The 115,343-nt window shown below is 52.3% G+C and carries 117 protein-coding genes (2 of these 117 running past the window's edge); 102 read left to right on the top strand and 15 right to left on the bottom strand.

The features are described 5' to 3' along the window. The 6 genes from P5706_RS35675 to P5706_RS35650 all read left to right on the top strand — a co-directional run. Positions 1-229: the 3' portion of a hypothetical protein gene (locus tag P5706_RS35675; protein ID WP_078465925.1), read on the top strand. 146 nt of this gene lie to the left of the window's left edge; 229 of the gene's 375 nt are visible here — the last part of the coding sequence; the start codon falls outside the window, past its left edge; the stop codon is at positions 227-229. A 60-nt stretch (positions 230-289) separates the two neighbouring features. Further along, on the top strand, positions 290-1,168 hold the full coding sequence (locus tag P5706_RS35670; protein ID WP_078465924.1) for a hypothetical protein: 879 nt from the start codon (positions 290-292) through the stop codon (positions 1,166-1,168). A 110-nt stretch (positions 1,169-1,278) separates the two neighbouring features. Further along, positions 1,279-2,772 carry a UvrD-helicase domain-containing protein gene (locus tag P5706_RS35665; protein WP_198834147.1) on the top strand — a complete coding sequence of 498 codons (1,494 nt, stop codon included), beginning with the start codon at positions 1,279-1,281 and terminating at the stop codon, positions 2,770-2,772. A gap of 481 nt (positions 2,773-3,253) precedes the next feature. Beyond that, complete coding sequence (locus P5706_RS35660) at positions 3,254-3,751, top strand: hypothetical protein (RefSeq protein ID WP_233100526.1); 498 nt, start codon at positions 3,254-3,256, stop codon at positions 3,749-3,751. 59 nt (positions 3,752-3,810) lie between these two features. Next, complete coding sequence (locus P5706_RS35655) at positions 3,811-5,412, top strand: DUF4942 domain-containing protein (protein WP_078465921.1); 1,602 nt, start codon at positions 3,811-3,813, stop codon at positions 5,410-5,412. A gap of 130 nt (positions 5,413-5,542) precedes the next feature. Further along, a complete protein-coding gene (locus P5706_RS35650; RefSeq protein WP_078465920.1) occupies positions 5,543-6,205 on the top strand; it encodes a YiaD family glycine zipper/OmpA-like lipoprotein in 663 nt (220 codons plus the stop codon). 3 nt (positions 6,206-6,208) lie between these two features. Here P5706_RS35650 and P5706_RS35645 read toward each other — a convergent pair whose 3' ends face one another. Further along, complete coding sequence (locus P5706_RS35645) at positions 6,209-6,916, bottom strand: YcbK family protein (protein WP_233100525.1); 708 nt, start codon at positions 6,914-6,916, stop codon at positions 6,209-6,211. 155 nt (positions 6,917-7,071) lie between these two features. Here P5706_RS35645 and P5706_RS35640 point away from each other — a divergent pair, with 155 nt between their 5' ends. Together P5706_RS35640 and P5706_RS35635 are read left to right on the top strand one after the other, a co-directional pair. Continuing rightward, positions 7,072-7,719, top strand: a complete 648-nt coding sequence (locus P5706_RS35640; protein ID WP_078465919.1) for a hypothetical protein — start codon at positions 7,072-7,074, stop codon at positions 7,717-7,719. A gap of 81 nt (positions 7,720-7,800) precedes the next feature. Next, on the top strand, positions 7,801-9,174 hold the full coding sequence (locus tag P5706_RS35635; protein WP_078465918.1) for a hypothetical protein: 1,374 nt from the start codon (positions 7,801-7,803) through the stop codon (positions 9,172-9,174). Positions 9,175-9,236: 62 nt separating this feature from the next. Here the strand turns inward: P5706_RS35635 and P5706_RS35630 are convergent, their stop codons facing one another. After that, a complete protein-coding gene (locus tag P5706_RS35630) occupies positions 9,237-9,710 on the bottom strand; it encodes a hypothetical protein (protein WP_078465917.1) in 474 nt (157 codons plus the stop codon). A 1,008-nt stretch (positions 9,711-10,718) separates the two neighbouring features. On the opposite strand from P5706_RS35630, the gene P5706_RS35625 reads away from it, so the two are divergent. The 12 genes from P5706_RS35625 to P5706_RS35575 all read left to right on the top strand — a co-directional run bounded on the left by P5706_RS35625 (position 10,719) and on the right by P5706_RS35575 (position 20,222). Then, positions 10,719-11,252: a hypothetical protein gene (locus P5706_RS35625; protein WP_078465916.1), complete on the top strand. Its 534-nt coding sequence runs from the start codon at positions 10,719-10,721 to the stop codon at positions 11,250-11,252. Between the two features lie 557 nt (positions 11,253-11,809). After that, complete coding sequence (locus tag P5706_RS35620) at positions 11,810-12,040, top strand: hypothetical protein (protein ID WP_078465915.1); 231 nt, start codon at positions 11,810-11,812, stop codon at positions 12,038-12,040. A 436-nt stretch (positions 12,041-12,476) separates the two neighbouring features. Continuing rightward, a complete protein-coding gene (locus tag P5706_RS35615) occupies positions 12,477-13,052 on the top strand; it encodes a hypothetical protein (RefSeq protein WP_078465913.1) in 576 nt (191 codons plus the stop codon). Continuing rightward, positions 13,045-13,572: an HD domain-containing protein gene (locus P5706_RS35610; protein WP_161952146.1), complete on the top strand. Its 528-nt coding sequence runs from the start codon at positions 13,045-13,047 to the stop codon at positions 13,570-13,572. Before P5706_RS35615 ends, P5706_RS35610 begins: the two co-directional genes overlap by 8 nt. Positions 13,573-13,628: 56 nt before the next feature. Continuing rightward, positions 13,629-14,042: a hypothetical protein gene (locus P5706_RS35605; protein WP_153045970.1), complete on the top strand. Its 414-nt coding sequence runs from the start codon at positions 13,629-13,631 to the stop codon at positions 14,040-14,042. Between the two features lie 102 nt (positions 14,043-14,144). Continuing rightward, the gene (ssb, locus tag P5706_RS37070; RefSeq protein ID WP_078465911.1) at positions 14,145-14,696 is read left to right on the top strand and encodes a single-stranded DNA-binding protein; all 552 of its coding nucleotides are present in this window, start codon (positions 14,145-14,147) and stop codon (positions 14,694-14,696) included. A gap of 1,092 nt (positions 14,697-15,788) precedes the next feature. Further along, entirely contained in the window at positions 15,789-16,103 is a 315-nt protein-coding gene (locus tag P5706_RS35600) for a hypothetical protein (protein WP_078465910.1), read from the top strand. Between the two features lie 69 nt (positions 16,104-16,172). Continuing rightward, entirely contained in the window at positions 16,173-17,210 is a 1,038-nt protein-coding gene (locus P5706_RS35595; RefSeq protein WP_078465909.1) for a COG3904 family protein, read from the top strand. A 286-nt stretch (positions 17,211-17,496) separates the two neighbouring features. After that, complete coding sequence (locus P5706_RS35590) at positions 17,497-17,748, top strand: YheU family protein (RefSeq protein ID WP_078465908.1); 252 nt, start codon at positions 17,497-17,499, stop codon at positions 17,746-17,748. A gap of 112 nt (positions 17,749-17,860) precedes the next feature. Then, entirely contained in the window at positions 17,861-18,523 is a 663-nt protein-coding gene (locus tag P5706_RS35585; protein ID WP_153045969.1) for a hypothetical protein, read from the top strand. A 124-nt stretch (positions 18,524-18,647) separates the two neighbouring features. Then, positions 18,648-18,959 (top strand): hypothetical protein, encoded by a 312-nt coding sequence (locus P5706_RS35580; RefSeq protein WP_011923225.1) that lies wholly within the window; start codon positions 18,648-18,650, stop codon positions 18,957-18,959. Positions 18,960-19,109: 150 nt separating this feature from the next. Continuing rightward, complete coding sequence (locus P5706_RS35575; RefSeq protein ID WP_153045968.1) at positions 19,110-20,222, top strand: tetratricopeptide repeat protein; 1,113 nt, start codon at positions 19,110-19,112, stop codon at positions 20,220-20,222. On the opposite strand, the gene P5706_RS35570 is transcribed toward P5706_RS35575, so the two are convergent. After that, on the bottom strand, positions 20,219-20,404 hold the full coding sequence (locus P5706_RS35570) for a hypothetical protein (RefSeq protein WP_116827419.1): 186 nt from the start codon (positions 20,402-20,404) through the stop codon (positions 20,219-20,221). The two genes, P5706_RS35575 and P5706_RS35570, sit on opposite strands and share 4 nt — an antisense overlap. 323 nt (positions 20,405-20,727) lie before the next feature. Here P5706_RS35570 and P5706_RS35565 point away from each other — a divergent pair, with 323 nt between their 5' ends. From P5706_RS35565 to P5706_RS35515, 11 genes are all read left to right on the top strand, one after another. Then, the gene (locus P5706_RS35565; RefSeq protein ID WP_011923228.1) at positions 20,728-21,126 is read left to right on the top strand and encodes a response regulator; all 399 of its coding nucleotides are present in this window, start codon (positions 20,728-20,730) and stop codon (positions 21,124-21,126) included. A 199-nt stretch (positions 21,127-21,325) separates the two neighbouring features. Then, the gene (locus P5706_RS35560; RefSeq protein WP_011923229.1) at positions 21,326-21,769 is read left to right on the top strand and encodes a hypothetical protein; all 444 of its coding nucleotides are present in this window, start codon (positions 21,326-21,328) and stop codon (positions 21,767-21,769) included. A 916-nt stretch (positions 21,770-22,685) separates the two neighbouring features. Beyond that, positions 22,686-23,189 (top strand): hypothetical protein, encoded by a 504-nt coding sequence (locus P5706_RS35555; RefSeq protein WP_153045967.1) that lies wholly within the window; start codon positions 22,686-22,688, stop codon positions 23,187-23,189. A 121-nt stretch (positions 23,190-23,310) separates the two neighbouring features. Next, the gene (locus P5706_RS35550; RefSeq protein ID WP_078465904.1) at positions 23,311-24,006 is read left to right on the top strand and encodes a hypothetical protein; all 696 of its coding nucleotides are present in this window, start codon (positions 23,311-23,313) and stop codon (positions 24,004-24,006) included. Continuing rightward, positions 24,003-24,455, top strand: a complete 453-nt coding sequence (locus P5706_RS35545; protein ID WP_011923235.1) for a hypothetical protein — start codon at positions 24,003-24,005, stop codon at positions 24,453-24,455. Before P5706_RS35550 ends, P5706_RS35545 begins: the two co-directional genes overlap by 4 nt. 31 nt (positions 24,456-24,486) lie before the next feature. Beyond that, positions 24,487-24,876: a hypothetical protein gene (locus P5706_RS35540; protein ID WP_078465903.1), complete on the top strand. Its 390-nt coding sequence runs from the start codon at positions 24,487-24,489 to the stop codon at positions 24,874-24,876. A 100-nt stretch (positions 24,877-24,976) separates the two neighbouring features. Further along, entirely contained in the window at positions 24,977-25,897 is a 921-nt protein-coding gene (gene rdgC / locus P5706_RS35535) for a recombination-associated protein RdgC (RefSeq protein WP_078465902.1), read from the top strand. 44 nt (positions 25,898-25,941) lie between these two features. Continuing rightward, positions 25,942-26,187 (top strand): hypothetical protein, encoded by a 246-nt coding sequence (locus P5706_RS35530; protein WP_078465901.1) that lies wholly within the window; start codon positions 25,942-25,944, stop codon positions 26,185-26,187. Continuing rightward, a complete protein-coding gene (locus tag P5706_RS35525; protein ID WP_153045966.1) occupies positions 26,180-26,872 on the top strand; it encodes a hypothetical protein in 693 nt (230 codons plus the stop codon). The genes P5706_RS35530 and P5706_RS35525 overlap by 8 nt, the downstream gene beginning before the upstream one ends. Continuing rightward, positions 26,869-27,345 (top strand): hypothetical protein, encoded by a 477-nt coding sequence (locus P5706_RS35520; RefSeq protein WP_078465899.1) that lies wholly within the window; start codon positions 26,869-26,871, stop codon positions 27,343-27,345. Before P5706_RS35525 ends, P5706_RS35520 begins: the two co-directional genes overlap by 4 nt. Continuing rightward, a complete protein-coding gene (locus P5706_RS35515; RefSeq protein ID WP_078465898.1) occupies positions 27,342-27,875 on the top strand; it encodes a hypothetical protein in 534 nt (177 codons plus the stop codon). The genes P5706_RS35520 and P5706_RS35515 overlap by 4 nt, the downstream gene beginning before the upstream one ends. A 432-nt stretch (positions 27,876-28,307) precedes the next feature. Here the strand turns inward: P5706_RS35515 and csrA are convergent, their stop codons facing one another. After that, entirely contained in the window at positions 28,308-28,496 is a 189-nt protein-coding gene (csrA, locus tag P5706_RS35510) for a carbon storage regulator CsrA (RefSeq protein ID WP_011923241.1), read from the bottom strand. A gap of 187 nt (positions 28,497-28,683) precedes the next feature. On the opposite strand from csrA, the gene P5706_RS35505 reads away from it, so the two are divergent. Then, complete coding sequence (locus P5706_RS35505) at positions 28,684-29,094, top strand: hypothetical protein (protein WP_078465896.1); 411 nt, start codon at positions 28,684-28,686, stop codon at positions 29,092-29,094. Positions 29,095-29,260: 166 nt separating this feature from the next. Beyond that, entirely contained in the window at positions 29,261-30,430 is a 1,170-nt protein-coding gene (locus P5706_RS35500) for a replication protein (RefSeq protein WP_230383543.1), read from the top strand. A 96-nt stretch (positions 30,431-30,526) separates the two neighbouring features. Here the strand turns inward: P5706_RS35500 and P5706_RS35495 are convergent, their stop codons facing one another. Next, the gene (locus P5706_RS35495; protein WP_153045965.1) at positions 30,527-30,772 is read right to left on the bottom strand and encodes a hypothetical protein; all 246 of its coding nucleotides are present in this window, start codon (positions 30,770-30,772) and stop codon (positions 30,527-30,529) included. A gap of 1,075 nt (positions 30,773-31,847) precedes the next feature. Here P5706_RS35495 and P5706_RS35490 point away from each other — a divergent pair. From P5706_RS35490 to P5706_RS35480, 3 genes are read left to right on the top strand one after another with little or no spacing between them, the layout of a single operon-like run. After that, positions 31,848-32,291, top strand: coding sequence for a hypothetical protein (locus P5706_RS35490; RefSeq protein WP_078465895.1), 444 nt, complete (start codon positions 31,848-31,850; stop codon positions 32,289-32,291). Next, entirely contained in the window at positions 32,291-32,701 is a 411-nt protein-coding gene (locus tag P5706_RS35485; protein WP_078465894.1) for a hypothetical protein, read from the top strand. Before P5706_RS35490 ends, P5706_RS35485 begins: the two co-directional genes overlap by 1 nt. Then, a complete protein-coding gene (locus P5706_RS35480; protein WP_078465893.1) occupies positions 32,698-33,027 on the top strand; it encodes a hypothetical protein in 330 nt (109 codons plus the stop codon). Before P5706_RS35485 ends, P5706_RS35480 begins: the two co-directional genes overlap by 4 nt. Here the strand turns inward: P5706_RS35480 and P5706_RS35475 are convergent. Then, positions 33,024-33,302: a hypothetical protein gene (locus P5706_RS35475; protein ID WP_078465892.1), complete on the bottom strand. Its 279-nt coding sequence runs from the start codon at positions 33,300-33,302 to the stop codon at positions 33,024-33,026. The two genes, P5706_RS35480 and P5706_RS35475, sit on opposite strands and share 4 nt — an antisense overlap. 158 nt (positions 33,303-33,460) lie before the next feature. Here P5706_RS35475 and P5706_RS35470 point away from each other — a divergent pair, with 158 nt between their 5' ends. The 11 genes from P5706_RS35470 (at position 33,461) to P5706_RS35420 (ending at position 42,053) form a co-directional block, all read left to right on the top strand. Then, on the top strand, positions 33,461-33,856 hold the full coding sequence (locus P5706_RS35470; protein ID WP_078465891.1) for a response regulator: 396 nt from the start codon (positions 33,461-33,463) through the stop codon (positions 33,854-33,856). 8 nt (positions 33,857-33,864) lie between these two features. Then, on the top strand, positions 33,865-34,497 hold the full coding sequence (locus P5706_RS35465; protein ID WP_177345121.1) for a hypothetical protein: 633 nt from the start codon (positions 33,865-33,867) through the stop codon (positions 34,495-34,497). Further along, complete coding sequence (locus P5706_RS35460; protein ID WP_011923250.1) at positions 34,494-34,841, top strand: hypothetical protein; 348 nt, start codon at positions 34,494-34,496, stop codon at positions 34,839-34,841. The genes P5706_RS35465 and P5706_RS35460 overlap by 4 nt, the downstream gene beginning before the upstream one ends. Positions 34,842-34,851: 10 nt before the next feature. Further along, entirely contained in the window at positions 34,852-35,319 is a 468-nt protein-coding gene (locus P5706_RS35455; RefSeq protein ID WP_078465888.1) for a hypothetical protein, read from the top strand. A gap of 613 nt (positions 35,320-35,932) precedes the next feature. Beyond that, complete coding sequence (locus tag P5706_RS35450) at positions 35,933-36,352, top strand: hypothetical protein (protein ID WP_153045964.1); 420 nt, start codon at positions 35,933-35,935, stop codon at positions 36,350-36,352. A gap of 116 nt (positions 36,353-36,468) precedes the next feature. Further along, positions 36,469-38,289 carry a PRTRC system ParB family protein gene (locus tag P5706_RS35445; protein ID WP_238597269.1) on the top strand — a complete coding sequence of 607 codons (1,821 nt, stop codon included), beginning with the start codon at positions 36,469-36,471 and terminating at the stop codon, positions 38,287-38,289. Positions 38,290-38,330: 41 nt separating this feature from the next. After that, entirely contained in the window at positions 38,331-38,804 is a 474-nt protein-coding gene (locus P5706_RS35440) for a PRTRC system protein E (protein WP_078465886.1), read from the top strand. Between the two features lie 9 nt (positions 38,805-38,813). After that, positions 38,814-39,026: a PRTRC system protein C gene (locus tag P5706_RS35435; RefSeq protein ID WP_078465885.1), complete on the top strand. Its 213-nt coding sequence runs from the start codon at positions 38,814-38,816 to the stop codon at positions 39,024-39,026. Positions 39,027-39,128: 102 nt separating this feature from the next. After that, positions 39,129-40,595 (top strand): hypothetical protein, encoded by a 1,467-nt coding sequence (locus tag P5706_RS35430; RefSeq protein ID WP_078465884.1) that lies wholly within the window; start codon positions 39,129-39,131, stop codon positions 40,593-40,595. Continuing rightward, positions 40,582-41,280 carry a PRTRC system protein B gene (locus tag P5706_RS35425; protein ID WP_078465883.1) on the top strand — a complete coding sequence of 233 codons (699 nt, stop codon included), beginning with the start codon at positions 40,582-40,584 and terminating at the stop codon, positions 41,278-41,280. Before P5706_RS35430 ends, P5706_RS35425 begins: the two co-directional genes overlap by 14 nt. Beyond that, positions 41,277-42,053 (top strand): PRTRC system ThiF family protein, encoded by a 777-nt coding sequence (locus P5706_RS35420; RefSeq protein ID WP_078465882.1) that lies wholly within the window; start codon positions 41,277-41,279, stop codon positions 42,051-42,053. The genes P5706_RS35425 and P5706_RS35420 overlap by 4 nt, the downstream gene beginning before the upstream one ends. Here the strand turns inward: P5706_RS35420 and P5706_RS35415 are convergent. Further along, entirely contained in the window at positions 42,035-42,367 is a 333-nt protein-coding gene (locus P5706_RS35415) for a hypothetical protein (RefSeq protein WP_153045963.1), read from the bottom strand. The two genes, P5706_RS35420 and P5706_RS35415, sit on opposite strands and share 19 nt — an antisense overlap. 167 nt (positions 42,368-42,534) lie before the next feature. Between P5706_RS35415 and P5706_RS35410 the strand changes: the two genes are divergently transcribed. The 5 genes from P5706_RS35410 to P5706_RS35390 all read left to right on the top strand — a co-directional run bounded on the left by P5706_RS35410 (position 42,535) and on the right by P5706_RS35390 (position 48,557). Further along, a complete protein-coding gene (locus P5706_RS35410) occupies positions 42,535-43,932 on the top strand; it encodes a hypothetical protein (RefSeq protein WP_078465881.1) in 1,398 nt (465 codons plus the stop codon). A 3-nt stretch (positions 43,933-43,935) separates the two neighbouring features. Then, the gene (locus P5706_RS35405; protein ID WP_153045962.1) at positions 43,936-44,688 is read left to right on the top strand and encodes a hypothetical protein; all 753 of its coding nucleotides are present in this window, start codon (positions 43,936-43,938) and stop codon (positions 44,686-44,688) included. 3 nt (positions 44,689-44,691) lie between these two features. Next, positions 44,692-45,669 carry a hypothetical protein gene (locus tag P5706_RS35400; RefSeq protein ID WP_153045961.1) on the top strand — a complete coding sequence of 326 codons (978 nt, stop codon included), beginning with the start codon at positions 44,692-44,694 and terminating at the stop codon, positions 45,667-45,669. Positions 45,670-45,826: 157 nt separating this feature from the next. Next, the gene (gene dnaN / locus P5706_RS35395; protein WP_078465878.1) at positions 45,827-46,936 is read left to right on the top strand and encodes a DNA polymerase III subunit beta; all 1,110 of its coding nucleotides are present in this window, start codon (positions 45,827-45,829) and stop codon (positions 46,934-46,936) included. 22 nt (positions 46,937-46,958) lie between these two features. Then, a complete protein-coding gene (locus P5706_RS35390; RefSeq protein ID WP_078465877.1) occupies positions 46,959-48,557 on the top strand; it encodes a sigma factor-like helix-turn-helix DNA-binding protein in 1,599 nt (532 codons plus the stop codon). 316 nt (positions 48,558-48,873) lie between these two features. On the opposite strand, the gene P5706_RS35385 is transcribed toward P5706_RS35390, so the two are convergent. Then, a complete protein-coding gene (locus tag P5706_RS35385; protein ID WP_153045960.1) occupies positions 48,874-49,329 on the bottom strand; it encodes a hypothetical protein in 456 nt (151 codons plus the stop codon). A gap of 121 nt (positions 49,330-49,450) precedes the next feature. Between P5706_RS35385 and P5706_RS35380 the strand changes: the two genes are divergently transcribed. Together P5706_RS35380 and P5706_RS35375 are read left to right on the top strand one after the other, a co-directional pair. Beyond that, on the top strand, positions 49,451-49,999 hold the full coding sequence (locus P5706_RS35380; RefSeq protein WP_078466149.1) for a hypothetical protein: 549 nt from the start codon (positions 49,451-49,453) through the stop codon (positions 49,997-49,999). A gap of 463 nt (positions 50,000-50,462) precedes the next feature. Then, positions 50,463-51,464 carry a hypothetical protein gene (locus P5706_RS35375; protein WP_078465875.1) on the top strand — a complete coding sequence of 334 codons (1,002 nt, stop codon included), beginning with the start codon at positions 50,463-50,465 and terminating at the stop codon, positions 51,462-51,464. Between the two features lie 395 nt (positions 51,465-51,859). Here P5706_RS35375 and P5706_RS35370 read toward each other — a convergent pair whose 3' ends face one another. The 6 genes from P5706_RS35370 to P5706_RS35345 are packed head-to-tail and all read right to left on the bottom strand — an operon-like array spanning position 51,860 to position 62,291. Then, the gene (locus P5706_RS35370; protein WP_011923268.1) at positions 51,860-52,795 is read right to left on the bottom strand and encodes a chemotaxis protein CheB; all 936 of its coding nucleotides are present in this window, start codon (positions 52,793-52,795) and stop codon (positions 51,860-51,862) included. Continuing rightward, positions 52,792-58,632 carry a hybrid sensor histidine kinase/response regulator gene (locus P5706_RS35365; protein ID WP_078465874.1) on the bottom strand — a complete coding sequence of 1,947 codons (5,841 nt, stop codon included), beginning with the start codon at positions 58,630-58,632 and terminating at the stop codon, positions 52,792-52,794. The genes P5706_RS35370 and P5706_RS35365 overlap by 4 nt, the downstream gene beginning before the upstream one ends. Then, positions 58,625-59,416, bottom strand: a complete 792-nt coding sequence (locus tag P5706_RS35360; RefSeq protein WP_011923270.1) for a CheR family methyltransferase — start codon at positions 59,414-59,416, stop codon at positions 58,625-58,627. The genes P5706_RS35365 and P5706_RS35360 overlap by 8 nt, the downstream gene beginning before the upstream one ends. A 2-nt stretch (positions 59,417-59,418) precedes the next feature. Then, a complete protein-coding gene (locus P5706_RS35355; RefSeq protein ID WP_153045959.1) occupies positions 59,419-61,410 on the bottom strand; it encodes a methyl-accepting chemotaxis protein in 1,992 nt (663 codons plus the stop codon). A gap of 22 nt (positions 61,411-61,432) precedes the next feature. Continuing rightward, positions 61,433-61,918: a chemotaxis protein CheW gene (locus P5706_RS35350; RefSeq protein WP_161952145.1), complete on the bottom strand. Its 486-nt coding sequence runs from the start codon at positions 61,916-61,918 to the stop codon at positions 61,433-61,435. Next, positions 61,911-62,291 (bottom strand): response regulator, encoded by a 381-nt coding sequence (locus tag P5706_RS35345; protein WP_011923273.1) that lies wholly within the window; start codon positions 62,289-62,291, stop codon positions 61,911-61,913. Before P5706_RS35345 ends, P5706_RS35350 begins: the two co-directional genes overlap by 8 nt. Before the next feature lie 119 nt (positions 62,292-62,410). Here P5706_RS35345 and P5706_RS35340 point away from each other — a divergent pair, with 119 nt between their 5' ends. The 29 genes from P5706_RS35340 (at position 62,411) to P5706_RS35200 (ending at position 89,952) form a co-directional block, all read left to right on the top strand. After that, complete coding sequence (locus tag P5706_RS35340) at positions 62,411-63,088, top strand: hypothetical protein (RefSeq protein WP_011923274.1); 678 nt, start codon at positions 62,411-62,413, stop codon at positions 63,086-63,088. A 168-nt stretch (positions 63,089-63,256) separates the two neighbouring features. After that, positions 63,257-64,117, top strand: coding sequence for a ParB/RepB/Spo0J family partition protein (locus tag P5706_RS35335; protein ID WP_011923275.1), 861 nt, complete (start codon positions 63,257-63,259; stop codon positions 64,115-64,117). A gap of 68 nt (positions 64,118-64,185) precedes the next feature. Beyond that, positions 64,186-65,901, top strand: a complete 1,716-nt coding sequence (locus tag P5706_RS35330; RefSeq protein ID WP_078465869.1) for a hypothetical protein — start codon at positions 64,186-64,188, stop codon at positions 65,899-65,901. Between the two features lie 146 nt (positions 65,902-66,047). Beyond that, the gene (locus tag P5706_RS35325; protein WP_011922811.1) at positions 66,048-66,899 is read left to right on the top strand and encodes a ParA family protein; all 852 of its coding nucleotides are present in this window, start codon (positions 66,048-66,050) and stop codon (positions 66,897-66,899) included. Then, positions 66,899-68,110, top strand: coding sequence for a ParB/RepB/Spo0J family partition protein (locus P5706_RS35320; protein WP_078465868.1), 1,212 nt, complete (start codon positions 66,899-66,901; stop codon positions 68,108-68,110). The genes P5706_RS35325 and P5706_RS35320 overlap by 1 nt, the downstream gene beginning before the upstream one ends. Before the next feature lie 1,097 nt (positions 68,111-69,207). Next, positions 69,208-70,464 (top strand): DUF7146 domain-containing protein, encoded by a 1,257-nt coding sequence (locus P5706_RS35315; RefSeq protein WP_078465867.1) that lies wholly within the window; start codon positions 69,208-69,210, stop codon positions 70,462-70,464. 435 nt (positions 70,465-70,899) lie between these two features. After that, on the top strand, positions 70,900-71,058 hold the full coding sequence (locus P5706_RS35310) for a hypothetical protein (RefSeq protein WP_155007399.1): 159 nt from the start codon (positions 70,900-70,902) through the stop codon (positions 71,056-71,058). Positions 71,059-71,131: 73 nt separating this feature from the next. After that, positions 71,132-72,076: a PD-(D/E)XK nuclease family protein gene (locus P5706_RS35305; RefSeq protein WP_011922816.1), complete on the top strand. Its 945-nt coding sequence runs from the start codon at positions 71,132-71,134 to the stop codon at positions 72,074-72,076. A 60-nt stretch (positions 72,077-72,136) separates the two neighbouring features. Next, a complete protein-coding gene (locus tag P5706_RS35300; RefSeq protein WP_078465866.1) occupies positions 72,137-72,595 on the top strand; it encodes a hypothetical protein in 459 nt (152 codons plus the stop codon). 117 nt (positions 72,596-72,712) lie between these two features. Then, the gene (locus P5706_RS35295) at positions 72,713-72,967 is read left to right on the top strand and encodes a hypothetical protein (RefSeq protein ID WP_078465865.1); all 255 of its coding nucleotides are present in this window, start codon (positions 72,713-72,715) and stop codon (positions 72,965-72,967) included. Between the two features lie 281 nt (positions 72,968-73,248). Continuing rightward, on the top strand, positions 73,249-73,620 hold the full coding sequence (locus P5706_RS35290) for a hypothetical protein (RefSeq protein ID WP_153045958.1): 372 nt from the start codon (positions 73,249-73,251) through the stop codon (positions 73,618-73,620). A 125-nt stretch (positions 73,621-73,745) separates the two neighbouring features. Further along, entirely contained in the window at positions 73,746-74,177 is a 432-nt protein-coding gene (locus tag P5706_RS35285) for a hypothetical protein (protein WP_078465863.1), read from the top strand. A 305-nt stretch (positions 74,178-74,482) separates the two neighbouring features. Continuing rightward, a complete protein-coding gene (locus tag P5706_RS35280) occupies positions 74,483-74,773 on the top strand; it encodes a hypothetical protein (protein WP_078465862.1) in 291 nt (96 codons plus the stop codon). Positions 74,774-74,934: 161 nt separating this feature from the next. Continuing rightward, on the top strand, positions 74,935-76,104 hold the full coding sequence (locus tag P5706_RS35275) for an AAA family ATPase (protein ID WP_230383540.1): 1,170 nt from the start codon (positions 74,935-74,937) through the stop codon (positions 76,102-76,104). Between the two features lie 15 nt (positions 76,105-76,119). Beyond that, positions 76,120-76,938, top strand: coding sequence for a hypothetical protein (locus tag P5706_RS35270; protein WP_011922822.1), 819 nt, complete (start codon positions 76,120-76,122; stop codon positions 76,936-76,938). 160 nt (positions 76,939-77,098) lie between these two features. Beyond that, a complete protein-coding gene (locus P5706_RS35265) occupies positions 77,099-77,320 on the top strand; it encodes a hypothetical protein (RefSeq protein WP_007250479.1) in 222 nt (73 codons plus the stop codon). A 160-nt stretch (positions 77,321-77,480) separates the two neighbouring features. Then, entirely contained in the window at positions 77,481-77,696 is a 216-nt protein-coding gene (locus P5706_RS35260; protein WP_078465861.1) for a hypothetical protein, read from the top strand. Positions 77,697-77,698: 2 nt separating this feature from the next. After that, positions 77,699-79,753: a hypothetical protein gene (locus tag P5706_RS35255; protein WP_161952144.1), complete on the top strand. Its 2,055-nt coding sequence runs from the start codon at positions 77,699-77,701 to the stop codon at positions 79,751-79,753. A gap of 101 nt (positions 79,754-79,854) precedes the next feature. Next, positions 79,855-80,121, top strand: coding sequence for a hypothetical protein (locus P5706_RS35250; RefSeq protein ID WP_078465859.1), 267 nt, complete (start codon positions 79,855-79,857; stop codon positions 80,119-80,121). A gap of 310 nt (positions 80,122-80,431) precedes the next feature. Continuing rightward, positions 80,432-81,582 (top strand): IS3 family transposase gene (locus P5706_RS35245; protein ID WP_285685348.1). Its coding sequence is split into 2 segments (ribosomal slippage): positions 80,432-80,666 and positions 80,666-81,582, totalling 1,152 coding nucleotides; the frame shifts between segments, so codons are not numbered across the junction. A gap of 334 nt (positions 81,583-81,916) precedes the next feature. Then, a complete protein-coding gene (locus P5706_RS35240; RefSeq protein WP_078465858.1) occupies positions 81,917-83,161 on the top strand; it encodes a DUF3150 domain-containing protein in 1,245 nt (414 codons plus the stop codon). 73 nt (positions 83,162-83,234) lie between these two features. Continuing rightward, positions 83,235-84,155, top strand: coding sequence for a hypothetical protein (locus tag P5706_RS35235; RefSeq protein ID WP_102047736.1), 921 nt, complete (start codon positions 83,235-83,237; stop codon positions 84,153-84,155). 95 nt (positions 84,156-84,250) lie between these two features. Beyond that, a complete protein-coding gene (locus P5706_RS35230) occupies positions 84,251-84,865 on the top strand; it encodes a hypothetical protein (RefSeq protein WP_011922828.1) in 615 nt (204 codons plus the stop codon). Positions 84,866-84,985: 120 nt separating this feature from the next. After that, complete coding sequence (locus P5706_RS35225; protein WP_078465857.1) at positions 84,986-85,357, top strand: hypothetical protein; 372 nt, start codon at positions 84,986-84,988, stop codon at positions 85,355-85,357. A gap of 183 nt (positions 85,358-85,540) precedes the next feature. Next, a complete protein-coding gene (locus P5706_RS35220; RefSeq protein ID WP_078465856.1) occupies positions 85,541-86,458 on the top strand; it encodes a hypothetical protein in 918 nt (305 codons plus the stop codon). Further along, positions 86,448-87,359, top strand: coding sequence for a hypothetical protein (locus P5706_RS35215; RefSeq protein WP_078465855.1), 912 nt, complete (start codon positions 86,448-86,450; stop codon positions 87,357-87,359). The genes P5706_RS35220 and P5706_RS35215 overlap by 11 nt, the downstream gene beginning before the upstream one ends. 39 nt (positions 87,360-87,398) lie before the next feature. Beyond that, positions 87,399-88,094, top strand: coding sequence for a SprT family zinc-dependent metalloprotease (locus P5706_RS35210; RefSeq protein ID WP_078465854.1), 696 nt, complete (start codon positions 87,399-87,401; stop codon positions 88,092-88,094). Between the two features lie 26 nt (positions 88,095-88,120). Continuing rightward, positions 88,121-89,461, top strand: coding sequence for an ATP-binding protein (locus P5706_RS35205; protein ID WP_011922833.1), 1,341 nt, complete (start codon positions 88,121-88,123; stop codon positions 89,459-89,461). A 5-nt stretch (positions 89,462-89,466) separates the two neighbouring features. Further along, a complete protein-coding gene (locus P5706_RS35200) occupies positions 89,467-89,952 on the top strand; it encodes a hypothetical protein (RefSeq protein WP_078466145.1) in 486 nt (161 codons plus the stop codon). 52 nt (positions 89,953-90,004) lie between these two features. On the opposite strand, the gene P5706_RS35195 is transcribed toward P5706_RS35200, so the two are convergent. After that, entirely contained in the window at positions 90,005-91,486 is a 1,482-nt protein-coding gene (locus P5706_RS35195; RefSeq protein ID WP_078465853.1) for an HD domain-containing protein, read from the bottom strand. Between P5706_RS35195 and P5706_RS35190 the strand changes: the two genes are divergently transcribed. The 19 genes from P5706_RS35190 to P5706_RS35100 all read left to right on the top strand — a co-directional run. Continuing rightward, positions 91,467-92,534 carry a hypothetical protein gene (locus tag P5706_RS35190; protein WP_233100547.1) on the top strand — a complete coding sequence of 356 codons (1,068 nt, stop codon included), beginning with the start codon at positions 91,467-91,469 and terminating at the stop codon, positions 92,532-92,534. The genes P5706_RS35195 and P5706_RS35190 overlap by 20 nt on opposite strands. 14 nt (positions 92,535-92,548) lie before the next feature. Then, complete coding sequence (locus tag P5706_RS35185; RefSeq protein WP_078465852.1) at positions 92,549-94,201, top strand: type II secretion system protein GspD; 1,653 nt, start codon at positions 92,549-92,551, stop codon at positions 94,199-94,201. Continuing rightward, entirely contained in the window at positions 94,201-95,130 is a 930-nt protein-coding gene (locus tag P5706_RS35180; RefSeq protein ID WP_011922838.1) for a hypothetical protein, read from the top strand. Before P5706_RS35185 ends, P5706_RS35180 begins: the two co-directional genes overlap by 1 nt. Before the next feature lie 79 nt (positions 95,131-95,209). Then, the gene (locus P5706_RS35175; RefSeq protein WP_285685332.1) at positions 95,210-95,626 is read left to right on the top strand and encodes a hypothetical protein; all 417 of its coding nucleotides are present in this window, start codon (positions 95,210-95,212) and stop codon (positions 95,624-95,626) included. A gap of 1 nt (position 95,627) precedes the next feature. After that, positions 95,628-96,308, top strand: coding sequence for a hypothetical protein (locus P5706_RS35170; protein WP_078465850.1), 681 nt, complete (start codon positions 95,628-95,630; stop codon positions 96,306-96,308). 2 nt (positions 96,309-96,310) lie between these two features. Next, positions 96,311-98,104 carry a GspE/PulE family protein gene (locus P5706_RS35165; RefSeq protein WP_078465849.1) on the top strand — a complete coding sequence of 598 codons (1,794 nt, stop codon included), beginning with the start codon at positions 96,311-96,313 and terminating at the stop codon, positions 98,102-98,104. Between the two features lie 278 nt (positions 98,105-98,382). Then, positions 98,383-98,850 carry a type II secretion system protein gene (locus P5706_RS35160; RefSeq protein WP_078465848.1) on the top strand — a complete coding sequence of 156 codons (468 nt, stop codon included), beginning with the start codon at positions 98,383-98,385 and terminating at the stop codon, positions 98,848-98,850. Between the two features lie 15 nt (positions 98,851-98,865). Then, positions 98,866-100,035: a type II secretion system F family protein gene (locus tag P5706_RS35155; RefSeq protein ID WP_011922843.1), complete on the top strand. Its 1,170-nt coding sequence runs from the start codon at positions 98,866-98,868 to the stop codon at positions 100,033-100,035. After that, a complete protein-coding gene (locus tag P5706_RS35150) occupies positions 100,032-100,556 on the top strand; it encodes a type II secretion system protein (RefSeq protein ID WP_078465847.1) in 525 nt (174 codons plus the stop codon). Before P5706_RS35155 ends, P5706_RS35150 begins: the two co-directional genes overlap by 4 nt. Continuing rightward, complete coding sequence (locus tag P5706_RS35145; protein ID WP_078465846.1) at positions 100,540-101,550, top strand: type II secretion system protein; 1,011 nt, start codon at positions 100,540-100,542, stop codon at positions 101,548-101,550. Before P5706_RS35150 ends, P5706_RS35145 begins: the two co-directional genes overlap by 17 nt. A gap of 41 nt (positions 101,551-101,591) precedes the next feature. Then, complete coding sequence (locus P5706_RS35140) at positions 101,592-102,788, top strand: radical SAM protein (protein ID WP_238597267.1); 1,197 nt, start codon at positions 101,592-101,594, stop codon at positions 102,786-102,788. Beyond that, positions 102,788-103,930: a radical SAM/SPASM domain-containing protein gene (locus tag P5706_RS35135; RefSeq protein ID WP_285685319.1), complete on the top strand. Its 1,143-nt coding sequence runs from the start codon at positions 102,788-102,790 to the stop codon at positions 103,928-103,930. Before P5706_RS35140 ends, P5706_RS35135 begins: the two co-directional genes overlap by 1 nt. Next, positions 103,927-105,045, top strand: coding sequence for a radical SAM protein (locus P5706_RS35130; protein ID WP_078465844.1), 1,119 nt, complete (start codon positions 103,927-103,929; stop codon positions 105,043-105,045). Before P5706_RS35135 ends, P5706_RS35130 begins: the two co-directional genes overlap by 4 nt. Positions 105,046-105,281: 236 nt before the next feature. Beyond that, the gene (locus P5706_RS35125) at positions 105,282-105,656 is read left to right on the top strand and encodes a hypothetical protein (protein ID WP_078465843.1); all 375 of its coding nucleotides are present in this window, start codon (positions 105,282-105,284) and stop codon (positions 105,654-105,656) included. Between the two features lie 12 nt (positions 105,657-105,668). After that, positions 105,669-107,240 (top strand): hypothetical protein, encoded by a 1,572-nt coding sequence (locus tag P5706_RS35120; protein ID WP_078465842.1) that lies wholly within the window; start codon positions 105,669-105,671, stop codon positions 107,238-107,240. A 42-nt stretch (positions 107,241-107,282) separates the two neighbouring features. Then, on the top strand, positions 107,283-108,341 hold the full coding sequence (locus tag P5706_RS35115) for a radical SAM protein (protein WP_078465841.1): 1,059 nt from the start codon (positions 107,283-107,285) through the stop codon (positions 108,339-108,341). A gap of 109 nt (positions 108,342-108,450) precedes the next feature. Beyond that, complete coding sequence (locus P5706_RS35110; RefSeq protein ID WP_078465840.1) at positions 108,451-110,070, top strand: radical SAM protein; 1,620 nt, start codon at positions 108,451-108,453, stop codon at positions 110,068-110,070. Between the two features lie 75 nt (positions 110,071-110,145). Next, entirely contained in the window at positions 110,146-111,975 is a 1,830-nt protein-coding gene (locus tag P5706_RS35105) for a radical SAM protein (protein WP_233100549.1), read from the top strand. After that, a protein-coding gene (locus P5706_RS35100; RefSeq protein ID WP_078465839.1) for a PEP-utilizing enzyme crosses the window boundary here: on the top strand, positions 111,972-115,343 show its 5' portion. 60 nt of this gene lie beyond the right edge of the window; the window shows 3,372 of its 3,432 coding nt (coding positions 1-3,372); its start codon is at positions 111,972-111,974; its stop codon lies off the right edge, out of view. Before P5706_RS35105 ends, P5706_RS35100 begins: the two co-directional genes overlap by 4 nt.

The raw sequence follows: 115,343 nt of genomic DNA, 5'->3' as shown, positions 1-115,343 counted from the left end.
CCGAATCACTTGCGTGAATATTGGTCCCGACCTTGGATACCAAGGCATTCATCGTTTTCAATCCCTTGCACAGGCTCTGAACTGGCTGAAGCCGAGCTACACCTCGGCTTCATACCCGAGCGAGAGTTGGCGCATGAAGCGTTTCACTAAACAACTCTCAATTGACGATCTGGCTGCCTTCTGCAAAATCCCTGAGAGTCTTCTACCGGCCTTGAAAAACCTGAGGTAGAGGCTTCTGCCACGCGATTCTCCGGCCGAGTATGGTCTCCACAACTTCGGAGACCATCGAATGCATACTCACCAACTTCCCAGTGCTAAAGCGCCCGCTTATACCGCCCCGCGTTGGTTGCAACCCTACCGGGACGGTACCCGCATCGGACGGTCACAAGCCCTGCAGGCCTATGGTGAGATGTACTGCACTGATGGTTCTGCTGACACTGATGGCGCAATCGAAGAGCTGATTGGTAGCCTCAGGACCCCAATGATCCCATACGCCAGCCGAACTGGAACAAAGCGCAATCTTGACGCTATGCGTGCCAATGGATGGGGTCTTTTGGTGTCTGCCAAAGGTGTCCTGCGCACTGAAGGCTTTCCGTACATGCTGGATAACGGAGCTTGGACTGCCTTCACACAGGGAGAGGCATTCGACGAGCGAGCTTTTGGGAAGGCTTTTGATCTCCTCGGTGAGAATGCCAAAATGGTTGTCGTGCCAGACATCGTCGCTGGCGGCCTAAAGTCCCTTGAGTTCTCACTCAAGTGGCTCAACCGAATTCAAGGCATTCCAGGCGTGGCGCTGCTGGCAGTTCAAGACGGGATGGTTCCCGATGACGTACGTGACCTTCTAAATCCTGGAGTTGGTATCTTTGTTGGGGGCTCGACAGGGTGGAAGCTGAAAACTGCACATAGCTGGGGCCTCTTGGCGCGTCGTCGGCGATGCCACCTCCATATTGGCAGGGTGAATAGCGCTAAGCGCATTCTGCTTTGCTCAGCGGCCGCTGGTGCTCACTCTGTGGATGGGACTTCGGTGAGCGTCTATGAGAAGACCTGCGCTCCACTCACCGCCGCGGTGAACTACGGCGAAGCACAAGCTGACTTCCTATCACCGAACGGACTCGCTTTCGATGTAGCCCCCTTCGATTGTGCATGGCCAACAGATCTAGCTCGGTAGGTGGTGGCACACTTTTTGTGCCTCCATTATGGCGGGCATAGAGAGCAGTCGTCGGATAGGCTTGTCCACTTCGGCATGGCTGACACAATTTTTCAGAAGGACGACAGGCCATGCGCCAGTGGACTGAAGAGCAATACCCCATCATCACAACACTTGCTAGGTTGGTCAAAGTAAACGCGTTCGCTGGTACCGGCAAAACCACGACTCTGGTCGGCTACGCCGAGAACCATCCCGATGAAAAGATCCTCTACATTGCCTACAACACAGAGGTTGCCGCTGAGGGTAAACGCCGCTTCCCACGAAATGCATTTTCTTCTACGTCCCACGGTCTTGCATATGGTCCCTTGGGCAGCAAGTACAGCCACAAGCTATGTAACAACATTCGCCTCACCGACGTGGCCAAGGCGATGAATACATCTGACTGGTCGATGGCCAAGGACGTTGTCGGGATGCTCAATTCTTTCTTGAGCAGCCCTGACACTGAAATTGCTCAGCACCACTTGGTGCGCTTCCGAGGCATCTCAATCAACAGCCGCCAGATCCAGTATGCCCAGCTGGTCATGAGACACGCCCATTCGTATTGGAACCGCATGTGCGATCTTCAGGATCTTGACGCTAAAATGAGCCAGGACGGGTATCTGAAGGCATGGTTACTCACCAACCCGGACATGAGTCGTCGATTCAAGACCATTTTGCTTGATGAAGCGCAGGACACCACGAAGCTGTTGACCCAATTCGTGAAGCAGCAATATCTGAATGGCTGCAAAGTCATTTTTGTCGGCGATCGCCACCAGCAACTTTATCGGTTCCGTGGGGCGGAGAATGCCCTTGACGAGCCATGGCTCAAGGATGCCGAGGTTCACACCCTTTCAAAAAGCTTCCGCTTTGGCTGGGCTGCGAGTCATGTCGCCAATACAATCTTGGCACTCAAGGGTGAAAAGACGCTACTGCAGGGTTTCGGTCAGCAGACGCAGATCAAGTCGAAGCTGCCTGATGGACTTGAGCACCGTACCTACCTCTATCGGACAGTGGCTGGTGTTATCGACCGGGCGCTAATGTGCTTGCCCGCCTCCCAGGAGCCTGACAACGGGGAGCGTGTGTATTGGGTCGGGGGCATCAAAAAATACAATATTCAAACCATTTTGGACATGTACTGGTTTTCGTTGAACCAGCCATCGAAGATCAAGAATTTCCAGCTCACACGGGACTATAAGAGCTTTCAGGAATACGCAGAGATTGCGGACCAAACCGAAGATCCAGAAATGGTTCGGATCATCAAAATCCTCAAGAACTATGGTGATTCGCTTCCTGATCTGATCAAGCGCTTGGAACAGATCACTGTTGAGCAGGAAATGGCAGCGACAGTCACCCTTTCAACAGGGCATAGCTCCAAAGGTCTCGAATGGCCTTACGTTCAGCTCGGTGATGACTTTACTTACGATCCCCTGGATGAGCAGGCCGCGAAGGATGATCCTGATCGCCGCAACGACGAGATCAACCTCTACTATGTGGTCTCAACCAGAGGGATGAAGATGCTTGCCTTAAACACAATGGTCATTTCGATGATGCAGCACGCCAAGGATCGCCGTGCAGGATTGAATTGAAGTCAGCGCTAATTCAGCATCTACCCGAAGGTTTGACTTGCCCATTTTGGATAGCAGCTTATCGGTCGCTGGGTCATCATCGGTGCCAAATCCACGAATTGGCAACGTTCTGCCCATGCCTTCTTCCCGCGTTCCCCAGCCAGCCTCCCTGAAGCAGGTCATTTCATCTGCGGTTGCACTGTGTGGCTGGCAGGTCCTGTTCAGTAAATCGGGGCCAGGGTGGGCTTCAGTTCGCGCCAGGAGAGGCAGGGTGACAATCTCAGTTGAGGTTCCGAGTGCGGGATCGAGCCCCGAAGCGGTATTAGCCAAACAGAGAGAGTTACGGGGTGCCGGCATTAGGGGTATGTGGCTTTTACCTTTCCCTGCTTTCACCCCGGCGGCTGATCTACCAGCCGCCCATGTGACCTGGTCAGAAGCGAGCGGATACACTGCCTTGCTTGCCGGGTCGGGTACTCCTTCCGGCACTCGGAGTTTTAACCGATTGAGTGACTGGGCCCAGATATTACCTCTTCAAGATTTCATCACCTCGGCGCTGAATGGCGCATTGTGGTTTGGAACGCTACGTGAGGGAAAATCGGCAATTGTCCGGGTTGATGGCGGGTTCACCAAATGCACCACGTGCCGCGCATGGACCAATCTCTGCTCTGCTATCGAGATCATCTCTCCCTACCGTGAGTCGACATTTGCTCTCTACGGCCTTGAGCAGATACCTGCTCATCTACTGGGCGAGCTGCTGCCCAAGGATCTTCGGTCCTTCAAAGTGGGTGACATCCGCAAACGTTACCACCAACCATCCAAGGCTTCAGTGGTGCTGAATAGCTGCAGCGTTTGCAGTGCAGTACAGGACAGGGTGGCTATCAACGATCTAGAGTGTCGCCAACAACCAATCACTCAGTTCCACATCCAGGTGAGCAAGCGATTGGCAGTGGCCACTGCCTTATTGCCCACTGCGAGATGGCGTGTATCTAGAGAGCCGTAAGGGTTCTGCCACTCCAATACTGCCTACATCCTGTGCCCATCAAATACAGGATTTATCACATGGCAACGCCTCTAGCGAACCTGGCCACCCCAGAGGGTCACTTGGTTGACTCTGCCGAAGGCCTTAAAGACCTTAATGAATACGATCTGATCGAGAGCTTGGTTTCCCAACACCGGTACCAAAAGGCTCTCATTGAGCGTGTGAGCGAATTGATGGCCGGGAGTGGGTACCACGAAATCCTGGGGTATTTCCTCGCCGGCGCTGATGGCGAACTGGCTTTGCGCATGCGGGCAACACCCGAGCTATTCGATGCTGTGGCCGCGGTAAAAGCACTAGATGCTGAATACTGGAATCGTGCTTTGAGCCTTACGGATGTCCGCGTTTTCATGCCATCCGCACGTCAGAAGGAGTGGGATCAACAGATCGAAAACCGAACGTGCTTGCCATTCGAGAAGCTGGCAGTTCGAGACACACTGCAATCCTTACTGGCTAGCAGATCTCGATTCCTAGCCGAGCAAGTCGATGGCGTGTTCCATGCTTTGTCACCTAACCATGTTTCGAATTCACCTGCAGGATTCGGAAAGCGCATGATCCTCGAGTACGCCCGCTGCAAGGCCACAGGCAATCCCGAGTCTGAGAAGACTCGCCTGATTGCCGACCTTCGCTATGTGATCGCCATGTTGATGGGCCGGGACCGTACAGTTGGCTCGAACCCAAGAGCGATGAGCTATGGGTGCAATAACCCTGGCAAGTGGATCCTTCTTGACGGCGGGGCTCTGCGGGTTCGCTTTCACCTTAGCGGGACAGTGCATGTCGAAATTCACCCTGAAATGGTTTGGCAGCTCAACCAAATCCTGGCCTCGATTTACCCCAACGCCATCCCTGACAGGTTTCGTCGCCCGACCAAAAAGCGGGCTGTTCACAAAGACTGGCCCCTGATGGAAGTCCCATTGAGCTTCGGTGCTCTTGCAATCGTTTCCAAACTGAAGCGCCAAAGCATCAAGCCTACTGGCGTCTGGACCCTTGACGTTTCACGTTTTGAAATGAAGTTCATGCCTGAAGCAGAAATGATCATCCAGGCCATCGGCGGCGCGAAAGTTGACTACCAGGAGTATGCCTTTCCCTACCCGGAGGTGAATGAGGTAGTCGACCTTGTTGTTTCCCTTGGGCGTCTGCCGGAGCAAAAGACACACCAGTTCTATGGTACAGGTGAAACCTTGGCAAAGGAGGTAGTAGCAATTGCAGATATCCGGCCTGGCGAGACGGTATGCGAGCCTAGCGCTGGCCAGGCTGGAATCGCTCAATATCTGCCCGCAAACCGGACCACTTGCGTCGAGGTCTCCGAGGTTAACTGTGGAATCCTCCGTAAATTTGATTTCAACCTGGTCGTCCAAGCTGACTTCCTTACCTGGGCTTTGAACGCTTCATCTTTTGATGTCGTCGCTATGAACCCACCCTATTCAAGTGGGCGGGCCATTGCTCACCTTGAGTCAGCCTCATTGATCGCACGTCGGCGCATCGTTGCGATTCTCCCAGCCAGCCTGCGGGGTAAGGACATCTTGCCAGGCTGGGAGCACCAATGGTCGAAGGTCTATGAGGGAGAGTTCAAGGGTACAGGCGCTTCGGTGGCTATCCTTCGAGCGGATAGGGTCTCAACTTGAGCATTCAGAATCGTGCGCCAATCCTGACTGTTCTGGTAGTTAGGCACACTCTGCCTTTTTGTTTTTATCTAGGGGTTCTGGCACACCCTATCTGCAATGAACATGGGTCCACTTACTAAGGAGTTAACCCATGCAAAACGTTATCAAAGCTGCCGCCCTTGCCCTGTGCTTCGCCATCGTTACCGGCTGCTCAGTGAACCCTCAGACAGGCGAACGGGAATTCAACCGCACCGCGATTGGTACAACCATAGGCGGGGTGGCCGGTGGCATCCTGGGTGCAGCAGTAGGGGGCGAACGTGGTGCTTTGGTGGGCATTGCAGCTGGCGCAGCGCTCGGTGGCGGTACGGGCTACTGGATGGATAAGCGATCGGCGAAGCTGAAAGAAGAGCTTCGCCAGAAGGGTATGGATGCAACGACCAGTCTCGACCCAGTCACTGGCCGTCAAATGATGACCATTGAAGCCCCAGCAGACATTGCCTTCGCCACCGCATCCGCCGACCTACAGCCAGCAGCGTTCCAAGGCCTTAGTGCAATTGCCACTGCGTTGAAAGACCAGAAAGATCTGCGGTTGGAGATCACTGGCCACACAGATGGTACGGGCAGCCGTCAGTTCAATAATGTCCTGAGCTATGCCCGCGCTCAAGCAGTAGCCCAGTATCTCTATGCCGCTGGTGTACCCGCTCAAGTTATTGCAGTGCGAGGCGTCGGCCCTTCCATGCCGGTGGCTACCGATGCTACTGCTCAAGGCCGCGCACAAAACCGCCGGGTAGAGATCCAGATCAAGCAAGGCTGAAAATCAGGCGTAAACGATCCGGCCTTGTTCAGGTGTATCTGACGAGGCCAGCACGCTTTCAAGATCCAACGCTGAATAACCCGCAAGCCAGCTTTCTTCGTAGGGCGAATAGTATGCCTGCCTCCACGTTCTGACAGATCCAACATCTAGGTGAACAAAGTTTTTCGAGATGTAGGTCCCCACTCCGCCAACACCAATCACCTTGATCAGGTTGGCCAGAGCTTCAGTTCCCACACCCGGGATTCTGATATCAGCTGCTTTGGCTTTCACATGCATCGAATTGAGGGCGGCGCCCTCTAGGGACGAGTTGAATTCAGGCGTGCGGTATCCGCTGGTCACTATGATCTTCGCAGGCAGCTGCTTGACCCTGAGGTAAGCAGTTGCGATCCATAACAGATCAAGGAGCTTGGCATCGATCTGCACCGTTTTCTTCGAGACAACGTCTCTCAGGATGGTGCAAGCGATGGCATAGCCGCGGGGGTCCCATCCCTGCCCTTTTCGGTAGTAGTAAAACCTGGCTTTTTCTCCTGATTGTGGCCGCTCTAGGTCCAAGAATCGGTCGTGGTCTAGGAGCACGGCACGCCAGTCGCGTTGACCTGGATTGTTTGCGAAGGCTGGTAGTGCAGCCATGGCTAGAGGCGCTGCAATCGCCGCAGTGACGATGCTACGGCGGCTCATGAGGATGTTCTGGCTCATACCAACAGGCAACATGTGGCTTATTCTGGGGCGAGTGTATGGTTTGATCCTTCACATCGCGACTCAAAACCCCCTGCCCTTTTTCAAAGCTCCCCTTGCTCTGCTTGAGCTGGGCTTCTGGCACGCGGCGGCATCCATAAGATGGCTCCACCACCTATATGGAGTTTTTCATGTCCCGCCCATATCCAGTTCTGCGCACCCTCGGCCAGCTACTTACACCTGCTGGCCCGAATCATTTCGCCTACCTGTCAGCCCACCCCGAGCAAGATCAAGCCTTGCTGGATGCCCATGCCATGGATGTAGGGACAGCTCCCGGCTTCAGATTGGTTGCCGATACTGATAGCTTCTTACTGATCGCAGACCATGATTACCAAGGTTGCTTGGACCATATTGCCAATGGGCCTTATAGCTGTTCGGCAATGGACTGGGTTGCTGAGCATGCAAGTGGTGAGCAGGTTGAGTGGTATGGCTGTGTAACCGAAGTGGCTCTTCAGGACGCAGCAGGCAGGCAGTCTCGAGTGACGCTCGGGTATTACCCCAAGGATGAAGCCGAAGCGATCGCGGCTTTGCTCGCTCCCAATGCTGAATTATTCAGCTTGAACCAAAAGTGCATTCTTATAGCTGATGCTACGGGTGATATTTACCACTATCAGCTTCGCTACCCAGGTGATTGCGACGACACCGTCCTTTTTGTTCGAGCGATTGACTGTGATACGGGATTGGAGTTCGCGAAGGCCCATCTGCGTTCAATCCACCAGGTAGGAACTGAAGTTCAAGTAACTGGGATCAACACAGGCCTGCTGGCACGAGCTGCCTAGTGAATTTTGACGCCCTGTTCCCGCTGGTGGCACAGCTAGCCACCCGTAAAATCTATCCCATCATCTAAAGAGACTGCCTAAATGAACTCCTGCGAAATCCTGCGTGCCCTTGATACCGTTGCTGCTGTAAGCGGCAAGCTCGAGAAGTCGGCGCTTCTGACAACTTATATGGTTGACCCAACATTCCAACGCGTGATGAAGCTCATGCTCAATCCACTGATCAGCTTCTACAAGCGTCCAGCTCGCTCCGAGGTGTTCGGTACCGGGGTATTCACCGATGACACTTGGCTGATGCTTGACCGCTTGGCTACCCGCCAACTCTCAGGGGACGCCGCAAATCGTGAAGTGCAATCGGCTTTGAATACCCTCACTCCAGAATCCTCGGAGCTGCTGTGGCGAGTGCTCCACCGAGATCCGAGGGCAGGTTTCTCTGAGGGCTCAATCAATAAGATTCTGCCGCTTACCATTCCCGAAGTACCGTACATGCGTTGCAGCCTGCCTTCAGATGTAGATCTGGAAAGCTGGCCATGGGCGCGAGGAATCTATCTACAAGAAAAGGCGGACGGTACCTTTTTTGCCCTCACCGTTAAAAACGGTGGCGCAACCGTCATCAGCCGTTCTGGTTTCGAGTGGCCCCTTGAGCTGTACGGTGATCTGGGTGAGGTCTTTGCCAGCTGGCCTGACGGCCAGTACCACGGCGAAATGCTCGTGGAAAAAGATGGGGCAATCCTGCCGCGTGAGATTGGCAATGGCATGCTTACGTCAGTCAACAAGGGCACCCCGTTCCAAGCTGGTTGCGTGCCTGTGCCGTACCTCTGGGACGTTGTGCCGTTGGAGTCCCTGACCCGACGAGGTAGCTGCCTGACGCCATACTCAGAGCGCTTCTCGCAAGTCGGTAAAGTGGTCGAGGATCTGGGCGGCGGTAAGGTGAGGCTGATTCACACACAGGTCGTTTACTCGCTGGACGAGGCCTATGCCGCCTCTGGTGTGCATATCCGTAATGGCAAAGAAGGTGCGGTCATCAAGCACCCTGACGGCCCTTGGCGCGACACCGGTTCCAGTGGTTCGCCGTTCAGCGTCAAGATCAAAATGGAAGCACCAGCTGAGCTGCGGGTGAAGGGGTTGAGTAAAGGGAAGGGTAAAAATGCGAAGACGTTCGGCGCACTTGAGTGCGTGAGTGAGTGCGGAATGCTGGAGGTCAACATTTCAGGCTTTTCGGACGAATTGCGACTTGAGATTTTCAACAATCCTGAGCGCTACATTGACTCGATCATCAAGGTGACATTCAACGACGTCACCAAGCCCAACAAGAAAACAAACCTCTACAGCCTGTTTCTGCCACGATTCGGCGAGCTTCGACCTGATCGGACCACAGCCGACACCGTGGAGCGCATCATCCAGCAGCTGGAAGACGCCAAGGCAACTATTGGAATGATTGAGTCAGTGGCGGCGTGAAGAAGGCTCCCGCTGTATACCAGCGGGGCTTAGCTGAATGTGTTCGCGAAGGGATACCGCACTTAGAGGGGATGTTTGGTATTCCGCCATTCCATATAGGCTTTGTTGTGTTTTTTCTGGATTTTCGAGGCATAACCAAACCCTCCCAAGGCAGTGATGCTAAGCAGCAGAAGCCACCAATCTGCGCTGGTGAAACCGCCATCCTTCAGTGGGAGCCCCAGATAACAGAGGGCTCCTATTGAGCCTATCCCAATCAAAAAAGCGATGAGTTGGGGGACGTGAGGAAGCTTCGGAGATCCACGCATTGGATCTACTGAGGCTGGTTGAGTTGATAGCCACTTCGCGTGGGCCCTATCGTGCTTAATGCCGATCACAGCCCCAAAGCCAAAGACTCCGAGTCCCAGTAGAGTCAGAAGATTCTGAGCCCCAACAGGCATGGGCACCAATCCCGCCAAAGCGAAAGCTACGATGGCAACCAGCCAAGCGATCGATTGCTTTGTCTTTGGCGGCTTTGGTTCGGCACTGAATGTATCCATGATAGCTCCTTGAGAAATTGTGCTGCAGCTGAGCTAGCGTAACCCCATTGGCGCCTTATCCCAACCCAAGCAATGGTCGCCAAAATGCCGTGTATCCCTGTCAAACTTCATATCAATATCTTCATGCCCCAGGTGCGACAACGAATGCCATTCCACCGCTACACTGAATTTTGGGGTGGTTTTTTGACTTGTGGCCCTGAGCGAGCGGTGCTAAAAAGATCACGTTCTATGCCCAATCCTTGATTGCGCACCCTACCTATCTCGACGTTAATCCGTCAGGTTTGCAGGGACTCATTGGACTGTCAGTTATTTCTGCCATTCCTTTGCGTAGATACTGCTAGATCAATCTAAATTCGTAGCAAGGTTTCGACCTTCCTACGCATCCAGATCGCATCGACTTTTGTTGGTGATGATCGCATTGCCCTTCTTTGAAGGTGCTTCCCCCAGACGGTAGAGATCACATCCTGCCGTCAGGCTTGGTGTTTTCATTTCCTTCAGGTATGAGCGCCTAGCTTGGAGCTTTGCTCATTGCATTGCTTTTGGGTAAATCCTCGGTAACGAGAAATCCATTGCGCAGAACACAGCTCACCAGCTGTGCGGACCCCAACGGCTTGCCGTTGAGTTCCTCCTTGACCCGTCGCAATGTCTGATCTGATCGGCTTCCGCCTAATGCTCTTTTTGTGGCTGGCTACGCGATACAGATCACCCTTTCCGCAAAAGCGGATCCTTCCGGTAAGGCCTGACATCCCCAGGTTTTGGCCAGGTAATGTTGGTTCCCACCTTCCGAACCTGGCCTTAGAGCACCGGGTATATGTAATGTGCCCACCGTTCTACTGGCGAGAGAAACCCTATGAAAACTCATGAGTTGGGGTGCTCCACAGCTATTGCTTAATCAGGCCGCTGCGCGCCGTAACAAGCTGCGCGCCCTAGGCAAGCAGAGTCGTACCTACCACCCCACCAGGGCATTCTCATGCTCTGGCATGGATGCCCCTCCTCGGAGATGTACCCATGACCACATTCAGCTTTCGTAACTACTACTTCGACCAAATCGAGGCTACGCGCGAACTGTTACGTCCAATCCAATCGAACAAAGACACCCCTTGTGCGCTCGAGAAATCCTTAATCCGGGAAATTGAGGTTCGACACGAGAATTTACAGGCGGTGTATGTCGAGCTCGATGAGCTTGGCCTCGGCATGATCTTGCAAAACGAATCGGGGGATTCGTGGGCTTTGATCTTGCCGGATGCTTCAGAAGCGGGACGCTTTCGTTACTCTGCGTTCCGTGACATAGGATGGATGTCCCATTATTCAACTGACACCCTCGACGAAGCAGTCCTTGAGGCGTTTAAATCTGGGTTCACCCGGGTCGCGCCACGAGACACTCTCGACAAACTGTCAGCCACCCTGGAGTGGAAAAAAGGTTGCGAGCGCCTAGCGCACATCGAAGCCCATCAACGTGGGTCGTTGACGTATAGCGAGATGCTTGCAGAGTTTCAAAAGATTGAAACCAAGCATAGCCAGCCGACAAAGCTGGCCGCTTGATATTGGTGCAATGTTCTGGCCCTTCAACGGTTTAGTTCCGAGCACTGAGATTGATTGATCTAGCAGGGAGGACCCTCACAGCCTTATTCAGGTTGTGGGGGTTTTTTGCTTCTGGCACACCTTGATGCCTATCAGACTAGCTCTGAACCTGAGCTGCTTCAGGTTAGATCACACTTTCTAAGGCATGCCTTTGTGCGGCCGATACCCTGGCATCGGGAAGGTGGTGACTCAGCTTTGGTGTTTCAAATGCTCTCATTAGCGTCTAAAGCCCGGATGGAGGATTTAGCTTGTACCCAACCAATCAAATTGGTTCTCATACCCAGCCTCACAAGGGGTTGCTCGAGTACCTCGCCGATCAGGTAATGGCCCAGCTGGCTGCACAGGCTCAAGAGCGTACAGCTACTGAGGACGGCCTTGGTTCTGGCGCAGAGTCCAGTGAGCCATCATCGAAAGCAACATCCTTTTATTTCTCCAGTGGCGGTTCTGTCTGTAATTGCGTTCCCTGTGCAGTCATGCGCCGGCTGGTATGATTCAGCGCATGATTGTGGAGCCCAAAGATGAGTCGACTCAATGAACCAACCAAGCTGAAGGCCGGTGTCTACCTGGCCCGCTGCAAAGAGGCTACATTTCTCAAGGCAGGCATCAATGGTCACAGCTCTGTGTGGCCTGAAGCTGACCTGACGATTCGTGATGGGTGGGCCTACTTCAGCAAATCCGGAGTGGAGGTTTGGAATTGTAATTCTGCCTATGCCAGCCTTCATTTCATTGTTTCCCCAGTAGCCTCCTGATTTTTGGCACCCTCTTTTGGAGTGCAATATGGGACTTGATAGTTAAGCTCTAGATAACGTGGTTATCTGCAGGTGCTCAATCGATGTCCCTAGACCTCTCTCAGCGACAGACCAAATCCACCAATCAGCTTCGTCCCGGTGAATACATTATGCAGCCCGGTGAAAACGCCCTCCTTCGCGTCGAGGACGTGGCTCACCGTCGCTACACAACAATCACTCGGTTGGAGGGGCACTACGCGGGCACCTCGTTCACCGCGGGCCAAAAGCTTGGCCGGCGTTGGGAAGTTATTCCCCCTGAGGAGGCATTGATCCGTTTAATCGCCTCATCGTGCCACTGACCCACTAGGGTGGTGCCACATCAAAGGTCATGCCACGCTATAGTCAAACACGGCGGTTGCTATTTACCCGCCTCATTAGCTAGCGCATTGGATTTCAGATGGACAAGTACCTCACGCGAACCATGGACTTCCTCAACGAAGTTGGCATCACTGTCAGGCTAGTACCTGGAGCTACTGGGTTTGCCCAGCACTGCGAGATTTCTGCGGGATCAATCAACGTTGATCCTCGCTGCCGAGCTTCTGCACTCCTGCATGAGGCGGGACATTTGGCTACCGTTCCTGAACAGTTCCGACACTTATTCTCTGGAAATGTCGGGGCAGGTCAGAGAGCTGTTTTCAACGCGGTCTCCGGCATTGATGTCTTCCCTGGCTCTCCACTGGACCGCGCAGTTGTCCAGATCGGTGACGGCGAGGCAACTGCCTGGGGGTGGGCCGCCGGCATACAGATTGGCATTCCTGAGTTCCGGATCATCCGCAACGACGAATATAGTGGGGAAGGTTCACTAATTCGACTTGGCCTTAAAACCAATAACTACTTGGGCATCAACGGCCTGGCGAACGCAGGCTTCTGCAAGGTAAAAGCTCCCCACCCTTCAGATCTACCGGTCTACCCTTGCCTGGCGTACTGGGTCCATCCAGTGCTGGATGCTTCAGGCACTCACCTCCATGGATGAGCGGTTGAAGGTTGCGATGGGACTGGCCACAGAATGGCATTTGGGTGAGTTGCGCAACTACACTACCGATGTGCCATACATCACACACCCTACTGCGGTAGCAAACTTGTTGGCGGAGATCTCAGACAGTTGGGAACTGATCGCGGCAGGCTATCTCCATGACACCCTTGAGTGCCCTGAAGAAATTCGCATTCAGCGTGAGCGAGTGATTCTCGACCTTCTTGGGCCTGTCGTCCTTCAGCTCGTGAAAGAAGTCACAAACCCGAGTCGAATGAATGATGGTAGCAGGGCGGTTCGAAAAGCGATCGACCGCCAGCACCTGTCCAAGGCGTCGCCTGATGGGCAGTCATTAAGGCTTGCCGATGCCATACACAATTTCTCTGACCTGCAGCAGCGCTCCCCTGCCTTTGCTCTCACCTACGCGGGCGAGAAAAAGCTGATCCTGCCTTTGACAACCCAGGGCTCCCCAGTCCTACACGAGCGCCTGAGTCAGATGATACAAAATATTCTGGATGGGTGATTCTGGCACGAGTCGATAGGCAGCATGATGATCTCATCTTATTTGAGGTTCATCCCATGCCCTGGCACAAAGTAACCCGCGCCTTGCCGGTTCTGCCCGACAGAGAGTTTCTGTACGCGAGATCTGTACCAGTCATGGTTTTCCTCGAATGGGGTTCACAACGGGTAGCCCGTTTCGTCCGTTATGACGATGACGGTGACATGTGGTCCGGCCGCTGGATTAGTGAATGTCCGGACAGCCTTGATCTGACCGATAGTGTTACGCACTGGAGGGACTGCTATGAACCACCAACCGACGAATCTTCAGATGAAGGGTTCTTTGTTGAAGCTGAACAGCTTGTTCGCCTTCGACATATCTCCAAAGGGCTTTATGGCGATGGTTCAGTTTTGACTGCCGACCGCCGTCGAGATCTCGCCAACCTTCTACACCGGTTATTGGGCGAGCTGGCTGATCAGCCAATTCTGGTTTGAGAGGTGTGTTTTGAGTACGTCTGCGATCTGTTCGATGGTTGAATAGCGGGTATTGCTGGGTTCGCTCGGCGTTAAATCAGTCTTTTAAGGTCTTCCCGAACAATGGCAAAGCGCGGCGTTAACACTGTCACTATCATCGGAACAATGGGCTCTGACCCGAAGGTTCAGCAGTTCAATAACGGCTCCACCACCGTAGTTTCCCTGGCTACAAGCGAGTCGTGGACTGACAAACAAAGTGGTTCGAAGGCTGAAGAAACTGAGTGGCATCGCATCGTATTGAAGGGCAGGCACGCTGACGTAGTGGCGCAGGGTGGCCGCAAGGGCCGAGATCTCTACGTCGTGGGCAAGCTTAAATCTCGTAAATACACTGTTGGCTCCGTTGAGAAGTCGATTACGGAGATCATCGTTGATGACTTCGACGGACAGTGCCATTTTGTGGAAAGTGCGAGTGCTTCTATTCGAACCTCATCCGCGCCGGCTCAGAGAGAGTCCAGACCTCAGCAGGGTTCCCAACCCCAAGGCCAACGACACCCCGCCCCAAATCGTCAGTCTTACCAATCCCCACCTGAGCATGCGGACTTTACCCCGCCGCCCCCACAGATGGACGACATGCCTGAGTATGATGAAAGTTTCTTTAGAAACGTTCCCGTTTAAAGTCCTGATGTGGATACTGCACCTGCTTAAAGCCGATAAAGCCGGATGTGGATGTGGCCGTTATGGAATTTTCCATCTTAAAATAGCTGCAGGTTTGCTGTATCGTCTCAGTAACATTCGGCGTGCAAGGCCTTGCAAACCACATACGCCACTTGCTTCACCATAGAATTTTCATGTGCCCCTACACGAAGGGTACGACCGGGCACCAGGATCGCGCCATGCAAAAATGAGCCGTCGACCTGGCACCCCAGATCGTTATGAGCCGCTAAGTACCAATGGATTCTGGAAAATTGCGTCAACCCACTTCTGCTGTGCCTGAAATCCAATCAGCCACGAGTTTCGACCTCATTTTCATGCGTCGTCGAGCCTGCCTACCGTTGGCGGATACAGTCGACGTGGACGATCCGCCGGCAGTAGAAGCCGAATGCGGCCCCCCTATTCACGAGCGATCCAAGCGCTGGCAGCATCAGGATGCCTTTGAGATGCGCAGAATCTCAAAGCTTCACAACAAGTCAAAAGAACTGATTGGGTACCGGCCCATGATCCAGCAGGGGCATGGCTCGGATGGCGAGCACCCAAATAAATGCTTCAGGGCATCGGATTTTGGAGGCAGCATTGAAGAAGCCCTTCTCCAAGCAAAAGCCTGGCGCGATGCAACAGAGTCGAAGCTTGGTATAAAGCCAGGCAGTCTGAGATCCAGATCAGCTGGGAAGCCTTGGTCTGGGGTTTCACTGATCGTTTCTAAATCGCCTATGGGGCGCTCTTACTGGGGGAGCAACCATGTGCTTGGACTGAAACCCCTTCGGGCATACATAGGCAAGCGATCTTACACTGCAGCCTACCATGACCTGATCCGGCGCATTGCTGAACGGGATGGCATACCTCTACCGGACGAATTACCGTCTCCGCCCCCACCTCGTGCTGATCAGTACCGCCGTATGTCAAAGGCGGGGCTCACAGACATTCCACAGCCAGCGCGTAGAAGGGCAAGCCGCTCAAAGAGCTAAGCTTCGAATTCGGACGCCACCTTTTGACTGGTGATTCTGAATCTTTGCGGTACGTTGTCCTCAAGTATTCCAGGACACATCGATAATGAAACCCTTCGCCTTTCTGCTGCTCCCACTTCTACTGGCTGGGTGCGGCGACAGTATCAATGGCGCCTACCAGGCCTCTATCCAGTACGCCGAAGAAAAGCCGCGCCCTGTGGGGTTGGCGATTATTCAAAAAGACCAGATCATCGCAGATGGCCGCGCTGTTTCGATTTCCGAATGGAAGCGTGAGGGTGCCACCTTTACCGCCTTCGACACCCAGGGTAAGCGTCTCGCTCAACTCAAGCGTAATGATGATGGTGACCTTGTCCAAGCGCTACCAATGAGCCGCGTCATCTACCATAAATTCGAGTTCTGAGATCGAGCTCCTACTACAGGATGCCCGGCCTCAATTCTTTGGTCAGTGGGCGAGCCTCAGGAATTTAGAATGCGCTTCTTCCTCTGCGGGCTGCTCGCAGCCTCCGTTTTCAGCGCTATTTCTAGCGTTGCTACAGCAAACGATATTGAGATTTTACCTTCGGCTACTGCAGGAGCCTCTTCCCCTCCAGAGGTATACCTGGCTGGCGAAATTACTGACGACACCGTCGCACAGCTCGCAAGTCTAATACCGAGCAGAGGCTTGGCTGGTTCAATCGTGTATTTGGACTCTGCCGGCGGAGATCCTCAAGCTGGTATGCGGCTTGGTGAGCTTATCCGCGGGTCTAGCATGAACACCGCTATCGGCAAGCCGGGGAAAACATCTGGACGCCCCTCCCCCGGGAAATGCATGAGTGCCTGCGTCCTAACTTATGCTGGCGGTAAGTTCAGGTTCATTGATCCAGCTTCCCAGCTAGGGATTCACCGGTTTTACCGGCGCACCGCACAGTCGACGGATCTTGATGTTGCTCAGGTGCTCTCCGCGGCCATCACTGCCTACTTAATCAAGATGGGCGTAGTGCCTGCCCTTTTCGAAAGAATGGTCCAAGTCGGCCGAGGTCAGATGGAGCTTCTTTCGCACTCTGACGCCGCTAGGCTCAACCTAGTGAACAACGGTGTGCTTCCGGCTGAATGGGGTATCGAAGGAAAGCAGGGGCAGGTCTATTTGATGGGGCGTCAGCAGACCTGGAACGGCACAGGCAAGCTGATAATGTCGTGCGCTCCAAATCAGCGGGTGAGGTTTTCAGCCCTTTATGACGCCGGCGATAACAACGGCTTTATCACTCGCAACGCCACGAACTACACCCTACGCATTAACAAGCAGTTCTTACCGATTGCTTCCCTGCAGGGAAAACCATCAGTCAGTGGTGACTATGTACTCGCCAGTTTCACCCCTAACGATTCAATGCTGTGGGCCATTTCCGGTGGCGAACAACTCGGTTTTGGTTTCCACACTAAGGATTCCAACACGTTCTACGGCTTCTTGGTCGATGCAACAGGCGAGCAGGACCTGGTCAGAAGTTGGATCAAGCACTGCACAGACCGCTAGGGGTTCTGCCACGGCCTGGATGAACCGAGGATTCTCTATCATTCATAGAGGAGCAAACCATGCGATCAGCTGCAGATTTCGAAGCCTCATCCCCGCAGAAGCGGGTATACAGTACCGACGGTACCACTTTCGGAATTTTGACTGGCGGTAGTCGTCGCTGTCAGATGGAAGGCTGCTTGGGGAGAAGCTTTGCTGTCCGCTGGCAAGATGGTCAACTCACCTACCCTTGCAGCAAAGGTCTAATTGATCACTCTTCAGGATCTCTGCAGGTAGGGAGGCAGTTTTAATGATCATCCCTCCCGGGCGTCTCTCACCCGAAACTCTTCAACGGTTGATCGAAGATTTCGTCAGCCGAGAAGGCACTGATAACGGTGATGACTCTACCGAAGCTCAGAAGGTGGCCAGGGTACGCGCCGAGCTCGATGCTGAGTCTGCAGTGATTTACTACGATGCTGAGTTCAGCCAGTGCATCCTCGCGGCCCGTAACCAGGTTCCACCTGAAATGATCAGGGCATGGAAGGAAGAACAGCAGGGATAGCCTCTCGCTAGGGCAGTTTTTAACTGCCCTGGTATGGATTTGCGTCTTGCATTAGGGGGAGTATTTTGTAGCCAGCAACCAATACTGGACTGATGTCCAAGGCCTCACGTCAATGCCAACTCAAGCGCATCAAGCTCTCTACCCTCATCCATCATTGCTTTGCGGATTATCCAGTCTGATTCGTTCACGAGGGCTGGGGAATGCAGCAGTTATCGACGGTCACGTCTTTTTTCATCTGGAGCACACCCCGGTACTGCACTGCGCCCAGATCACAGACGGCTGCGCATCCTGTTCGCCGATTCGCGCACTGATTGGCGCTGATGACCTTGATATGATGCAGATCACTGAAAGTGTGAGCAGGTTCCTTGAGTCTCCTGGCCGCTTTCGCCCCAAGTCAAAGGGGCTAGTTAAAACCTATCTAGCGGAGTGGTCGAATCAGGTAGCTAGGGCGTCCTGTGCAGTTGAGACTGTGCTCAAGATTTTTGACGCCCTGCTCGAGGTAGAGAATTGGTTATCTAGTGACGGACCGGGTGCCTGCGTTATCACTGGTGGCATCGTTATCTGGACTGCCGGCCGACACGGCATGAGCGATCTTCATTTAGCTGTCAATGTAGGAGAACGTCCTAATCCCGATATGACGACTGCTCATCGGTGGGATGCTATATCTGGTGCGTCAAACGCCGAGCTTGAACACTTGTTAGCGAGCCTTGAGCTTTGGAGCACGTCCCCATCGATCTGGAGCTTCCATGGTCGCAAAGTCCCTTCGGTGGTCTGACCAGCGTTGCTGCTTTAGGCTACCCTTAATAGCGACCAACCCCATTGATTCTGCTCTTAACCACAGCGCCAAAGATTGTGCCGGGAAATAACACCTCGGTAGTAGCTACATAGGAGAAATCGTTTTGAACACACCCCCATCTAAGGATGCACTCCGGGAATTCCTAGCATCAAAGTTTGCAGAAGCCGTTGAGCAGAATCCTGATGCCGTCGTGCTCTATGCCGCAGAGCGAGCCCCGGACCCTAAACCTTATGTGAAACGCCCAACCGTCCAGGAAGTGGCGTTCAAGCGCGAGCTCGAAAAAATGCGAGACCACCAGGCGGACAAAACACCAGCTGATTCGGCTACCTCCGTCTCCCCGGCGATCAGAACCAATGCTTTGTCTCTTGATGACTACCCTGGCCTTGTCCAGCCGGCTGAGAACAATGAATTCTGAACCCCTGTTTTGACTGTGAACACACCCTGCTTGGTGTAATGATCTGATTCCCGCAAATGCCGGAATTCCACTTACATGAGTTTCACCAGACTACCTCTTTGTATCCTCACGGTTGCTGTCATAGCTGGGTGTTCATCAAGTACGAGGCCTATGAGTTCCGGCAATCCGTTTGATGAGCCTCTCGCTGCACCTGAGGTTGTCGATTCGGTCTCACGTCAGCCACCACTACCTGTTCCCGCAACTCCGCAAGAGCTCCCCAATCAGGTTGAACTAAGTGATGGGGCTTCAGACCAGCCGGTGGAGTCTGATGTACAGGTTTATGCTGTAGATGAAGCTCCCTACTCTAGCGTCTCTGTCCCTTCTCCAGCTGTGGATACCTCTGATCCTTCGTCACCAGGTCAGACCCAGCCAACCACAACCCCAAGCCAAGCCGATGAGGTGCTTCAAGAGGCGCGCCGGGTTGGACGTACTGGAGATTTTATGGGACAGCTTGCCTTGCTTGAGCAGTCCGGATACATGGGCAATCCAAACGCGTTCTATGAATTGGCAAAGATCTATCTCACAGGCATTGGTGTTGAGAAAGCCCCAGACGCCGCTGTCGGGTACCTCAACTCTGCAATGAACCTGGGTCATTCAGAAGCTACGCGCGTCTTGGGCTGGCTATATGTGATGGGTAACGGGGTAGGCAAAGACGTTGCTTATGGTGAAATGCTGCTAGCTAAATCCGCGGAGACCAGCGTTAGAGCCAAACGTGAATTTGGTATGGCGCTGACTAACCAGCGCATTCCTCATCTGAATGATATGGAGCGAGGGCTCGAATATCTTAAGTCGGCCTCCGAAGCAGGTGATACAGAGGCCGCTAAGGCATTTGCGGCAGCTTTCACAGCCAACCCAGCTTCTGCGCCTGAACCTGAGCCCAGTACCGCACTTAGCGCGGGAGCGGATACAGCAAAGCGGCCTTATGAAGCCAGACCACGCCAGGCTATTCGGGATGGTGGTGATGAGTTGGAGCAGTTGGGGCGAACAGGCGACACCTCAGCGATCTACCAATATGCGCTCAACCTGTCACTAGGGCGCATACGCGCCCAGGGAGATCCACAATTCAAGGCCTACTGCTGGTATTCCGTGGCTGCCGCCCGCGGGTATGGGCCAGCACGGGAAGAGGTTCGGTCTTTGGCGGGAGTCAGAACCCTCGCCGACAAAAAGTACCCAGGAAGAATGGATGCTTGCATTGCAGAACTGAACGCTGCAATCGATGGCTAGCTAGCGACGCTGGCCGCCGCGCGGCCAGTAACCGTAATCTCGTAACCACCACCAGGCAGTTCAATAGCTTTTACAAAACCGACGCTTTGAAGGCGACGAAGGTGACGCCCGCCCAGCATCGACTTGCGCGAGTTGTCCAGCTTGCTGTTGAGTGCACCGCCCAAGTCTGCAGCAGTGAGCACAGAACCTCCTAGCCCATTCAGTACCTTCAGGGCTTGAAGGTCGAGCTCGGAAATAACAATGTTGGCGGGGCCCCGCGAAAAATTCTGATGTTCGAGTAGCGGTGTTTTGGGGTGTCTCATTAGCTCATGTCTACGCTTACGGGTCGCAGCAACTCTATATGGTCAAGGATCGTAGGCAAGTCATTATGGCCCTTCGAAATTTGAGAGCACTCGTTGCGCTCTGTTGATTGATTAAAAAAAGCACCATCGTTTTGGGTAGCTACTCTACCGTTTATCGGTAACCATGGCCCCGCATGGAGCTCCAATTTCCCCGAGGTTGAGAAATGGCTGATTCACCACTACGCGTTATGATCGTTGATGATTCCCGCACAATTCGCAAAGCTGGCGAAGACATCCTGACCAGTGCCGGATGCGTAGTCATGCTTGCAGAGGATGGGTTTGACTGCCTCACCAAAATCAAAGACTTCGCTCCTGACTTCATCTTCGTTGATGTAATGATGCCCCGAGTTGATGGCTACATGGTCACCCAGGTCATCCGGTCTCACGAACACCTCAATTCAAAACCAGTAGTAATGCTTTCCTCGAAAGACGGGGTTTTCGACAAAGCCAAGGGTATGGCCGCCGGCGCAACTGATTACCTGTCAAAACCGTTCAAGCAAGAAGACCTGATCGCTGCCGTTACTAAGCACGTTCCTACCTTTGTGCCGATTACTACAAAGTGACCAGCAGCACCAATCAGCAATGACCCTATCGATGCCACGGGGCCTTCCATCTTGGCCCCGTTAACCCCACCTTTACATCATTTTCCATCTCAACCCTTGTAAACTCAGATTCACACGTTATCCCAGTATCACAGGCCAACGGCCTACCAAACAGGGTGTCAATGTCGACCCCTTCTGTGATCGCTTCGGGAGAACACGTATGACTGAATCACTTCTTCGTATTGCCTACTTCGCCATTGGCATCTACACATTTGCGAGCGCGCTGCTCACAAGCACCATTCTAAGCCGTGCGGATACCCTATCGGCTGTCGAAAAGCTCAGTCTGAGCAGTATCTGGGTGTCATTCGTTGCCTTCGTTCTGATTGTAACTTGGGCCTCGAGGGCTGCCGCTGCAAAACCCGGTCACAAACTTTCCGAGTCATTCCTACGCGTCTCGTTTCTAACGATGGGGCTCTTCTTCGGTACCTGCGCCGTTGCAAGCACCATGGCTTTGACCGCATCCAACAGCGCACTTCAGGATTGGTTCTGCGTTGGTGGCCTGTGGTTCGCATTCGTAAGTTTCTGCGGGATCCTTTTGTTGCCCGGCCGTATTGGCGGCAAGGTAGTGGCTGCTGAACTTTCCACAGACGCGCATTCCGCATAACCGTTTTGACGTGATTCGGTCGCTGTAAAGTGTCAAAGTTGGATCAATATCCAGTGAGTCCAACGAGGGAACATGACGGATCTACAGCAAACTCATAATGCGTTTGGCGGTTTGGACGGCTATAGGGCCGTCCATGAGGCTCTTTCCCGAGCTCTTGCCGAGCCCGCTGCCCAAGGCGACCACGCACACGGTGCTCGCGCAGGATTTCTCCTTAGTCAGATTGCTCCTCAGGTGCAGGCCTTGCGCTCAGGCTCAATCACTCAAGCTCTGGAAGACGCTGGTGTGCCTCAGGAGTACCTTAATCTCCTCGCCCCATACCTCGTTCCTCAGGCAGAGCCGCCTCAGACCCTTGTTCATCAAGTGGTTGCGCTCTAATGCGAGGCACATTCAAATCTCAATTCCATTTTCAGGACTTGCCGACGACAGAACATATGGTTGTCTCTGGCGCGGAGCCAGGTGATTCCTTCATTGTGAATCAAGCTTCGATTCTTGTTCGCCACCCAATTGGTGATCAGTTCGCTTACACAAGCAACGACGCTTCGGGCGTATTCCTGGTGTGCTGTGAGATCGATGGGGCCGTTGTTGAAACCTTCGTCAAATTTCATAATGGACTGGTCACTTCCTGCGATAACAACCACTCACAACCCTGTGGTTACCGGTTCGCTCCAACCTGGATCAGGTCACATCGACTTGATCGGCCTGATGCAATCCGCACTCCCGAAGCCACTCATCTCGTTTCGCTTATTCGTGCTGTGGACGCCGGCGTGATTGTTGACCTTTCCTCAGATATGGATCGACTCATGGTTGCGCTCGCCCTTTGCCATGTCGACCTTTTAGGCGCGTTCACTCCAGCTCAGGCTTGGGCCTTCCTAGACGAGGCGCACATCTGCGCAGTGAGTCAGTGGGCTCGGTAGCATTGTCTGAATCGATTGTTCATTTAGACTGGCAGTTTCGCTACGCCCTTATTCAGAACGCTGATAGCCTTGAACGTATCTATAATACGAGACAAGTCATGCAGACTGATTGCACTGACGTCAGCGAGCATGTCACCCGCACGCTAGGCGTCCTTCAAGAACTGCCTCACGGCCCTTCTCATCAACGCCCTTTGAGTCTTTCTAACGATGGGGTCAACCCTGCTGAGAATAGCGGCTCACCTGATCATTACCTTAGGATTCTCCTAACCAACATAGCCAATGAGGTAGGCGCAGGGTTCCTCTCAAGCGTGAACCCTGCGCTCCTCGAGCAGTTTTGCATTATGACCGTCCTCAGAGGAGAGCCTGGCGGCAAGATGCTCAACGACTTGCTTTCTTCATTTCTCAGCTCCTATGCCAATCCAAAGAGCAGTGATTCAGCTGTTGACCTTCTCGGTGATCTCATTGGTCTTTCTGGCACCGCCCACACTCCTTCACCCGCTATTTAGAAACGTTCGGACCGCTCAATCGAGCCGTAACCAGAATTGGGGCCTAGCCCCTTTTTTGGTGTGAGGCTTCTGCCACGCGACAAGTACGTCTCCAATGGGGTTAATTTCTAGGAGTGTACTCATGAACACCACCATCTCTTCCCGCTCTACTACACCCCAGCTCGGATTCGATTTCCCCACTGGCATGGCCCTTTCTGGCGGCATCAACAAGTCTGGATCTAAATCCATCCCGGATCTCGACCTTACCAACCCAACTGGGATCGCAGCCGGGGAGGCTTTGTCACGAATGATCGTTGATGATCGCGTTCTCCACATGGGCATGACGACCTGGCGAGCTCTACTCGACCGTGCGATCTCTCTCGGGCACACAGAGTTGTATCCCTCTGAAAGTGGTCAGGTAGGCCTTCGCACCCCTGGTCTTCGTTTCGGACCGATCCAGCGCATGCCGGACCTGGGCCCGCAGTACGTCATTCAGTCAATTTTCAGAAACCGCCTCGATTCCCGCCTTAAAACAGAAGAGCAAGTGAAGTCTGGGCGGGTAATTGTCCAGGGCACGACCAAGGTTGAACTGGTCGTGCTCCAGGAGACGATGACTCTCTGCCTTTTCTTGGGCCGCAAGCAAATTGGGGCTCTCGAACTGGATCTGGACACATTGACAGCGGGTTGCGTGAACGACGGCGCCTCTCAAACCGCGGCATCTCTCACATCAAAGCTGGCCGAGGCCTTTCCCGATGAGGATCACCTCTTGATCACTCGATCGGCCCAGGCCGCTTTTGACCAGGTGCTGAAGGTCTTGGGGATCGGAGGTGTGAAGTGAGCCGACGGATTAACCAAGCTGTAATTCAACATCTGATTGATATTGAACATCGGGATTTAAACGCCGGGTCTGTTACTCCGCGGCTGGTAGAAGCCGCAGGTGAGGCGATTGCTGACGTTCTTCTTGATCATGGGTACCAGCTCGAGAGCAGCTATCGGGACGGTCGCGATGTTGTCCATTGCTACATCAACCCGCGAACAGGCGAGATTCTTGATGATATTGGATTCACTCTCGACCTTATGGATGACGGAGTGGACGGGCCAAACCTGACAGTGCTGTTGCGTACCGACGTGGCTCACACAGCACCCACTTTCGGCTTCTCCGAGGCATTGAGAACAGCCAGATCCTGGTACCTGCCCATGTCGAATATGGCGACTGCTCGCGAACTGTTCTCTGTTGCCGGCGGCCTCAAAACCGAAGCCTGCTTTGTGTGGCTCGCTGCTGCCTAGAACTAGATCATTGCGGGATGGGTGGAGACGTATGAAGAAGAAATCAACCAGCAAGAAGCACAGGCCGTTCAACGCACTACGTGAAGCTAGAAACAAGCTCGGGCTATCCCAGCTTGAGCTGGCTATCGAATTTGACGTTGCCCGTACGACCATCATAACTGCAGAGAAAACATCTCCTCGGCCGTGGATGACTATTGCCTGCCTAGGCCTAGGTAGCCTTATGTTTGTTGATCAAGGGGTGAAAACGCTATCTGGTGAGCGCTTCAGTAGTCTGCGTGAGCGGTTGGGCCTTACCCCTGGTTCCCTCGGATCGAAGCTAGGCTTTGCCGAAAGTACGATCATGACCTGGGAGAGGACATCGCCGCCGGCCTGGGCCCATCCAGCGATGATAGGACTGACAGTTTTATCGCTGGTAGGCTAACCAAGCTCTAATTTCTGAGCGGTTCCTTTGAGTTGGCAAAGGCGGGCAGTGCGTTACCCTGTTCGCCTTCATTAAACTGATTACAGAGGAATAGTGCACGATGTGGTTCAAAAACGTTTTGGTCTATCGGCTGACCCAAGATCTGCCTCTTACCCTCGAGAGCCTTGAGCAAGCGCTGCGTACCAAGGTTGCCAAGCTACCTGAAAGCCAAGTCCTCCAAACTGTTGGCTTCCTTGCTCCTAACAGCAAGAACCCCGACGCTCCCCTTGCTCACGTTGTTGATGGTGTGTTTCTCGTGGCACTCCGGATGTATGAACGTATCCTCCCCCCAGCAGTAGTAGCTGATGCTGTCGCTGAGAAGGTGGAAGAAATCGAGCTCAGTCAGCTGCGAAAGGTCTACAAAAAGGAAAAGGATCAGATCAAGGACGAGATCACCCAGGCCTTCTTGCCGCGCGCCTTCATCAAAAAGGCAACAACCTACGCTGCCATCGATCTCAAACAGAACCTGATCTATGTGAACACCTCGAGCCCTAAATCGGCAGAGGCACTTCTCTCGACATTGCGAGAGGTGCTGGGCAGCCTGCCGGTACGTCCTGTAGCAGTCAAAATTGCACCAACGGCCACCTACACTTCCTGGATCAAGACCGAGAAGGCTGCTGATGATTTCTACGTCCTCAGCAACTGCCGTCTGAACGACATCAGTGAGGACGGCGGGGAAATCCAGGTCAAGAATCAGGACCTTACATCTGACGAGATCAAACAACTGCTCGATAGCGGTAAAATCGTCAGCCAGATCAATCTGGCTTACAAGGACTTGCTGAGCTTCACTGTGAACGACAAGCTTGCAATTCAGGGCCTCCGTTTTGAATCGCTCCTGCATGAGAAGGCAGTTCAGGATGGTGGTGATGATGCAGATTCCCAATTTGACGCATCTTTCCTGCTCATGATGAAAACCTTGAACGAAGCCGTTCCAGCGTTGCTTACCGCCCTGGGCGGCGAGGATATTCCCGCCGGCGTTTAACTGACTGAATAAGGCCCGCCGCATGCGGGCCTTATGGTGAAAGCATGAATGATGTCGACAGCTTTATTCTCACGGTCCTGAAGACCGATGCGCTACCGGACAGCTTCAGTCTGGAGCAAGTCCAAGCTCTTATAGGCTCAGCTTTGGAGCATTCCGCGGACAAACAGTCTGCTCTTGACGAAGAGCGCATTCGCAATCTTCGCTCAGCCCTTCATACAATCGAGGAAACCACCACAGATACTGTGGCTGGGCTTGCTGCGCGGCATGCAAGGCTGTTAGATGATGACTGATGCCTATCAGCCGATAGCCGCGACTCAAATCCAAGCATTGCAACCCTTACTGGCTGGCTTCACCAAAGGCCTCATTGATCTAGCTACCCGCATTGCCAGCGGTCTTGCTGAGGTAGGTCTACCTACGAGCTTTGATCTGCAGGGCGACTGGGTAAAGCTCACTTTACTGACTGATCAGGGGGGCATCACCTTTGCCCTCATGGAGCCTGAGGTGTGCGGGTTATCGAACGAGGCTTTACCGATGCGTGTAGGGGTTAGCTTGTCGTTCGGTATTCCGGACGGAAACGAACTGACCGATAAGCCGGACACGATGTTCTACTTGCCGGCTTCGTTCACCGTGGATCAGCTCTTGGCACTCGGCCGAGGTCAATTTTCACCACTGCAGTTCACAGAGCTGTTGAACATGTCGGTGCGCCATGCCATGTCATCTCCACGTGATAAGTTCCCTCGCTCAATCCTCCTGATGATCGCTGAGCGAACTTCTTTACGTGACACTGGGGTTCGGTATTTTGAGCTTTGGACCCAGTCCCGTGGGGGTGTAGACATTCAACAACTACGCCCTACCAACAACCCGCACATCGCTGCAGCTGAAGCACGCACGCTTGGCTTCCAGCCAACTATCTATCGTTGCCAGTCAGGATCGTTCATCAGCTTTACGGAGACTGATGCAGGGGTGTTTTTATGAGAAGGCCACTCAGCGCTGGGATCGGTCTGCTGATCACTTTGAGCCTTGTTCAGGTGCAAGCACTTGCAGCACCTGTAGAAACACTGCCCAAACCAATACGGACCTCGTTGAAAACCGATTCGATAGTCTGCTCGCATCCCGAATCCCTATTCCTCATATACGAGGCAAGCTCTATTGCAATGGCCGGCGGGGGTAGCGATGCATTCAAAGCCTATTTTGCGGCTGCTGGGAACGTGTTCGAAGCACGATCTGAGTGTCTGGTCCAATCCCAGAGCATCGAGGTGACAGTAGAGGGTTACACCACGATTAATAATCCACTAAAACCCGAGCCAGTGGTATACGGGCGCTTTGGAATTGAGGGTTCGGATAATAAGGTTTGGGCCACGATTGGAAACCTCCCGGCCTTTGAGAAGGATGCTTTACGCTCGGGGTTGGTGAAATCATCCGCCCAAATAGCGGATACCCCACGATGAAAGACGCCTTAGCTGCTGTGCTTGGCGGAATATTGAATGGTTTTGAACAGGAGAGCCATGAAGCATACCTGGGTCTGGCCGAAACAGATTTCTATGCAAAGCTCGCTCAGGATATCGAAGAACGAACGCCCGAACGTTTCTCGATGCACCTGAGTGTCGAGCATATGAGAGCTGTGGACGGCTTGCTCCTGGCGAAACTTGGGGGTAACTCGAGTGCAAAATTCCTGTTTAAGCATGGGGACTTTATTGAGTCACATGTAAGAAAGGCCATCGAGCGTGCTGAAGGTTTTTCTTGTGGGGCAGATAAAACCAGAACCGTTATGCGTACGTTGGCTCGGCATCTTGTTGACGGCATCGCCATTGATCACGATTACTCAGGTGAGCGTACATACCACCTGCCAACAACAGTGCTTACGAACCAGGTTGAGGTCTTAAGTTTTTTCAATGGGCTGCACCGTCTCTACTACGGTGATCCTGTCCCTTACCTTTCCCACCTGATGGCCTATCCACCCGCCAGCGCTATTTCATAATCAGGCGGTGACCGCGGCCGGCGAGCCTGGCCGCGTCAACCTCGTCATCGAATGGCGCAGTATTCCTTAAGGTCAGCGATACGTTCCTGTGAATACATGTCGCCCGACGGGAGCTTTCGAGTCTCAGTACGCTCAGTGGTTTGAGCTATACCCGGAATTCCGTCTCGGGCCTGTGTGATGGTGTAAACAAGGCGTACATCGTGACAAGGCTGAGGCTCACAACCCTTTTCTGAGGAGCAGATTTTTGCTGACTTCTCGACTAATGCATCAATCTGCCGGCACTCGATATTTGAGAACCCAGCCTTGCATTTGAATCCTTCAAGCTTGAGATCGTTGATCAGGCTCGCCATCGCCGGGCTTGGATCGGTTATCCAAGCGGATGTACATCCAGCTAACGATGCAACGGTCAATAGAAGCACGGCTGTTGTCGTTCTAGGCACTGCCCTTCTCCAGCTGGCGCTGATCTTGAATGCGTTGATAGATCTCATCTCGATGAACATCAACATCCTTCGGAGCAGTGATCCCCAAGCGGACCTGGGTACCAACGCAGCTCAGGACAGTAATCGTGATGTCATCACCAATCTTGATTGATTGACCGCTGTTTCGAGTAAGTACGAGCATGTTGCCTCCTGTATTGACTCCAAGACCATATCCCCTGCTCGGGTCCGACGCATCCGAAAAATGGTCCTCCGAATTCAGTGCTGGGATTCTCATGAATTCCGACGACCCCTTTTGGCGTGCAATCGAAATATCAGCCGTTATCCTCGGAGACTGACCTGTTCTCGAGACCAAGACTGTGCAGATTTCAATGAAGAAGATCGTTTTGACCGTTGCCGCCATGGCGATGGCAGCTGCTGCATACGCAGCTTTGCAGCGGCCAGACGATGTGCAAGCACTTGCTACTGCGCAGGTTGAGGATTCTGACACCGTAAGATTGGCGATCGGCAAGGCATTCATTGCTGATCCTAAGTCTTTTGATCTGCCTGCAGCGTCTACACGTTTGGGTAAAGCCCGGCTGGAAGGATATGCGGTCTGCACGCAATCTGCTGAAGCCACTGCGGCCCAATACATTGAGGTTTCTCAGATGCTTGACTCTGTCGCGAACAATGTTCAGGACTTTCAACGCGTCATTGATGGGGTTATGGAATCGAAATCCGGCATGTCTGACTGTGATTTCCGCGTAATCGTAGCTATGGCACAAGCCAACAAGGGTATTTGATCACCCATGCATTCTTCGTCCGCCTTTCCTTATCGTCTTGTCTACCTCCATGTCGGCAGATTGAAAGCGAAGTGCGTAAATTCAAAAGTAAAGTGAGCCAGCTCACTCTTCTTGCTTCAACCGCCGCAATGCATATATGCATCGCGGGGTGCACGGGTAACCCCTAATGGACCACAGCAATCCAAGCACACAGCAACTCCCTGGGATGGAAAATGTATCAGCTTCGGCTGGCCGCCCCGACAACTCTATCGCTGCCAAGCTGCGCAACATGCAGCATCGCAACATGCAACGCTCGGCCGGGCCAGATCTGCAGGGCGAACTATTCAACCCATATGAAATCCGACTTGATGATGCTGATCACAGTAATCTGGTATCGATCTACGATGCTCTGCCTCGGTTCAGTTGGGCTTCGAAGACTGTTCGTGACATGAGCCAGATGAGCACCCAGCTTGAGGGCAGCCTCAATGGTCAGCCCTTCCGTGTGGTCATGAAGGCTGTGAGCATGGAGATCCCAATTAAAATCAAAGGAAAGGCGACTGGCCAGACGGAGTGGGTTGGCTTGTACCCCAGCAGCCGCGAAGAGTGTGTTGAGGAGGCTCTTCGAAAGTTCAGCACACAGCCCGGGCGCTTCAATGAGGTGAAGTGCTCTGTTAGCTTCAGCCTTTACGACCTCCGGCAGGAACTCAAGTCTGTAGGCCATACCTACACCTACGATGAACTGCGCCAGGCGCTGGACATCCTGGCAAAATCAAGCTTGACGATACAAACCCGGTCCTCCGATGGAGACGTGATAGACATTACCTCCAACTATCTCCCATTTCTCTACTTGCGAAGCAAGAACAAGAAGAGCAAAAACTACATCGATGTGAAGGATATTTCCGATCAGGAGAAGGGTGACGCCACTCTGTGTATGGCCGTATTACACCCCCTGATCTCACGTGGCATCGAACGGGGCGATTACCGCCTGTACCACTACTCAACCTCGATGAAACTCACGAACAGTCTTGCTAAGACTTTAAACCGGGAGCTTTCAATGCGCTGGCGGAATGCTTCCCCTACCCACCCCTATCGCTTCCACCTTGTTGAGTTTTTGAGTAATACAGCGAGGGGCTTGTCCAAACGCATGCCTGAGGATTATCGGGCGGTGAACATAGCCTTGGCCGAGCTTGTGCAGGAAGGGGTGCTCTCCGAGTTTAAGTCGACACCGATCAAGAAGCCTAAGGGCAAAGGTGCAATCGACTACGTCTACGAAATCCTACCAACTAAAAAGTTTGTCGGGATGATGATCGATGGCCATCGTCGAGAAAACAACCGCCAGCTTGCCCTCACAGCGTAATCAACCGGCATACAGCATTAAGCCCGCATCATGCGGGCTTTTTTGCACTTGCTGAAAACTTCCCCTACACATCTCGGATTTGGGAAATTATGACTTTCAAGCTTTGGTAGCGGCCGTGAGGGTTGCGTCTATTACGCAGCCCGGGCACTGGTTGGGAGAAGTGCGTGTATTTGGCTGTCCAACCAAAGATGCCTTCATCGTCTCAAATTCAGAAGGTGAGAGGTTTCGATAGCCATTGCGCCAAGGGTCGTTCGGAGAATCCAAAAATCTAATACTGCCCTCGTTGCCTGCTGCTCTGACTGACTGTTCAAGCCTTTCATCGATGCTCTGTTTTTCGATCATGGTTTGATTTCCTGGGTCAGAGTTTGACTAATCATAATTGAACCCCTAAGCATCGCTCAATGGATTCAGGAGAACCTTCGTTACAGACCAATTGTAACCGAAGGCTTAGGTGCCATCCTGTTGCGCTCATTAATCCTAAGCCCGCTGCGACAGGTTTGAATAGGCAGCTATAGTTGTATTTCTCTCAAACCAACCTGTTCTGAAACATGTTCCAGGTGCAGGCAAATCAGAAGTCAGGAATGGTGCACGATTGCCGAGCCTAATCTTCTCTCGATACCAAATTACACTCGGTTTCCTTGCCTCCAATCCGAGGACTCTGCGTCTTCATGGCAAGACCTCGCTGTCGAATCACGTTCAAACCTTATTCAAAATCGACATCTGGCCGATCCGCCATCGATCGATTACTGTCATTTGAACAGTCAGGATTGCTCCACGATTCACCAGCGACGATAGCAAGGATTGATGCACGATTCGAAAATTCCAAATCGGTGTGTTCCAGGCAGACTTGCATTTTGCCCGTTCGCGCCCTTTTCTGAATTGACTTCAATGTTAACTGTGTTCTCGGTACCGCTTAGCAAGGATTGCTTCACGATTCCTTGATGTCGAAAGGAATGAACTGTTCTCTGACATTCGTCTCTAATTTTGACCAAGTGAAAATATTTTGTTCTTTTCACCGCTATACAGTAGTAAGCATTGGTTCACGATAGTAGTCAGGATTGGTGCATTCACCCTTTGTATCTCTAGTTATCCACAGAAATTCGCTCTAAATAGCAGCTTTCCTTAGCGAGGATTGGCTCACGATCAAGCTAAGGCTAGTGAGGTTTAGTTCACGATCAGTTCTTATACAGTAAGGATTGGTCCATGATTCCGGCTTCCTTTTTGTCTCTTAATCAGGATTGATGCACGGTTGGAGTCAGGTTTGGTCCACGTTGATACGCTGCAAGGCCCGCGGTTATTGGGTTCCTGAGTTCCTTCCTTCTTTTGTCCTTTTCCTATTTATTCCTTTGATTTACCCGCTTCTGGCACGCGCCCTTACGTAGCTTAATACCCTCACATTCACTGCGAGGATTTCACTATGGAAGGACTAACCGCCTACGGTCGTTTTGCCGTCATTTGCTTTACGGTCGGGTCACTCGTTGGGAGCTTGGTCATCGGGTATCTGATGCTTACTCCTTCGCCACTACCAGTAGGCCCAACGGTTATCTCTTTCGCTGGCGCTGTATCACCAGCCTGCATCATCGCGTTAGTGATTGCTCGCTCGGTGCGTTCGATGTCATGGCTTCTGGCTCCAACCTTGTTGATTGGAGGGCTTGCAGTCCCTTTGGATTTTGCCTTCGCTTGCTTGCTCGGTTTCTTGAGCGAACGCGGTCTGCAGATGACGATAGCTGGTTTGCTCATGATTTCCATGGTCGCACTAGCAGTCGCTCTAGAGCGGACTTTGATACGAAGCTTGACTAACAAAGCACTCGGGATGCCGGTACAGCCTGGGCATGAAGAGATCTCTGGAGCCGCACGCTAATGAACGCAAAAGCAAGTCCAATTGGCGGCACCCAATCACTGCTCGTACGATCCCAGAAATGGCTCATGTCCAACCCTGAGTTGCTCGATGTGAAGCAAGCCTTATCAGCGATAGTTGCCAAGGTTTCCAAAGGTGCTATCGCCAACGACGATGATTCTCGGGATACCTACGACGCTCTGACTGAGCATTTTGTCGACGGCGGTGGCGACTTATCAGACCTCCCCTCCTACCCTGAAATTCCGATCAGTGACGGCTTGGAAACTAAGCTGGCAACTGTTGGTTCAGCAGGGCTTGATTATGGGAACTTGTACCCCGATCAGGTAACGGTCGCACCGCTGAGCCAGGAGGAAAAGCGAAGCAGGCTGCAAGAGCTCAGATCCACATTGGTTCGCCCAGGAGGTTTCAGATGAGCCCGTTGGAGCAAGCAAAAGAATGGCTCTCGAATGAAAAGCCAAACACTGAAGAAATTCAGCAATCTGTCGACAATCTATGCCACCAAGTGGCGAGGCCACCAAGCGGTTTATCTGTCGAACAGATCATGGCTGCTATTTCTCATCTGATGATGTCGATTGGAAAAGATCCAGCAGAATTGGTTCTCCCAGATCCCCCGCCCAAGGCTTGCCTTGACCTTAGCCCCCTGGGCGGCAACTCCGAGCATTTTGAACCAGAGCTGGACATCGTCGAGCGCCGTAGACGCTTCGAACAGTTGAAAGAGGACCTAAGGTCGCCGTTCTAAGATTCCGCTCGCTTCCGGCCCTTCAGCGACTCCACAGGAAGGCAAGGGGCCGATGACGCCTCGACAAAGAGATCAGCGTCGAAGAATTTTATGGCTTCCCTAAGCTCTGGCTCTTTCAGCAATTGAGCCAAGGCAGGATTGGTGCTCGATATCTGTTCCCATGCCTCACGCTTGTATTTCTCAGCTAGGCCGCTGAGCTTCACATACCTCTCACCCTTTGGCACAACTGGCATTGAATAGGTATTCATCCAGGTTGTAGCGGACTCATCTGCCATGGTTCACCAGTGGTTGTATAGATCAAACCACTGTGCCGGTATTCCCCCTCTCAGCAAGTCATAACGCCCTTCCCGAATTCTGATGAGGTGTTTTGGATTGTCATGTGTGCCGCGGCAGTTAGAATCTGCTCAATCATGGGCCAGAACTGACCATTGTCATGGCAAGAGCACTCATCCTCACTGACGTCGCGTCCGAGGCGTTTCACACTCAGCAGATCCTAAGCGACTTCTTCGATAGGGTTCGTGCGTGCAATACCGTTGCCGGAGCACTTGAGGAAATAGCTGAATCAAAGCCTGACCTGGTGATTGTCTTTGGGCTTGAGGGTTTCAGGTCCCAGCCATTCAAGGCTTTGGCTCAGGTAATAACCGACACCACCCCCGCAATGCTCATGTGTGTTGGTCCTCAGGTTGTCGGCAATGGAGAACCCGAACGGTCAATGATTGTTATCCCTCCGCTCAACCAGACCAATGTCGTAAAAGCAATACACGAACTCGGCCTGGCCGGCATCGTGAACCAATCCTCACTCAACAAATATTGCCTCCCGGCCAATTAGGGATGACCATGCTCAAGTCTTTGTTCAGCCTCACAGCTCTTTGCCTCGCCATCGCGGGCTGTGCTAGCAAGCCCGAGTTCCAGCAGAAAACGTACCAGTACGACTCCAAAGAGCACTCTGGGACCGTAGCTGTTACCGAAACCACCAATGTTCCTGATGAACAGTGCACAGAGCGCTGGCGGGATGAGCGGACTTACCAACCCAATGGTGTTCAACAGATCACCGGTTTTCGGATTGAAATTCAAATCCTTGACCACAGCCCTGACACCTACGGAAACCTGATCAAGGTTGAACTCCCATCAAACCACGGCCGTGATGTCCTGGTGCGCGACTTTCAGAAAGACAAGACTCTCATGGTCGGCGTCGACAAAAATGGCATGGTCAAACAGGGCGATTTGTTCTACTTCCCTGAAGGTTACTTTGTCCGTGCTGCACAGCCTCAGTTCAAAGACGAAAACTTGAGTTTCTGCCTAGGTGTCGATCGGACTTACGTCCCATCTGCAGAGTTGAATACACCTAACCCGCTGATCCACATGGACCGTTTGAACGTCCGATTCAACGGCAAACCTGGTGAAGAGAAGACCTTCAACTTCGGTTCGGTTCAACCGATCAGCGTTAATGTCCGGGCCGCACCACTGTGACTACGAAAACGGTTCTGGTTTTTGCCCCTAATGTCGGTGTGGCCTGTTCGATTGACGGACTGACTTCGATCGAGCTGGCGCAATACGCCATGGGGTACTACGAAAGTATGTTCGAGACATGCCGTGTCTCGTACCCGGATGGGAAGGATGCTTTCCTGATCGACGTTCTTTGCAACGGTTACACCGAATGCCATCAGGTTACAGCTTGGGCGGGTGTTCCTGAGGTCATTGAGTTCGATTTCGACAAATACCCTGCAACCCCAAAAGCGAAGCTTGATCACGCCACCTTTGGTGACGTACCAGCTCTCAAACTCATCATGAGCAAGTTTGCCAATATCCTGTGAGGACTTACCAATGCGTTGGATTGGTTTCATGTTGTGCCTGGTCCCTTTGGTAACCCACGCAGCAACCGCGGAACTGCAGGTCTCTGTGGTTGCAGGTGCTGAAGAGCCACAGGCTTACCACTACGCTCTGGATGGCAACAAATACGAGCTCGACATTCGTGAGAGCCATCGTTACCAGGCAGCATTCAAGGATGGTGCAACCAAGCGGGACGTTTGCCGGGAAGCCCAGTACAAAACTGGTCTGCTGCTCTCTTTGCGCTCCTTGCCCAAAGCAGCTGATGGCTCGCAGCCTGTCGAGGTCATCGGTCAGGTCTCAACCCTTGATAGTCTGGTCGACGGCAAGCGTTTTTCCTGCGGTCAAAATCAAGAGGTGAACATGAGTAATAAAGCGTTCTCCGATACCGTCCAGGTTGAGCCCAACCGTACAAAGGTCGTTGTGATCGATGGTAAATACGTGGTGATGTTGAAGGTGCTTTAGCACTTTTGAATGTGCTTCGGCATGTATTACGAGGGTTAACGTTTTTAGATCGGTGTGTCCTTGGAGGTCCCCTTGTTAAGACTTTTGATACTCGTATGTGTGTGCGCTGCTATTGCTGTAGCCCTTACGTCCGGATTATGGGGAGGCAAAGGTTGGTTCGTTTGATATTTATGGCTCATTCGTACAACAGGATCCTACTCACCGCCCCCCGGAAAGTGATGTAGACCTTTTCGGCTTTTTAGAGGGTTTCAGAATGTGGCACTACTCGCGTGTTGACTATCTGGGCCCTCATGCCATTTGCATTTTCTGCAACCGGCTTCTGCGGAGCCGCAAAGGAATCGTTATTTCCAACGGGTCTGAAGAGGCCTTTGCCGGCCCTAATTGCGCGAAAACAATGCTAGGCCCTCCAGAAGAACGCCTTCTGGACGTTACTCGCCTTGCGCTGCTCGTAGTCTCCGACGATGACCCAACTTTGCCTCCCGCCCCCTCGACTCTTCCAAGCTTGAAATCAGTTCCGCAGCTTGGGTCTGTACCCAAGACTCAGGTTCAGGTCCGCTCTCCACTTCCACCTCTCGACAAGATCGTTCAGTACCTCAGGCTGAGGTGCGAATTCATGTCCGAATTTGCGCACCATCGCTCTCAAATATTGACTCAGGCTTTTGATGCCTATACCCGAACGGGGCAACTTGATGAAGCTGACCGCAAGAGAGTTGCAGGGACGATTCGGAATGCGGGTGAGCAGAATACGGTTTTCAGTGAGGCTAATGTGATGCGTTGCATTGGAGTCAATCACTGGCTTCGTGAGGCTCTGGAGAACACGCACGCCGATCGACGCGAATTTCTGACTGCGATGCTCAATAAACTCCATAGTCAGTGGCATCTCACTGAAGCTCAACTCTCAGCGGTTAACCGCTGGGGTGAGTGGCTACGTAAGAAGGTCCATTCATTCCCCCATCTCGACACCCAGGTATTCAATGGTGTTGTGGTACCCGAATTTATGAAATCAAAAGGGCAAAGGAAAATAAAACCCTAACCCGGCTCCGTACTTAAACTTTGAACTGGATTTAAAGATAAATACGGACGCTGAGGGTTCTGGCACGCAGTTATGGGGTCAACAATTTGCCCATCCCAACATAACGAGATCCTCCCGTGACGAACCTTTCTCTTGCGACCACCAATGTCCCCCACACCCAAATTGATCCAGCGCTCTCTGGTCAGCGAGTGGCCTGTAATCTAATCCGACGCAATCCAAAGAATGACCCCCGTAAGGGTCGCAATAAGGCCCGCTATGCACAGATGAAAGAAAGCATCCGGGCTGAAGGTGTCATTCAACCCATCTTGTTGCGCCCTGTCCTCAATGCTGACTATCCATACGAAGTCGTCTATGGGAACACCCGTTTCGATATCAGCGTCGATCTGGACATATCGGATATCCCCGCGATTATTCGTGAAATGACCGATGTTGAGGCGCGCCGCGCAGCCACCATCGAGAACATCCAGCGCGCCGATCTGACTCCCATTGAGGAGTCGTATGCAGCCGTTACTGAGCTTGCTGATCAGAACAACGATCACGAAGAGGCATGCCGAACACTCGGTTGGTCGCGCTCCAAGCTCGACGCTCGCATCCTTCTGTCCAAATGCTGCGACGATGTTGCTGAAGCCCTTGTGCAAGGGGATATCAAGCTCGGCCATGCCGAACTGCTTGCACCAATGATTCACGATGACCAGCGACTAATCTGTGCCCGTATTGTTGAGCGCAAGATGACAGTTGCCGCGACCCGCGAGCGACTGATCCAACTTTCCGGGGTTATCGCTAATGCCCCCTTCGATACAACTGCCTGCCAAGGCTGCGAACATAACAGCTCGCAATTCGGTGATCTGTTCGGCACCTCGCTTGGTGAAGCTAAGTGCCAGAATCGCACCTGCTGGGAGGAGAAAACGTCCTCGCTCATTAAGGTCAAGCTCATTGAGGCCGAGCAAGAGTACGGAATCGTCCATACCGACCTGACCCTTCCTGACAATGGCTATGTGCTTTTGGAAGACAAAGGCCCGAATGGCGTCGGCATCAATCAATTCACTGCTTGCACAGCCTGCAAGAGCTACGGCGCTGTGGTGAGCACCAAGCCGGGGAACGAAGGGCACATCATCGGTGGTCACTGTTTCAATACGTCTTGCCATAACGAGCATAAAACTGCCTATAAAGCCTTGATCGCTAGCGCCACTGCTGAACCCGCAGCGAATCAAAGCGACAACGCACAATCGCTTAGCCCGACTGGAAAAGCTCCGGCTGCTACCGGCCCAAAGTCGGCAACTAAGCCCGGTGCTAACTCCCCTGCCAAGCCGCAGGAGGTCAAAAAGGCGATCAAGCGCGAGGCATTCACTCTGTTTTCGCAAATGGGCAGTCAGGCTATTCAAGCGAATCCATCCTACTCGTTGGCGATTGCCATCGTTTCGATGTACCTCGACATGCGTTCCGATCTGCCAAGCGAACTGCTTACCCGCTTGCAGAAGGCCCTTGGCTTACCGAATGGTCTGTTCGGGCATGACCGGGCATCTACCGAGGCTGCACTGGCACAGAAACCCGCAGAGGAGCTTCAGGGATATCTGAGCCAACTGGCCGCTTGTACTGTTTTCCGCCGCGACGGCAGCGACCAATTCCAGAAATCGATTCCTGGTGCTCAATCCATTGCATTCATCAAGGCAGCGGGTATGGATCCGGTCGATCATTTTCAGATGACCGAAAGCTACCTCAAGTCCCTGACTAAAGCCGGTGTGGTCGCTGACTGTAAAGCCAGCGGTTTTGAAGCGAAGTATGACGAAGTCAAAGGGGCGAAAGAGTTCGCAAAACTTGTGATGGGCAAGAGCGATGAAATTATCAAGGCCGTCCTAGCATTTGAGGAATTCAGCTGGAAAGGCTATCTGCCAGAGACGATGAAAATCTCTGCTTACGATGGTTCTGGCACAGTCTAACCACCCCCACACTGGCTCCAACTTAACGAGGAACACAAACGATGAACACTTTTCTCCAGTCAGTAGGTGCGGTACTCACCACCGGCCTGAAATCAACCGTCGAGCTGCATGGCTTAGGTGATGGAAAGATAAAGCTGTTGTACACCCCGGACATTGGCCCAACCCCTGAAAAATCCTCCGAGGCAGTCGTTCAGCTTCGTTCCGCAATTGCAAAGCCAATGGTAGTGAGTGGCACGCCAGAGGAAATCGAGGAAGCGTTCGCAGAGTTGATCGCATCCAAGGCGGCTGTAGTGCGTCGTGGTTTGAGCGCTCTGGATGAAATCGAGCGCCTTGCCACTAAGGCGGTTGATGAAGCCAAGTCGAAGCCTGCGGCAAAAGCTGCCTCCACTGCACCTGCTGTGGGCGAAAGCGAAGACCGTGACGATGAAGCCGACAGCGATGCAGACAGCGAAGCCTCAGGCCATCGCGCCCCCGTGGCAACTGAAGTTACTGGCAACAGTGCAACGAACTTTTAAGGGGGATTTATGGCCGTTTCAATTCTCACTCTGAGCCGTTTGTTTCGCTTTGCCGGTCGCGATCTTCCTGATCCTGATCCGAGCATGGAGCCGATGGATGTGCTCAAGCACTATGCCCGTCAATTTCCTCGCCTGAATGGCGGCAAGTTGATCGACCCTATCAACGAAGGAGATTCTCAAGTTTATGAGTTCCGTCAAGGCAACTTCGGCGACCGCGGCTAGCCCGATAGAACAACTCAGGGCATGGGCGGGCGGTGCAGCCGCCCCCACTCCCGAACCCACCATCAACGATTGCTGCCTTGAGCGCAGCCAGCAGGTCAGACTGTGGAATCTCATGCACAAACCAAGCAAACCTGGAGTCCTCTCCAGTTCCCTAGCGCCCCGCTAACCGCGCTGACCATCCCGCATGTTAGTGCAGCAGTGCAACACAGTGTTGCTGCCTTGTTCATGCGCGAGCACGGCTATTTGGTAGATCATAAAGGTCACAGCGCTTTCTGCTTGGAGGCCCTTCAGGGAGGATTGCTTCACGAATCTGACCTAAGCCCTCTCAACTGCTACCCGAATGGGTACGGCCTGCATCTGGTGACTGGCAAGGTTGTGCGTAGCATTGAGTCGCGGGTCGAGTTCACACGCGAGGCTGCGGTTCCTGATGCCGAGCGAATTGCTTACGGTCTGGCCCGTAAGGACATCGACATCACATACGCTTCCGGGATTGCGCTGTCGGTAGCTGAGGCAGGATTGCTGCACGATTCTGTTCTCGCCCCCATCCTCACTCAGGGGGCCGATTGCGGCTATGACCTTGTCAACGCAACTAAGACAGCCCTTGACGCCTTGTGGCCTCAAGCTCAGCGCGAATGCCGAAATGTCGAAGGCGGCACGGTCTACACCGATCAGCCTTTTTACAGCCACATCCACGGTAACGACTTCTATCTAGAAGCCTGCGAGCGCAACTGCTTCTACCTCGATTGGCCAGAGTTGACCCAAGAGAATCTTGAGATGCATATCCTGCTGACCAAGACGCTCGACGCGATGAATACCTACTTGATCCCGTTTCACACGCCATTCACAGCTTTCAGTTGCTGGGGCCAGTACACGGGCGGGGTTTCTGAGAGCTACGAAGCAATCAAGGATGACGTTACGGGCAAGAGCCATGCTGAAATTGTAGAGGTTTTGAAGGCGCACGATGACCTCGACGAGCTTGGCTGGCTGGGGATGGAGATGGATGCCGACGAAATGGATGATGCATCTGTTGAGCGCGCCGCTTCACTGCTGTGGCAGATGGATGACGTCGAGCGCAATTTCAAATATCAGCTTACCTATGGCCAAGATGTTACCAACGAAAACCGTAAAGCCGAATTGGGTGAATTGCTTTCCCAGGCTCGGGAAATTAGCCGCCGGAACTCAAGGGAATCTGGTCTTGCGCAAGTTCTGTCTGACGCGCTCAGCTCTTGCATTAGCCGGGTTGACGGACACCAACCCGTTGACGCCCTAATTGCTCAGGCTTACGGCGACAGCGAGGAGCTTGGGGGATACGAGAACAGCCCAAACCGATTCTTCGATTGCATTTGGGTGCTCGCAGATGAACGCCATAAGGCGCTTCACGTTGAAGCTGTTGAGGGCTTCAACGCCGATCTAGAGGAGTGCGCCGATGTGACGGTGAAGCTCCCGCTAAACACCGGGGTGCTGGTGGCACAGGTCACAGTCCCGATAATGGAGAGAACTAGCCAATGCCTTGAACTGCTAAGGCGCATCCAGCTCTCTCTTGAGGTTCCTGCAAATGCTCAACAATGATGTCACGGCCCGCGCCCTCATTGCGTTTCACCACACCAAGACCAATCGTCTCGATTTCACTTCCCATGAGGTCATTAACTCACCAGTAGAAGGTGGGTTCACTCTCGGAGCTGGTCGGGCGTTCTCAGAAGAAGACAAGGAAACGCTGGTTGATCTTCTTTTGAATATTGACGCTGGCATCGAATTTATCGACACCCGGATTCTGATCAAGTCGCGTAGCTTGCTGGCTTGGTACAACCCGCCTCAGGTCATTGACGTTCTGTTCAGGGACTCTGTTCACAAAGCTCCGATCCCGGGCCTGATATTTATCGCTTCCCAAGGAAAGCTCCGCTGCTTCGCCTTCAAGGGTAAAGGGCGACCTACCCCTGACACTAAACTGTTCTTGGCCCCAATGGGCAATATGTATAGCTCGGGGTCCTTCTGCTCGGGCAACTGCGATGTTCCAAAGGACAACACCATCGCGAGCATCCCCGGCTGGGAGCGATTCGTGCTGCAATGCGTGAATACGCACATGGGTATCAAGGTGCTCAAGACTCCGACGAATTACGAGGAGGTTATTGCCTTCTATAAAATGCTGAGCGACACCAGCGCCAAAAACTTTCCGGCAGCTCAACTGCTTCCGATGCTTGCCAAGGGGGTTCAACTCACTCTGAAGGATGCAGTGGTTACAGGGGGTGAAGAATGACTGCTACCGTTCAGGCCTTGCCAGTGGCGACACGTTACAAGACCCCCAACGAATGGACTTCTAGAGCAATTCGTATCGTCGTACTTGGAGCTGGGGGCAACGGAAGCGAGGTCGTAGACTGCCTGTCGTCGTTGCACTGCGCCCTGCGCAGCCTTGGTCATTCACATGGGCTGCATGTCACCGTCATCGATGATGCAATCGTGCGCGAATCCAACCTAGTCCGGCAGCGGTTTTGGCCTTGTGATTTGGGCGCATACAAGAGTGTGGCCCTAGCCAACCGTTACAACCTGAACCTTGGACTTGATTGGGTGGGCCTACCGTACCGGTTTCCTTGTGAGGAAACTCGATTTGCGATCGCCAAGGCCGACCTGCTGATTTCATGTGTTGATGTGAACTCGGCCCGGTTAGCAATCGGGAATAGTGAGGGTGACTTCAAGCACAACGCAATGTGGCTCGACATGGGCAACGGACATCGTCACGGTCAGGTTGTTTTTGGTGGGCTGCGGGCCAAAGACCGTAAGAAGTTTCCATGTGTACTGGATCACTACCCCGAAATTGCTGACATGGCTGACAACCATACGAAGTCGTGCTCTGCTGCTGAATCGATTGCAGCCCAAGACTGTCTAGTTAATCGAACGGTTGCCACGGCGGCGATGAACGTCGTGTGGGAGTTGATACGTACTGGCTCTACAAATCGAAATTGGATCACCGTCAGTTTGGAAACGGGCGAGCAGCAAACCTACCCTTTCCCGCCTCAGAACAGCGATAGCTGATTCGCCTCGAAATAAATCCGCTCCATACACTGGGGCGGCAGACCGGAATGCCCTGACGCCTTAGCCCGGGCAATCATTCCTTCCCTGAGATTTGCTGCGAATGCTGCGGCACACGATGTACAAATCGTGAAATCCTGAAGCACGGGCAGATCATCAACTTCCACAGTGTAGATGACCTCACTCCCAGCTACAGACAGATCACAAAGAGTTAGCCTTGCAATCAAAGCTGGTTCAGGTCGGGCCATAGCAAGGTGAACGTGCTTGTGCATCACCAGCATCACCAAGGTGTCCCCTTGGCGAATAGCTTGTTGCAAGGTAGTCGTTGGGCCCACGGATCGATCACGTTTGGAGGTGTGATACGAGTATAACGCTGGCGCTGAATGAGTCATCTGAAAGCAAACCTTCTGAATCCTGGCTCAGTTAGCTAAATATCCCAATATAGGGCAGTTGCCTTCCACTATTAGGCTATAGGGGAGACAAAATGCCGTTAGCAATCCATTTCTACGATGCAATCACAGCGGGTAAATCACCCGCTGAAGGTCAAATCGTGCGCTATGACTCGCTCATGTGCGAGGAGTCTCTAATGCCTCAGGTTATGGAGATGATGGTCGGTTTGCGCAGTGATGTGCATGTTGATCTGGAGGCTGCTGCTAACTCTGAACTCGGTTCAATGGATCTGCTGAGCGGCCATTCGGAATTGGAGTGTGCGAGAACAGTCCATCGTCATTTCACGCGACCAAACTGTTTGCATATCGGCTTAGGTAATACTACGCGGGTTGATCCGTTTCTAAGGTCAACTTTTTACCGCAATCTTCTGCCTTTCCCCTGCATTGGGCTACCGGGACACAGCTACTACCTGGATCTAGAAACCATGCTCCGGGCCATTAATATCTTAAGGCCGGATGAGTACCCTTGGGCGGACAGCCCTGACCCAACCAACACCCAATCCTTCCATCATTTCCTCATGTGGGATGCGAATGTAAGCGGCGAGAATCGCGCGGTGAGGTTGAGAGATCTACTGGCGGACACGCACGCCAGCTGTCCCAAGCTTGTTGGCCATGCTCTCAAGCACTCATCTCTACAGAGCATCAAATCTGCCTTGGGCTTAGAGCAGGGTGAGGTCTGCGATCTCGAAAGCGCCACACCCATGTACCTGGTCCACCAAAGTCTGCAGGCACCGAAAGGCTTCATCCTTGGACTGCCAGTTGGTGTCGATATCACATACCCCGATATTTTGTATGTGGCGGATCTTGAGTCCGATCTTAGCCAACTATGCAATCCAGCAATCACTTCATACCAAAGCTTTGTCCGAAACCCTTCATCAAATCCAAATGGGCCGCTTGTGCGGATTTCCCTCAGCCGCTTTCCTTTCTGCGCACCGCTTTCGGCCATACGACCGGCCGATGCAGCTCGGCTTTCCATCGATATCGGACTGGTGAAGCGAAGGATCGCCCAGCTCAGGTCTGCGACGCTCTTACCGTCCAGGTTAAAGGAAACACCTGTACTCCAGTTGTCGTCTCAACCTTCTGACGTGTACCACCGCATGTGGGCAGGAGATTTTTCACCTAAAGACCAGGTACTGATGCAAGAGCTCCATCAAGCGCCTATGGGGGAATGGCTAAATCTAGCTGTTGGCGCGAGCGACGGTAGGTTCCATGAATTAGTAGTCCGTCTGCTGGGCAGGATAGCCCCGGAAATATTAACAAGCGGCCAAAGAAGCGAGGTTGATGCATTCACTCAATTGCGGTTCGCCAAAAATTCGCCCCCCCCACTTTGGGTAGCAGAGCTCTTGAAACAGGCACAAGATGGCAATGAAGCATCATCAGCGGCAGTCGGCCTTATGCAGCTGCACAAACGCATTACCCGCAATATCGGATAAGTCATGGAATCATCGACCTCACCCAGCTACGACCCATATGCTTTTTTACCCTTTGTTGCCTATCGCTCTCTTGATAGGCCCGAGGGAGAGTTTTGCTACTCATTGATGCACTTCGTCGAATCTGAGAAATTCCGGGGTGTCGATGAGTCCTATCGTCAGTTCCTGCTGAAGCAAGATGATCGTGATGACTTCCTGCTGGAGACAGGTGCCATTGACCAGGGTGGTGTACGGCAGGATTGGGTTCAGGTTCGGTTTGCTCTGATAAGAGCAGGAATGTGGATGCAGTTGGTTCAGCACCAAGACCACCTGCGTGAGTCATTGCTTCAGGCAGGATGCGAAACAGGTGTTCCATTGATTGACCAGGTTGCCGCGGACATCTACGAGCGGTTGATGAAAGCTCATGAGCCAGGAAATGAGTTGCGGCGGGTTGTACTGGCGGGCGACGTAGGCGTGATCGATGCAGAGATATTCAAAACCTTTGACCATCTGTTTCAGAACCGAATGCCCGATGAAATCTACGTTTCAGATGAACCGGGGGTAGCTGAAATGGTGCACAAATATGCACTTGCCAGGTACATCCCCCTTCGAGTGTTCACTTCAGCAGATCAAGACTGTGCTGATCAGATGCTCGCTAAGGGAACCCATGTCTTCACAATCAGTGTAGAGGCTGAGTCGGATTCTTCCCTGGCAAACCGTTTGCTACAACTCGCTGCGGAGCAGGGGAAGGTCTTTCATCGCTTCCCTTGGGTCAGTTAAGTCGTGAAGGCCCAAGCGCTGATCATTGCAATGCTTTCGCTATGTGGCTGCGCTGCAGACCCTGCCTGGGTTGTAGCGCCTCCAAAAGCCATCTGTTTTGAGCACGCGGACAAAAAGTGCATCGGTGACATGATCGCTAAAAGCGTTGAGACCGAACATCCTGGTTCAGTTCGGGACTCAGCCATCCGCAGCACTACGGCATTAACTCTAGGCGCTGGTATTCCAACCCCCCAGCTTTTGATAGACCTGAAGACGCAGTCTGAAACCTTCATGTGCCTGAGGCCCGATAGCGACTTTGTTAGTGCTGGGCAAGCGATCAACGCGGCTAGAGAGAAGCGCTTTGATTCAGCACTCGATGAGGCACTGAGTGTGAAGGATCCGGAAGCGCAGGTATTAGCCCTTCGCCACATTGCTGCGCTGGCATCTCGATCAAGCGATGTTAAGGCGATTGGACGGTCCCTCAACACCTTAAACTCGGTAGACCAGCCAGCGTATATGGACGCGCTTCAGCAACGCTTACTCACTCTTCTGGCAACAGGCGACATCGAGCGGGCAAATACCCTGAGAGACGTGTTGCTAGATTTTTACGCGAAGCGACCGGGCAGCACGATGGAGCTCGCTCAGATAGCGATTAGCTACGCGACTACCGGACATATCGAAGACGCAAACGTATTCCTGAAACGGGCGGCAGGCCTAGTCAAAGAACTGAACAGCAAAGACATTGGTGTGCTGTTCCGGCTGGTTATCAAAGCAGCCCAAGGTGTCTACCCTCCTCCACAGGACTTTTACGAGTTTTCTAGTGACGCCATGAGGCTTCAAGCTTACGTTCAGCTGGCGATCCTTTTTGACCGTTCAGGGCAAACTGGGTACGCCCACCGGGTAGCCAGTGACATGGCAAGGTTTGCACAGAAGTCATCATTTAGAGTCGACGGACGTGATGCTACCAACGCATTCAGCAAGGTTCTGATCGAAGCAATGTAATGTTATCCACAATTTCCAGGGACAAATGTGTGCATAACCCTCCGCAACTCATACGGTAACAACCCTCAAAGGATGTGGTTAATAATTGATCAGCACGACTGATTCTGGCACATTCTTTTGGCAGTAATTATGGGCAATACCTCAAAGGGATTAGCCCATGAAATTCTCCATCAAGTGTTCCGATCTAGCTCACTACCTCAAAACCGTTGCACGTGTACCCCAGCGCAAAGCCACTGACGTCTACGGTCACTTTTTGATACAGGTAGATGCCTCAGGTTTGGTGCTGTCTGCTCATAACGGCCAGAAGCAAATGAGCCTAACCATCCCAGCCGATCTGTTCACCCTGCAGGGCGATGGGTTTGCTGTCTGCGTCCCGGCAGTCAAGTTCGACCAAGTGGTTTCAGCTCTGGCAAAAGATGCGATGGTTTCCATCCAGTTTGCCGAGCCTAAGCTCGTGATTTCAGCTGCGCGATCGCGCTTCACTCTCGCCACAATTCCTGCCGATCACTTTCCCGTCATGGAGTTCACTGCCGACCAGAGCAAGGGTGAGCTGAACATCGCTGGTAGTACCCTCAGTACCGCAGTTCATCAAGTGGGCTTCTGTGCTGCCCGTAATGACGTTCGGGTGATGCTCAACGGCATTCTGTTCGATTTCCAACAGGGGCTCATGACCCTCGCTGCCGCTGATGGACTTCGCCTGGGTGTCACTGAAGTACCTGTGACTGGTGAACCGATGCAAAACTTCATCCTGCCGAGCAGCTGCATTGAGGATGTTTGCCAATTCGTTGGCACCGGAAGTGTTCGGGTTTCAACCTCTGGCAGCATGGCGCGCTTCACTCGAGAGGGTGGCGTACTACACACGAAGCTAGTTGAAGGAAAATTCCCTGACTACCGCAAGCTGTTAGCAGCTGCTGAGCAAGGCGACGTCGCCCGCATTGTCCGCGACGAATTTGCTGGTGCTATGGCCCGTGTCGGGCTCTTGTCCGAAGGTGCAGTTTCCTTGGTGCGCCTCGCAGTTTCCGCCGAGTCCATTTCGATCCAGTCAGTGGGCGGTAAGGCCGAAGACCTGGCCGACGATGTTCTCGCATGCGACTACAACGCGGAGCCGCTGGAGATTGGTTTCAACGGCCAGCTGGCTGGGGAAATTGTACGTTCTCTTGGAGCCGCCGAGATCGATGTGATTTTTTCCGGAGCTGCTTCTGGCACGCTCCTAAGAGCTCGAGACTTGCCATCACACAGTTTCGTATTGATGCCGGTACGCCTATAGGGCCAGGCTCTGGAGATAAATGATGAGCAATGTTGCGATCCAGCTTTCAACACAACACCAAAGCCCGGCAGAGCCACGTATTGGTAGGGGCTTCGATCTGCCTACCCAGACCCCGGCACTTCCAAGCCTCGATGGCCCAAAGGGGCTCCTGAGCGCTCAAGATGAGCAAGCTCTGGGCTTCCGGATCCTCATGGGTCAACTGGACCTGGTACGGGCATTGGCCGTCGATACGAGCATTGTCTCTTCGATGGTCAAGGAGATCTGGGATGCCATGGGCGAGAAGGACAAGGTCGACAAAGCGGTTGCGCTGATCTACCACGACGGTGCCTGGTTACGTGTTGGTACCCTGCCTGAAGGCGACTACTCAGCCAAAGAGGCTCACAAGAATGCAAAGGCTATTGCTGATCAGAAATTCGCCTCACTTGTTCGACGCAAGCTGAACACGATCCGAACCCTGATTAGCGAATTGCGGGGCTATGCGGCCGAAGGCATGGACGGCACTCTCTTCAGCGCTGCTGTTCGCGATGAGCTGCGTTTGAAACTCGCTGAGATCGTTCCATACGACTACATCTTGAATCGTGCGGCTGATCAATTTCGCGTCAACTGCAAGGAGTTGAGTGCTCGCACTCGTGATCTGATCAAGTTTATCTGCGACGAGGTTCGGATTTCTAAGATCAAGGTTGAAGGGATCATCTCTGGCAACTGGACATCACCTAAGCTGATTCCGGCATTACTGATCTCTGGCGGCTATGAGCTTAAGCTTTTCCCCCCAGCTGCGATGAAGAAACTCCGTCTCGGTATCACCAGCCGTCAGCAAGCAATCCTTGACGCTGCGTCCACCGGCGAAGCACCAGCCATTGAGATTCTTTCCGCGTGGTCCGTTTTCAACCGCGTTGATCGTGATATTGAGAAATGCGCTGATATCTTCACCAATGCAAATGTTCGTCTGGTAGAGCAGCAAATCGGCCGCTTCCGTTTTGCGGACAAGGAAATTGCTCGGTCTGCAGCCAACATGGGATTGACTCGTGCGGTTTACAGATTTGCGCCTGAGATGGGTTTCCGTTTCTCGACGATCGCGCTCACTTGGATCAATGTATCCATCAGTCGAGATCTGGCTGACCAAGAGTCCATCCGCCTACCCGAAGGTATGCATAAACACCGTCGCATGATTTCTAATATGCTTCGTGATCAGCCAAACGTGTCTATCAATTCCCTGGCCGAGGCAACGAAGCTGGAGCAGGACGTTGTTCGTGACCTTGTCCACTTCGCCGGCGGTCAGAGATCGCTCGACACAGCGTTCCAGGGCACTGACTCTTCAGATGCAGATGGCCTTCATGAGCTGCTCGCTGACACCAACAACGATTTCATGTCTGAGATCGAAGAAGACAGCATGCGCCAGTTTGTAGAAAGCGCCCTGGGAGACGTTCTAACTCAGCGCGAGATCTTCGTAATCGTCAATCGCTTCGGCATGGGCGACGCCCGTGAAAAAACCTTGGCAGAACTATCGGTCGAAATGAACCTCTCGAAAGAACGAGTGCGTCAGTTGGAGATCCAGGCTTTGAGTAAAATTCGCGACTCTGAATTCGCTGAGACGCTCTTCGAAATGTGGGGTGACATGTGAACGATCGCTTGCCTCTTCCTGGGGCCGACGTAGAAGTCCAGGGCGTTATGGGAACCTTCGTGGGGGCCGATCTTATGAGTAACGGGCAGGTTTATTTCACGATTCGATCATCGGCCTCGAACGTGTCCTTAATGGCCATCAAGTGCATTGATTGCCTGGTAGGTATCCAGCGAATCAGTGACTGTGTCGTTACGGTCTCATCGGGGGCGTGTAAGTGGCGCAAGAGTCCGACTGGGGATCGATTCGATGAGGATTTCTCAACGATGCTCGGTCACTCTGTTGAGGACTTCCAGGCATCTGAAGATGTTCAAGGTTTTCAGGCCATGCTGTCACGGCGCAACATGGCTTGGGCACGGTCTCGTTGACGTGGTGACGCATCCTGTTTCTCTACGACCATGCCTGCGAACTCATCACGACCTTCAAAATCACCGTTCACCTCAAGTTTCCATGCCAGCGAAAGCATGCGTTCCGCATCCTCGCAGTCAGGCACCTCATTGAGGTTGTCGATTTTGGACTCTTCCGTTTTGACCTCCTCTACAGTAACTGTTTCAGTTTCCAGGATGATCTCTACAGGAGGTGGCGCGGGCGCAAGAACCGGCATGCCTTTGTATCTCCGTACCTCATTCACTGGATGCGACAATTCAGGAGGATGCTCATAATGCTGCGCCTCGGACGCATGGTTGCTCAGCTTCAGGTTCCAAAGGAACGCCAAGGCAATTACGAGCAACACTAAGCCTACAATCCAAATCAAATTCGATGGCACATCAATCACGACAAATTCTCCCGTTGCTAATACCCTAATAGTGGCCACCCACTACCCCATTTTATGTGGTTTTCGCTGGTGGCACAGCTCGCTGAGCGGATACTCAAGTCATTCTCTCAAGGGCATCACCATGAACACAGTACGCAGCGAACAGACCCAAAGCATCAGCCTTCCAGTAAACTTCAATGGTGTGCTTAACGTCACACTCCCCGCGCATGTCAATGCTGAGGAGTTTTGCGCGATGGCACTCGCTCAGTTCAAGCAGCTCCTCCAAGCTGAAACCGCCATGGGTGAGACGGGGGAAGCCTCCTTCTCGTTTGAGGGTGATGTTTGGAGCACTGAGGGCCAAGCCCAGGTTGGCGATTTGATGTTTGAGGTACAGCACGACCTCTCAATGAACGTATCAGGTGCGCTTGTTGCGCTTAAACCGCGAAAGGGCGAGTTCGGGGCGGACCGGTATCGCAGTCGAATCTGCGCTTACGTATCTGAGCACGATGTCTACGTTACAGGCCGCTGTCCACAGACTGACGCAGAGCGAGTGCTCGTGCTTGTCCGGATGGACGCTTCCGACCCCACTGTGCACGTTATGAACCCCTCATTTGACGAAGATATGAGCCTCGATGGTCAGGCGCCTTTGGTGAGTGTTCCATTCCGTGGCATGTCATTCGCCCTAAATTGACTCGACATTGAGTGGGAGGTCGACTCCATAATGATCAATCCCTTTACCCTCTCAAAACCTAGATTGGGTCAGCCCTGCAACGGATGTGGCTATTGCTGCACGGTTGAACCTTGCATGCTGGCCAGCACCTACTTGAACTGTACCTCTGGACCTTGCGTCGCTCTCGAACACAATGATGGGCGATCTAGCTGTGGCTTAGTCCGAAACCCCCTTGGCTATTTGTACCAGGCGGCCAATCCAGACTCCACGGTATCGGTTCTTGATCCATCTCCAGACCTGGAAGCTGGCTACCACTTATCCGTCAAGATCGCTGCTGCCTTGGGCGTAGGGCAAGGGTGCGACTCTGACGATACGGCCGATGCGTTGCATTGGCCTTCGCACGTACCCGTAACCAACATTCCTTAGCCCGTTTTAGGGCACTCCAACTCCACTATTAGGTAAAGATTCCTTTTTGGAGATTGGGATGACCACTCGACGCGAATTCAACAAGCTTTCTGCGGTTACCGCTCTAGCAGCTGCGTCTGGTCTGGGCCTTGGGCTTAAGCCGGAAGATGCCGAAGCTGCAGTAACATCACTAGCGACCCTTCTTGTCATTGATCCTGTCACCCTCAGCTATATGGTTTATGGCCCTTGTTGCTGGTGGTGTGAGGATTACCTCATCGTGTCCCACTATCAGCCTGTAGCCATCTGTGAAGTGATCAAAGGCGGGGGCGATACCGCCTTGGGTCAGCCCATCAGCGGTCCGCTCAGTGCCGGCACTGATAACAACGACTACACCTCAATGCATGTGCGACTTTGGGAGATCCCTGACTGGGCCCTTGATATCGCTATGGCCTATCAAAGCTGCAAGCTTTGCGGGCCTGATATGGCTCGGACCTCGAATGTTGGGTTGACCAATATCCTTGATGTATGCGGAGCGGCATCTAATGTCCTCCAAAGCAAAGCGCTCAATGCGTTCAACCAAGCCTTGCCTAGTTGCTTTCCAAAAATGATCTATGACACTGAATTTGACCCCACTTGGAACACCGGGTGCAGAGATATCGGTGTTGCTTCCGCCTTGGGTATGGTGGCATGCACAAATCCTCTGACATCCAGCGTTTCCCTTTTTGGGTCGGAGATCTGCATAGGCACCAGGTGGGGAGCCCTTTATCCGCGGCAAATGGCTGATCACGATGACAATGCGGCAATTGCCGCAGGAAAGGCTGCCTACCGAGCAATTCATGTCAGTGGCTTTTCTGTTGGTTCTTTCCCTTTCAATGCCTCTCTTTCGGTCGGAAAGCTTCAGCAGACGTCACCAGGGGTAACTGTAGGGTTTGAGGCTGGTAGCTTGCTTCTGGATACCCAGATGCGGTTGTGGCCAGTATCGCTGGAGGAGATCTATACCTTTGTGTGGTGGGTCCCAGTTGTTTGCTGCAAATCCTATGATGAGATCATGGGTTTCTGTACTCCACAAACGTGTGGCTGATGGGCTTCTGGCACGTGATTTAGCGCATAGAGTGGTCCCGACCATGAGGATCACACTATGCCAAGCGTTCAAATCAATACCTCTCCCCTCCTACGCAATTTCGCTACCCTGATGCCGAATACCTGCATACAGGTGACCACAAAAATGGGACCTCAGACGCTTCTCAGGGCTGAATTCCCACCTGCCGACTACCCCGTCGACTCAGATCAGCAGTTGCAGTTTCTCCTGGACTTGATTGCCACTTCGAATCCAGGCGCCCTGGACTTAATTCATGAAGTCGCAAGCCGCTGCGTTGAAGATCAGCGTACGGCAATCGGTGACTTGCTTCGTTCCGCTCCCAACCGGCACAACAACTAACTCTCGAAAAAAAAGGCTACCCTTGGGTAGCCTTTGAATCAGAATGTTTTTTGTCCGTAAATTTGGGCAAGCTTTCGGGCCAGTCCCTCAGGGTTCGCCGAATACTGAACCGCGCCGGTATTGCGAGCAGTGTCCGGCATACTCTTAGCCCCAGATGATTCGTGATCTTGGGCCATGATCATTTTTGCTTTGCCCTTGATCGTTCTGATCCCACCAGACCCATCCATTCCCATGCCTGACAAAATGATCACCCCGAGGTGCGGGTGACAGTCGAAGACAGAACGAATCACTGCATCTATGCATGGGTTGAATGACACAGATTGAGCGCTGTATGGCTGAAGGTGGATCACACCAGCATTGATCACAATCGTGTTATCGCGCGGAACCAGGTACACGGAGTTAGGCTTGATTTTCATGCCTGACTCCGCTGATTGAACTCCCCACCCCGGAGCAACATCCTTCAAGCGTGCCAGCATCTGACTGTATCCAGCTTCTGACATGTGCTGGGCAACGAAAATTGAAATGGGCATCCTTGGAAGATCACCAAAGAACTGACGCAGCGCCTGCGGTCCACCTGAGCTCGCACCAATGATCCAAAGGTCGGGCACGTTCTTATTGTCCGCCTCATCCTTTTTTTCATCCAATTCGTTGGCTAGGTCAGGCAGAGCCAATTTGATTTCTTCGATCGTACGGTTTCGCCATGAGATACGATCACGTTGAGCCATGGCATACAGATTCTTATCGTGCACAAGACAGATGGGCTCTTCGCGGCCCAGTGCCTCCATCACCTCCTCACATTCCACGACGTTCGAGTCCGCCATGTCTATCAGCAGGATATGTGCATTGCTGATTTCCAGGTCGCCATCTTTCGCATGCGAAACGTCATACATGATCAGGTCGCCGACCAGTGGTGCAAGAAGCTCAGTGAACAACGCCTTTTGCACCTCATCCGTACTTACTACGCCAACTCTCATGCTGCGGATTCCTCCATCGATTTCTGCGCCTTGATCTGAGCTACAGCCTGTTGAAGAGACGGTGCATCACAAGGTTTGAGTAGATACTTGGTCACGCCGGCCCGCATCGCTTTTTCTTCAAGGCCCGTACGTGTAGTGATCATGATGATTGGAGTGTCGTCAAATTCCGGCTTGCGCCTGATCGCCTCAGTGAACTCGAAACCGTTCATATTCGGCATCTCAACATCAACCAGCATCAGGTCCGGCTTATCGATTAAGCCCAACTTGTGCAACGCGTTCTGACCGTCGACTGCAGTTATGACGGTGTATCCGAATCCGGTGAAGATTCGCTCAAGTTGACTGCGGTAGCTTCTTGAGTCGTCTACTACCAAAACAGTTGGCTTTTTTTCACGCTTCAGCGAACGAACGCGATTTTGTCGAACTTGATACCCTTTCGAACCTTGCTTGAGATTCAGTCGAGCCATTTCCATTACGTCCAGCACGAAGACAGGACTGCCATCTTGCATCTCTGTCTCACCCACCAATCCACGGACATTCGCGAGCATACCTTCAAGCTTTCTGATGTGGATTTCTGGCATAGAGTCGACTTCAGCCACCTCGATAGCTATCCGTTCATCACCTTGCTGGCAAAGAATGACTGTTACATCCCCTCCTTTCTGATCGGCACTGCGTGAGTCCGGCATAGCGACCAGATCTGCTAGGTGAACGACGTCGAAGCTGCGGTCGTCGTACGTGACAGTAGCAAAGCCATTAGCTGCTCTTTGCGCTGCCAGGGAACTACGAGATACAAGTAATACTTGAACCATTGAATAGCTCTGAATCGCAAACCATTGGCTGCCAGAGCTCACTATCATTGCTTTGTTAGAGCCGATTGTGAATGGCAACTCAATCAGAAACCGAGTGCCGATACCCTTCTCACTTTCGATATAGAGGCGACCCCCAAGCCCCTCAACAGTGGTTGCAACGATGTCCATCCCAACACCCCTGCCCGAGACATGCGTCAGCTTAGCCGCGGTCGAAAAACCGCTATGTGTGATCAGTCGCATGATCTCGGCACGGCTCAGTTGATCGCTATTGGAGATGATCTTCATCTCAATGGCTTTACGGTGTACGGCTTCAACATCAATGCCTCGACCGTCGTCACTGATCTCGAGAACGATGTGTTTAGCCCGGCGGGATGCTTTGATGTTTACAGAGCCTAATTCCGGCTTACCAAGCCTCAAACGTTCGGCAGGGGGTTCGATACCGTGGTCTATGGCGTTCCGAATAATATGAGTCAAAGGGTCAGATATTGCGTCCAGCATCATCTTATCCATGATGACTTCTTCACCCGCCATCGTCGCTTCAACTTCCTTGCCAGTTGCTTTCGCGGCTGTCTTCGCAGCCCCTGTCAGCTTCTGTCTGGCGTTGAGGAATGGTACCAGGCGAGAATGGAGCAGATCTCGCTGGAGTCCGATTAGGGCGGGATCAAGCTCATAGAGAGCATTTCGCATTTGGCGGATGTACGAGAAGATCTCGTGAACCTGTTCACGGACTTCATCTACTTGTGCACCCATTGCAACATGCATCGCAGAAAGGTCATTGAACCGCTCTAAATCTGCTTCAGCAGCATCCTCAAATTTCCGGGCCTGAGGTTGATTGTTGAAGAAGCTCCTGAGGGCCGTCGTAAGCTGACCGTGTTGAAGACTGTTGGCTTCAAGTAATTCCCGGGCACCGGTTAGCCGGATGTGCGCCTCTTCGTTCAGGGCACTAAGACGGTAGCGTACCGCGACCAATTCCGAAGCCCTTTCCGCAGCAGCCTCTAACAGATGAAGTTCTACACGGATCTTTTCGGAGGTACCCCCGTTAGATTTCTTGCCCTCATTACTGGCCTGGGCCTGCTCACGCCCTAGCAGGTCTAGTACAGCGTTAGAGACGATCGGTTGTTCGACTTCAATATCGCTGTCCATTTTAATGGTGTAGAGCCTGTCGAATGCCTCGGAAGCTTGGCGGGCGTATTCGGCTCGTACTGGATCGTCCTCAAAAGATTTCGCATGCGAAATCTTTTTGCTAGGGGCGATTTGGTTTTGGTCATCAGTCTCCCGCTGAGGTTGGGATTCCTGCACAGGATTTTGATCAGCAGTTGATTCTTTCGCTACGATATCGTCGGACTGAATCAGCTGTTCAGGTGCTTGAGGAATGTTTAAGACTGTCGCCTGCTCGGCGTCATCAGTGGTGATTTCCTCATTATTTATGCCTCCCTGAACGCTATGCTCACGTACAGCTGGGCCATACTCGCCATCAGTTTCCATCTCGGCAGCAGCCGTTGAAGCTTGGCCCCTGCCACCTTTTCCGCGGCCACCTCGTTTCTTCCGAGCCGGTTTGGTTTCAGCTTGATCAGCGCTGACCTCATCGAGGAACGTTACCTCCGGCATTTGTTCCGGTACTTCGCCTGTGTCATGAGGCTGCTCGAGACTGGTTTGGTCTTCGGTGGCAGGCTCAAGAACGGGCTCGCTTGGGATCACGGTCTGAATCTGTGCCTCGAGTTGAGCACCGGGAATTGCTTGATCTGAATGGAGTAAAGACAGATCGATTGTGTTTGTATTTACGGATTGTTCAAGGCATTGAATCAGGGCACTCGGTATTGAGTATCCACGGCCCTTCTTAACATCCTCCGTCATCGCCGTAATAGCTTGCATCACCAGCATAACTAGCTGAGCGCACGCTGGACTTGGATTGATAAGCTTAATTGAAAGGCTTTCAAACAGACTTTCCATCGAATGCGTAATTGCTGCAATCGATTGTGCTTCCGCCATCAACGCTGCACCTTTCAGGGTGTGCATATTGCGTTTGATGGTCAGCACCAAATCTTTATCGTTCATATCCTCGAGCCAGGCTGCAACGTTGCTTTCGAGATCGGGGAACACATCCTCAGCTTCATCTAGATAGAACTGGAAATCCTCGTTGTACTCTGGAGGAATCTCCATAGACGCTTGAATGGTGACTGCTTCAACTTCCTCACCATGGGTCGGTCCTGTGTCGTTGGTCAAAAAAGATTCTGCATGCGGAATTTTTTGCTCCTCAGAATCACCTTCCGATTTGTCGTGCCTTGCGAAAACCTCCACCTTCTGCTCGGTTGGCGGCTTAGCAATCGCGGCAGGCATTTCAGTGAATTCCGCTTCCTCAATGTCATCTCCAATCGAGGCAGCCATCGTGACCCATGCACCTAAGCGCGAAGTCTCAGACACCCACGGGAAATCCAACATGTACTTATGCGTCTGCGCGAGTACGTCGGTAAGCACCGATATGTCGTCGGCCGTTAGCGCTTTGCCAGCCGTGAACAGAACCTCAAAACGAGACTCTAGGACGCCGTATACCTCGTGCAATACCTCACAATTCACAGACCCTGAGATGCCGTGAATTGAATGCGCAGCTCTGCAAATGTCACGAGTCAGATGAGGTTGGCTGGCCTCGCTAAATGACAGGAGAATCCCGTGGTAGAGGACGAATTCCTCACGGTAGAGTTCGATGTGGCCGCCGTCGATGCCTTCTGGATATTCGCGGAGCTCAGTAACAGTATCGAGTTCAACCAACTCACCAACCAGCACCGAACTAGTATCTGAGGAGTCAGGATTCTGATTCACGTCGTGGTTGGTAATTTGGGGTTCGTCGAGTGCTTGGACGATGCCTGGATCGGACTGGGCAAGTAGGGCTTTCTCCATATCCCTAGTGAAGATAGAGACCTTACCGCGAGCAGAGTATTCGTCCATGCAACGGAAAATCATCTGGAGGGACGAAACGACTAAAGCGTCAGCTTCGGTGCGATTGAAACCCTCATCTCGTGAATGGTTATTAACCGTCTGACTGAACGTGCCCATTGCTCTTGCAAGGCGGTGGAATGAGTCGAACCCATACAGTTTCGCACCCATCGCCAAACGGTCCGCGGCTTTGTACAGCTGCTCCATTGTCTTTCTATCGCGAACATCTGGTTTGAGCAGTACGGGCTCGAAGATCTTTCTGAGCTCAAAGATTTCTGAGAGGAAGTGATTTTCGTCGCTCTCATTAACTTCGTCGGTAGCGATTGCTGCCTCAAACTTTTCCATCAATTCTGAGGGAGATACAACATCAACGTGCTCAACCTGGATGTTCAGCTCGCTAAGTGCTTCTTCAGCCCGTGTCATGAGGGTAGGGGACGGTGCCATGCCGGCCAGAATGGCCGCAAGGTAACTCTCGACGGCTACAAGTGCCCGTGCCGACATATCTACCGCAGTGGACCCTTTGATCCCCTGTTCAGTCATCTGACTCAGGAAGCCCTGGCATGACCCATTGAGAACAAGACCTGCACGAGTCAATCCCGTGAAGGACAGTGCGGCGCTGGCGCCTACCAAGCAGTTTAGGCCTGATCTCAAATCCTCGATGCCTGCGCCGCTATCCAAGTGATCGGTGATCGAGCGTCGGGTGAGTGCCAACTCTTTGATGGATTGCTCCACAACGCTGGCGATGACGTCAGGTTTTACCCCTGGAATACGCAATGATTGAATCGATTCGTTTGAGTCCAGGCGTCGGATGTGTTCATCAAGGAACATGAAATCCGACTTCAGCTTCTCAATCACTTCAGTTGTGAAACCGTCCACGGTGGACACCTTCTCCACTCTCGCTAGCGATTGCGCCGCGACAGCAGCCATCTCGCTCTCGTTCACCATGTAGAACACGCTGGCTACCTGCCGGATGGAGGCCCTGAAGGTCGCAATCTGGGCATCAAACGTCAGCGGCGATTTGCTGATGATCGCCCGGCCAAGGGAAACCATAGAGGTTTCCAGCAGAGGTTTGAGCTCGACTACCACATCCTTTATCGAGTCAGCACTGGCGGTTTCAATACGGGCTTGAAGCTCCGCGAGCGAGGTAGCGTCCACTGACTTTCTGACGTTGAATACGGCCAACACGTCTTCGATGGACTGGGGTAGCTTCGCGGACATGCTTAAGACAGAAAGCAGGGATTTGAATCTTGTGACACCTAGCGTCGCTTTAGCACCATCCTCTCCGTCAGACTCGGCTTTCTGAATGGCAACAGATAGCATACGAATTTTTGAAAGGGTATCGCCAGCCGCTCGGATAGCACCACAAGCAAGTGCTTCAGTCAGGCACTCCCCGACCCACCAAAAGCAACCGACTTCCAAATCGCTTGTTACGACCTGAAGTTCTCGAAGAATGTCGCGCAGTTCGATAACCGCAGCTTTATTCTGGTTGGTCATGTACGCGCTGAATGCGGTTTGAAATCGCTTGGGCGAACGACCAAAGACATCCTGACGTTCATCGTCAGAAACATCGCGGTTTCGATGTGGTGGCTCGACGTAGACGAACTCCACATCGGGTGGAAGAAGGTTGTCCTCTTCCAGTAGTGGAACCCCACGGAGCTCCCTCAATTCGTTGATCTGTTTAGCAAGGATGCCAGCGCTATCTGGCGCGCCGTCCACAACCATACCCAGAAACTTCGGTATGGTCAGAAGACTACCCATTATTGAGACGAGCGCCTGCTCAATCTTCTCTTGAGCTAGTCGATGATCTGCAATGTTTGTAACGATGATCTTCACTTCGAGTGCTAAGGCACTGCCGCCGATGCACTCAGCAACATCGAGCGCGGCATGGATATGCTTGACCTCGATCTCGACATTTTTGAATGCAGCATCGCGATCCTTCTTTTGGTTTTCAAACCAAACAGGCTCGGCATCGGGTGGAGGACTCGCTAAAGCTTTTGACTTTTTATTAAAGACTTCAAGCTGCAACTTGGTCGTGTCGACGCTCTTCTGTATAGGAGCCCGAAGCCAAGTCAGTTGGGCGATACGCAGTTTGTTAGACATCGACAGACCTTTGGAATACGTTGGGATTACTGTTTGGAATACGGGTCATGAATGGGTGAGACCAATTGAGGGTCTCCCCGGGGCCGGTGATGAGGTGGCCACCTGGGACAAGCATTGCTGAAAGTCTGTCCAGGATTTCGTATCTAGTATCTGTGCGGTAGTAGATGAGCATGTTCTGTGTGATTACGATGTTCGGATTCGCCAGTTGCACGGGTCTGTCTTGCAGAATGTTGTGCTCCTCAAACGTCACCATTTCACGGACGAACCTGTGAAATCGCATCTTGTTACCGCGGGTAGGGGCCGCGGCCAGTAAGCCAACACCTTCATGCCTTGGGTACAGCCCCTCACGCGCAGTGTTTATGCACACAGATGAAACATCGGTACCGTGAACCCTGAAAGTCGGGTGACCAGCATCTAGTAGCGCGGAAGCAATGCTGAAAGGCTCTTCTCCGGACGAACATCCGACAGAGAGAATCCGCGGCGAGGTAATGCCTTCGCATAGCTTGACGATTCGTTCAGTGGCTGGCAGCGATCGAAAGAACCGAGTTTCATGGTTCGTAGCCAGATGTAGAAGCATTGACCATGTCTCAGCGTCCACACGGCCCGACTTACGCCGTTCATCCAGGCTTTCCAGGTCCATACCAATACTTTCTACAAAACGCGTCAGAGCGCTCTTGAACGCGCCCTGACGGTTAGCATCAATCTGTATTGAGAACCTAGCCTCGATAGTCACTAACCATCGGTCAAATATGTCCAGCTCAGCCGGTGCATCGAGGCTATTCATCGTCAGTCCTTGGAGAATTGAGCGATCGTGCTCTGTAGGTCTTGAGCTTGTCGGTTAACGTTTTTGATTGCGACGGCTGTCTGCTCGCTAGCTGCGCTGTTATCAGCGCTGTACTGGTTTACGCTGTCTACAAGATCTCCCACGTCGCTCGACTTCGCCTTCAGCTGTTTTGTGTCTTCGGTTGCACGCTGTGCACCCAGAGTCAGGTTACCAGCCAGGTCCTTGATGTCTTTCAATGCGTCTTGAGCAACATTCGACCTATCACGGAGCTTGTCTGTTTCACGCTGCGCACGATCCACCGCGGACTGGTTTTCGCGTGCGGCATCGTTCATTGTTTTCAGCTGGACATTAATTTGCACGACCGCATCTTTCGTCTCTTCACTAAGGCGGGACATTGCCTTTGCTGCGTTGGCAATGCGGATCGACTGCCCCTTATCCTGAAGCTCATCAGCCATAAGGTTTGCGTTGAAAGAGAGCATCGCGGCCCTGGAGGCTACCTCTGCAACAACCTGCGCAATTGTTTCCAGAACCTGGAAACTCTCGATCATGTGTTTCGAGCGGTGTTGGATTGACAGGGTCTGCTGTTGCAGCTCGAGGATGTTGTCATGAACCTGTGTTACCGACGATTCACCCGAGGCAACCTTCTGCACCATGTCGTCAGAGATCTGCTGAGTCTCTAACGTCATATCCTCAATCTGGTTGATGAACTGAGACAGATCGCCAAACAATTGGCTGATATGTTCAATTGCCTTGTCCTGCTCGCCACGATTCTGTGCAACGTTCTGCTCAGTTATCAGGGTTTGCTCAGTCGCTGCGGAAAGGCCAATGATTGTTTCTTTGACTTCGTCAAGAATTGTGGCGAAATTGCCAAATGTTTTGTTAAGGCCCTTGGCGATATCGCGCGTAGCTTCGTTGTCTTCAGTCAACCGTGTATTGAGCTTGCCCTGCCCTACCAACTCGATCTCATCAAGCAGCAATTTCAAATGCTTAGATCGTGTGCTTATCGAGACCTCTTGATGGCGGCCCTGAGTCTCAATGGACTCTGTACGACTGCTAGTGATCGATCGCATCATCAGCATTGAGATAATCGAAAGGAGCAACGTTAATCCGCCCAGGCCTGCGACGATAGTGATCCCCATTGGGCGACTGTCAGGCAGTGCTTCAACTGAACCGATGAGGCTGGCCGCGGACGAAGAAACTCGGTCACGGACATTCCAAATAGTTTTCGCATGCGGAATGTTTTCACTTACCCCTGATGCGTTATCAATGGTCTTTTGAACCAGGCGAACGACGGATTCAGCTTCTCGATAGCTTTTGACCAAGGGGGTCATAAAGTCTTGATCTTTTGGAAGCGACTGTCCGAGCCTGGCCAATGTAGTCACATACTGGCTGAATGCGCTCGCAGCCGCCCGCAACGTATCGCTGTTGATAGCGCCATCCGAGCTCAAAGCTTGCTGGCCTTCTTCCAGCGACGACACAGCCTTAGAAAGCTGCCCCTTGATTTGCGGCCCGGCCGATGATGCTTCAAGGCTCGCACGAGCCTCCTTCGCAGCTTTTAAAGCCTCGGCTGCGGTTCTCTGGGTGTCAGCCAGAGTCCTGCTGTATTGATCAGTAACTGTACGCTGGCTAACAATTTGGGAGATTGATGGTGAAATCTCTGCCCAGACCTTCTGAAGTGATTCCAGATTCGCCAGCACTACTGGTGGAGCTGGTTCGATACCTCGGACTGGATCACCGTTGCGCAGAGCAGCGAATGCTTTCTCTACAACATTTTCTAAATTAGCCATATCTGAGTTGTAGCTGCTATCTGTCGCTGCTCGCTCAGCAAGGTAAATGGCCTGCATAGCGCTTGTTTGTGCTTGGTAGCTGGCCTTCAGCAAGAAGCCTTGCTGGGTATTGTTTTTCAGGAATTGATACCCGGTATAACCGGCTGCGCCACCCGACAGGAGGACCATAATTGTTGCTAGTGAAACGATGGAAGAATTATTACTCATGCTGTCCAATCTCGGGTGGGGGTCAAGTGAGGTCAACGTTCTGCAGCTTGTCGTCTGCTATTAGCGCTGGGAGATCAATGAGGGCCCAGGTGCGGCCCCTTGCAGTTACAGCTTTCCGCATGCTCTTACCAAGCCCTGGGGGGATCATGAATTCACTCTGATCGCAATCCCGAAGCTCGCTCGCAAGTAAGAATTCGCAAATCTCATCTACGACAAGTGCCACGTTACCGACGCCCTCACCGCCCTTAACAAACAGGGCCGCTCCTGCTTCATTAACTAGGGCGGGGTCTCGATATATGTTCAAAAAGCGTGAAATATTTACGAAGGGAAGGAGTTGTCTGCCCAATCTCCCAGCGCCCATCAACCACGGCTTGGTGCCCGGAATTTGATTGAGCAACTTCGGCACCTGATCTACAGCAATGATCGAAGTAGACGGGCTAAGGCAGTAAGTTTCACCTATCCGGTAACCGGCAAAGTGCATCCCCCCTTTCTGCTTGAGGCTATTCAAGGAGTTCATCCATCTCAGTTAGAGCTTGTTCAAGCTTCGCCCGTGTGAAGGGTTTAGTCAGGTACAGATCGGCTCCGCTTATGAGACCAGATTGCTGGTCGAAAACGCTGCTTGCACCTGAAAGCATTGCGATTGGCTTGTCACCCCAATCCTTCCAACCGCGTAGTAGCTCGATGAGCCTAAGCCCGTCGAGCTGGGGCATTTCACGGTCTATGAAACATGCGTCGGGGTTTGTTTCTCGGATCACGGCCAGGGCCTTATACCCATCCTCAGCGACGTGAACCTCGTACCCGAGTTTTTCAAGCAGCGTGATACCTAGCTTCCGCATACCGCCGGCATCATCGACGATGCAGACAGATCTGATTTTGGGCATATTGAATCCTCTTCTATGCCCTAATAGTGAGGTTCAGGTGCTCCATATCTGGGGTATCAGCGAATCTGAGGTGGTTTTTTTTTGGCAGTCGTTATGTTGCTTGGGTTTAGGAGAACCCAGTGCCGTCAAAAACAAACCATCGATCTGCATTTGCCTCTGACCCGAAGTTTCTTGAGCGTCTTGCAAAGCAGGGGTTAACCCCAAACACACAAACAGCTGCCACCCCTCGCTCAGAGATAAACGCCCAACCCTCTGGCCGGACAGGTGAAAGCAAGGCAACCACCCGCATGCGCAAGGTGCGTGATGCCAATATGGACGGACGGAATGATCGGTTTGAATTCGACACGTTGACTAAGTCTTTGTGTGCCTTTTTCCCAGGTGCCCTACTTCTAGGACTCAATGTGATGTTGCGAGTGCATGATGCGAAGAGCACCTCTCTCAAAGCTACCTGGGTTAAACGAATTGAAGCGATGAAGCTTGAAGGCATGCCAGTTTTCAAAGAGTGGCTTGCTCGCGCTGAGTACCCAGTCATTGTGGAAGAGATTTATATAACCCCAGAAGTTAGGCTTTTGGACCACGAATCAGTGGCAGCAGCTTGCAAGCCTATCCTCGATGCATTCGTCGTGAATGGCTTTTTGCCGGACGACAACGGTCACTTTATAGCCCATCCCCTCGCCTTCACTGAAAGGGGCCAGAATCCTGGTCTCCTCATCCGGTTTAAGCCTACTCCTAAGCCGTGGGGCTTGATCGATGACGACACTATGCTCCGAGCTAGGACTTCAATGCTCGGGAACTGAACGATCTGTGGAAACCCAATCCTCGACGACATGGTTTTTGAGGACGAGATCTACACAGTCTCGGCCTTAGCTGAGTTGTCGTTTATTGTATTTTTGGCTTGACCTTGCATTAATTCTCATGTCGGGTATACCTGTGTATCCGTTACACGACGAACAGAGTGGATACACGTGTATCAATTAGATCCGAAAAAGCTGTCCTGTCTGGGTATCCAGGATGTACCTACAACCCTCATGAACATTGAGGTCGAGCGGCTTCACCCTGGGGTTTGGCAGAAGCGAAAGCTATTCAGTGAAGAGTCCTTGGATGACCTGGCGGACTCGATGAAGACAACGGGAACGAACGTTGTCCCCATGATTGTATGTTTCCGGCCAGATGGTGACTTCAGCATCATTGCAGGCGAGCGTAGATGGCGTTCAGGCCAACGGCTGGGGTTTCGAACCCTGAAATGCGAGGTTGGTGCCTATAGCTATGAGCAGGCTGCATACATTTCGGCTGTTGAGAATCTTCAGCGTACGGACCTAAACCCCATCGAGGAAGCTACCTCATACAATGACCTTTGCACGGAACTGAATCTTTCACATGGCGATCTGGCTACTCAGCTAGGAAAGAGCCGAAGCCACATCTCTAACTATGTTCGCTTGCTGGATTTGGACATTCGAGTACGCGACTCGCTAATCAGCTCCCGGCTTTCCTACGGTCATGCTCGGCCTCTTTGCTCATTGAAAAACAAAGCTGATCAACGAAACATTGCGGAAAAGGCTGTTCGGTTTGAATGGAGCGTTCAAAAGATTCAGCAGGCAGTGAACGCTCTCACTCAGCGTAAGCCCTCCCCCGTTAAGCTGTCTGATACGGATCCTGATCTCAAGCGTCTTGAGCGGGACATTTCAGAGGTCACTGGGCTAGATTGCGTTGTTAAACGCACTCCTGGCGGCAGCTGGCAGTTGGGGTTTCTCGCACCCGAAAGTGAATCGTTTACCGGCCTTCTAGACCGATTGGGTGTCCGCTTCGATTCTGATTTGGAAAACTGAACCGCGACATCATGTTTTTGGGACACCTGCCCTCCACTATTAGATAAATACATATGGATTCCCCGCAGATGCTTTCCCACCTCGAACTCATAGATTGTTTTAGTCCTGAGCGCGATGCTGGGCAGGAGATCCTCAGCGGTACAGCTCCAGGACCATTCCGCATGCGAAATCTTTTCAAACTGACCCTGTTGGCCGCGGCGCTGACGCTTTCGGGATGCGGTTCTCACGCGTCCAAGCCGTCAGAGTTATCGACCCTTGAACCGCAGAGCCAGTATGACGATCGCATTCAAGATGCTTTGGGCGCCCAAAAGTACACAGAAGCACAGATCCTTTATCAGCGCAGGTTCAACGATTACCAAACGCAGATCGACGATCTGGAAAAGAAACGGCGTGACTTGGACGCAAGGCTCAACGCCAGGGCTTACGAAAGTGGCCTAGCCGACGCACCCGTTTCTGATACTGAAGCGGGGCGAATACAAGAGTACCAGGAGGCCTCAAGAGCCTCTCAGTCACGTGTTGCTGAAGCTACCTCTCGCATGGCTATCGAGCAGTCATTGATCGAGAACAGGCGAGATAAGGAGCTCTTAGAAGCGGACAGCAAAGCCGCTAAGCTGATTGCCGATATAGAGATCAACGCTGCTAAGGATCTCTCAAAGGTTGAGGATCGTATCAATCAAGACATTGAGGGAAGGCGCAGTATTGATAGCGCTGAACGCCTTGCTGAGTCAAAGCGGTTTGATGATCAACGATTTACCCTTGCATTAGCTAACGCTGAGGCTGAAAGGCTTGCTAAGGAGCGCCGTGATCAAGAGTCGGCCGCGTTAGATAGAGCACGAGCCGAAGCTTCCATGCATGTGAGCGCTGAAGAAGCAAAAATTGCAGAGCTTCAACGACAAATTGGTGTAATCGAAGCCAACCTGGTCAAGGTCAAAGGCCAAGATCAGCTTGCAATCCGAACTCAGGAATCGAAGTTGAGCTTCGCCCAGGGTGAAGTCGATAGGCTCGCTAAGATCAGTAGCGAACTCAAGACGTCGGCATCATCAGCTCAAGCTGGTCTTACCCCAGCAGGCTCTGACTATGTGCAGGCGAAAAATGCCGAGTTCAGTCGTGCTCGCGCAGAGGCGGATGTCCGGAAGACTCAGTTGATTGCTGAAGTGAAGTCGCAATCCGCTCGGGATAAAAACGAAATCACAGCAAGAGCAAGGACAGAGCTAGCTTCGCTTTCAGCAAACACTGAAATGGCTAAAGCGGATGTGATTGCACCGGTTGTAACCGGAAGGGCCGTCTACAACGGGACAATGAAAACCAAGGCAGCCCCCAAAATCCCAACTGAAACACAAGCCTCGCCTCAAAAGCCTGCTACTCCTGTGGCTAAGGGAGCTCCAGTTCTCACCATTAGTAGGTTCGAACCAAAAGTAGATGCAACGCCCAAAGTTGTCACGAACGATGAGATCGGTGGCGTTGTGCTAGCAGGAGGTCCACGAGTTTCTATGCCGGCCGCACAGGCTTCTGTAGCCCCTCTGATGGTCTCGCCCAAAACACGCACGATCTACGACGTTTACTATGTGTACAAGGACGAGGGGAGCTGGACTAAATTTCAGCAGTTTTTGAAGGCATACGGGATCACTGATTTCGAGCCTACCAGGAATAACAAGGCAGGTGAGTTTTTCATCTATTGCGGTCGTTACTACGACAAGGATGAAGCAGCGACTCGAGTTGCGTACTTAAACAAAACGACCGCCTCATCCAATGTGAAGGTGCGCGAAACGCAGGTTCCTCGATAGAAAAAGATTCCGCATGCAGAATCTTTTTATTTGGTCTATATCCCGCATTGCGTGAGAATTCAAAAAATATTTGCGCATGCGGGCTTTTATCCTTGAAAATGCCCGCGATGCGGTTACATTGATCTGCATCTGCAAAGGAGCCAGTCATGTCACCGAAGAAACGCACCCACAAGCCTGCGAAGGTCATTGTCATCGAGAACCAGAAGGGCGGCGTTGGCAAAACCACCATCGCTTACCATCTCAGCTGCTACCTGGCTGAGCAGGGGTACAAAACCTTAGCTATCGATCTAGACGGCCAAGGAAACCTCTCAAGCCGGTTCCTCGATCGATCCAAGCGAGTAGGTGGCTGCCGCTCCGTTCATCTTTTCAACGACACTGCGCCTGATCTCAAACCTCTGGACACACCAGACGGCGTCGATTTGATCTATTCGATTGATCGCGATGTCGAGCTCTTCAACGTTGAGCGTATGGATTTCGACAAAGCCCTGATCAATTTCAACGAAAATCTTGACCCTATGCTGGATGCGTATGACTACATCGTCATGGATACGCCTCCAGCCCACGGCAACAAGATGTCTGCTGCAAGCATCACCAGCAATTACATCTTTGTTCCTGTTGAAATGGCTGCCTTCGCCGTAACAGGGGTCGAAAGTGTTCTTGAAACTCTGGCTGAGATTCAGCGTTATGTATCGGACCGGCTACAAGTGACCGGCGTCATTTGTAACCGGCTCCGTCCGGTTAACTCCCACACGGAAGCGTTGGCCGAGCTTAATGCTGCGGGCGTGAACATCCTGACAGCTCGTTTGGGGACAAACGGCGCAGTGGATGATGCGTTACGGGATGGAGTGCCTGTGTGGAAGAACAAAAGAACAGGTGCTCAACGAGAGACAGCCAAGAGCATGGTTTCTCTCATGCAGGAAATCTGCGGTTATGTGGGTGCTAAGATCCAACCGCCACAAGCTAAGGCTGTAGCGAAGCAATCAGGAGTTACAAAGTAATGGCCCGCGATCTTACCCGTCTTAAAGGCCTTTCCAGCGTTAATGCGCTGACAGAGGGAGCTCAGCAGGGAACTGTTCTCGAGCTGGACCCAAGTCAAATTCGCGTAGAAAAACAGGTCCGTAAAAAATTTCGTAACATCGAAGAGTTGGCGAGATCGATGAAGGAGGAGCAGCAATCTCCGATCATCGTTTCGCCTCTAGACAAAAACACTAACACTTATCTGCTTCAGAAAGGCGAGCGGCGGCTGCGTGCCGCGATGCTCATCGGAGAAGGTTTTAAAATCAAAGCTATCGTCGACCCGACGATTCGAACAAAGTCTAAATCCACAGCTAGCCAGTTGGCTGAGAATATTCAGCGTGAACCGCTTACCCCGATCGAAGTCGCAATCGCGCTGGTTGATTTACGCGAACAGATGAAGGAAGAGGGCAAGAAAGGCACCGGCCGTGAACTCGCAGATTATTGCAACAAGCCCGAATCGTGGGTTTCTAAACACCTGGCACTTGCTGACCTACCTGATGAGCTTGCCGCTCTCATTGATGATGAGATCACGTCTGATTCGGAATTGATTCAGTCATTAGCCAAAATTTGTGAACTTAAACCAGATTTATATTTACAACTGATCGATCAAGCACGGTCTGAAGGCGGCTTAAGCCGCTCTGAGGCCCGCGATCACTTAAAGGCAGCTAAAGGGTCGCCTGCGCCTAAACAACCATCCGAGCCCCCTCATGTAACATCTCAGGTGAACCCACTAACAACAAATCAAAGTGGGACTGAAGTTGAAGCCGGCGGGGTAGGGCAGGGTGGTATCGAAACATCCGATCCGCAAGCGCAACAGGGCGGCGAAGATAACCTTGCAAAAGAACAAAACGGCGGAGGAAGCCTCCCAAAGACTCCGCCACCAGTAACTACACCGTCAGAACCTGGAGCCGGCCACACTGAACTGAACCCTACGCCACCAACGGCTAGGCAGCAGGCGAAGAAGCTCGGGAAAAGCGAAGTCCGTGAGATTCCAGCTGATCAGATGGTTATGCAGGTTCGGGTATGCACTGACAAGAAGCACTTCACCGGCGAGTTGCTTCTGAATGTGGTTTGCGGAAACCCTAACAAAGGCATGGTTTCGTATCTCGATGGAAGCAAGCAGCAAAAAGCTCTGTTTGACCTTGATCAGATCGAAATAATTACTATTGCTCAGCTAGCGTCGGGCGACTAAAAGATTTCGCATGCGAAAACATTTAAAGGGCTGCGGCCCTTTTTTTGTGCCTGATTTGGGACATGCCGTCCTTGATTCTCAATCTGCGCAAAAGTAGCCTGAAGGTGTTTTTAGTGATCTCCCTGTGCTTCGAGTATTTCTCAAGCGCTGATCACGGCCTGCTCCGACCTACGTTATTTCGTTGGTTTGTTTAGGTGGTCTGTCTGAGGTGCTACTTCTCCTCCGGCCTGACTAATCGTTTTTGCTTTGACTTTTGCTTTTGCTTTTTTGCACTTGCTTCAGCTTCACAGCTTGCCTTTGACTTCAGGTCTCTCGGCTTCGCTGATCTGCTCTTTAAAAAGTCATTGTCTTCGGTTTTTCTCAGGATTGCTTCCTGCGACTTGTCGTTTGGTGTTTACACATCCATCCGTCACCTCGCTCATTGCCCATCTGTGCTTTCACTTGCATGTGGTCGGTCTGCTTGGATTTTGACGTTTGTGTGTGTGTCCTTTCGCACTCACCATTCATCACTATCTTGTCGCAGTTCGCCGTCCCGATCTTAAAAACTATGACATCTCTGATGCAGTATCAAATCTCCTCAGAGAGATGTGTTTCGACTACCTTATCGTTTGTCGATACTGAAAACCTCAGGACTATGCCACCGTGTTCGCCGCTGCTCTTTGCTGGTTATCAGCTCTTGATGCGCAGTTCATAGTCGTGTATTTCGCCCGCACCACACTTCGTGATGTAGGTTTAGAGCGTTTTCTTTGCATCTATGACTCTGTCTGGGTACCCCTCGTACAGCTTTTCTCAAGGCTGTAGGAGCGGTACCCAGGCGAAAGCAATCCCAACAGGCCCTGGCGTTCGCGTCAGGGCTTTTTGCGTTTCTGGTACATCGTGTCCTTGAATACGAGTTCCGACAGCTTTAGCGTCATAGGTGATCTTTTTGTCAGTTTTTCGCATGCGCATTTCGCATCGAACTCTGTCGAAGGTTCCTCGTACAGCTATTTGCTGCGCTAGGGCTCTTTAAAAATCCGTATTCACGTAACACACACCCTCAAGGGCACGCCTAATGCCCCTTGGGACATGGCTGCCTCATTTTTCAAGGAGATACAGCCATGTCAGATAGTCAAAAACGTCTTCCTTTGAAGGACGAGGTTGCCGATATTGTTAAGCACGCTGGTGGTTGGTTAAACGTCATCGAACGTGTAGCCCCTATCCTCGCGCCCGCAATTCGACATCATGGTCACGGCGTAGATTGTCCTTTCCCAGAGCGTCATCGGGAAGGCGGCGGTCGTGACTCCTTCAGGTTTTCCGAAAAGGCGGACCATGAAGGCCGGGCCATTTGCTCCTGCAACCAGGACGGATGGAGTCAGTTTGATCTGCTTATTCAAGCAGGTGTTGGCAGTAATTTTGTCGATGTCTGTAAAGAGATTAAGCGGGCGTTTGGTGGCGGTAGTGAGGCGTATAAGGCTAAAGAAGCTCCGGCTCCTAAGCGTCAGCGTCCTCGTTCAACTGCTGAAGACAATGCAATTAAGGCGGCTTCGATGAAACAGATTGTCAAGGATCTGCTTCCGCTTGGTCATCCTGATGCTGCAGTCGGACGGTTGTACTTCCGTCGCCGCGGAATCCCACTCAACAAAGCCATTGGCGATGTTAAATTCCATCCAGCTCTTCCGTACTACCGCACTCGTGTGGAGAACAAAGTCCGGATCAAGGAACTGGTAGGAAGGTTCCCGGCGATCGTGTCTGCATTTCGTAATGGGCAGGGTAGGGTGATGAACCTTCATCGCATCTTCCTCACTCAGGACGGATTCAAGCTTGATCACCCCCTGGTTTCGAAGCCTAAGAAGGTTTGCTCAGGTTTGGACAACTGGTCGAAGACACCCGTTGCTATTGCCACCGTCCCAGAGTGCAGAACCTTGCACATATGTGAAGGTGTCGAAAAAGGATGGGCGCTTCATCTGGTTACAGGTGAAAGCGTACGGGCTGCTAATAGCTGCACGTCTTTGCCTGGTCTCTACGTCAACCGTGATGAGTTTGACGACGTTGTGCTTTGGGCCGATCACGACCCTTACAACGAAGTTAGCGAAAAGCATGGTGCAGGTCAGACCTACATGTACAAGCTCTTCATCGAGCTGATGCGTGCAGGCTTTCGCGTATGTCTCATGATCCCCGATACGAACCCCACCAAGGAAGCGAAAGGTCCTGACTGGGAGGACATCGCGGTCAATGAGAAGGTGCTGGAGATGCCCCTGACTGAGCGTTTTGACTACCTGCGTACCCGTGCTCTCGAAGGCGGTGTGTTTACACCTACAGGCCACGTTAAGAAGATCCCGAAAGAGACCTTTTTGGCTGAGGCTAAAGTGGCGTGACTACAAAACAACCCTCTGGCCAGCTATTGCTGCCAGAGGGTTTTTTTATGCTGTCATTTTGGCTTGACGGCCGATCAGAGGTGAGTCAGCATTAACCCGTCCTACTAGCCCTCCTCGAGAGCTAACCTGATCTACGTCGTAGCATTTCTATGAGGTTTTTCAGGGTGTGATTCAAGTCATGCTAATTCTTGGCTTGTTGAGCACAGACATTGCTGGAACCATTTTGGACCCGTCTTTTGACGTTTCCATATTCGAGGTACTAGGCATTTCCTGCTGCGTTCGCGCTTCAGTAGATTTGTCCCAGGATTTTGTATCTCTGCCATCTCAGCGCTTTCTTGCTCTGATAATGGCTCCTCCGGCTTCATGCCAACTCCCCTGCACGGGTAATCTCTATGAGCTTATTCCTGGTGCAGTCAGGGATATAGGAGGTTCTTCATGTCGAACGAAGTTGAACTCGTGAGTGTCCCTCCAATTTGGAGGACACCTTCAGGCGATTCATTTGAGCAAGCGAAAGCACGCTTTTTGTCGCACGAACACGAAGGTAATTTTGATTTGAAGGATGAAAAGGAAGAGTCTGACGATTCTCCTTTTTAACTAAATATTATTTCCCTCAAGGGCACTCACACTGCCCTTGGGTTAGTCGTGTGCGCCGTAAATAGGTGAGAGCATGACTGCATATCTTAATCCGACATATATTTTCAACCCTGTCTCTGATGACTTTGTTGTTGATATGTCACCTACGCAGATTTTGAAATCTCAGGTCTGCCAACGTTCACTTGGCTATTACCGAGCTCGTATAAAACCAATGGCTACACCTTTGAATCTTGTGTTTGGTTCTGCCTTGCACTGGGTAATAGAAGGTTATATCAAAGGTTATATCGACCGCGATCAAATGGGAAAGCACTTCTCAGATGAGTTTTTCCGTTTGTCTATGTCAGGCTTAATCAGCATGGCAAAGTCAAAGACGCGCGAGGTTAACGAAGCAATCGGCAAGCGTCTAGCAGATCAGTTCCCATCGTTTTTCGAGAATCTGGGTCTTCGACCTTTGATCATTGAGGGAGCTTTTCGGCTAAGGATTTCACACAATACCTACATCAACCTGGTCATCGACTTTGTTGGTGTTGCGGAAAGGGACATCATTTTCAATGGTGTTCTTATCGCATCTAAAGGGGATACAGTCATTCTTGACTGGAAAACGGCAGCTACTAAGGAAGGCGCTTTATTTGCAGGCATCGCTTTGCAACTGACGTTTTACTGGGAAGCTGTACGTTTAGCGTGTGAGTCTCTTGGGATTAAGGAACCGACAGCGTGTGGTTTTGCCTCAGGGCTAAAGCCGAGTATGTCAAAACCTGATTCCGAGTCTCTTGTAAAAGCCATGTGGCAGCCAGTGCAATGGACCAAGCGTACACGTAGTGATGTTGAAGAAGCATTCGACTACGCTCGTGTAGTTGCTGGCCGTATTAGACGTGGTGAGTTTCATCGAACGTCTGGTGCTGCTTACAACTCTCCCTGTGATAGTCAAACTCGTTGTGATTTCGCTGGGCTGTGTCTGGAAGGTTCAAAGCGTGGCTACAGAATACCAGGTGGGCTAACAATTGCTGATCTGGTCTAAATCATCCTACCTAGTGGGGCACAACTGCCCCCAGGGTAATGCTGCCCTTCGGAGTGACAAATGAAAGAGTCAGTTCGTATGGAGCGGTATGCTCAACGTGCCGTCGATAAGCGCCGTAAAGAGGAAGACTCTAACCGCAAGATTGGTCAGTTTGTCTTGATCAAATATCTTGCGCAAGGTGATCATCTTTGTGAGGCACTGCAAAAGATGAGCCAAATGGAGCGGCAAATGTACATATCCCAACACACCGAACTGATCGAAAGTTCAGACGGTGCGGAAGGGATCAACGTGGTTTGGTGTCCCAATTCACAGGTTTTGACCCATAGACTCCTATCATCCGAACTTCGGAAGGAGTTCGAAGGACAGCATTACCTTAGTTCTTGGGTTCGTAAGGTAGGTCCTCATCAGTATGAAGCGCTACGCACTACATTGCGTGACAGACTGGAGAGACGAGTTGCCGTGCGTCAGCATCAAAAGAATCAACTTGCTATAGACTTCATTGAAGCTAATGTCGGTTAAATAGTTTTCCATCAGACGATGGGCTAAATCCAGCCCTCGGGCCGGAAGTAAATACTTCCGGCGGGACGCCCCGGGAGTGTTATCAACTAACGCGCGACGGCGTCACTGGAGGTACTGATGTCATACATCAAAAACCTGATGCTGGCAATTGTGTCAGCTATCATGGGTACTGTCTCTGCCTCCTTGTTTGAAGGGTGGACTGTTAAGGAACAGAAGATTGTTTTTCTGATTTCGGTACTGATGGTCGCAGTAATGCTGACCAAGTCTTCAACTTCCTCAAAGGAGAAGAGCAGAAAAATGAAATTGCAGCAGCGGAGAGCGCGTAAGCGTAAGTCCCTACGCGGCAAGAAAAGAAAAGGTCATGGCCCTTAAGTGTAATGGTGAGATGAAAACTTTCATTAACTCACTTAAGGAACTGACCATGTCTTCCACAGCAATCATAGCGGTATTGATCATGGCTTTTTTAGTATGGTTACGTTGCGATCACTGCGAAGCAAACGGAAAGCGTTTTATTCCGTTCAGACACACCCCTCGTAACTGAGGGAGCTGCAAGGATTCACCGCCCAGGGGCCCTAACAATCCCCTTTGGGTTGTTAGGTTTTGGGAGGGCGCAGCACTCTATAAAAACAAAATCTAATAATAATGGTGAATATATGTTTTATCAAAACTGCAAAAATCAACAAACTCGTTTATCAGGATTTCAGAAAGGGCTCGCTCCTATGAAAGCACTGATTAAAATCTATCATCAGTACCGCTTGGTCCTGGTCTTCGTGCTTCTTGCATCGACGATCACTTCTGAGCGACCTATGAGGCACTGGTTAGTTGTACCTACATTCGTGTCGGTATGGCTGGCTAAGGTTTTCAAATGGGGGGTGACTGGTTTTACGCTCTATATCCTCTTTTTCAACGGTATCCATCTACCTTGGTGGCTTTCAGTCGCTAGCGTGATGACCGGTGAAATTCTCTCGATAGCTGTCGCAGCTGCAGAGATGGAAATGAAGCACTACGGGTATCTAAACAGCTAACGCTGTCTGGTCGTGAAAACGTCCGGCACAGCTTTGCTGTTGCCGGGCGTCGGCAATTCCACGCCCGGTCTGCAGACGGGCGTTTTTTTTAATCTCCCGTCTGCAGCGGGTAGGAGAGTTTTGCAATGAACAACATGAATTTTCGCGGTGACCTCGTATGGTTTATCGCCCTCGCTAACGATCTAGTCACTCCTTGGGAGGCTGGCCGCCAGGCTGCTAACCTCAAAGCGGGCTTCACCAGCAACCCTTTTGAGACAAACACTTTCAACCATGCTGAATGGGCGAAAGGTTTTGCTCATGGGGTGTCGCATGACGCTCCGGCGGTGTCGCAATCCATCAATGCTTCAGTTGTAGTTTCACTACCTCTGATGGAAGTGCAGCACCTACCTGATAGGGCCTTCTGGGCCGAAGCTAACCGATTATCTGTCGGTGGAATGTCTGAGTTCGCACTTGCTGCGCGCTTGGGTGTTTCTCGGGATCAGTTAAGCGCTGGAATGATCCTTCATCACTTCTGGGATGAGGATGCGATTCCTTTGGGAATTCGCGAAGCGGGGTAACCCTTGCATTAGGGCTGGATAAAGCATCCGGCCTTGCCGGATGTTTTAAACATTCGACCGTGTGTGCTTTCGCATGCATTTAGTAGGTAAGGGAAATAAATATGTGGCTGATTAAAGTATGGGATGGGAATTCGAATTGTGAGTATCACCGAAAGGGATCTTACGATGAAGTGACCACTCAGCTTCGTCATTTACCACCAAGTTATATCTGGTCTGCTCAACCAGTCTGAGTAAATCTCAGACGGTTAGCTCGTTGGCATTTCGCCTGGATTTTGAATCCCGGCGACTGCCGGCGAGGAACCAAAATGTCTATATCTGCCGAATGGCTACCAGGTTTTACTGGTATCGCTACCGAAACGTTGCTGAACGTTCGTCGCGCTTCCACGGGCTGCAGGATCTCGAAAGTTGAGTTCCAGCAGTACCTTGAAGAGGTTGCTATGTACACCGGCACGCAGCTGAGCATGAACGGCAACGTTCTTACGCTGAAGCTGAAATGGATGGGTCAACTGCACTCCTTCGATCTCACTGAGATTGAAGGTGGCGACTACTCATGCCCGGTCCAATTGGGTGTGGGTACACATCTCATTCTTCTGTAATTCGGACGCCCTATCCGGGCGTCCTTTCTCCTAGTGATCTGGATCAAACCTCCAGCTCACGCTGGGTGTTTGCTCGAGTTCACTACTCGATTCGCACCCGGCTCCGGCCCCGGGTGTTACTTAAAGATTCCCCGTGGTCCGGCGGGTGAGAGGCTTTTAAAATGACTAACGTAACTAACGCTGTAACCAACACCGTAGCTGCTCGCACTGTTGCTGATATCGAAGCGATGCACCGTGAATCCCTGGCTTCGCAGCCGGTTAAAATGGTCATGGCTCACGAGCTTTTTGGCTTCTCTGAGGAACTCAAGGGAGTAGGGCAACTGCCTGTCTTCGTTGGGGACCATCCTCTAGTGCCGAAGGGTAACGATGATCATGTCTTCAACAAGAGCCTGGTTCGCCGGATCCTGTTGAGCATGAAGGGTGGTGATACCAGCTTTATGCTGGTAGGTGACAAAGGGACAGGTAAATCCTCCTTGGTTACACAGATGCACAATCGCCTGAAGAAGCCGATGATCGCTATCACTGGCAGCAATGGCATCGACGACACTCACTTGCTTGGTTGCAAAACCATCAAGGGTGGTGACGTTGAAGAGTTCGATGGTGTTTTGAGCTATGCGTATCGCACTGGCTTGACATGCCTCATCGACGAGATCTGCACACTGCGTCCCGGTGTTATGGTTGGTGTCAACGACATCCTTCAGGGTGACGGGGTAATCAACCTGAAACACCACGGTATTGATCCTACGCTCAACCCACGTGATCTTTTGAACGTGGACGGCGGGATGACTATCGTTAAACACCCAATGTTCCGGTTGTTCGCGACCGATAACACTGGTGGTAAGCAGCAGAGCGATGCCCGGTTCGCCGGTGTCAACGCTCAGAACGCTGCTGTTCGTAGTCGCATGACCAGCTTCAAGGTGGGCTTCATGACACCTGAAGAGGAAATGAAAGCCCTCAAAGGTGCTGCAGATGCCTACGCTGCCAAGCGTGAGCTGACCCCAATGGATGACATGTTCATCCATCAACTCGTAGAGTTCGCTTTCCGTTTTCGTAAAGCGTTCGCCATGGAAGAAGCCTGCGACAATATCTCGTTCCGCGAGATTCAGCGTTGGGCTTACAAGTGGATGATGTACGGCGACACTGATGAGTCCTTCGTGGATTCTATCTACACCAATCTTGAAGAAACCGACCGAGTGCTGGCTATTGAGTTGTTCAAGTCAACATTCAGCCGCGACCTGATTTTGCCTGAAGAGCATGCTTATTCGGTTACGTCGATCGCGGACGATTTCATCACCAAAAGTGTAGCTGCCTCAAAAGCAGCAGCCGCCTAACCAAAGGAGTTCGCCATGTTTTACGTTGTGAACCCCAATGGAAGTTTCCTGGCCGGCTTCCTGCCGGCTGGGACGCGCGAAAGCATCATGTTCGAGGGTCAAATGGTTCAAGGCGAACCTAAGATCACTAAGCGTTTGGAGGGAGCTGCAAGCAGCTCTCACGATGCATGGGAATTTATGTGCGAGATGGTTTCTGAGGCGAGAGCTGACGGTTATCTCGACACTGCATTCACTGCCAGCAAATTGCAGGTGCCAGCAGATCTTCACCATGAGGAATTCCCTCTGGTGTTGAGAGGCTTTTACGCACGTGTGAAGACTATGGCCAAAGATCAGTTCGCAGCCGGGCTTGCCAGGTTGCGGGCAGTTCATGAGGTCTTGTCACATGCTGATGTCCAGCTACAGAGCTATGACGATGACAAATTTGTTGAGATGCGCCTTGGGGCTCAAATCATCAGGTTTGGATTTGTGCCTGAACGGTTATGGGAAATCATGACCACGAAGGCGAAGGAGCTTTGCGAGAACCGCGGAATGCTGGATGACAATTACCTTCTCCCTGATGGGCGTGGGTTGTTGCATCTGCGCACTCGCGAAACCGTTCTTGATGTGTACGTTCGAGCATTTCTGCAAGGGGCCATCAAGGCGGGCGCGGTGATCGAGCTTACATCTGATCAGAACTGGCGCTTTCTCGAATCGAATCCGTTCATTGCCGCTGATGTGAAACATCTTCAGTGGTATCAGGATCACCCTGAAGTTCTCAGCAGTGTTCTCAAGCTAGACCAAACGATCCCTGTACAGGCGACGAAAGTCTTCAGTGCAGTAGATTTTTATTGTTGAAAATGCGGTCCTCAATGGACCGCACCTCTTTAGTGAGTTGGACCAAAATCCCAGCTCACGCCGGGTTTTTGTTCGAGTTCACTGAGCTCACACGACCCGGCACCGTGCCCGGGTTGAAACCAAATTTGTTCCTGTGCACGGCAGGTAAGAGGCTCCAAATATGAAAGCATTGATGAAAGCAATCACTCGCGTTGACGCTGCTCTGGATTTGTTCTGGATTGGCATCGTTCTGCGTACTTATCACGAAGCGCAGGCCGCACGTTTTAGCCGTTTGGCTGAGCGTCTGGCCCTTGCAGCAGTTGAGCACCCGCGGATTGACTACGTGAGCCACCAGGCTCTCCGTCACAAGCTGGAAGCTGATTTGCTGCAGGGTAAGGTTTAACAGTTTTACGGGCTGCCCTAACGGGCGGCCTCTTGCTCTGAGAGTTGAAATCCAGCTCTGGCTGGGTGTTTGTCGAGTTCTTCGAACTCAACGTCACCCGGCTCCGGCCCCGGGTGTAGATCTTTTATGCCCCGAGGTCCGGCGGGTGCGAGGCAACACCATGAAACTGTTCAAAACCGTAGCGCAGGCTGTTTCCAAATTCGTGATGATCCGTTACCACCGCCGCATGGCTCTGGCATACCGGAAGCTGGCTTCTCATCACGCCGATCTTGTCATTCACACGCAACACCGCGTTCCCACAGCTTCTATCGCGAAGCTGCGTGGCAACGCAGTGCTGCACGATCAGAAAGCTAAAGCAATCCGAATCGGAGAATGACCATGTCTGCAATGATGAACTTCAGCAAAAATGCAATCACTCAAGGCTGGATCTCGTTCTTTCGGGTCTTGGCTTCAAACTCGGGGATCGAGTTCGTCTTTGGTAAGGATGAGCAACCCCGTACGGACGGTCGACGTGTCTACCTTCCAAGCCTGCCTATGAACCTGACTAAAGATGATCTTGACCTTACGAAAGCCTTTGGCTTCCACGAGGTTGGGCACATCCAATTCTCTGATGTGGTTTTCTTCCAGGCATTTGCTGCGAAGCATGGCGATTTCGCCCGCTTCCTGCTCAATGCATTGGACGACGTCTACATGGAGTACAAACAAGCACAAGCGACCCGAGAAGCCGAAATCTATTTCCGGCGTAAGGCGAGCATCCTGTTTGAACGCAAGCGATTCCGTGACGGCAGCAATTCTGTTGCTGAAGCGGTTGCCTGCTATTCCCTTTGCTACTTACGTACCGATCGGTGGAGTGAGTATCGTGACCCGTTCGCGGTAATCGAGGCTAACTTCAATAAGCACTTCGGTGCTCATGCTGATCACGTTCGTGGCAATCTCAATGAAATTCTGATCAACGAATTCCCAAATGTGCAATCAACTCAAGATGCTGGCAGCTTGACGCTGCGGATCATTGCGATGCTGAAAGCGCTTGGTGAAGATGAAGAGAAGAAGGATGAGGGTCAACCTGAGGAGTCGAAGGGAGGTGAGCAATCATCACCTGCTGACGATTCAGGTTCGAATGGGGAGCCCAAACAGGACGGTGGCACTGAAGGTACCACTGGCGATTTGGAACCTGAGGATCCATCTGAACCGAGCAAAGACGGCGGCCAGGACCCAAAACAGTCTCAGGACAGTGATGGTGCTGACAGCGGGAAAGGCAATGGTGATGAGCAGTCCCCAGGTAATGGCGCTACTGGGCCTGATGGCCAAACTGGTACACAGGCTGGTACAACTGATGGTAATGCGGGTCAAACCGGCGGTTCACAGGCGGCTGATGGTCGCTCCCTGAAATCAATCGTTGACGAGATTCTCAATACCACTGGCCTCGGCGACAAAGAAGTATTTGACGACGGTGACGCCGTCAAGTCTGTCTCCAAGTCTGTACAAAGCGGTACCAACCCTGACTACAAAGGCCAATCGCTGGCTCCTGATTGCGTCATTGACGGCAAACTGGATCAAGCACCAGGTAAAGCAGGTAAGGGCTTCGGTGGAGGCGCTGGCAACAAGGAGAAGGTCGACGGGATGACGGTATGCCCCGAAGACATTTCTGAGGCCCGCGATATGGAAAAGCGTTTGGGGCGTAGGTCTCAAGTGCTAGCTAGTAAGCTGAAAGGCTTACTGATGCAACAGCAGGAAGCAGAGTCGTTTACGACTACTCGCGGTCAGCTGGGGCAAAACCATCTCTACCGTGTAGGCCTGGGCGATGTTCGCGTTTTCACTCAAAGTGAGGAAGCTCAACGTCCTACTACCGCAATCTCAATTGTTGTCGACCTATCCAGCTCTACTCAGGATAAAGCCGATAAAGATTTCGCCAAAGGTGAGAAGGACCAGTTTGAGGCCGCTGAGGCTCCAAGCACTCTTCGTTCGATCCTTGAATCCGTGATGCTCCTTGAGAAGGTCTTCGACCAGATCGGTTGCCCTCGCGAGATTCTTGGGTTCGCACCTAAAGGCGGCGAGCTGATTTCTATGGCTCGCTGCTTCGGCGATTCCTCTAAAACTGCAATCAACCGCATTGGCGGACTCAGGAAAGTGGCGGGCGGCGGTCACACCCCTATTGGAGAGGCTGTATTCCATGCAGGGCGTCGACTGGTGTGCCACGAAGCCAACCGTAAGGTGATGTTTGTCCTCACGGATGGTGCCCCTGGCAACGTTGCCAAGGCTGTTGAAATGACCCGCTTCTGCGAAAGCAGTGGTGTTCGTGTGGTGTATCTGGTCATTGGAGAAAAGGTCCGTACAGACTGGCTCACTGAGGCTCGTATCCCATATGCAGTAGCAGCTTCGAGTGTTGAGGTAACACCTGTTCTACTGGCTGAAGCCAGAAAACTGTTGATGTAACAATCACTGTACCCACCTGGGTATTCCGAGGTCTTGCCTCAGAACGCCCGGGTAGCCCTGGGCGTTTTTCATAAATGCCCCAACTAGGGTGCGAGGAAGTTATGTCCGGTCTAATCAACTACGACTACGTCGAAGTAGCAATTTCGGCGTTCAATGATCACGTTTTAGAGCCCGGTGAAATCTCTCTGGAAACAGTAGAGGGTCACGGTTACTCAGCTGGTTTCCATGGTTATCCATGGGGTGCACCGGACGTGATTAAAACCACTCCTGTTCTGCTGAAAGGCTGGAATGCTGGGTGGAAAGCCGCTTGTGAGCGCGATCAAAAGGAAGAAGCAGCTAAGCGTCTCGCTGAGAAATCCGCGAAGTGAAGCTGAAGGCTCTCTAGAGCCTTATCTCAACCAGGACGGCCTTCGGGCAGACCTAGCTGGGTGATTTTCGAGACATCGATCTCGATTCCACCTGGCCCCGTGACCAGGTGTTTGAAAACCAAATACCCCGACACGGCGGGAGTGAGATCCATCATGGACCTAGTAGATACCGCTGTAAGCGCATTAACGAACATAGCTCCTAACGGTGGCGCGCCTGATGAAAAGGCCGCTATCTGTGCAGCGTGCAATGAATCGCCCCGGGTTTCGTAGACACCTCCATGCCTTAAACTGAGGCCAATCAGGAGGTGCCATGAGCAACCCACGTTATCCCGAAGAATTCAAAATCCAAGCGGTCAATCAAGTGACCGAAAAGAAGCTTCCCGTCGCTGACGTAGCGGCGCGTCTTGGCGTGTCGACGCATAGCCTCTATGCCTGGATAAAGCGCTACAGCAAACCTCAGGCAGAACGGCAGCAAGACGATGATCAGCACGCTGAACTGCGTCGTCTGCGAGCGGAACTCAAGCGGGTCACTGAAGAGCGAGACATCTTAAAAAAGGCCGCCGCGTACTTTGCCAAGGAGTGCGGCTGAAGTACGCCTTTATCAAGCAGCGCGCGGGCGACTATTCCATTCGACGGCTTTGCCTGACGCTGAAAGTCCATCCCAGTGGTTATTACGCTTGGTTGTCTGAGCCGCAATCTGCACGCGCTAAAGACGACCAGCGATTGCTGGGTTTGATCAAGCACTCGTGGCTGGAGAGCGGCGGAGTTTATGGCTATCGCAAAATCCATGACGACCTGCGCGAGGTCGGTGAAGATTGTGGTCGGCATCGTGTGGCGAGGCTGATGCGTCTTGAAGGTTTGCGCTCTCAGACAGGGTATCGACGCCGCCCTAGCAAGTACGGCGGTAAGCCAGCGGTCGCCTCACCCAATTTGCTGAAGCGCCAGTTTGATGTCGTAGAACCCAACAAAGTTTGGGTCACCGACATCACCTACATTCGCACGTATGAAGGCTGGCTGTATTTGGCGGTCGTGCTGGATCTGTTTTCTCGTCAGGTCGTCGGCTGGTCAATGAAATCGCAGATGACCAGTGATTTGGCCATTGATGCGTTATTGATGGCGGTTTGGAGGCGAAAACCGAAACAGGAGGTGATGGTTCACTCCGACCAGGGCAGCCAGTACAGCAGCTCCGATTGGCGCAGCTTTTTGAAGGCAAACAATTTGGTCGCCAGCATGAGCCGCCGAGGCAATTGTCATGACAACGCCGTGGCCGAGAGCTTTTTCCAGCTTCTGAAACGGGAACGGATCAAGCGAAAAATCTACATCACGCGGGAAGATGCTCGGAGTGATGTGTTCGATTACATCGAGATGTTCTACAACGCAAAACGCCGCCATGGTTTCAACAATCAGCTGTCACCGGTAGAGTTTGAAAAACGTTACGCAATGAGTTTGCAAGGTGTCTAAAGAATCCGGGGCGATTCACAATGCTGGATTCAATGCCCCTCCGGGAGCACTGACCCCACCAGAGTTCGAGCGATTCCCTCTCCTCACCGAGTGGTTCTCGATCGGACTTAACGCACAGGCTCGCTTTAGTCATACCGTTAAACCTGACGAATTCGGCTTCGGCCAATAAGTCAGGGAGGCCCGATATCGGGCCTCTTCTCCTCCTAGTGAGCTGGATCAAACATCCGGCTTACGCCGGGTGTTTGCTCGAGTTTATTGCTCGATACACACCCGGCTCCGGCCCCGGGTGTTAATTAAATTTGCCCCGTGGTCCGGCGGGTGCGAGAGAAATACCATGACTATTGCAAACGTAAACAGCTCTGTTCAGATCGTTGCTCAAACTGCTGAAACTGAGGTTGCTGTTCTAAATCATCAAATCAAGTGCATTTCTGAAGATCGTCAGATCGACATGAAAGACATTGACGTTGTGGTTGGAGAGCTGCCGAAGGAGGCACGTAAACTGCTCTGTGAGAAAATCTTCCCTAAGGACTTTCTGCGTCCATACCACCGCATTCGCGAACAAGCGGAAGAGGTGCTGGACAAGCTCGGCTCCATCAAAACTGATCTCGGCGGTATTAACACCATCGCTTCGGCAGTTGAGAAGGCAGAAGAACTTGATGCATTGGAAGTTAAATGGGATGAGCTGTTGGCAACTGATGAGGCGCGCTACACCGACATGTGCCGAAAGCACTTGCTCGAATTGGGTGCCAAAGCAATTAAAGGTGGCGCAGATCAACTCACTGTCTCGAAACTGATGGCAGCACTGGTCAAGCGTCAACCAACGTGGGAGGAAGTAGCTAAGAACCTCACCTTTGCGTACAGCGTTCACATTATCCAGCTGGACGATGCGAACTTTAATACCAAGCTTTACAAGGCCCAGCGCGACAGCGTTGTGGCTCTTCGTGAAGGGGTGATGGGTGCCTGCGTTCAGCATGTTTGTGCTGAAGCGTATGCAATTTGGAAGCTTGTAGACAGTAAGGATCGGACCACTAGCACTGGCGAGATCAAATTGAACCCTCGCACGATTCGTCGTGCTAAAGCGATGACTGAAAAGCTGGTTCCGCTGGCCTTCATTCATCCGCTGATCAAGCCGCTCCACGACGCCCTTTCGGCTGAGTTGGAAAAGCTGCCTGAGTCTGGGTTCATGAGTGCTCCTGAGTTCACCAACTTTGAACAGTGCCTGCTTGCATTACGTGACCAACGGAAAGTCGTTGATCACCTGACCAAAGGCTTGCCATTGATCTCTGTTGTGAGTACAGCGCAGCAAACCTTGTTGGGTGCCTCGGCTCCCCAGGGCAACACTGCAAGCGCTCCTGTCCAGGGCGATGTAGCTCAACAGCAAAATGTAGCGACCGCCCCCGCGGTTGCCTCGACAACAACTGAAGTCACTTCTGTGGCTGCTCCTGTTGAAGAAGCTGCGGCTCCAGCCGTAGCTGCACAAGCTGCTGATGTGAAGCTAGAGCAGGCGGTCCCGGCCGTTGAATCAAGCGTATCTGCCCAGCAAACCGCTAACCCCGGTTCGCTCGCTTTCTACTTCTAAATTTCGAAACTTCCCACCCCTGACGGGCCACCACACCCGTTAGGGGAGTGGTGCGCCCAATTTGGAGCGCGCTATGCAAACTGATCTGTTCGGCGAAGTAATTCGCACACCATCCGTTAGAAAACAGTCCGACCGAAAAGCTACCGCCACCCGGCTGGTTTTTGATCGTAAGGCTCTGTGGTCGACCTCTGGATATCTGCCCGGTGCTGTTCAGGTTGATAAGGAAAACGTGGCTGAGGTTATGGCCACATCTGATACTCGATCTGACAACGCAACGATTGAGCGATTGGAAAAGGCTCTAGGGCTCGAACCTCTCGTGAAGAATGGGCAGTGGTTAAACGACACGTTCGGGTTTCAATACCGGCGCGTTGGTAAGCCATTCAAAGGCGCCAAATGTTATGGGGAGAAGGGCAGCCTTTTCCGGGATCTGAATAAGCAGCTTGTGCTGACCTCCGCGAGGTCTGCAATCGAACCGCTGTTCCATGACCCTTGCTCCTGGTTGGTCATCAACTCAATTATCGTCCTAGACGTTCGGTTGAGAATGATGGACGCCGATGAGGACCACCAATATTGCCTCAAAGCTTTCCTTCAAGTTCTTGCCCAACACGACTTCATCGACAACACCCGCACGGGGGACACCATCCGGTCTCTTACCAAGCGGGATCAGATGCGTGAAATGCGTGCCAAGCAACGTGCTGCAAAGGGTCTACCTCCGATCGAAGCTGTATCTAAACCCGTCAAGGTTGCCGAGCCACTTGTGGTTCCTGCTTCCGTGACAGTTGAGGTCAGTTGCGTGCCGGCGGTGGATGACGTGCAAGAGCCTGCACAGGTCGAAGACGAATTCGTACCTGAGCCTGAGCTCAATGCAGATCTCGCTGAGTTTGACGACGAAGCAGATGAAGTCATTGCGAGTAAGGGCGGGAGAAGAAAACCAGTATCTAAAGCTCTTATGGATGCTTTCGAGTCTGACGACTTCTCTTACGATTTTGACTAACTGATGTTCGAGGGGCGCTGCCGGCGTCCTCTCCATAATTCATTAGCCACCAAACGGTGTGCGAGCTGAGGTCCGGCCCTCAGTAGGAGAAAATCATGAAAGCAAATATCAAAGCTAAGCTGGTCCCAATGTTCGACGTAGCTGTGCTCAAGGCAGCAAAATTCCTCTGGTTGGTCATGAAGGTCTTTGACCCACGTCCACTTCAGACGCACTTTGCTGCTCGTAAGCCGGTTCAAAACATTGAGGTCACGCATTGCTTCTCACTACGCGGTGCTGATGCTGAGTTAAGTATTGCTCGGCTCTCAAACATGCACATTGGTAGTAGCACTGGGAAAGGGCGTACTGGATTGGTCAGCCGTAAAGGTCTGATCAAGATCTACAACGCTGAGAACGGTAAGTTCTTGATGATCCGAGCCCAGGGCGTACCGACCATAGCTGGTGAAAAGCAGCTGACCAAAGACTCTATTGCGTTGAACTATGACGCGAAAAAGGCTTTGGGTATTCCTAAAAACCAGGAGACCGAACTCAAGCTGTTTGTTGGCCCCGCCAACCTCGGTGACCAGGAGTTTTATCATATGTATCAAGACGTTGATGCTTCTAGCCGTACGGCTCGGGCACTCGGTTGGTACTTAGCTATCGGGGGCGTTGTGTACGGCATTTTTCAGATGGCCTTGAGCTTTCTTGAAGCTGCCGTGGCTGCGCTGTTCTAACTGATTGGTGACCCGCTTCTTCCGACTGACGGAAGGGGCGGGCGTCACCTCCAAGCATCTTCCTCTGGAGGTTGATTGGAGGTGGCGCCCGCCCCAGAAATCAGACGATGAGGTGTCACGATGTACGATCACGTTAGCGACAATTCCCCCCAGTTTGTTACAGACTTAGGCTTTTCGTTCGAGGGCCATTTTCGCTACGGCGCAGAGTGCATTCTTGCTCGGCCTGAGGCACCCAAGCTTTACTTCCAAGACTCCCTGCCGCTTGAATTCGTTCGCGATACCATGGAGAAATGGAATAATGAGCTGCACGGGTACCATCCAGGAACTGGGTACTATGCCTTCAGTCAAGAAGACGAGATGGCCAACCCTGGGTACCACGTACTGGTACTCTTTGCGGACATCAGTTTCTGTAACTCATTTATGGGCAACGTCGAGAACGAGACCCTACCGCCGATACTTGGCGGTTCGATGCTCCAGTATTCAAGCAAGTGAGCCTACTTCCTCGCTTGCTTCTGCTGGCGCAACCTCATCCGGCGTGCGTGTACCTGGACACGCACCGAGGGCCGAGCAGTCGGCCCTTACGCCTCCTGTACTTTCCCTACCCCATTTTGACTAGCGATCTTAGGACCTCACCGGCAGCATAGGTGACCGCCCATACTGAGAAGCCGCTTGCCAATGTCTAACAGAGAGTTTTTCAAGATCATGTGGACCGAGGATGCCTCTGACCGCAGCATTGATCTCGACCATTTCTCCCTCTCGTACACTTACATCCGTGACTGGTTCACCGGCAACATTTTCGACTGGATCGTCGATTACTCTCACCTCTTGATTTACCTATCCTTTGCTCTATCGATAGCCATGATTTTTCGTCGGACACTGAACGCCAAAAGCGGACTCGGTGCGTTTTTTGTCGTCTTGCTTTTATGGCATCAGGGTGAAAACTACACGCTTGCCCATTTGATCTTCGGACCATCAGTAAACCCACAGTTCCTAAATCTCGCCCTGGCTGCTGTCTCACTACTCGGGGTCGGCGTTACGGTGGTCGTGAAGCAATGGCGCACGCTTGATCGGATCATGATTTTCAGTGCTCAATGCACCGTGGTAGCGACAACGCTTTTGTTCCACATGCTGCTTGTGCAGACAATTCTGCCAGGCTGGAATTTCAGCATTGCCTGGGGCAATGTTGCGGCAGTAGCGGTGCCCGCTGAGATGGATCGGGTCTGTGGCGAAAGTAGTCTAGTTTGCTGGCAAGGCGATACCTTTGAGCCGTCAGCATTCAATCCCTACATTCGGGATCAAGTCAGGGCGCGCATTGAGATGCTTAAGTCAGAACCGATAGCAGAGCTGGGTACGACTTTTGGCTCCGACAATGATCTTGTATCTAATGGAACGATGGCGGTGCTTGTGTACAAGAAGGGCAGCCATTTCTGGGTGATCGGTGACAGTAGATATGGTGTCCGCGCCCATACCGTTATTCTGAGGTCCTTCTACATCCTTTGTGCAGCAGCACACTCGGTATGGCTTTTCGGGGCGCTTGGGCTTCTGTGGTTCCACAAGCGCCGCTTCGCGAGGAGGAGGTCTTTTGCTGATTGACTTCGAGACAGTCCATCGAACTTACCTGAAGGGTTCAATGGATGAGGCCGGTTGGAGTTTTAACCCTGTAAACCCCGCAAAGCCTAGAACAGGTAGACATCTGAGCACCTACCAGGTTTTCAGTAATGCGGGGCTTGGAGTTGCCCTCTACTTGAGGAACGATTTCGAGGCGGGCCGTGCAATTAAGGTTCACGTTGGGTTGAAGCTTGTGTTCAGTCGGAAGGTTAAGGGCACGTTTCTTTTGCAAGATGATATGCAAAAAATCTCCTTAACTCTCGACATGGGTGGAGTGAGATCACTCTATGCATGGTTAGCCGGCGATACCCCCAATTTCACCTATGAGATTATTCGGCCGGGTGCTCCCAAGAAACGGGTGACAGGCTTTGAGACAGACCTTGAATTCCCACTTAGCATACGTGCCTTCGAAAATGACTCGGATGGTAGTGCTAGGTCTATTTTGGTTGGGCTATCCGACACCGACATTTTCCATCTGCAGCTGCACTGCCTGGGGCTAGCCAAGCTGCTTTATCCATCATTGAGTGATACTGCTCTTCTAGCCCACATGAAGCCTCGCATGAGCACCCCAACTTCATGCACCGCGACCACTGGCACACCATCCCTGGTCAATGTGGTTCCCGAACCAACTGAGCTCCCCGCAGAGCCTCCTTTGGGCTCTATTCCTGCCAATGGTGAGTGTCTCCTAGAGGTCGACATTGAGAAGGCCAAGAAGGCCGTTTTCGCAGTTGGAAAGAATAGATGGCCACGCAAAGACATCGGTACGATCGAGCACATTCAGAATGGTCCAGTCGATGCCATGGATCGTTTTGTGAAAGCCGGCAACGTTGGTGACTTCACTGAGTGGGACAAGATTTACGGCTTGCTTCACCCCTCGACCAGGTGACTTCTCCAAAATGGGGCAGTCCAGTCCCACTATTGGGGTATGAACGAGAATCTGAAATTCCCACTGATTTATCAGCACAACGCTGAGTACGCCCGGGAGATACATGCGGCCAAAGAGGTTAGTCGGCTTTTGCAGAAGGTTGGCTTTCCTGGTGAGGACGTGTGGATCGATCTCCGGTTCGACTACTCATTGAGCGACCACTCCTCATCAAACCTAGACGTCATGCTGATACGGGGGCAGCCCCACGGTATCGTGAAGCTAAACCTGCAGGCCTTATTCTTGATGCAGGACTTCGAGGTGATGATCAGAGAGGTTATCCCCCATGAGTTAGCTCACGTCTTACATGGTGTGAAGTCCAAGGTTGATGGCGTCGAAATTCAGAAACCACATGACGAGGCTTGGAGCGACATCTTCATCGACCTCGTAGGTGGTTTCGATCAGGACATTGAGCCATTGGCCAAGGTTCGGGGTGAGTTTGATGATCGAGCAGTACGGTTGAGCAAGAGCGGCATCCTGGTTGAGTGTGAATGCGGGGATGATGAGTCAATCGATGTGATTGCCGACACCCCAGGTAATTCAGCCAAATTGCGTAACGAAGAGCTGAAGTGCACCACCTGCAAGTTTCCCTACGTCCGGTTTCAGGGCGATTCAATTCCGCAGCGCATCGCCGCTGACCTAAAATTCTTAGAGAAAATCAAATGCATCAAGCTTCAGCACACGCACCTTCAGCGTTAGCACAAGGCGTATCTCGCGGGAGTGGGTTGGACCATTTCGTAGACATCCATATCGGTGTGGACGCGAAGACTGGCGAACCCAAAATATGGTCGTATCCGTCGGTCACCAATTTCAACATCATTTTCCTTGGGGGGTCGGGTGCCGGTAAGACACATACGATCCATCACATGGCAGCAAATGTGTATGTGCGAGGTACGACCCTACACGTTATCGACATTAAGGGTGACTTCGCGCATTCGAACTTTGAGGCTACGGGCTTGGGGCATATGCTCCACCCTGAAGACTTTAATGAGATCAAGTTCAACTACTACCAAGACGGCTGCTCGCTCAATCCGCTGCAGGTCCCGCGGACAGAGGAGGGTGGGGGAGTCGTGCGTACAATTGAGTACGTTAAAGAGCTTGTTAAGGTCTTCAACCCGCAGGCAGGCCCGAAGCAGCTGAACTACCTCATCGAGATTCTAAAGACGGTCTACACGAAGTCAGGAATCGACCACGATGACCCTGAGACTTGGGCGCGGCAATCTCCAACCTTGATCGACGTGCTTGGTGAGATCGATTTGATCTTTAATGCCCTCACTGGGGGAATGGACACCACCACCGTTGCGGACATCTTTAAGGCCTTTGGCCAGGCCAAAAACCAGGCTGAAAAAGACATCCGGAAGATGAAGATCGATGAGGAGCCTAATTCAGCAATTGAGGAGCGAGTTCACGAAATTCGAGCGACCCTTGAGGACACGCTAAAAGGTCATGCTTCAAAGCTTATCAACTTCGATGCCCTCACAAATCGAAATGGCGCCCGTAGCGACTGGGAACATTGGTCAAAGGAAACTCTATACAGTCTCAAAGCAATCATCCAAGGGATGGTTGATAGCAGGCTGTTCACCGGCAATCCGTCTAAGCCGAGGCAGGGAAAAATCAACCGCTATGATCTCACCGCTCTGAGCCCAGCTCACCAGCAAGTGATCATGCGGATTATCGCAAGCCAGGTATTCGCAATGGGGGTAATGGAGACCAAGCGTAACAACGCCTTCAACCCTAAATTTCCAGCTCACATCCTCATTGCGGACGAGGGTAAACACATCAAGGAAATCTCCGTCTCTCCAATAAGTCCGTTTAACCGAATCGGTACGGAAGGTCGAGGCTATGGTGTTGGCGTCTGGTGTGGTGTGCAGCAGCCCGACCAGGTCACCAAAGATCTGCTCAAGAACTTTGCAACGTTTTTCCTGCTCAAGACCCCTGATGCCTCGTACCAAGAAATAACGAAGCTGTTTGGTGTTCGTCCGACCTTGCTGAAATCTCTCCTGCCGCGCGAGAACCTTTTGTTCGGTACCGGAGGTCCATACTCGCTCGTGAACCATTTCCGGTGATTGTGATGATCAAGCGCTATTCCATTTTGGCTATGGCTGTCCTTGCCATGTCGGGTTGTGCTCACGTCGAGAAGCCTTTCTTCGCACCCTCTGAATCTGAATTGCAGGATCGGAGCCAACTCTCGGGCGCGGACCAGGCTGTTCTAATGGGTAAGTACCAGCACGCTGAGCGGATGCTTGCCCAATACGTTAGCCGCAATAATTCTGGCCAACTCAGAATGAAATACTTCGGCATCAGTGGCGAAAACAGAAAGCATGCAATCGATACCGTAGCCACTCTTCTCTGGGAGACCGGTCGCGACGATTCGTTGAAGCAGTTCGCGAAAGATTACTTATCCGGGGCAGAGTATCAGACGACCCTGTGCCGCATATCAGAGCGAAAAGCAAAGTACGAAGAGGCTTATCACTGCTGGAACGAAATGGGTGAGATAGATCGTGCTGAAAGGGTTGTCAGAACTGAGGCAGCCCTTCGGATTTTGAGCACCCCTTAAGATCACTTTCCCCGGGATTGCCCCGGGGAAAAGTTTCCGCATGCAGAATCTTTTAGCTGGTTGCGTCTGCATCCGGCGTTTCGTTGTCGTCTTCATTTTTGTCGAGTGTTGGACGTAGCACTTTGACGTTTCCGTACTTGGTGGTTCCCCATTTAGGCACTGTTGTTGGGAGCAATTCGGAGATTCGATCCTTATTGAGAAGCACGCAGGCCTTCCATGGTTTCACACCAACCCTTACGTCGAACATCGCAGTGGGGCTTTCCATGTCCTTGACCTTCCACATCAGAAGGCCTAGTGAATCGAGTGCATTCTTGATTACGGGAATCGACGGGTGGCTGAAGCTTCGTGAGTCCACGCCCAACTGCATTTGACGAGCAAGAGCGTTGGGTAAAAATTCATCAAGGGACTCAATCAAGCGTGACATGGGCATGATCACATACTCGAAAGCATCCTTCGTCCAGCCTGCATCTTGACCGCCACGGTAAGCATTGATATCTGCCACGTTCAAGAACTTCTCTACTGCCGAAGCAACAAGATCGACCGTATTTGAGGCAGCTTGAGCAGCAGCGATACCTGCCGCTTTCTCAGACTGAATAATCTTTCCGTCGGCATGCCGGATAGCGCTAATGAGCCGCTCTACGCGGTCCCCTGCATTAGTAGGCAGATGGGTCGGGTGGTGGTAGTAACGCAGAGCCATCGTGAGCGTGAAGCGGTCCTCAGGGGCAAGCGAGTTGAACTCGGGCTGTTGCCGGACTAGATAAGCACTGAATGTGTTGTGGTGGGTCGCGTCCTTGCGTTTGACCCATTCACCAGGGCCTTTTTGCTGATACGCGAGGAGCTTGTCGATGTCGTGAGCCAGGCCGGCGACGCGAGCAAGAGGCTCCTCCCAACCTTTGGCACGCATGTAATCAGCAACGGATTTAGAGATTGCTATGGAGTGGTCCCCGAGAGATGCATCAGCATGGTGATGTCCTACGCTCGCCGGAACTTCTGGATGAGCCTTGAGTAACTCAAGAATGGCAACTTGGAGCTTTTCAATCGGCGATTCTGGCGGCCTAGCAGTGGCGACCGGTGCGCGGTCGCATCGCAAATAGTATTGCTCAAAGGGGTCCGAATCCTTAACACCAGGAATGACTGCCCCAGTGCTGGCATCTCGGCTATCCGGGATCATTACCATCATCGTGCAACCAGGAATGTCACAAGGATAAATGCCTGTTACCGCCGGATCTGGTTCCTCCATTTCCTCAGCATTGGGCTGATCGTTGCGTGGAGCATAGATTTTCGCAAAGCCTATGGTTACGAGGGAGTAAGCCACCGCCGAGAACAATAAGGCGTGGACAATATTCATGCCTACAGCAGCAAGGGTACCCAAGTAGCCACCATCCGAAATCACCTGCGTAACCAAGTGTGGCTTGAACATGTACCAGACGGGCGCAAGCGCGTGTGCCTGGTAGTTGAGTTCCTCGCCGATCTCGACGAGGTAGGCCGCGTATCCACCGATCACCAAAGCCAACATGACGATCAATGGGAACATCGCGGATTTAGTGCTCGATGCTGCTGAAGAGCTCATTTTTGACATACCAAAAGCGGGGACTCAAAAAGGGTGCCGGTTTTTTTCGAAAAGTTCCAACCAAAACCGCGTTTTTGGAGCACTGGCCTTCCACTATTACGGTAACAGTCACCTCCAAAGGATTTTGTTTGTGAAGCATGCCCTGTCCATCCTGGCACTGATGATCGGCTGCCAAGCGGCTTATGCGGCGAATAGCGCGTTCAGCGACAGCGCCCTCGCACGCAACGAAGCCTTGTCCCCGTTCGATCGGTCCTATGAGGCCGGTCGTGCGCAAAACATCAACCAACCCGTCGACTACCAGCAGACAAAGCCCTCACACGGCCTTCAACTCGATCTCTCTGCTGATGATCCAGTGATTTCCGTTCAGGAAACTGAAACGGAGCGTAAGTACCGGCAAACCCTGGCTGACCTAGAAACAAATAAGCAGTCTCTGATGAATGCGCGTAAGGAAACTGAGCGCCAATTGGAGGCTGCTAAAGCTACCGCCGAAGCAACTGCGGCTAAGCGCCGTTCCGATCTGCTTGCGCAGCAGGTAGAGATTCAGCAAGCGCTAGCGCTTAACCGACAAGCTCAGCAACAAGCAGAACGCCTGAAGTATGAGCAAGTCGCAGCAGTGGCCAATATCAAGGCTCATAGCGACCAGCTGCTAATGCTGGCCGAAAACAATGCTGAAGTGATTGAGTCTTCTGCCCATAAGCGGGTGATCCTGGAGCGAATCGATCCCACAGTCGTGATGAACGAAACGGTTACCGCTGAGTACCAGGCAGCAACAATCAAGCAAATCGTAACCGGCATCATGCCGAATGGCTGGCGTGTGAAGACTGACTTCAGCCGTAAGCCTGAACTTGAGGTTCGCACCTATGAATTCGTTTCCACGGATGCTCGGGATGTCGCACTCCGAAGTCTTACAGCCTCGGTTCGCGACGCGAAAGTCCGTTACCAATATTTTTGGGATTTGAAGGATGCCAGTGGCAACCCTTCTCCAATGATCCTCCTCACCGATCGCCCGTAACGTAAGGCCAGCTAATGAAGCTCAAGCATATTGTACTTGCACTGACACTGGCCTCCGGGTTGCTCGGTTGCCAGAGCCAATTCGAATTCTCCCCTGAAACTCAGTACGGTGCCCTGCGGCCCGATGCTAAAGAGAAAATGCAGGCTCTTCGAGGCAATACCTATGTGCGTGAGATTCGCACGGAGGATGCTGCGAGGCGTAAGCCGGTTTTCCTGAGCAAGAAGGGGATTCCCCTGCGCTCCGTCCTGGCTCAAACACTTCCGGGTTATTCAATTATCCCGCGCGGTAAGGTAAACCTGAATGACACTATCGACGTATCCGCTGATGGCATGCAGATGGCGGATTTCATCGAGTACATTGAGGGAACTCGAGATCTCGACATCAAGATCGAAGGTAACCGAATTTTTGTCAGCAATTACTCTACGCGTGAATGGAACTTGGCAGCTTTTGCCTCGACCCGTAACGTAAACAACGTGATTGCGTCTACTCAAACACGCGGTGCCAAAGCCGGTGACAGTGAAGACAACACAAAGGAAACCGGCACGTCCACTGGCAACATCATTGGTTTCACCCTGTCTGAGGACGAATGGACCAAAATCATGGAAGGTGCCAGAAAGATCATCGGTGCCGCCTCGGATAAAGGCGGTTCTACGCGCTCAATGGGTACTGCAGATAGTACGGCCGTTGGATCTGGAAGCCGCGGTAGCAACTCCCCCACTGGCCCATCGAACCAACAAAGTTCTGGGTTGAATTTCGATGTACAACTCCCAGCTATGATTGGCGGCTTGGGTGACTCTGATGAAGCACCAGCGTACATCGAGGGTATTCGGTCTGTAGGCATCGTTACTGCCGGCGGCAAGCCTTCAAAAATGAAGGTTCTTGATCGATATCTTAAGCGTGCAATCGAAGAGTCCACGAAGGTTGTGAACGTTCAGGTCGAGGCTTATGACGTCCTCCTGACAGATGGCAAGCAAAAGGGGATCGACTGGAATCTGTTGGTCAATTCTACGGTCAGCGGGAACCCCCTCGGCCTGAATTTCTTTAACACGTCTCCTAAGAGCGACGACCCTTTCTGGAACGTTCAAGGAACTTACACCTCCTCCAAGGTAACGGCAACGGCTCTGGTTAAATTCCTCGAACAATACGGCCGTGTTGAGCTGAAAGATCAACCCAACATCACTGTCCGCAATGGGGTCCCAGCTCAAATCTACGCCGGTGAGGAACTGACCTACATCGTTGATGTTGAACAGTCTCAGGATGAAAGCGGAAACGTAACAGTGACCCCTAAGCTTGGCCGACTGAAGGTTGGTGTAACGCTTAGCGTTACTGTCCGTGTTCTTGATAATGACCAGTTGCTTGTTGATGTCTGGCCTGTGATTTCCAACCTGAATGACCCGGACACAATCAACATCGGTGATTATTCGTTCAATACTCCGAGAGTGAATCTTAAAGAGTTCAGCACCCAGTTGATTACTTCCTCGGGCCAGTCGGTGCACCTTGGTGGTTTGATCACAAAGCGTATGAACGAAGCCATGCGCCAGTTGCCATGGCAGAACCTGGTGACCAAAGCGATTCTTAATCCGCTCACTCAAGGCATTAACAACTCTCTGGAGCGCCGTGAACTGGTTCTGGTCGTAACCCCAACATTGGTGCAAGGGGCGTTGTAATGGCAGAACTTCAGCTAGGGATACCGATCAAGATAGGTGGTGAAGAAGTCATCATCTTCCGTGACGCTATCGGTACCGATGCTTTGGCAACTGGCCGTGATGCTGAAGTATTCACGGTCATTGAGCATGCCGGCCCGGATGGTCGTCCGCCAATCTATATTGATGAGAATGAGCTCGGCACGTTAAGGGAGGATTTTCCCGGCACAAACGTGTATGGCCTCTGGCAGCTCTTATTTGCAAACAACCTTGTGCCCTTGGGGCACGAGGTTGTTGTATTCCCTACCAGCGAAGCAGGTGGCGTATACCTGCAGATGCAGAATGGGACGGACTATGACAGTCCTGCAAATATCAAGCGATCCTCTGAGTATATCGACAACTACTCTGCGGACTTATATGGCTATGATCTGCTCGCAGCGCCAAGAATCCGCGTTGACATCACCGACCTGATCCTTCCATCGACGCCAGCGTTTACACGAGTTGAGCTCTTCTCCAAAAAGCAACACGAACGTACAAAGCGTTGGTATCTCGCTCTAGCGATTTGCATCGTTGCTGCTGTCGCCGCCGTTGGCTACAACTACACAATGTATGCGGTTTTCACGATGAACATGGCCGAATACACAACGAAAAAGAAGTTAAGCAGCGACTTGGATACGCGCGTCGCGGGCCTGTTGAAAGAACGGCTTCAGACCATACCAAATGATGGCGTCGTTATTTCGAGAATAGATCAGGTTCTTGCCTTCGATCCCAAGATATCTACGCCTACTGCTGCCGGGCACACAAATGGTTTTACAGCTGGGCATGTTTTTATGACGCGGCCTGATTTTGCAGTGGATCTTTCGGGAAAGATTCCAGGTGTAACATCAAAGTTGATGCCCCAAATGTCCTATCTCTTGACTGTATCTCCTGATGCACTGGAGGTAGCGTATTAATATTCAATCCTTCCGGAAAAGATTTGGGGCCAAGGGCAAAAACACCCGTGGTGAGCCTCTCTTCACCGGCGCCATGTACTTGGCGATGATTTCTGTAGTTTTCATCAGTCTCAAAGTGACGATGTCGCTGAGTGAAGACCGAAAGCTACCTAATGACTACAAGCAGATAGATCGTGTCAATAACGGGTTACAGAACGAAATTGATGCCATTAATAAGCTTCCGGTACTGCCGAAGTTTGAAAGCTCATGGAAAATGGCTAGTGCTACCGCTGCCATCCACAGAGTTTCTTTCAAAGCTCTGGATGATCAAGCCAAAAGTGAACAAGCCAATACTTATTCTGGGCCTCTCCGAAACTGGACGGCTCAAGTAAGCGGCTCGCCGCGGGCTGTACTTGGAGCGGTGAAAAAAATCCAATCTGAGGTTCCGACGTTCTTGTATGACTACACGATCTCAGGCGGAATCATGAAGTTAAACATCACTGTTGTAGGGACCTGAGATGAAATTCTTTCCTAACTTATTGGTAATCGCAGTCACTGCTGTTGTTGCATGTCCGATCTTCGCAGATGATGCTGACCAGGTACTTGACCGTCAGAAGACCCTCAGTGCAATGGAATACAAGCGCGACCTCTTGAAGATCCAAGCCGACATGGCTGAAACCTATAAGAAGATGTCCGATGCCAGTTTCATTGTTGATAATGAAGGTAATCCACTTGGGGTGGAAAGCATCCAGAAACTGGGCGTAGAGGTGCGCAAGCAGGGCCGAGTTTCCGAGGCCAACCCGTTCCAGAGTTCTGGCTCACCAATCGTCCCCAATGCGATGCCCTTCATGCTCGATCAGCCGACCATGAGCGGGGCCGTACCCAGCACGCCGAATTCCGCATTTGGCAATCAGCAGCGTCTACAACAGGCACCCTTGCCGAATCAAGAGCGTCCAGAGCCACAAAAGCAGCCGGCATCTGATGACGACGAGAAGAAGATCCTTTCTCTCCAAGAAGTTCGCGGCGACTCAATCATTCTCAGAACCAATGACGGCGACCGGATCCTCCGTGTTGGTGAGAAGGTCTATGACCTCACTCTGACTCGCTTCTCAGTTGATAAAGCATATTTGAAGGGGCCTAAGGGAACCCAGGTAGTTTCAATTGACTGGACATCTTCCAAGCGCTATGCGGACGACTGACTATGAGCTCTGAAAACATACGATCTATTGAGCTTCAACAGAAGAAAATTCTTAATCTTCTAGTTTCCGAGGGGAAGATCACCAATTCACAGGCTCAGTCGTTACCGCCGTCTGAGTCCGTTGAGTCGATCATCCCAGACATTGCTCGGATGACGAATAACGAGGACGCATTAGTTGCTGCTGTAGCAACAGCCTTGAGTCGTCCTGCATTTGTCGAGGTTGAAGAGGGTCGGAAAGCTGTCCTACCGGGGCCCTCTGAAAACTACTGCGTTTACGATGGCATTGTGTTTCTAACCAACCCTCTGGATCAGCGGTCCATTTCACGAGCTTTGGCTTGGGCCCGTCAGAAAAAGAACGAAGGGGAGCTGAAGACCGATAGCGAGCTTCGTGTTGGCGTCATTGGTGCAGCCAAACTAGACGGGTTACGCAACACCGTTATCGATGATGATGAAGTCATCACCGCAGATGGTGAACAAGCTAAACAGCTTGCTGCCAAGCGTATTGACGACATGATTCGTGAAGCTGCATCGAAGGACGCTACCGATATCCATCTGCAGCCGACGCAGGGTGATCGGGTTCAGGTGCGCTATCGCATCGATGGTGATCTTCGAACCCAAAGAACCTATTTAAACACCCTTCATGACTCTATCTGCCGGGTGGCGATTGAAACTCGAAGCAACCTGATTCTTGAAACAGGTACTCCCCAGGACGGCAAATTCAGCTTCGATTTGACGGGCAATAAAAAAATCAACCTACGGTTGAGCTCTTTGCCCGTCCAGCGCGGCTCTGATAAAGCGCTGAAGCTAGTGTTGCGTCTTCTCGGAAACAACACCCAGCTTTCTAGCCTCCCGCAGCTTGGCCTTTCGAAGCGCAACGAGGACATCTTGCGACGGCTAGGTAACCAGCCCAACGGTCTCATAGCTATGACCGGGCCGACTGGTTCTGGAAAAACAACCACGCTCAGCGCTGTGCTCGTTGATGCATATCGCAATAACCCTGATCGTAACTACCACACCATCGAAGAGCCGGTTGAAATTCAGCATGAGGGGATGTCGCATACTGAGTGCGGGAAACATCTGACTTTTGCTGACGCGCTTCGGGCACTTTTGCGGCAAGACCCTGACGTTATTTACGTTGGTGAGATGCGTGATGAGGAGACGGCTGATCTGGGATTCAAGGCATCTCAAACTGGTCACTTGGTGCTAACTACCCTGCACACTAACAACGCCCACGAGTCGATCGGTCGACTTGAGCGAATGAACATCCCGCTGGACATAATCGCTTCCAACACCTCTGCGTTTGCAGCCCAACGGCTAGTACGCCGACTTTGCAGCGGCTGCAAGGTTGAGTACAGATTAAAAGATTCTGCGGCCCAGGCTTCGCTCTATGGTCTGAACCAGATATTCAATGGGGACACCGATGTCTGCCTCTATCGCGCCAACCTCAAGGGTTGTGAGAAGTGCGGGCATGAATCGGGTGGCATGAAAGGCAGGGCTGGCATCTTGGAAATCCTTGAGTTCACGCCTGATATCCAGGAAGCAATCCTGGCTGGCGTGCCGCCTAACACCATGCGCAGGAACGCAATTGCGGACGGCTCCTTCCTCGATCTCTGGGACGATGGTTTGCGCCTGGTCAAGGCCGGCATCACCAGCTTCGAAGAGCTCGAAAAGCATCTGCGTCCTTATTTGACTGACCGCCTAAGTGCAGGCCGGGCAAGTCAGCATGTGGCTAAGGGCTTGTCACATCCGGCCGGGCAACAAACACCTTCGCATCTTCGAATTCAGCCACAGCTCTGACCTGTACTGAGTGGCGACACCTATGGAATTTGGGAGGGGTGTTTTGGATAGCGTGTCCCCACAACATCCAAGACAATCTTGCAGTGCAGATCTCTCCCGAACAACAGGGCGATAGGGATGGCATTCGGATGGGGCGAGCTCTTTTCACCCCCTGTCCTGCCTGAGGTCTCTCGTTCTGTCATGGATGGCCGCCTCGGCGGTACCCGTAGCACCTAGTAGCAGATTTATCTCACAGCATCTGCGTTTACAAACAGTCATGAAACCGAGGCAACTCCAAGATGAAACGCCAACACCGAGTGTCGAATCAAGCACTGAAAATGCAGAAGGGCTTCACCCTTCTCGAAATCGTAATCGCGATCGCTATCGTGGCGATGCTGGCTGCATTCATTCTGCCTGGCTTGCTCCAGAACAAGGAAGATGCCAAGTACAGCACCGCGTTGACACAACTCGAGAAAGACTTCCCGTCGGCCATCACACGTCAGGTATCGCGCACTAATACCTGCTCCAGCACTTCGATCACTAAGGAGCTTCTGCTTGAGCGTGGCCTGCCGGCCAAGACCGTTTGGAACACTGACTGGAGTGTTGCTGGTGTGACGTCTAATACCGTCACCATCAACTACACCTTGGACTCTACTGACGACAAAACGGCTGCCGACATGGCAACCGCCCTCTCCTCGAACAACAACGTCCAGTCGGCAACTGCCTCGGGTAACACACAAATCGCTGTTGCCTACCGCTGCAACTGATCGGGAATTGAGAGAATGGCTTACTGGCAGATTCGCTACATCGGAGAGTCCGGCTCCATCGAAACCTCTTCGTCAATCAAGGCTGAGAGTCGCGAGCAAGCCATTACTCTCTCCGGTCGGCCCCCGGCCTTCATCCAGCAAGTGAAGATTGATCACTTGGGTGCGGTGAAGTCTATGTTTGAGAAGCGATTTCCACCTGTTGAGCAGGTTCTCATCCTGTCTGCGATTGGTTCCAAGCTGGCTAGTGGTAAAACGATCGGCAAGGCTATCAAAGAGTCGGTCGATTACGAGCGTCTAGGTATTACATATGCCGAACTGGATCAGTGCGAAACGCCCAAGGAATACTTCACTAAACTCCGGTTCGATGAAACCGCAATTCTGGTTGCAGACGCTGGCGAGAAGGCCGGCAAATTGTCCGAATCCCTTTTCAGGGCTTCTAAGGCTATTCAGGAGCGGATCAACGCCAAGAAAGAATTCGGGAAGGCCATGCAACAAGGCCTTCTCTACACGGTGCTGGGCTGTGTGTTCATGATTGGAATCCCGCTATGGGCGGGCGGAACAATGCACGACTTTATTGAGGTTCAACGCATTCCACTGAAGCTTAATACCCTGAGCAAAGTGATCATGTTCCTCTACATGGTATACACCCAGTATTTCGTCTTCTTGATCGCTGCAATCGCAGCGACCTATGTTTTTCGGGAGAAGATCTGGGACAACATCCGCACGTTGCCCGTCTTTTCATTCATCAATGACAGAATGAAGATTTCTCGGGGCCTCGATTTTGTAACCTCGTACCAACTGTTGCTCGGTAGCGGTTTCAACAACCTTCAGAGCTTCCGGTTTCTTGCCGTTCGATCGAAGGGTCTCAGTCATCGCCTTTATCTGGAAGCCGCGGATCGTTTGACAGAGGGTCGACAGCTCTCTGATGTTTTTGACAGTCCGGAATGGCCCGCGATTGTCCATCAGAATTTGCAGGGGTTCGAAGAGCAGGGCCCTAGTGGTCGGGACATGATCCTTTCGAATCTGAACGAGGCTCTCCGGGCGTACTACCTCGAATACTCCTCCCGTGTTAGCCGGGCTGCATCGATGCTCGGTTTTGGAATGATGATCCTCACCATCATGATGTTCGCAATTGGGTTCTACATGCCGATTGTTAACCTCAACTCAGCGTTGAAGCAGATGTGAGAATTCGAAATGCCCAAGCGGGCTTCACTCTCATGGAGATCATCTTCGTGCTGGCTATCATCGCGGTGCTTACCGCGGCGATTTTGCCTCCAGCACTTGAACGTATTACTGAAGCCAAGGTTGAGGGGTCGATCGGGCAAGCTCAGATGATTTTGCAGATCTGTGAGATCGCTAGAACCAAAGCCCTGACTACATCTGTCGATGCCCAGGGCCGCTACACGCACACATATGGTTCTTTAGACAACTGGGCTTCTACTACGGCCCTTCAGTCAAAACTGACCACCAACTACCACCTCCCTACGAAGAACGCCCTCGATACCCAAATTCTTGTGAAGTTCGACGCTTCCAGGTGCTACGTGGCAGTAGATCTACCGTTCCTGCAGAGCGACTACGGTGGCTATTCAACGGAAACGGTTGGCGGGAAGACCCGGGTGATAGTTACCGCACGAATCAAGAATTCCGCATACCCATCTTGGGTTGTTAATCAGAAACGGATATTGCACGATGAAGAAACGCGCTGATCGTAGTAGAAGCAAAGCCCAGGCTGGCTTCACACTCATCGAGCTGTCAGTTGTCTTGTCAATTCTTGCGCTAATGGCTGTGTTTACGGTCCCTAAGCTAATGGAGTCGATCAACGAAAGGCGTGTCAGCCTAACTATCCAGGAGACGCAAACTTTCTTGGATGCTGTGCGTACATATCGTATGAAGACTGGAGCTTGGCCCGCGAGTCCTAGCTGCACAGACGCCAGGACCGTGCTTCAAGGTACTGCTCCACCAATGTTGGCGGGAGTCGCCAATACAAACAAATTCAAATCGGCAATCAATACTTCTTGCACCGATTACACCTTCAGCATTACTCAAAACATCATTTCGGACTGGGATGGGGATGTTGCCAACGGCTTGCCTGCGACCACCATCACGGATACGTCGAACCATACCGTAAAGACGACAATTGGGGTCCCTGGTACCGAGCCTGCCCTTGATTCGAAGTTGAGCCGTATCGCTACTGGTGATGCTGAGGACAACAGGATGAGGACAGCGCTCCTCATGGGTCAGCAAACCATCGCTGAGGGCGGTGATATTCAGCTTTCCAAGGCCAATCCCTCCATTACCGCTCAGAACGGTGAGCTAGTGCTTGGATCGGGGGCTGGTAGCGTAAGCATCGCGACCAACAACATTCTGACAGTTGACGATATCCGGGTTAGATCGAAGAACAACGCTCTCCTCTCTGACCTGCTTCCAAACTACGTTCAGAAAGGAACCTACCTTGTAAGGCATGGCTGGGGCGTTATAAAGCCTTCATGCCCAAATGGTGGTCTCCCGAGAGCTTCGCTACGGCCAGGCATGATGTCCGGAGGCTACGACCCTGGAGTCACTGGTAGCGGTATTTTCGGTTTCGTTTATCGGCTTATCGATAGCGGAAGCATGTGGTTAGTCCAGACGGATATCTGGGGAACCGCGGAAGAACGTAACAAGCTGGACTCGCTCGTAGACGTGTACTGCTACTACCCCTAACGCCTCATTTGAGGCGATCGCCACCATAGGTTATCTGAAAAGTGCCGTACTCAGTCATCATCGCCAAGCCCACGAAGGACTGCAACGCAGATTGCACCTACTGCTCTGCGCCGCCTGATGGCAATGCAGGTTGGACCTTCGACGATTTCCGGAAGATGTTTGATCGGCTTCTCGATTCCTTTACACCTAATGTGCAGTGGATCTGGCACGGCGGCGAGCCGATGCTCATGAAGCCAGAGTTCTACATTAAGTGTGCTGAGTATGCTCGGGCGCGCCACCCTGGAGTGAAATTTGCCATTCAGACGAACCTTTTGGCCTACAAGTCCTCGCGCTGGAAAGACGTCTTTGAAGACGTCTTCGAAGGTCGTATCTCAACCAGTTTTGACCCCTATAAGCGCTACCGCACGGTAAAGGGATCGGCAGACACCTACGACAGATTGTTCTGGCGTGCGATGGATGCGGCGATTGGCGATGGTTATCGACCGCTTGTCATCGGTGTGTACGATGAAGGTGCCGCTCCAGCTGCAATGGAAATGTATGACCGGGCGAAGGCTTATGGCGTATATGGCTTCGACATTCGTTTCAACTATGCGTATCCAGCCGGGCGGGTTAGAGATTCGGGCATGCTAATCAAGCCCAAAACGTATGGTCAGATGTTGGTAGATCTCTACGATCGCTGGGTCACTGATCTACCTATTTTCAACATTACCCCTCTAGATCAGATGCTCCAAAAGGTTGCTGGCTACCGGAGCACCCTGTGCCCCTGGACGAAGTCTTGCGGCGGTAAGTTTCTGACCATCGATCCAGACGGCTCGGTATTCAATTGCAGTGAGTTCAGTGACCTTGGTGATGAGCGGTACCGATTTGGCAACATTCTGACTGGCGAGGTACAAGGGTCAACTCCTATAGAGGTGAAATTTTACCCGCCAGCTGAGATCGTTTCAGCCTTAGCTGCGTCGCCAGCGTCAAAAGAGATAATGCGGCGTCAAATCAAGTTTCCGGTCGACTGCAGGTCCTGTGATCATTTCATCGAGTGTGAAGGTGGTTGTGCCCGGGATTCGGTTTTGTTTGAGCGTGGCATGGGTGGCAAATTTGGATACTGTGAGAGCTGGAAAATGGTTTTCACCAGGCTCAAGCAATCAGTAGCCAGCGGGGAGGCTGATAAGCTGCTCTTGAAGCTTGGCATCACCCCGGCGGATGCTCACGCGCGCATTTCAGACTTGAGCAAGGTGTCCTGATGCTCCAGGTCTACTTGAAGCCAACAAACTACTGCAATGTTGGATGTGATTTCTGTTACCTGCCTGAGGAAATCAGGTCTAATAAGAATCGAATGACCCCGGAGACCTTGGAGCATTCGCTCCAGCTGATCCGGAATCTTGCTGCGCGGGAAGGGCACGACCGTGTCTCTATCCTCTACCACGGCGGTGAGCCACTCACCCTTGCCTCAGAAATATTGTTTGAGTTCTCAGATGCCGTGCGCCGTGGTCTCGCCGGGCTCGAAATACAAGAGTCGATCCAAACTTCTTTGATCCCATTGCGCCCTAGCCACATGGACTTCTTGCGCGAGCGGTGTGGTGCCTTCGTTGGATCCTCTATCGACTTTTCGGGACGCACAATCGACGGGTCTAATAGTCGCTACGTAGATCTCTGGCTGAATAAGGTTCAGCTGGCACGGGATAATGGCCTCGAAGTGGGGCCAGTCATGGTACCGACCCGCGGTGAGCTTGGCAGGGCGCCTGAGATCTACGAGTGGTTCAAGAGCAACGGCTTCCGGCACTTCAACATCGAGCGCTACAACAGCCAGGGCGGTGACGAGAATCGTCCTGATAATCGGGAGCACGCAACATTTCTACGTGATCTATTTGACCTTTCAATGGCTGACATACGCCAGTCTGGCTCGTGTGTTACCAACAATGCTGTAGGTGCCTCGATAGCCGGTGTTTTGAACGGCCAGCCAGGTGAGCGTTGGGGCGGTACTTGCCAGCGTGACTTCCTCGTAATTAACCCAGACGGGTCTCTCAATTCGTGCCCCGACAGGATGGAATATGAAGTCGACGCCTGGCCCAAGGCCTCAGATGGTATCGATGCATTTCAGTCAAGTCCTGCGCGAAAGGGCTGGATCAGAATCCAGCATATAGAACACGTAGAAAATCACTGCCGTAAATGCGAGTTCCGCAGTTGGTGCAAGTCAGGTTGCCCTATCACAGCCCATCAGGTGCATTCAGGACCAGGTGAGTGCGCTGGATATCGATCACACTTAATCCATGTCCAAGAGTTTCTGAGCTCACCGGATGGCGACAGGCTGGCATCGTCATATCTAGCGGCGGCTGGAATATACGGCTATGACCCTTACACCTATGGCATAGAGCGTATTCAGTGAGTATCGGCGCCCCTGATTTCGATCACATGGTCTACGTGCGGCTAATCGAGGCCTGCAACCTACATTGTGAGCACTGCTTCATCCCAAACAATCCCAAGCGGATGAGTTGGGAGCAGATTGAAGCAATTCCGGATAAGGTCAAAACCTTCGCTACGGCCGGCAGCACCATACTGTTTCAAATGCATGGCGGGGAGCCAACGCTCGTTGGTGTCGAGTTCATGCGTAAGGTCGTTGTATACCTGCGTTCGAATCTCGAGGGCTTCAAGGTTGTGTTCTCACTGCAGACAAACCTGATGAGCTTCGACCTCCGGTGGGCCGAGCTCTATAGGGAATTCTTTGATGGTGTTGTAGGTGTTTCTTGGGACCCGGTTATTCGTCGCACCAAGGCAAGCAAGCCTGAGTCCAATGTCGAATTTGAGGAGCGGTTCTGGCGCAATTTGGAAGCCCTGCAAGCCGCTGGTCTTGAGCCATACATGGTTATTACAACTACCAAAATTCTTATGCAACAGTTCCGGAACCCCTCAGATCTGATCGACTACCTTCGCTCCCGAGGAGTTCGTCACGTTCACTTTGAAAGGCTGACAAGGACAGGTTATGCAATCACAAATTGGGATCGGATTGGGGTAACCAACCGCCAATACAGTCTTTGGATCGCTCGGTTCGCAATGGCCTATTCCAGGTATATCGCCACACCCCGTGATCACTACCAAGATCTTCATATATCCCCTCTCGATGGCTTGACTGAGAGCGTCCGGCGGCTTCGCAGCGGTCAGCGAGGTGGCTATGGATGCTTGTCTGGCGCTTGTGATACGCGGTTTCACACCTTTGATGATGGCGGCTACTACAAAGCGTGTACTGCGCTCACATCCGAATCAAACAACCGCAACGCTGTGGGCGTATCTGATGCCCTGCCGACTCGCCTCGTTGAGATGCGCCAGGATCGCCAGCTTGACTGTCATAGCTGTCAGTTCAAGCCAATTTGCAGCTCAGGATGCATGGCGACGCCAAAAACTGATGAGAGCGGAGAGTGTGCCGGCGGCTATACCGCATTCAAGCTCATCAATGAGCAAATGGCATTGGCTGAGCAGCCTTCGCTGATTGCAGTCACAGGGTAGAACTCCTGGATCTGAAGAATTCGATGGAGTCATTTTGGCTTCGTGATTGCGAAACCTAAATGTACTATCCCGCTGTACTCCCACATCCACAGTTTTTCGGTGGGCTGGGCGAGACTTCTGGTCGGAAATGGTCAGGACCTCTGAAGTATTGCTACATCCAAGCCCGATCCCGTCGGCAATGGGTGAGTAGTCGGTGCCGTATGGGCCGCGTTGATAATCTGGAGAGAAGGCAAAAAATGAGTAAATTTACTCCCAACAGGGTGCTGGCTGCTTTGGCCGTAAGCGCGATCGCGGTCGCAGCGTTCAACAGCGTTGAAACCAGATTTACAATCAACGAGACCCAGGCCGAACTGGAAGCTGACCACAACGTCGCCCAGATGCGGAAGCTGCTCGAAATGAACCCGATCAAGCCGATGGTTGAGCGGCACGCTGATACTTTGAACAGCGTCGTTCAGCACGAGGCCGTACCGCGGATCAACAACATGCTTCTGGCCGCTACAGCAACCGCCAAGGACATGGACTCCACGAACGTGGGCAATTGGGGCTACTGCCATAGTGCGTGCCATGGCGCGTGCCACGGTGCATGCCACGGTGCACGAGGCTGGCGCTAAGGCAATATGAACATGACTCCTTCTGATCCAACCTTTTCAAGCTGGTGCCTGTTCCTGGCAACAGTAGTGTTCGTATTTCTCCTGGCTACCTATGCTTATTTGAAATATCGAAAGTCGAGTAAGCCGAATGCGCCGCTTGAAATCGATCCTGATGCTACTCATGAAGCTGCCGACAATATTGCTTCAACCAGCTTGGTCAGTGATGACCCCGTTGACGAGTCGATCCCGGAAGAATTCCGTTACAACGTGGTGTTTAACAAGAAGGTCTCTGAGCTCCGGGCCATGTTTGAGGAGCAGCACCGTCTTATTCGGGAGGAAGGCGCTGAGAAACCTAAGCGCAATGTAGCTTATCAAGCTGTCATTTGTGACGAGCAACTTAATCACATCCCCTTGGACGCACGATCCTTAGGTTTGCTTGTACAGGGGGATGAACTTGACCCTTCGATGTTGAGCGAAAACTTCGAGTTCAGCCTTATCCTCGCAATGGGTTCGTCATCGCCTGGCACAATTGATGTGCCCTTTGACACGTCGGTGGATACACGTGAAATCCTCTACCAAGCTGAGTCTGCTGGATTCGGGGTGAACCTTCTTCCCCCGGCTAACGCTACGGTTATCAACGCCGAGGTTGAGGCCTATTGTGACCTCTTACGTGATTACGGTCGGATCTGCTTGGAGGGCCAGAGTTGTAATATCCGGGTGTCGCCTATCGATGGCTACATGGAGTACCTGCTGTACGCAGAGCTTGGCTACAAACCGAAGGTCATCTCCACAGACGAAATGATGAACATGCTATACACCGATACCATGTCCGAAGTGGTCATGGATCATGTTAAAGCCTGCATCGAGGAGGTTGTGATTGAGGTACTAGGCCCGGACTTCATGAAGGACCTCGTTTTAAATACTGTTAAAGCCCTACACCTGAAGGATCTTCAGTTCATGGAAGCTCGAGCCAGTATTCTTGAGGCAGAGCTGGATACCCGTACACCGTTCCCAAACATGATTCGAATCCTGGCTGAGACTACAGGGCTTCGCGGAGCCGACGCCGCAGGTCTGCTATTCGAACTGAAGAATGCAATCCACACTGTGCTCGATAAGTACCTACCTCCAGATCCAGTTGAGGATTCGGAACCTAAAACTGTAGTTACAAGCGACTCCAGTGCTGAAACTGCGAGTACAGATGGAGTTCAGCAAGTCGACCCAGAGGCCAAAGTGCCGGCAGAGGATTCAGCTAAGCGTGTTCGCGCGCCTAATACCAAGCAAGCTGACCTAGCCAAAGCTTTGTGCCTGATGGCCAGCTCTGTTGCTGGAGGCCCTGAGGCTCTAAAAGCTGTTTGGGCTTCCATTGAGACTGCAACTCAGCTTGATCAGCGGATCAACCTTGACCGGGAAACTACGCTTCCAAGTTTGGCTGCAGGTCGCCTAGCTGATGCTCTTGGTGTTGCACCAAAGGTTGCAGCCTTGGCTGCAGGTGAGCTTGCGACTCTTGTTCAGGTGGTGCTCGAAGCTGGCGGAGCTATAGAGCCGGCACCACCACCTGCTCCACCTAAGCCCACCCCACCCAGTGGCTTAATCGCTGTCGGGTAAGTCCCGGCTGGCAGCGCTATGCTGCCAGCCAATGAGGCATTCATGCGCTCAGAAGCTATCGGATTCATCAACGTAACCCGACAGTGCAATGTCGACTGCAAGCGGTGCTATCTGACTGAGGAGCACCGATCCACAAAGGAACGGTTGTCGGTCGCCATACTTCAGCAATTCCTCCGGTCATCATTTTGGGTAGACAGAGAATGCACCCTCATTTGGGAGGGTGGTGAGCCATCTGTGATCGGGCCGCAGGCGATGCAGCTTCTTGTTGATACAGCGCGTCGACAGCTCCCAAGCGCAAAGCAGACCATGGTTACAAACTGCTTTTCGGTGCCAGACTGGCTATTGGCAATGGTTCATGAAGAGTTTGATGGACTGGTCGAAACTACCTATGCACTTGGCAACAAATTCAACCTGGCCGGATCTGAAGTCATCTACCAGGAACGGTTCCTTTCCGGCCTCAACAAGTTCTGGTCCGCAGGGGTTCCTTGCGTTGTCAACGTAGAGCTCAATGCAGAGACGGTTCGGGCTGGAGCGGATGCCCTTGTGGATGTCATGCTTCAAAGTGAATGCAAGATATGGGAGTTCGACATTTCTGTCGATTTCGCTTCATTCTTGAGGACGCCCGTATATCACCCCGCCAGTACGCCGGCATTACCGCTCACTGTTCCATACCAGAAAGCCTGGTCATACCTCGCAGATCTGAAGGAGCGGCATTATGCGCGGCTGAATCGGGCCGGCATCACAATCGGTGTGTTCGAGCAGAATCCTGATGCTGGAAACCTTCAGTTCAATGTGCTTTCCGAGGATCGGTTCCTAACCCTCAATCCAGACGGCACAGTAACTACCAACCCCCTGTACTCTGACCTCGAAGGCACCATACTCGGAGATCTGCACCATAGTTCCCTCGACTCCATGATCATTTCACGAAACCGGTTAGCCCGAATTTCCCATGAGCGCAGAAGAATGAGAGCGTGTAACGAGTGTGAGCATGTCAGCTATTGTGGTGGCGGACCTGCGCATGTACCTGTTTTTGATGGCTCGGGCGAGTGTGCTGGTGGACTCAGCATCTGGAATTCTTTGTTGAGGATGCAAAGTGCATAAGGCGTCTCGCGTAAACCAAGCAAACATCAGCATCACCGCGACCAGGTGGTGTAACCGGCGCTGCACCCACTGTTACATCGACCCAGCTGAGCTGGGAAATCCAGCCCAAATGGACGAGGCTGTTTTTAGATCTGTTTTCGACAGTGTTGCTCAGCTTGTCGCGCTGGATACTGGTCTAGAAGAAGTGGAGTGGGAGTTGATCGGGGGCGAGATTACAAAGCTCCCCGTTGCGTACTGGGAGCGAAACCTCCCCTATGCCCTGAATAAGTGCCGTGAATTCAATGCAGGCTTCAAAACGCCAGGCTCGATCAATGTCCTGACAAATCTGATATTTGCCAACGATAAGCATCGGAGCGAGTACGTCGACTTGTTCAACACCTACGGCCACTGGCCAGAGATGGCGATTTATACATCCTGGGAGCCCGACACAAATCGTTTTGGTAAGAACATGAAGCTCATGGGGCCTTGGGCTGAGACTGTGCGCGCGATCAAGGCCAAGCAGAAGATTCTTGATGTGATTCTGACTAAGGCTACCGTGGCGATGGGGCCAGATTACTTGTTAGAAACGTTCCTGCCGCTCGGCATAACCGACTTCAGCATCAAGATGATCAGCCCTTACGGCTCGGGGAGGGCTTTTTGGCAGCCAAATATGGTCTCTTTCAAAGAGATGAGTGACTACCTCTGCCGGCTCTTTGAAATTGCGCCACCCGGGATTACCTTCACTCCAGCAGATGAAATGTCAGGTGCCGTATTCCGCGGAACAAGCTATCAGTGCATCGGAAATTTTCGTTACGACTTGGCTGTGGAGCCTGACGGGTTGACTACCTTCAACGCTAATCAGACGACGGCTGAAGCGGCCTTGGGCGAGCGTAAGATATACGTTGGTGACGATGATTGGGCTTACCGGGTCCTTGCAGATAACACGCAAGAGCTAGATAACAAGCTATCCAAGTACCACAGCTATTGTTTTCAGTGTGAATTCCACTCGGCGTGTGCTGGTGGCTGGTACCACTACAGAGTAGCCGATCCAGCTGATGTCCGGCCGTGGGATGAAGGAGATTGCCCGGGCTACAAGCAGTTATGGACGAAGGTTAAGGATCGACACGGCACGTTTGATCCTGTCCAGGCCAGGCATATCTCGGAAATGCAATCGATGATGATGAGCGCTAAGGCTCAGCTCCCTTCTGACGTTTTACATGATGAGGCGGTAGAGGTTGCAGAGACATTCTCAAATTGGTTGAAGCAAACCCGCGGAGCAAAGGTAAACGTGCGTGCATCGAGCAGTTTCGATAAGCCGTTGATCCAGCGACTGTGGGCGTATCAAGGTGTGGGAACGGCCACGATGATTCAACACACTGAGATACACATGCTCGCGGCCACGGAGCAGCGTGTGCTCTTCGAGCACGTGGTGTATCAAGACCTACCCACGGTTTCGATACCTTCAGAGGCTTTATGGAGTTGGGTTGACACCAATGCCGGTGATCCATTGGCTGACCTGCTTGCAAGAGCTGAGATTGACCTCAAGTCTAGCGGGCTGAGCCACACAGACATATTGGTGGCCGGGCACAATACCGAACTTGTCCGCTGGGTGCTTAGGTACCCGCGCCTTTCGCAATCTGGTGATTCGGATAACGAGCGGCACCCACTCGTACAGCAGTTGGCGCAGCACCTTCAGCTTGAAGCACGAGCCAAAGACAGAATTGAAAAGCGTCGTCATAACCTAAGCTGACCTTAACCGCTTTCATGAAGCGGTTTTTTTCTTCAGAACAGCCGAAATGGGGCAGTCGCCTCCCACTATTAGGGTATGAATATTCAACCCTTCGCCCTTCCGCGCAACCGCTCTATTGAGATGATGTCGACGACCATTTCGACCAACCTCAATTGCAATCTGGCGTGCCAACACTGTTACATCCAGCCAGAGCTGCTCCGACGTAAAGAGTACATCGACGAAGCGACCTTTCGGCGGGCGGTGGAGGTCATCATTGAAGCCTTCCATCTAGATCAGTCCGTTACCTACCTACACCTGGACGTACTTGGGGGGGAAGCCACCCTCATGCCTTTTGAGTTCTGGCAGCGAAACCTCCCTTGGGTGCTTGGCCAGATTGATGAGATGAACAGGATTGGTATTCAGACAGAATTCACCTTTTGTTCAAATCTGATGTGGAAGGACGATCGGTATCTAGGTCTCCTTCGTGAGTTCAAGGGGCACCCCGCAATGGATATTGCGATCCCCTTTGAGGGACCTGAGAGTGGGCGGTTCGGAAGAGGCATGGCCATCCTGCCTAAGTACCTCAAGCGTATAGAAGCCTTGGGCGACTGCAACATGCTCAACCTGGTGCTTGTAATGGGGCAGGGTCTAATTGATCTTGGGCCTGGGTACATCATCGAAACGTTCGTGAAGCGGGGCGTTACCGACGCAACCTGCGACATGATTTTTCCATGGGGTTCAGGGAAGGCGTATTTCGATCGAGCCCAACCTCAGTACCAGGACGTTGCCGAGTACATTTCGACACTGGCTCGGCTGGGCAAGCAATATGGATTGACGGTCGATCACCTGGACGACATGAAAAAGTCGTTACGTACGCTGTCACGGTCCCAGAACACGCTTAACGATGCTTACGAGTTCCACTGGGACCAGAGAGGGGAGCTTTCGCTCAATCCCAATCAGACCGGCACAGAGGCGCTCAAGCCCTACATAAATCTAAATGCGCACGATGCGAATGCTGCACTGAAAGTTGTTTGGGGTAACAACAGTGAGCTCGATAACAAGCTCAGCTACGAGCACGACTTCTGCCGTGACTGCCAATACCTGCAGGCGTGTAATTCCGGGTGGTATCCACACAAGGACTTGCCGCCTGAAACCGTTCGGTCGTTCATGCAGAGTTCAGATGACAGCTTCAGCTGCCCAGGTTTTTTCCAGCTTTGGGAGTCACAGGCGAGTGAGAATTTTGATCCGTTAGGTGTAAGCAAGTACGCCAACGTCCGCCGTATTAAGCGAGCTCAACTCAGGAAGCAAGCTGTTGCGGATAACTCTGCTCCGCTGCGCGAGGCTGACTACACGTGCGATTACGAAGGTTATTTCGAGGCCGTGAAGGGGGCGACTCGAGTCCTACTGGAACCGATTGATATGTTCGGCTGCACCCCCCGCCAGCGCTTGTGGTTCTACGATCGCCTGCAGAAACAGATCCTCCTGCCGGACGGCAGACTGGATGGTTTCGATGAGCGCTATTCGATTCTGGCTCACCATCTGGCAGGTAATTACCACTCGATTGCATTCAGTGACGAGCTGGTATGGGCGGCTCTCAGGTCAGGTCCCACGACGCCATTGTCCCGCTATGTCATCGACGCTCTATCACTCTCTTCGTGGGCAGAACTTCCTATTGACGTCTTGGGCGGTAGCACCCGGCAAAGCTCCGGCCTAGAGGTTTCCCATAAGTTCGAGGATCTGCTCATTTGGGCCCTGTTCCGACGTCCACCGCCTGACATTCTTGCCTTGGCCTTCGCTCGGCGGCCGGCGGTGATAACTGAAGAGTCAGCCAGTTTCCTTCGTCGAATTTCAACAGTCGCAAGAGCGATTGGCGGTCGTGAACTCGGCATTGATCACAACGAACCTTCGCTAGACGGTGCCGCATGAATCGAATTTGGCTGTTGTTGCTCATTGGTGTCAGTGCTCAGACACAGGCATTCCCAGTGATTTTGGGTGGAGCTGGTGCCCTGGCTCTGGGTGCGGGATTCCTCCCACTTCTGGGAATTGGTCTTGCCTTATATTTCGGCGTCAAGCTCTGGAAGCTCCCCCGACTTGCCCTGATTATTTGTTCCCTGGCTGGATTTTTCATTTGCGCGATCGTCTGCATCCAGTGGGCTGACGCGAATCGTGAAGCGATCCTTGCTAACACACAGAGCCTTGGAGCCCCCTCACAGCGCACTACTGACATCCCATACCCTTATGTAAGTGATGCTGCCCAAGCATTATCAGGGTCGCGCATTACCGCAGATGACTTCTACAAAGGGGTCTCTAATCGCAAGATTCGTGTCATCCGCGTCGACCTTGGCCCTCAGCTATTCAAGGATTTCGGGTTTGGAGCGACTGCGACGCAGATCCACAATAATCCTGAGCCACTGCTAGGGATAGCTAAGAAGGGAAACCAACAAGTGGTCCTGGTCGATGAGAGGGGGACTACAGCAGCTGCGATAGCTGAGGATCTGAATGAGAGATTCGGCGTTCACATACAATTTTTGGAGGGCGGCGCCAATGCTCTCAATGACTATGCGTGGGATCACTTGGCTAAGCTCGGTGATGATCATGCGGTGTTGCCAGCAGACATTCCATCGTTCAAGGAGCAGCGGAACCCAACCATCATCAGTACGACCAATCCCGATGAGTTTTTGAACTATGGCTGGCTGCATGGGCTGACGGTGACCCTTCCTGTGTTCTTGTCAGGGGCTGATGCTATTGCCGAAGCCCTTCATGGCAAGACCGTTCTCATCACTGCGGCTGAAAGTCATTACTCGGGTGATACCTGGATTTTGCTCGATATGCTTCGAGCTAGGGGTGTCGATGCCTACTTCATGCAGCCAACCCGAGAAGAGTTGCTGATCAAGCCAGCATACTTCAAGGCTTACAAAAACGCAGATCGATACTTCGGAGCAGCCCAATCGTTCGACTACGTGTTGGGTTACCAAGACGTTCGATTCCTAGACTTCCAGTCTGCTGATGATTGGGCCAGAACAAAAAACCAGTTACCACACACTGACCATATCGACATGGAAATCGTGGCCAAAGGTGGGCTTACTCAAGCTATTGCCGGGCTGGATCAAAGCAAAGCTTACGTTGGGCTGGCATACGATCGAAGGACTTTTTATCACTCCATCCTTGCGGGCGAAATCCTGTCGGCAGGCGGAGTTAGATGGCTCGGTATCAACACAGAGCCCGGCCTCTTCAATCGAGCGGTGCTTACTGACGACGATCTCATCGACCCGGAAGCGGCGATGTACGCAAGTATCGAGGGCAGAAGCATCCGAGCTATTGGAAGCGTGTTCGGTTTGGTTCCTGGATCAGCTGCATGGGTTGTTTTCTTGAACCTGGCCATCAGTTTTATTGGTGCATTCTTAGCTGCCCGCCCACGACATCCGGCCATGAAGGTCGCCGTAGCTCTCGTTGGTACAGTGGCCACTTACATTCTCTGGCTCGCGTATCTTGAGACAACGCCGGTTTGGGCTAGCGATGATCTCATTTCAATCTCGCAAATATTGGGTGCCTTGTCAGGCTGGATTGCAGCCAAGCACTTTCTTGCCCGCCGGCAGTTCAAAACTGACGCTGTCATTGATGTTTTACCCGCGAAAATTGGTCTTCTGCAGCGGGCTGCGGAGCTTGGCTACAACGTGCAGAAGGGGTACGTGGTTTCAAACGTTGACCTCGACAGGTTTCCGCACTGGGTAACTTCAGCGCGTGTACTGGTTCGATCCGCAGCTTCCTCAGAGAGTTCGTCTGCTCAAACAATCGGGGTGTTCGAGTCGATACCTGCCCAGGGCAAGGCTGAGGTAAAGGCAGCACTGAAGACTGTTCATGCGCAGATCACTGCCGCCGGCGAAGTCCCTTTTTCACTTATCCAGACATTTATCACCGCGAGAATGTTCGGTGTAGCAATGTTTGGCACTGCTGGTGACGGTCATCTGTTCATCTGTGAAGGGGGGGTGGGCGACGCTGCTACTGCCGGCACAGGGAAGACAGAGCGTGTAGCGATACCTATCTGGAAAACTTCTGGCTTGTCGAATGACACGAAAAAGGTTCGCGCAGCACTTCTAAACCTGCACCGGGATATGGGGGCAACTTCGATTGAGTGGGCGGTGTCGGCAAATGGAGTTCTCACGATCCTCCAGGTCAGTACAGATACCCTTGGGCGACCCGGTCTTTCAAAACTGTTGAAAGGCACCAGCGGGTATGGCCGTACATCATCTAGGTTCGTTGCACTACCAGTAGACCATGGAAGCTCCGTAGGTGCCGCGGTGGTGGCCGCTATGGCGGCACCTGGTGATCAGTTCTCGGTTGGGGGAGTGCGTCTAGCTCGGGTTCGCGGTTTCGTAAGTGCTCGGGCACTTCAGCTGGCCGATATCACCTCGGTACTTGGGTCCCTGCCTCGATCTGCATTCTCCCGCGTCCCAGGAGCTCTCCTGTTGAAGGCTTTTGAATTGGCTGACAGAAAGCGTGATAGCGATCGCCGGACCCGCCAAATCTCGCTTGGCGGTCCTGATCGCGCATTGGCCGAAGCTATTGCATGTGAGCTTGCTGTCGTCTCTCGCCTTTACGGCCGCTTTAGTCGAATAGCCACGACCGCGATCGAGCTGAAGATTGAATCCCCAAGTCAGGGATTTGAACGGGCCTTGACCTCCACTTTGATCGGGCATGAGGCCAGCAAGTTCAGCCCAGACGAGACTGTAGAAATGGCATCAGTGGCAGGGTATGCAGGTGTTACCTCATACGCTCCGTTTGCCGAACCTTGCTTAGACGCTGAGCTGGTATCAAGCGTTATACAGGTAGTGGATTCCCCTCTTGCCTGGATGAAGGACAAATGCGCAGTAATGATGATGGTTGAACTTGGAAGGCTGAGTCCTGCAATTGATGAACTTTGCCGGCGCGGGGTCGCCGACCTTCTGCTAGACATCTTGCCGTCATACCTGGGCGATCTATCCGGTAACTGCCCGGTGTTTGATGAAGTGCCCAAGCAAATCCGCAAATTCTTTGAGTATGGTCAGCACCATCCGCAGGCGGGCACCAAGCCTATTGCCTGGGGCGTACCTCGCCCGGGGCTCGAATTGACACTCACAACCCCTGACAACTTTGCTGCAGGCACAGCGGTTTACTTGGAAACGACGGACATGTCCCAGCTTGCCATAATTTCGACAGCTGGTGCTCTAGTTGTCCGATCTGGCTCCTCGCTATCGCATCTTCTTCAGCACGCCCGCAGGCTGAACATTCCGCATGTTGTGGGCGTGGAATGTGGT

Origin of the sequence: Pseudomonas sp. ChxA (genome assembly GCF_030263855.1) — a bacterium.
GTDB classification, from domain to species: Bacteria; Pseudomonadota; Gammaproteobacteria; order Pseudomonadales; family Pseudomonadaceae; genus Aquipseudomonas; species Aquipseudomonas fluorescens_CB.
This window is presented reverse-complemented; position numbering and strand designations above follow the sequence as displayed.

Excerpts from the sequence above, each read along its gene's own strand:
- P5706_RS35670 (WP_078465924.1), top strand. The coding sequence starts at position 290 with ATGCATACTCACCAACTTCCCAGTGCTAAAGCGCCCGCTTATACCGCC.
- P5706_RS35665 (WP_198834147.1), top strand. The coding sequence starts at position 1,279 with ATGCGCCAGTGGACTGAAGAGCAATACCCCATCATCACAACACTTGCT.
- P5706_RS35655 (WP_078465921.1), top strand. The coding sequence starts at position 3,811 with ATGGCAACGCCTCTAGCGAACCTGGCCACCCCAGAGGGTCACTTGGTT.
- P5706_RS35650 (WP_078465920.1), top strand. The coding sequence starts at position 5,543 with ATGCAAAACGTTATCAAAGCTGCCGCCCTTGCCCTGTGCTTCGCCATC.
- P5706_RS35645 (WP_233100525.1), bottom strand. The coding sequence starts at position 6,916 with ATGTTGCCTGTTGGTATGAGCCAGAACATCCTCATGAGCCGCCGTAGC.
- P5706_RS35640 (WP_078465919.1), top strand. The coding sequence starts at position 7,072 with ATGTCCCGCCCATATCCAGTTCTGCGCACCCTCGGCCAGCTACTTACA.
- P5706_RS35635 (WP_078465918.1), top strand. The coding sequence starts at position 7,801 with ATGAACTCCTGCGAAATCCTGCGTGCCCTTGATACCGTTGCTGCTGTA.
- P5706_RS35630 (WP_078465917.1), bottom strand. The coding sequence starts at position 9,710 with ATGGATACATTCAGTGCCGAACCAAAGCCGCCAAAGACAAAGCAATCG.
- P5706_RS35625 (WP_078465916.1), top strand. The coding sequence starts at position 10,719 with ATGACCACATTCAGCTTTCGTAACTACTACTTCGACCAAATCGAGGCT.
- P5706_RS35620 (WP_078465915.1), top strand. The coding sequence starts at position 11,810 with ATGAGTCGACTCAATGAACCAACCAAGCTGAAGGCCGGTGTCTACCTG.
- P5706_RS35615 (WP_078465913.1), top strand. The coding sequence starts at position 12,477 with ATGGACAAGTACCTCACGCGAACCATGGACTTCCTCAACGAAGTTGGC.
- P5706_RS35610 (WP_161952146.1), top strand. The coding sequence starts at position 13,045 with ATGGATGAGCGGTTGAAGGTTGCGATGGGACTGGCCACAGAATGGCAT.
- P5706_RS35605 (WP_153045970.1), top strand. The coding sequence starts at position 13,629 with ATGCCCTGGCACAAAGTAACCCGCGCCTTGCCGGTTCTGCCCGACAGA.
- ssb (WP_078465911.1), top strand. The coding sequence starts at position 14,145 with ATGGCAAAGCGCGGCGTTAACACTGTCACTATCATCGGAACAATGGGC.
- P5706_RS35600 (WP_078465910.1), top strand. The coding sequence starts at position 15,789 with ATGAAACCCTTCGCCTTTCTGCTGCTCCCACTTCTACTGGCTGGGTGC.
- P5706_RS35595 (WP_078465909.1), top strand. The coding sequence starts at position 16,173 with ATGCGCTTCTTCCTCTGCGGGCTGCTCGCAGCCTCCGTTTTCAGCGCT.
- P5706_RS35590 (WP_078465908.1), top strand. The coding sequence starts at position 17,497 with ATGATCATCCCTCCCGGGCGTCTCTCACCCGAAACTCTTCAACGGTTG.
- P5706_RS35585 (WP_153045969.1), top strand. The coding sequence starts at position 17,861 with ATGCCAACTCAAGCGCATCAAGCTCTCTACCCTCATCCATCATTGCTT.
- P5706_RS35575 (WP_153045968.1), top strand. The coding sequence starts at position 19,110 with ATGAGTTCCGGCAATCCGTTTGATGAGCCTCTCGCTGCACCTGAGGTT.
- P5706_RS35565 (WP_011923228.1), top strand. The coding sequence starts at position 20,728 with ATGGCTGATTCACCACTACGCGTTATGATCGTTGATGATTCCCGCACA.
- P5706_RS35560 (WP_011923229.1), top strand. The coding sequence starts at position 21,326 with ATGACTGAATCACTTCTTCGTATTGCCTACTTCGCCATTGGCATCTAC.
- P5706_RS35550 (WP_078465904.1), top strand. The coding sequence starts at position 23,311 with ATGAACACCACCATCTCTTCCCGCTCTACTACACCCCAGCTCGGATTC.
- P5706_RS35540 (WP_078465903.1), top strand. The coding sequence starts at position 24,487 with ATGAAGAAGAAATCAACCAGCAAGAAGCACAGGCCGTTCAACGCACTA.
- rdgC (WP_078465902.1), top strand. The coding sequence starts at position 24,977 with ATGTGGTTCAAAAACGTTTTGGTCTATCGGCTGACCCAAGATCTGCCT.
- P5706_RS35530 (WP_078465901.1), top strand. The coding sequence starts at position 25,942 with ATGAATGATGTCGACAGCTTTATTCTCACGGTCCTGAAGACCGATGCG.
- P5706_RS35525 (WP_153045966.1), top strand. The coding sequence starts at position 26,180 with ATGACTGATGCCTATCAGCCGATAGCCGCGACTCAAATCCAAGCATTG.
- P5706_RS35520 (WP_078465899.1), top strand. The coding sequence starts at position 26,869 with ATGAGAAGGCCACTCAGCGCTGGGATCGGTCTGCTGATCACTTTGAGC.
- P5706_RS35515 (WP_078465898.1), top strand. The coding sequence starts at position 27,342 with ATGAAAGACGCCTTAGCTGCTGTGCTTGGCGGAATATTGAATGGTTTT.
- csrA (WP_011923241.1), bottom strand. The coding sequence starts at position 28,496 with ATGCTCGTACTTACTCGAAACAGCGGTCAATCAATCAAGATTGGTGAT.
- P5706_RS35505 (WP_078465896.1), top strand. The coding sequence starts at position 28,684 with ATGAAGAAGATCGTTTTGACCGTTGCCGCCATGGCGATGGCAGCTGCT.
- P5706_RS35500 (WP_230383543.1), top strand. The coding sequence starts at position 29,261 with ATGGACCACAGCAATCCAAGCACACAGCAACTCCCTGGGATGGAAAAT.
- P5706_RS35495 (WP_153045965.1), bottom strand. The coding sequence starts at position 30,772 with ATGATCGAAAAACAGAGCATCGATGAAAGGCTTGAACAGTCAGTCAGA.
- P5706_RS35490 (WP_078465895.1), top strand. The coding sequence starts at position 31,848 with ATGGAAGGACTAACCGCCTACGGTCGTTTTGCCGTCATTTGCTTTACG.
- P5706_RS35485 (WP_078465894.1), top strand. The coding sequence starts at position 32,291 with ATGAACGCAAAAGCAAGTCCAATTGGCGGCACCCAATCACTGCTCGTA.
- P5706_RS35480 (WP_078465893.1), top strand. The coding sequence starts at position 32,698 with ATGAGCCCGTTGGAGCAAGCAAAAGAATGGCTCTCGAATGAAAAGCCA.
- P5706_RS35475 (WP_078465892.1), bottom strand. The coding sequence starts at position 33,302 with ATGGCAGATGAGTCCGCTACAACCTGGATGAATACCTATTCAATGCCA.
- P5706_RS35470 (WP_078465891.1), top strand. The coding sequence starts at position 33,461 with ATGGCAAGAGCACTCATCCTCACTGACGTCGCGTCCGAGGCGTTTCAC.
- P5706_RS35465 (WP_177345121.1), top strand. The coding sequence starts at position 33,865 with ATGCTCAAGTCTTTGTTCAGCCTCACAGCTCTTTGCCTCGCCATCGCG.
- P5706_RS35455 (WP_078465888.1), top strand. The coding sequence starts at position 34,852 with ATGCGTTGGATTGGTTTCATGTTGTGCCTGGTCCCTTTGGTAACCCAC.
- P5706_RS35450 (WP_153045964.1), top strand. The coding sequence starts at position 35,933 with ATGTCCGAATTTGCGCACCATCGCTCTCAAATATTGACTCAGGCTTTT.
- P5706_RS35440 (WP_078465886.1), top strand. The coding sequence starts at position 38,331 with ATGAACACTTTTCTCCAGTCAGTAGGTGCGGTACTCACCACCGGCCTG.
- P5706_RS35435 (WP_078465885.1), top strand. The coding sequence starts at position 38,814 with ATGGCCGTTTCAATTCTCACTCTGAGCCGTTTGTTTCGCTTTGCCGGT.
- P5706_RS35425 (WP_078465883.1), top strand. The coding sequence starts at position 40,582 with ATGCTCAACAATGATGTCACGGCCCGCGCCCTCATTGCGTTTCACCAC.
- P5706_RS35420 (WP_078465882.1), top strand. The coding sequence starts at position 41,277 with ATGACTGCTACCGTTCAGGCCTTGCCAGTGGCGACACGTTACAAGACC.
- P5706_RS35410 (WP_078465881.1), top strand. The coding sequence starts at position 42,535 with ATGCCGTTAGCAATCCATTTCTACGATGCAATCACAGCGGGTAAATCA.
- P5706_RS35405 (WP_153045962.1), top strand. The coding sequence starts at position 43,936 with ATGGAATCATCGACCTCACCCAGCTACGACCCATATGCTTTTTTACCC.
- dnaN (WP_078465878.1), top strand. The coding sequence starts at position 45,827 with ATGAAATTCTCCATCAAGTGTTCCGATCTAGCTCACTACCTCAAAACC.
- P5706_RS35390 (WP_078465877.1), top strand. The coding sequence starts at position 46,959 with ATGAGCAATGTTGCGATCCAGCTTTCAACACAACACCAAAGCCCGGCA.
- P5706_RS35380 (WP_078466149.1), top strand. The coding sequence starts at position 49,451 with ATGAACACAGTACGCAGCGAACAGACCCAAAGCATCAGCCTTCCAGTA.
- P5706_RS35375 (WP_078465875.1), top strand. The coding sequence starts at position 50,463 with ATGACCACTCGACGCGAATTCAACAAGCTTTCTGCGGTTACCGCTCTA.
- P5706_RS35370 (WP_011923268.1), bottom strand. The coding sequence starts at position 52,795 with ATGAGAGTTGGCGTAGTAAGTACGGATGAGGTGCAAAAGGCGTTGTTC.
- P5706_RS35365 (WP_078465874.1), bottom strand. The coding sequence starts at position 58,632 with ATGTCTAACAAACTGCGTATCGCCCAACTGACTTGGCTTCGGGCTCCT.
- P5706_RS35360 (WP_011923270.1), bottom strand. The coding sequence starts at position 59,416 with ATGAATAGCCTCGATGCACCGGCTGAGCTGGACATATTTGACCGATGG.
- P5706_RS35355 (WP_153045959.1), bottom strand. The coding sequence starts at position 61,410 with ATGAGTAATAATTCTTCCATCGTTTCACTAGCAACAATTATGGTCCTC.
- P5706_RS35345 (WP_011923273.1), bottom strand. The coding sequence starts at position 62,291 with ATGCCCAAAATCAGATCTGTCTGCATCGTCGATGATGCCGGCGGTATG.
- P5706_RS35330 (WP_078465869.1), top strand. The coding sequence starts at position 64,186 with ATGCTTTCCCACCTCGAACTCATAGATTGTTTTAGTCCTGAGCGCGAT.
- P5706_RS35325 (WP_011922811.1), top strand. The coding sequence starts at position 66,048 with ATGTCACCGAAGAAACGCACCCACAAGCCTGCGAAGGTCATTGTCATC.
- P5706_RS35320 (WP_078465868.1), top strand. The coding sequence starts at position 66,899 with ATGGCCCGCGATCTTACCCGTCTTAAAGGCCTTTCCAGCGTTAATGCG.
- P5706_RS35315 (WP_078465867.1), top strand. The coding sequence starts at position 69,208 with ATGTCAGATAGTCAAAAACGTCTTCCTTTGAAGGACGAGGTTGCCGAT.
- P5706_RS35310 (WP_155007399.1), top strand. The coding sequence starts at position 70,900 with ATGTCGAACGAAGTTGAACTCGTGAGTGTCCCTCCAATTTGGAGGACA.
- P5706_RS35305 (WP_011922816.1), top strand. The coding sequence starts at position 71,132 with ATGACTGCATATCTTAATCCGACATATATTTTCAACCCTGTCTCTGAT.
- P5706_RS35300 (WP_078465866.1), top strand. The coding sequence starts at position 72,137 with ATGAAAGAGTCAGTTCGTATGGAGCGGTATGCTCAACGTGCCGTCGAT.
- P5706_RS35295 (WP_078465865.1), top strand. The coding sequence starts at position 72,713 with ATGTCATACATCAAAAACCTGATGCTGGCAATTGTGTCAGCTATCATG.
- P5706_RS35290 (WP_153045958.1), top strand. The coding sequence starts at position 73,249 with ATGTTTTATCAAAACTGCAAAAATCAACAAACTCGTTTATCAGGATTT.
- P5706_RS35285 (WP_078465863.1), top strand. The coding sequence starts at position 73,746 with ATGAACAACATGAATTTTCGCGGTGACCTCGTATGGTTTATCGCCCTC.
- P5706_RS35280 (WP_078465862.1), top strand. The coding sequence starts at position 74,483 with ATGTCTATATCTGCCGAATGGCTACCAGGTTTTACTGGTATCGCTACC.
- P5706_RS35275 (WP_230383540.1), top strand. The coding sequence starts at position 74,935 with ATGACTAACGTAACTAACGCTGTAACCAACACCGTAGCTGCTCGCACT.
- P5706_RS35270 (WP_011922822.1), top strand. The coding sequence starts at position 76,120 with ATGTTTTACGTTGTGAACCCCAATGGAAGTTTCCTGGCCGGCTTCCTG.
- P5706_RS35265 (WP_007250479.1), top strand. The coding sequence starts at position 77,099 with ATGAAAGCATTGATGAAAGCAATCACTCGCGTTGACGCTGCTCTGGAT.
- P5706_RS35260 (WP_078465861.1), top strand. The coding sequence starts at position 77,481 with ATGAAACTGTTCAAAACCGTAGCGCAGGCTGTTTCCAAATTCGTGATG.
- P5706_RS35255 (WP_161952144.1), top strand. The coding sequence starts at position 77,699 with ATGTCTGCAATGATGAACTTCAGCAAAAATGCAATCACTCAAGGCTGG.
- P5706_RS35250 (WP_078465859.1), top strand. The coding sequence starts at position 79,855 with ATGTCCGGTCTAATCAACTACGACTACGTCGAAGTAGCAATTTCGGCG.
- P5706_RS35240 (WP_078465858.1), top strand. The coding sequence starts at position 81,917 with ATGACTATTGCAAACGTAAACAGCTCTGTTCAGATCGTTGCTCAAACT.
- P5706_RS35235 (WP_102047736.1), top strand. The coding sequence starts at position 83,235 with ATGCAAACTGATCTGTTCGGCGAAGTAATTCGCACACCATCCGTTAGA.
- P5706_RS35230 (WP_011922828.1), top strand. The coding sequence starts at position 84,251 with ATGAAAGCAAATATCAAAGCTAAGCTGGTCCCAATGTTCGACGTAGCT.
- P5706_RS35225 (WP_078465857.1), top strand. The coding sequence starts at position 84,986 with ATGTACGATCACGTTAGCGACAATTCCCCCCAGTTTGTTACAGACTTA.
- P5706_RS35220 (WP_078465856.1), top strand. The coding sequence starts at position 85,541 with ATGTCTAACAGAGAGTTTTTCAAGATCATGTGGACCGAGGATGCCTCT.
- P5706_RS35210 (WP_078465854.1), top strand. The coding sequence starts at position 87,399 with ATGAACGAGAATCTGAAATTCCCACTGATTTATCAGCACAACGCTGAG.
- P5706_RS35200 (WP_078466145.1), top strand. The coding sequence starts at position 89,467 with ATGATCAAGCGCTATTCCATTTTGGCTATGGCTGTCCTTGCCATGTCG.
- P5706_RS35190 (WP_233100547.1), top strand. The coding sequence starts at position 91,467 with ATGACGATCAATGGGAACATCGCGGATTTAGTGCTCGATGCTGCTGAA.
- P5706_RS35195 (WP_078465853.1), bottom strand. The coding sequence starts at position 91,486 with ATGTTCCCATTGATCGTCATGTTGGCTTTGGTGATCGGTGGATACGCG.
- P5706_RS35185 (WP_078465852.1), top strand. The coding sequence starts at position 92,549 with ATGAAGCTCAAGCATATTGTACTTGCACTGACACTGGCCTCCGGGTTG.
- P5706_RS35180 (WP_011922838.1), top strand. The coding sequence starts at position 94,201 with ATGGCAGAACTTCAGCTAGGGATACCGATCAAGATAGGTGGTGAAGAA.
- P5706_RS35170 (WP_078465850.1), top strand. The coding sequence starts at position 95,628 with ATGAAATTCTTTCCTAACTTATTGGTAATCGCAGTCACTGCTGTTGTT.
- P5706_RS35165 (WP_078465849.1), top strand. The coding sequence starts at position 96,311 with ATGAGCTCTGAAAACATACGATCTATTGAGCTTCAACAGAAGAAAATT.
- P5706_RS35160 (WP_078465848.1), top strand. The coding sequence starts at position 98,383 with ATGAAACGCCAACACCGAGTGTCGAATCAAGCACTGAAAATGCAGAAG.
- P5706_RS35155 (WP_011922843.1), top strand. The coding sequence starts at position 98,866 with ATGGCTTACTGGCAGATTCGCTACATCGGAGAGTCCGGCTCCATCGAA.
- P5706_RS35145 (WP_078465846.1), top strand. The coding sequence starts at position 100,540 with ATGAAGAAACGCGCTGATCGTAGTAGAAGCAAAGCCCAGGCTGGCTTC.
- P5706_RS35135 (WP_285685319.1), top strand. The coding sequence starts at position 102,788 with ATGCTCCAGGTCTACTTGAAGCCAACAAACTACTGCAATGTTGGATGT.
- P5706_RS35125 (WP_078465843.1), top strand. The coding sequence starts at position 105,282 with ATGAGTAAATTTACTCCCAACAGGGTGCTGGCTGCTTTGGCCGTAAGC.
- P5706_RS35120 (WP_078465842.1), top strand. The coding sequence starts at position 105,669 with ATGACTCCTTCTGATCCAACCTTTTCAAGCTGGTGCCTGTTCCTGGCA.
- P5706_RS35115 (WP_078465841.1), top strand. The coding sequence starts at position 107,283 with ATGCGCTCAGAAGCTATCGGATTCATCAACGTAACCCGACAGTGCAAT.
- P5706_RS35110 (WP_078465840.1), top strand. The coding sequence starts at position 108,451 with ATGGACGAGGCTGTTTTTAGATCTGTTTTCGACAGTGTTGCTCAGCTT.
- P5706_RS35105 (WP_233100549.1), top strand. The coding sequence starts at position 110,146 with ATGAATATTCAACCCTTCGCCCTTCCGCGCAACCGCTCTATTGAGATG.